General features: G+C 70.9%; 99 protein-coding genes, 1 tRNA gene, 2 pseudogenes and 1 riboswitch (1 of these 103 only partly in view). Of the genes and pseudogenes, 43 read left to right on the top strand and 59 right to left on the bottom strand.

Going from position 1 to position 112,107, the window contains the following annotated elements:
• The 3 genes from U8525_RS15615 to pyk all read left to right on the top strand — a co-directional run.
• Positions 1–261, top strand: the 3' portion of a protein-coding gene (locus U8525_RS15615) for an NFACT RNA binding domain-containing protein (RefSeq protein WP_374266338.1). Its footprint begins 1,197 nt before the window's first position; the window shows 261 of its 1,458 coding nt (coding positions 1,198–1,458); its start codon lies beyond the left edge, outside the window; the stop codon is at positions 259–261.
• Positions 262–413: 152 nt separating this feature from the next.
• Positions 414–1,232: a hypothetical protein gene (locus U8525_RS15610; RefSeq protein WP_374266510.1), complete on the top strand. Its 819-nt coding sequence runs from the start codon at positions 414–416 to the stop codon at positions 1,230–1,232.
• Between the two features lie 99 nt (positions 1,233–1,331).
• Positions 1,332–2,762 carry a pyruvate kinase gene (gene pyk / locus U8525_RS15605; protein ID WP_374266336.1) on the top strand — a complete coding sequence of 477 codons (1,431 nt, stop codon included), beginning with the start codon at positions 1,332–1,334 and terminating at the stop codon, positions 2,760–2,762.
• 9 nt (positions 2,763–2,771) lie between these two features.
• On the opposite strand, the gene U8525_RS15600 is transcribed toward pyk, so the two are convergent.
• A complete protein-coding gene (locus tag U8525_RS15600; protein WP_374266334.1) occupies positions 2,772–4,280 on the bottom strand; it encodes an HD domain-containing phosphohydrolase in 1,509 nt (502 codons plus the stop codon).
• 173 nt (positions 4,281–4,453) lie between these two features.
• Between U8525_RS15600 and rpe the strand changes: the two genes are divergently transcribed.
• Positions 4,454–5,110 (top strand): ribulose-phosphate 3-epimerase, encoded by a 657-nt coding sequence (rpe, locus tag U8525_RS15595; protein ID WP_374266332.1) that lies wholly within the window; start codon positions 4,454–4,456, stop codon positions 5,108–5,110.
• Between the two features lies 1 nt (position 5,111).
• Here the strand turns inward: rpe and U8525_RS15590 are convergent, their stop codons facing one another.
• On the bottom strand, positions 5,112–5,510 hold the full coding sequence (locus U8525_RS15590) for a two-component system response regulator (RefSeq protein WP_169832124.1): 399 nt from the start codon (positions 5,508–5,510) through the stop codon (positions 5,112–5,114).
• Positions 5,511–5,763: 253 nt separating this feature from the next.
• On the opposite strand from U8525_RS15590, the gene U8525_RS15585 reads away from it, so the two are divergent.
• Both U8525_RS15585 and U8525_RS15580 read left to right on the top strand, forming a co-directional pair.
• Positions 5,764–5,840 (top strand) — tRNA-Pro (locus tag U8525_RS15585).
• Between the two features lie 104 nt (positions 5,841–5,944).
• Positions 5,945–7,048, top strand: coding sequence for an endonuclease NucS domain-containing protein (locus U8525_RS15580; RefSeq protein WP_374266329.1), 1,104 nt, complete (start codon positions 5,945–5,947; stop codon positions 7,046–7,048).
• Positions 7,049–7,102: 54 nt separating this feature from the next.
• Here U8525_RS15580 and U8525_RS15575 read toward each other — a convergent pair whose 3' ends face one another.
• Entirely contained in the window at positions 7,103–8,299 is a 1,197-nt protein-coding gene (locus tag U8525_RS15575) for an FAD-dependent monooxygenase (RefSeq protein WP_374266327.1), read from the bottom strand.
• Between the two features lie 114 nt (positions 8,300–8,413).
• On the opposite strand from U8525_RS15575, the gene U8525_RS15570 reads away from it, so the two are divergent.
• On the top strand, positions 8,414–9,373 hold the full coding sequence (locus U8525_RS15570) for a LysR family transcriptional regulator (protein WP_374266325.1): 960 nt from the start codon (positions 8,414–8,416) through the stop codon (positions 9,371–9,373).
• Between the two features lie 46 nt (positions 9,374–9,419).
• Here the strand turns inward: U8525_RS15570 and U8525_RS15565 are convergent, their stop codons facing one another.
• The gene (locus U8525_RS15565; RefSeq protein ID WP_374266323.1) at positions 9,420–10,958 is read right to left on the bottom strand and encodes an alpha/beta hydrolase; all 1,539 of its coding nucleotides are present in this window, start codon (positions 10,956–10,958) and stop codon (positions 9,420–9,422) included.
• A gap of 206 nt (positions 10,959–11,164) precedes the next feature.
• Complete coding sequence (locus U8525_RS15560) at positions 11,165–11,755, bottom strand: Crp/Fnr family transcriptional regulator (RefSeq protein ID WP_374266321.1); 591 nt, start codon at positions 11,753–11,755, stop codon at positions 11,165–11,167.
• 67 nt (positions 11,756–11,822) lie between these two features.
• Here U8525_RS15560 and U8525_RS15555 point away from each other — a divergent pair, with 67 nt between their 5' ends.
• The 3 genes from U8525_RS15555 (at position 11,823) to U8525_RS15545 (ending at position 15,541) form a co-directional block, all read left to right on the top strand.
• Positions 11,823–13,070: a sterol desaturase family protein gene (locus tag U8525_RS15555; protein WP_374266319.1), complete on the top strand. Its 1,248-nt coding sequence runs from the start codon at positions 11,823–11,825 to the stop codon at positions 13,068–13,070.
• Positions 13,071–13,247: 177 nt separating this feature from the next.
• Positions 13,248–13,826 carry a hypothetical protein gene (locus tag U8525_RS15550; protein WP_374266317.1) on the top strand — a complete coding sequence of 193 codons (579 nt, stop codon included), beginning with the start codon at positions 13,248–13,250 and terminating at the stop codon, positions 13,824–13,826.
• Positions 13,827–14,032: 206 nt separating this feature from the next.
• Complete coding sequence (locus U8525_RS15545) at positions 14,033–15,541, top strand: aldehyde dehydrogenase family protein (RefSeq protein ID WP_374266315.1); 1,509 nt, start codon at positions 14,033–14,035, stop codon at positions 15,539–15,541.
• Positions 15,542–15,588: 47 nt separating this feature from the next.
• Here U8525_RS15545 and U8525_RS15540 read toward each other — a convergent pair whose 3' ends face one another.
• The 3 genes from U8525_RS15540 to U8525_RS15530 are packed head-to-tail and all read right to left on the bottom strand — an operon-like array spanning position 15,589 to position 19,410.
• Positions 15,589–16,206 carry an HMA2 domain-containing protein gene (locus tag U8525_RS15540; protein WP_374266313.1) on the bottom strand — a complete coding sequence of 206 codons (618 nt, stop codon included), beginning with the start codon at positions 16,204–16,206 and terminating at the stop codon, positions 15,589–15,591.
• A 10-nt stretch (positions 16,207–16,216) separates the two neighbouring features.
• The gene (locus tag U8525_RS15535; RefSeq protein ID WP_374266311.1) at positions 16,217–16,456 is read right to left on the bottom strand and encodes a hypothetical protein; all 240 of its coding nucleotides are present in this window, start codon (positions 16,454–16,456) and stop codon (positions 16,217–16,219) included.
• Positions 16,453–19,410, bottom strand: coding sequence for a cation-translocating P-type ATPase (locus U8525_RS15530; RefSeq protein ID WP_374266309.1), 2,958 nt, complete (start codon positions 19,408–19,410; stop codon positions 16,453–16,455). Before U8525_RS15530 ends, U8525_RS15535 begins: the two co-directional genes overlap by 4 nt.
• Positions 19,411–19,933: 523 nt before the next feature.
• On the opposite strand from U8525_RS15530, the gene U8525_RS15525 reads away from it, so the two are divergent.
• The 3 genes from U8525_RS15525 to U8525_RS15515 all read left to right on the top strand — a co-directional run bounded on the left by U8525_RS15525 (position 19,934) and on the right by U8525_RS15515 (position 24,814).
• Positions 19,934–21,037: an efflux RND transporter periplasmic adaptor subunit gene (locus U8525_RS15525; protein ID WP_374266307.1), complete on the top strand. Its 1,104-nt coding sequence runs from the start codon at positions 19,934–19,936 to the stop codon at positions 21,035–21,037.
• Positions 21,038–21,057: 20 nt separating this feature from the next.
• Positions 21,058–24,168: an efflux RND transporter permease subunit gene (locus U8525_RS15520; RefSeq protein ID WP_374266305.1), complete on the top strand. Its 3,111-nt coding sequence runs from the start codon at positions 21,058–21,060 to the stop codon at positions 24,166–24,168.
• Between the two features lie 130 nt (positions 24,169–24,298).
• Positions 24,299–24,814, top strand: coding sequence for a hypothetical protein (locus tag U8525_RS15515; protein WP_374266303.1), 516 nt, complete (start codon positions 24,299–24,301; stop codon positions 24,812–24,814).
• Positions 24,815–24,818: 4 nt separating this feature from the next.
• Here U8525_RS15515 and U8525_RS15510 read toward each other — a convergent pair whose 3' ends face one another.
• The 3 genes from U8525_RS15510 to U8525_RS15500 all read right to left on the bottom strand — a co-directional run bounded on the left by U8525_RS15510 (position 24,819) and on the right by U8525_RS15500 (position 27,123).
• Complete coding sequence (locus tag U8525_RS15510; protein ID WP_374266301.1) at positions 24,819–25,592, bottom strand: NTP transferase domain-containing protein; 774 nt, start codon at positions 25,590–25,592, stop codon at positions 24,819–24,821.
• On the bottom strand, positions 25,589–26,068 hold the full coding sequence (locus U8525_RS15505) for a gamma-glutamyl-gamma-aminobutyrate hydrolase family protein (protein ID WP_374266299.1): 480 nt from the start codon (positions 26,066–26,068) through the stop codon (positions 25,589–25,591). The genes U8525_RS15510 and U8525_RS15505 overlap by 4 nt, the downstream gene beginning before the upstream one ends.
• 194 nt (positions 26,069–26,262) lie before the next feature.
• Entirely contained in the window at positions 26,263–27,123 is an 861-nt protein-coding gene (locus tag U8525_RS15500; RefSeq protein ID WP_374266297.1) for a class I SAM-dependent methyltransferase, read from the bottom strand.
• A 75-nt stretch (positions 27,124–27,198) separates the two neighbouring features.
• Between U8525_RS15500 and U8525_RS15495 the strand changes: the two genes are divergently transcribed.
• Positions 27,199–27,630: a helix-turn-helix domain-containing protein gene (locus U8525_RS15495; protein ID WP_374266295.1), complete on the top strand. Its 432-nt coding sequence runs from the start codon at positions 27,199–27,201 to the stop codon at positions 27,628–27,630.
• Between the two features lie 5 nt (positions 27,631–27,635).
• On the opposite strand, the gene U8525_RS15490 is transcribed toward U8525_RS15495, so the two are convergent.
• Positions 27,636–28,268 (bottom strand): glutathione S-transferase domain-containing protein, encoded by a 633-nt coding sequence (locus U8525_RS15490; protein ID WP_374266293.1) that lies wholly within the window; start codon positions 28,266–28,268, stop codon positions 27,636–27,638.
• Positions 28,269–28,540: 272 nt separating this feature from the next.
• Between U8525_RS15490 and U8525_RS15485 the strand changes: the two genes are divergently transcribed.
• From U8525_RS15485 to U8525_RS15475, 3 genes are all read left to right on the top strand, one after another.
• Positions 28,541–29,932 carry a hypothetical protein gene (locus U8525_RS15485; RefSeq protein ID WP_374266291.1) on the top strand — a complete coding sequence of 464 codons (1,392 nt, stop codon included), beginning with the start codon at positions 28,541–28,543 and terminating at the stop codon, positions 29,930–29,932.
• 158 nt (positions 29,933–30,090) lie between these two features.
• Positions 30,091–31,200 carry a DUF1521 domain-containing protein gene (locus U8525_RS15480; protein WP_374266289.1) on the top strand — a complete coding sequence of 370 codons (1,110 nt, stop codon included), beginning with the start codon at positions 30,091–30,093 and terminating at the stop codon, positions 31,198–31,200.
• 57 nt (positions 31,201–31,257) lie between these two features.
• Positions 31,258–31,803 (top strand): tetratricopeptide repeat protein, encoded by a 546-nt coding sequence (locus tag U8525_RS15475; protein ID WP_374266287.1) that lies wholly within the window; start codon positions 31,258–31,260, stop codon positions 31,801–31,803.
• 19 nt (positions 31,804–31,822) lie between these two features.
• Here the strand turns inward: U8525_RS15475 and U8525_RS15470 are convergent, their stop codons facing one another.
• Complete coding sequence (locus tag U8525_RS15470) at positions 31,823–33,055, bottom strand: serine hydrolase domain-containing protein (RefSeq protein ID WP_374266285.1); 1,233 nt, start codon at positions 33,053–33,055, stop codon at positions 31,823–31,825.
• Positions 33,056–33,145: 90 nt separating this feature from the next.
• Positions 33,146–34,201, bottom strand: coding sequence for a hypothetical protein (locus U8525_RS15465; RefSeq protein WP_374266283.1), 1,056 nt, complete (start codon positions 34,199–34,201; stop codon positions 33,146–33,148).
• Between the two features lie 313 nt (positions 34,202–34,514).
• Between U8525_RS15465 and U8525_RS15460 the strand changes: the two genes are divergently transcribed.
• A complete protein-coding gene (locus tag U8525_RS15460; protein WP_374266281.1) occupies positions 34,515–36,014 on the top strand; it encodes a putative metal-binding motif-containing protein in 1,500 nt (499 codons plus the stop codon).
• A 1-nt stretch (position 36,015) separates the two neighbouring features.
• Here the strand turns inward: U8525_RS15460 and U8525_RS15455 are convergent, their stop codons facing one another.
• Positions 36,016–36,423 (bottom strand): DUF3224 domain-containing protein, encoded by a 408-nt coding sequence (locus tag U8525_RS15455; RefSeq protein WP_374266279.1) that lies wholly within the window; start codon positions 36,421–36,423, stop codon positions 36,016–36,018.
• 141 nt (positions 36,424–36,564) lie between these two features.
• Between U8525_RS15455 and U8525_RS15450 the strand changes: the two genes are divergently transcribed.
• Complete coding sequence (locus tag U8525_RS15450) at positions 36,565–37,362, top strand: intradiol ring-cleavage dioxygenase (RefSeq protein WP_374266277.1); 798 nt, start codon at positions 36,565–36,567, stop codon at positions 37,360–37,362.
• A 15-nt stretch (positions 37,363–37,377) separates the two neighbouring features.
• Here the strand turns inward: U8525_RS15450 and U8525_RS15445 are convergent, their stop codons facing one another.
• Entirely contained in the window at positions 37,378–37,821 is a 444-nt protein-coding gene (locus U8525_RS15445; protein ID WP_374266275.1) for a DUF4437 domain-containing protein, read from the bottom strand.
• Between the two features lie 102 nt (positions 37,822–37,923).
• Between U8525_RS15445 and U8525_RS15440 the strand changes: the two genes are divergently transcribed.
• A complete protein-coding gene (locus U8525_RS15440; RefSeq protein ID WP_374266273.1) occupies positions 37,924–38,865 on the top strand; it encodes a LysR family transcriptional regulator in 942 nt (313 codons plus the stop codon).
• A 91-nt stretch (positions 38,866–38,956) separates the two neighbouring features.
• Here the strand turns inward: U8525_RS15440 and U8525_RS15435 are convergent, their stop codons facing one another.
• The 5 genes from U8525_RS15435 to U8525_RS15415 form a co-directional block, all read right to left on the bottom strand.
• Positions 38,957–39,388 (bottom strand): hypothetical protein, encoded by a 432-nt coding sequence (locus tag U8525_RS15435; RefSeq protein WP_374266271.1) that lies wholly within the window; start codon positions 39,386–39,388, stop codon positions 38,957–38,959.
• Between the two features lie 256 nt (positions 39,389–39,644).
• The gene (locus U8525_RS15430) at positions 39,645–40,403 is read right to left on the bottom strand and encodes an ABC transporter ATP-binding protein (RefSeq protein ID WP_374266269.1); all 759 of its coding nucleotides are present in this window, start codon (positions 40,401–40,403) and stop codon (positions 39,645–39,647) included.
• A complete protein-coding gene (locus U8525_RS15425; RefSeq protein ID WP_374266267.1) occupies positions 40,400–41,371 on the bottom strand; it encodes an iron chelate uptake ABC transporter family permease subunit in 972 nt (323 codons plus the stop codon). Before U8525_RS15425 ends, U8525_RS15430 begins: the two co-directional genes overlap by 4 nt.
• Positions 41,361–42,452 (bottom strand): ABC transporter permease, encoded by a 1,092-nt coding sequence (locus tag U8525_RS15420; protein WP_374266265.1) that lies wholly within the window; start codon positions 42,450–42,452, stop codon positions 41,361–41,363. The genes U8525_RS15425 and U8525_RS15420 overlap by 11 nt, the downstream gene beginning before the upstream one ends.
• On the bottom strand, positions 42,415–43,437 hold the full coding sequence (locus U8525_RS15415; protein WP_374266263.1) for a siderophore ABC transporter substrate-binding protein: 1,023 nt from the start codon (positions 43,435–43,437) through the stop codon (positions 42,415–42,417). The genes U8525_RS15420 and U8525_RS15415 overlap by 38 nt, the downstream gene beginning before the upstream one ends.
• Positions 43,438–43,597: 160 nt before the next feature.
• Here U8525_RS15415 and U8525_RS15410 point away from each other — a divergent pair, with 160 nt between their 5' ends.
• Positions 43,598–45,187: a family 43 glycosylhydrolase gene (locus U8525_RS15410; RefSeq protein WP_374266261.1), complete on the top strand. Its 1,590-nt coding sequence runs from the start codon at positions 43,598–43,600 to the stop codon at positions 45,185–45,187.
• A 55-nt stretch (positions 45,188–45,242) separates the two neighbouring features.
• A complete protein-coding gene (locus U8525_RS15405) occupies positions 45,243–45,761 on the top strand; it encodes an SHOCT domain-containing protein (protein ID WP_374266260.1) in 519 nt (172 codons plus the stop codon).
• Between the two features lie 26 nt (positions 45,762–45,787).
• Here U8525_RS15405 and U8525_RS15400 read toward each other — a convergent pair whose 3' ends face one another.
• Positions 45,788–46,279, bottom strand: coding sequence for a hypothetical protein (locus U8525_RS15400; RefSeq protein WP_374266258.1), 492 nt, complete (start codon positions 46,277–46,279; stop codon positions 45,788–45,790).
• Between the two features lie 54 nt (positions 46,280–46,333).
• Positions 46,334–46,606 (bottom strand): DUF2277 domain-containing protein, encoded by a 273-nt coding sequence (locus tag U8525_RS15395; protein WP_374266256.1) that lies wholly within the window; start codon positions 46,604–46,606, stop codon positions 46,334–46,336.
• 224 nt (positions 46,607–46,830) lie between these two features.
• Here U8525_RS15395 and U8525_RS15390 point away from each other — a divergent pair, with 224 nt between their 5' ends.
• Complete coding sequence (locus U8525_RS15390) at positions 46,831–47,253, top strand: hypothetical protein (RefSeq protein ID WP_374266254.1); 423 nt, start codon at positions 46,831–46,833, stop codon at positions 47,251–47,253.
• Between the two features lie 146 nt (positions 47,254–47,399).
• Positions 47,400–48,482: a ferrichrome ABC transporter substrate-binding protein gene (locus tag U8525_RS15385; protein WP_374266252.1), complete on the top strand. Its 1,083-nt coding sequence runs from the start codon at positions 47,400–47,402 to the stop codon at positions 48,480–48,482.
• Here U8525_RS15385 and U8525_RS15380 read toward each other — a convergent pair.
• The 8 genes and pseudogenes from U8525_RS15380 to U8525_RS15345 form a co-directional block, all read right to left on the bottom strand.
• Positions 48,476–49,786: a hypothetical protein gene (locus U8525_RS15380; RefSeq protein WP_374266250.1), complete on the bottom strand. Its 1,311-nt coding sequence runs from the start codon at positions 49,784–49,786 to the stop codon at positions 48,476–48,478. The two genes, U8525_RS15385 and U8525_RS15380, sit on opposite strands and share 7 nt — an antisense overlap.
• 109 nt (positions 49,787–49,895) lie before the next feature.
• Positions 49,896–51,050: a trypsin-like serine protease gene (locus U8525_RS15375; protein ID WP_374266248.1), complete on the bottom strand. Its 1,155-nt coding sequence runs from the start codon at positions 51,048–51,050 to the stop codon at positions 49,896–49,898.
• 187 nt (positions 51,051–51,237) lie between these two features.
• Positions 51,238–51,867: a histidine phosphatase family protein gene (locus tag U8525_RS15370; RefSeq protein WP_374266246.1), complete on the bottom strand. Its 630-nt coding sequence runs from the start codon at positions 51,865–51,867 to the stop codon at positions 51,238–51,240.
• Between the two features lie 256 nt (positions 51,868–52,123).
• Positions 52,124–52,285, bottom strand: coding sequence for a hypothetical protein (locus U8525_RS15365; protein ID WP_374266508.1), 162 nt, complete (start codon positions 52,283–52,285; stop codon positions 52,124–52,126).
• 106 nt (positions 52,286–52,391) lie between these two features.
• Positions 52,392–53,495: pseudogene (istA, locus tag U8525_RS15360) on the bottom strand (IS21 family transposase); the annotation flags it as partial.
• A 1,079-nt stretch (positions 53,496–54,574) separates the two neighbouring features.
• Positions 54,575–54,868, bottom strand: a complete 294-nt coding sequence (locus U8525_RS15355) for an ATP-binding protein (RefSeq protein WP_374266244.1) — start codon at positions 54,866–54,868, stop codon at positions 54,575–54,577.
• Positions 54,869–54,893: 25 nt separating this feature from the next.
• On the bottom strand, positions 54,894–55,433 hold the full coding sequence (locus tag U8525_RS15350) for a hypothetical protein (protein WP_374266242.1): 540 nt from the start codon (positions 55,431–55,433) through the stop codon (positions 54,894–54,896).
• Positions 55,430–55,771: a transposase gene (locus tag U8525_RS15345; protein WP_374266240.1), complete on the bottom strand. Its 342-nt coding sequence runs from the start codon at positions 55,769–55,771 to the stop codon at positions 55,430–55,432. The genes U8525_RS15350 and U8525_RS15345 overlap by 4 nt, the downstream gene beginning before the upstream one ends.
• Before the next feature lie 9 nt (positions 55,772–55,780).
• On the opposite strand from U8525_RS15345, the gene U8525_RS15340 reads away from it, so the two are divergent.
• From U8525_RS15340 to U8525_RS15320, 5 genes are all read left to right on the top strand, one after another.
• Entirely contained in the window at positions 55,781–56,266 is a 486-nt protein-coding gene (locus U8525_RS15340) for an ATP-binding protein (RefSeq protein WP_374266238.1), read from the top strand.
• 801 nt (positions 56,267–57,067) lie between these two features.
• Positions 57,068–57,481 (top strand): hypothetical protein, encoded by a 414-nt coding sequence (locus U8525_RS15335; RefSeq protein WP_374266236.1) that lies wholly within the window; start codon positions 57,068–57,070, stop codon positions 57,479–57,481.
• Positions 57,482–57,511: 30 nt separating this feature from the next.
• Entirely contained in the window at positions 57,512–58,378 is an 867-nt protein-coding gene (locus U8525_RS15330) for a hypothetical protein (protein WP_374266234.1), read from the top strand.
• A gap of 45 nt (positions 58,379–58,423) precedes the next feature.
• Complete coding sequence (locus U8525_RS15325; RefSeq protein ID WP_374266232.1) at positions 58,424–59,263, top strand: helix-turn-helix domain-containing protein; 840 nt, start codon at positions 58,424–58,426, stop codon at positions 59,261–59,263.
• A gap of 45 nt (positions 59,264–59,308) precedes the next feature.
• Positions 59,309–60,532: a hypothetical protein gene (locus U8525_RS15320; RefSeq protein WP_374266230.1), complete on the top strand. Its 1,224-nt coding sequence runs from the start codon at positions 59,309–59,311 to the stop codon at positions 60,530–60,532.
• Positions 60,533–60,545: 13 nt separating this feature from the next.
• Here U8525_RS15320 and U8525_RS15315 read toward each other — a convergent pair whose 3' ends face one another.
• From U8525_RS15315 to U8525_RS15305, 3 genes are read right to left on the bottom strand one after another with little or no spacing between them, the layout of a single operon-like run.
• Positions 60,546–60,671, bottom strand: a complete 126-nt coding sequence (locus U8525_RS15315) for a hypothetical protein (protein ID WP_374266228.1) — start codon at positions 60,669–60,671, stop codon at positions 60,546–60,548.
• Positions 60,672–60,709: 38 nt separating this feature from the next.
• Entirely contained in the window at positions 60,710–62,032 is a 1,323-nt protein-coding gene (locus U8525_RS15310) for a hypothetical protein (protein ID WP_374266226.1), read from the bottom strand.
• A complete protein-coding gene (locus tag U8525_RS15305) occupies positions 62,029–62,232 on the bottom strand; it encodes an ATP-grasp domain-containing protein (RefSeq protein ID WP_374266224.1) in 204 nt (67 codons plus the stop codon). The genes U8525_RS15310 and U8525_RS15305 overlap by 4 nt, the downstream gene beginning before the upstream one ends.
• Positions 62,233–62,354: 122 nt before the next feature.
• Between U8525_RS15305 and U8525_RS15300 the strand changes: the two genes are divergently transcribed.
• Positions 62,355–63,380, top strand: a complete 1,026-nt coding sequence (locus U8525_RS15300) for a serine hydrolase domain-containing protein (RefSeq protein WP_374266222.1) — start codon at positions 62,355–62,357, stop codon at positions 63,378–63,380.
• A 7-nt stretch (positions 63,381–63,387) separates the two neighbouring features.
• On the opposite strand, the gene U8525_RS15295 is transcribed toward U8525_RS15300, so the two are convergent.
• The 3 genes from U8525_RS15295 to tal all read right to left on the bottom strand — a co-directional run bounded on the left by U8525_RS15295 (position 63,388) and on the right by tal (position 67,219).
• Positions 63,388–64,185, bottom strand: a complete 798-nt coding sequence (locus U8525_RS15295; RefSeq protein WP_374266220.1) for a hypothetical protein — start codon at positions 64,183–64,185, stop codon at positions 63,388–63,390.
• A gap of 707 nt (positions 64,186–64,892) precedes the next feature.
• Positions 64,893–65,822, bottom strand: coding sequence for a HEAT repeat domain-containing protein (locus U8525_RS15290; RefSeq protein ID WP_374266218.1), 930 nt, complete (start codon positions 65,820–65,822; stop codon positions 64,893–64,895).
• Positions 65,823–66,097: 275 nt separating this feature from the next.
• Positions 66,098–67,219 (bottom strand): transaldolase, encoded by a 1,122-nt coding sequence (gene tal / locus U8525_RS15285; protein ID WP_374266216.1) that lies wholly within the window; start codon positions 67,217–67,219, stop codon positions 66,098–66,100.
• Between the two features lie 208 nt (positions 67,220–67,427).
• Here tal and U8525_RS15280 point away from each other — a divergent pair, with 208 nt between their 5' ends.
• Complete coding sequence (locus U8525_RS15280; RefSeq protein ID WP_374266214.1) at positions 67,428–69,335, top strand: transketolase; 1,908 nt, start codon at positions 67,428–67,430, stop codon at positions 69,333–69,335.
• A gap of 15 nt (positions 69,336–69,350) precedes the next feature.
• Here the strand turns inward: U8525_RS15280 and U8525_RS15275 are convergent, their stop codons facing one another.
• Complete coding sequence (locus tag U8525_RS15275) at positions 69,351–69,890, bottom strand: ankyrin repeat domain-containing protein (protein ID WP_374266212.1); 540 nt, start codon at positions 69,888–69,890, stop codon at positions 69,351–69,353.
• Between the two features lie 15 nt (positions 69,891–69,905).
• The gene (locus U8525_RS15270; RefSeq protein ID WP_374266210.1) at positions 69,906–71,375 is read right to left on the bottom strand and encodes a catalase; all 1,470 of its coding nucleotides are present in this window, start codon (positions 71,373–71,375) and stop codon (positions 69,906–69,908) included.
• Positions 71,376–71,505: 130 nt separating this feature from the next.
• On the opposite strand from U8525_RS15270, the gene U8525_RS15265 reads away from it, so the two are divergent.
• A complete protein-coding gene (locus tag U8525_RS15265; RefSeq protein ID WP_374266208.1) occupies positions 71,506–72,447 on the top strand; it encodes a LysR substrate-binding domain-containing protein in 942 nt (313 codons plus the stop codon).
• Here the strand turns inward: U8525_RS15265 and rraA are convergent.
• Complete coding sequence (rraA, locus tag U8525_RS15260; RefSeq protein ID WP_374266206.1) at positions 72,422–72,919, bottom strand: ribonuclease E activity regulator RraA; 498 nt, start codon at positions 72,917–72,919, stop codon at positions 72,422–72,424. The genes U8525_RS15265 and rraA overlap by 26 nt on opposite strands.
• A gap of 117 nt (positions 72,920–73,036) precedes the next feature.
• Here rraA and U8525_RS15255 point away from each other — a divergent pair, with 117 nt between their 5' ends.
• Positions 73,037–73,978: a hypothetical protein gene (locus U8525_RS15255; RefSeq protein ID WP_374266204.1), complete on the top strand. Its 942-nt coding sequence runs from the start codon at positions 73,037–73,039 to the stop codon at positions 73,976–73,978.
• A 225-nt stretch (positions 73,979–74,203) separates the two neighbouring features.
• Here U8525_RS15255 and U8525_RS15250 read toward each other — a convergent pair whose 3' ends face one another.
• From U8525_RS15250 to U8525_RS15235, 4 genes are all read right to left on the bottom strand, one after another.
• Positions 74,204–74,959, bottom strand: a complete 756-nt coding sequence (locus tag U8525_RS15250; RefSeq protein ID WP_374266506.1) for a DUF5953 family protein — start codon at positions 74,957–74,959, stop codon at positions 74,204–74,206.
• Positions 74,956–75,693 (bottom strand): DUF6310 domain-containing protein, encoded by a 738-nt coding sequence (locus U8525_RS15245; RefSeq protein WP_374266202.1) that lies wholly within the window; start codon positions 75,691–75,693, stop codon positions 74,956–74,958. Before U8525_RS15245 ends, U8525_RS15250 begins: the two co-directional genes overlap by 4 nt.
• Positions 75,694–75,897: 204 nt before the next feature.
• Positions 75,898–76,953: a zinc-binding dehydrogenase gene (locus U8525_RS15240; RefSeq protein ID WP_374266200.1), complete on the bottom strand. Its 1,056-nt coding sequence runs from the start codon at positions 76,951–76,953 to the stop codon at positions 75,898–75,900.
• Positions 76,954–76,971: 18 nt separating this feature from the next.
• Positions 76,972–78,267, bottom strand: a complete 1,296-nt coding sequence (locus U8525_RS15235) for a universal stress protein (RefSeq protein WP_374266198.1) — start codon at positions 78,265–78,267, stop codon at positions 76,972–76,974.
• Positions 78,268–78,603: 336 nt separating this feature from the next.
• On the opposite strand from U8525_RS15235, the gene U8525_RS15230 reads away from it, so the two are divergent.
• Positions 78,604–81,441, top strand: coding sequence for a PAS domain S-box protein (locus U8525_RS15230; protein WP_374266196.1), 2,838 nt, complete (start codon positions 78,604–78,606; stop codon positions 81,439–81,441).
• A gap of 7 nt (positions 81,442–81,448) precedes the next feature.
• Here the strand turns inward: U8525_RS15230 and ppsA are convergent, their stop codons facing one another.
• Positions 81,449–83,797: a phosphoenolpyruvate synthase gene (ppsA, locus tag U8525_RS15225; RefSeq protein WP_374266194.1), complete on the bottom strand. Its 2,349-nt coding sequence runs from the start codon at positions 83,795–83,797 to the stop codon at positions 81,449–81,451.
• A gap of 280 nt (positions 83,798–84,077) precedes the next feature.
• Between ppsA and U8525_RS15220 the strand changes: the two genes are divergently transcribed.
• Positions 84,078–85,436, top strand: a complete 1,359-nt coding sequence (locus tag U8525_RS15220) for a universal stress protein (RefSeq protein WP_374266192.1) — start codon at positions 84,078–84,080, stop codon at positions 85,434–85,436.
• Between the two features lie 10 nt (positions 85,437–85,446).
• Positions 85,447–86,895: a glycosyltransferase gene (locus U8525_RS15215; protein WP_374266190.1), complete on the top strand. Its 1,449-nt coding sequence runs from the start codon at positions 85,447–85,449 to the stop codon at positions 86,893–86,895.
• 13 nt (positions 86,896–86,908) lie between these two features.
• On the opposite strand, the gene U8525_RS15210 is transcribed toward U8525_RS15215, so the two are convergent.
• Positions 86,909–89,695: a cation-translocating P-type ATPase gene (locus tag U8525_RS15210; RefSeq protein ID WP_374266188.1), complete on the bottom strand. Its 2,787-nt coding sequence runs from the start codon at positions 89,693–89,695 to the stop codon at positions 86,909–86,911.
• Positions 89,696–90,033: 338 nt separating this feature from the next.
• Positions 90,034–90,106: riboswitch (S-adenosyl-L-homocysteine riboswitch) on the top strand.
• 88 nt (positions 90,107–90,194) lie between these two features.
• On the opposite strand from U8525_RS15210, the gene ahcY reads away from it, so the two are divergent.
• Positions 90,195–91,625: an adenosylhomocysteinase gene (ahcY, locus tag U8525_RS15205; protein WP_374266186.1), complete on the top strand. Its 1,431-nt coding sequence runs from the start codon at positions 90,195–90,197 to the stop codon at positions 91,623–91,625.
• A gap of 66 nt (positions 91,626–91,691) precedes the next feature.
• Here the strand turns inward: ahcY and sthA are convergent, their stop codons facing one another.
• The 3 genes from sthA to U8525_RS15190 all read right to left on the bottom strand — a co-directional run bounded on the left by sthA (position 91,692) and on the right by U8525_RS15190 (position 95,034).
• Entirely contained in the window at positions 91,692–93,089 is a 1,398-nt protein-coding gene (gene sthA, locus U8525_RS15200; RefSeq protein ID WP_374266184.1) for a Si-specific NAD(P)(+) transhydrogenase, read from the bottom strand.
• Between the two features lie 92 nt (positions 93,090–93,181).
• A complete protein-coding gene (locus U8525_RS15195; RefSeq protein WP_374266182.1) occupies positions 93,182–94,360 on the bottom strand; it encodes a PPC domain-containing protein in 1,179 nt (392 codons plus the stop codon).
• A 224-nt stretch (positions 94,361–94,584) separates the two neighbouring features.
• Positions 94,585–95,034 (bottom strand): cupin domain-containing protein, encoded by a 450-nt coding sequence (locus U8525_RS15190; RefSeq protein WP_374266180.1) that lies wholly within the window; start codon positions 95,032–95,034, stop codon positions 94,585–94,587.
• Between the two features lie 83 nt (positions 95,035–95,117).
• Between U8525_RS15190 and U8525_RS15185 the strand changes: the two genes are divergently transcribed.
• A complete protein-coding gene (locus U8525_RS15185; protein WP_374266178.1) occupies positions 95,118–96,557 on the top strand; it encodes a PLP-dependent aminotransferase family protein in 1,440 nt (479 codons plus the stop codon).
• Positions 96,558–96,743: 186 nt separating this feature from the next.
• On the top strand, positions 96,744–97,373 hold the full coding sequence (locus tag U8525_RS15180; RefSeq protein WP_374266176.1) for a DUF4328 domain-containing protein: 630 nt from the start codon (positions 96,744–96,746) through the stop codon (positions 97,371–97,373).
• Between the two features lie 15 nt (positions 97,374–97,388).
• Here the strand turns inward: U8525_RS15180 and U8525_RS15175 are convergent, their stop codons facing one another.
• The 7 genes from U8525_RS15175 to U8525_RS15145 all read right to left on the bottom strand — a co-directional run bounded on the left by U8525_RS15175 (position 97,389) and on the right by U8525_RS15145 (position 104,283).
• Complete coding sequence (locus tag U8525_RS15175) at positions 97,389–98,402, bottom strand: NADP-dependent oxidoreductase (protein WP_374266174.1); 1,014 nt, start codon at positions 98,400–98,402, stop codon at positions 97,389–97,391.
• Complete coding sequence (locus U8525_RS15170) at positions 98,399–98,992, bottom strand: DUF2239 family protein (RefSeq protein WP_374266172.1); 594 nt, start codon at positions 98,990–98,992, stop codon at positions 98,399–98,401. The genes U8525_RS15175 and U8525_RS15170 overlap by 4 nt, the downstream gene beginning before the upstream one ends.
• 90 nt (positions 98,993–99,082) lie before the next feature.
• Complete coding sequence (locus U8525_RS15165) at positions 99,083–100,564, bottom strand: efflux transporter outer membrane subunit (protein WP_374266170.1); 1,482 nt, start codon at positions 100,562–100,564, stop codon at positions 99,083–99,085.
• The gene (locus U8525_RS15160) at positions 100,561–101,526 is read right to left on the bottom strand and encodes an efflux RND transporter periplasmic adaptor subunit (RefSeq protein ID WP_374266168.1); all 966 of its coding nucleotides are present in this window, start codon (positions 101,524–101,526) and stop codon (positions 100,561–100,563) included. Before U8525_RS15160 ends, U8525_RS15165 begins: the two co-directional genes overlap by 4 nt.
• Positions 101,527–101,537: 11 nt before the next feature.
• Positions 101,538–101,753, bottom strand: a complete 216-nt coding sequence (locus U8525_RS15155; RefSeq protein WP_374266166.1) for a DUF1656 domain-containing protein — start codon at positions 101,751–101,753, stop codon at positions 101,538–101,540.
• Positions 101,750–103,807 carry an FUSC family protein gene (locus U8525_RS15150; protein WP_374266164.1) on the bottom strand — a complete coding sequence of 686 codons (2,058 nt, stop codon included), beginning with the start codon at positions 103,805–103,807 and terminating at the stop codon, positions 101,750–101,752. Before U8525_RS15150 ends, U8525_RS15155 begins: the two co-directional genes overlap by 4 nt.
• On the bottom strand, positions 103,804–104,283 hold the full coding sequence (locus U8525_RS15145) for a MarR family winged helix-turn-helix transcriptional regulator (protein WP_374266162.1): 480 nt from the start codon (positions 104,281–104,283) through the stop codon (positions 103,804–103,806). The genes U8525_RS15150 and U8525_RS15145 overlap by 4 nt, the downstream gene beginning before the upstream one ends.
• Before the next feature lie 193 nt (positions 104,284–104,476).
• Here U8525_RS15145 and U8525_RS15140 point away from each other — a divergent pair, with 193 nt between their 5' ends.
• From U8525_RS15140 to U8525_RS15125, 4 genes are all read left to right on the top strand, one after another.
• Positions 104,477–105,979 carry an acetyl-CoA acetyltransferase gene (locus U8525_RS15140; RefSeq protein WP_374266160.1) on the top strand — a complete coding sequence of 501 codons (1,503 nt, stop codon included), beginning with the start codon at positions 104,477–104,479 and terminating at the stop codon, positions 105,977–105,979.
• Between the two features lie 324 nt (positions 105,980–106,303).
• Positions 106,304–107,644, top strand: coding sequence for a hypothetical protein (locus tag U8525_RS15135; protein ID WP_374266158.1), 1,341 nt, complete (start codon positions 106,304–106,306; stop codon positions 107,642–107,644).
• Between the two features lie 313 nt (positions 107,645–107,957).
• On the top strand, positions 107,958–109,160 hold the full coding sequence (locus U8525_RS15130; protein ID WP_374266156.1) for a DUF2380 domain-containing protein: 1,203 nt from the start codon (positions 107,958–107,960) through the stop codon (positions 109,158–109,160).
• Positions 109,157–109,624, top strand: a complete 468-nt coding sequence (locus U8525_RS15125; protein ID WP_374266154.1) for an NUDIX hydrolase — start codon at positions 109,157–109,159, stop codon at positions 109,622–109,624. The genes U8525_RS15130 and U8525_RS15125 overlap by 4 nt, the downstream gene beginning before the upstream one ends.
• Positions 109,625–109,857: 233 nt before the next feature.
• Here U8525_RS15125 and U8525_RS15120 read toward each other — a convergent pair.
• The 3 genes and pseudogenes from U8525_RS15120 to U8525_RS15110 form a co-directional block, all read right to left on the bottom strand.
• Positions 109,858–110,187: pseudogene (locus tag U8525_RS15120) on the bottom strand (hypothetical protein); the annotation flags it as partial.
• Between the two features lie 320 nt (positions 110,188–110,507).
• A complete protein-coding gene (locus tag U8525_RS15115) occupies positions 110,508–111,491 on the bottom strand; it encodes a hypothetical protein (RefSeq protein WP_374266152.1) in 984 nt (327 codons plus the stop codon).
• Positions 111,492–111,877: 386 nt separating this feature from the next.
• On the bottom strand, positions 111,878–112,107 hold a 230-nt coding region (locus tag U8525_RS15110; protein ID WP_374266522.1), incomplete at its 5' end, for a hypothetical protein.

Here is a 112,107-nt window from a genome sequence, read left to right as displayed (position 1 = left end):
GTGGTGCCGCTGGAGAAGCACGCGGAGGTGCCGCAGGAGGTGCTCCTGGACGCGGCGCACCTGGCGCTGCACCACTCCGGGGCCAAGGGCGAGCCGCGCGGCGAGGTGAGCTACCTGCCGGTGAAGTTCGTGCGCAAGCTGAAGGGCGCTGCCCCCGGGCAGGTGACGTATGCCCGGGAGAAGACCTTCGTGGTGCGCATGGAGCCGGAGCGGCTGGAGCGGCTGCTCAGGTCGCGCCACGCGGACCCGGCCCTGTCCTGAAGGGCGACGCCGGTGGGACGGCTTCAACCCGGCGTGTCACGCTCGGCGTGTGGGCCCGGTCGACCGGCGGACGGGCATCCAACCCCCGGCCTTGAGGTTCGGGAAGTGCCGGGTACGATGCCCCCCGCGTGACGCCCGAAGCCTTCCGCCAGATGTCCCTGTTCCCGCGCGGCTCGTCCGCGGAACGCGCCGCCACCCCCGCGCAGCCGCGCGCGCCGGAAGGCCCGGCGCCCCTGCCGCCGCGCAACCGCGTCCCGGAGGAGGCGCCGCGCGTCCTCACCGCGTCGCGCGAGGAGCTCTGGACGCGCGCGGAGTCGCTCGCGTGGCGGCTGAGCGCGAACCTGGGCATGCCGGTGCGGCTGGCCGTGACGGACAACCGCTCCACCATGGTGTCCTTCCGCCGGGGCGCGCAGGTGCTCCAGCTGCGGCTGCACCACATGTTCCTGGACGCGCCGGAGGTGGTCGTGCGCGCGGTGGCGGACTACGCGGGCCGCGGGCACCGCGGCGCGGGCGCGCTCCTGGACGAGTACATCCGGGGCCAGCAGCCGCTCATCCGCCAGCTCCGCCGGGAGTCCGACGCGGAGCTGAACCCGCTCGGCCGCTGCTTCGACCTGCGGGCGCTCTACAACGGCGTCAACGAGGCCTACTTCGGCAACGCCATCCAGGCCCGCATCGGCTGGGGCCGCATGCCGCCGCGCCGCCGCCGCAAGTCCATCCGCCTGGGCGTCTACGACCACCAGACGCGGGAGATCCGCATCCACCCCGCGCTGGACAAGCCGGACGTGCCCGCCTTCTTCGTGGAGTTCATCGTCTTCCACGAGATGCTCCACCAGCTGTTCCCCAGCAGCAATCGCACCGGGCGCCGCGTGCACCATCCGCGCGCCTTCCGCGAGCGCGAGCGCACGTACCCGCACTACGCCGCCGCGCTGCGTTGGGAGCGCGAGAACCTGGGCACGCTGCTGCGCGGTTGAACGCACGCCGAGCGTCCTGGACATTTACTGGTTTACCTGCCCGGCCGCGCTCGGGGATGTCTTGACCGAAACGCGGGGGAGCCGGATGTTCGGCTCCATATGCGACGAGCAAAGATTGTCTGCACCCTCGGCCCCGCCAGCCAGACCCCGGAGATGTTGGAAGCGCTGCTGGAGGCCGGCATGGACGTGGCCCGGCTCAACTTCTCCCACGGCAGCCATGAGCAGCATCAGGCGAACATCGACATGCTGCGCGCGGCCTCGCTGAAGGTGCGCAAGGCGGTGGGCATCCTGGGCGACCTGCAGGGGCCCAAGATCCGCACCGGCCGCTTCATCACCGGCAGCACGGAGCTGAAGCCGGGCGGCGTCTTCCACATCACCACCGACGAGACGGTGAAGGGCACGGACGAGATCGTGTCCACCACGTACCCGCACCTGGCGGCGGACGTGAACCCGGGCGACCGCATCCTGCTGGATGACGGCCTGCTGGAGCTGCGCGTCCTGGAGACGGACAAGAAGCAGCTCCTCAAGACGGAGGTGGTGCACGGCGGCACGCTGAAGAACAACAAGGGCATCAACCTGCCCGGCGTGGCGGTGCGCGCGGACGCGCTCACGCCCAAGGACCGCGAGGACCTCATCTTCGGCCTCAAGGCGGGCGTGGACTACATCGCGCTGTCCTTCGTGCGCCAGCCGTCGGACCTGGACTCCGCGCGCCAGGCCATGGCGGAGGTGGGCCGCACGGTGCCCATCATCTCCAAGCTGGAGAAGCCGGAGGCCATCGCGCGCCTGGACGCCATCCTGGACAAGACGGACGGCGTGATGGTGGCCCGCGGCGACCTGGGCGTGGAGATCCCCCCGGAGGAGGTGCCGGCCGTCCAGAAGGACATCATCCGGCGCTCCAACCTGCGCGGCCTGCCCGTCATCGTGGCCACGCAGATGCTCAACTCGATGATCGACAACCCGCGCCCCACGCGCGCGGAGGCCAGCGACGTGGCCAACGCCGTCTACGACGGCGCGGACGCGCTGATGCTCTCGGGTGAGACGGCGAGCGGCAAGTTCCCCCTGGACTCCGTGCAGATGATGGAGCGCATCATCCTGGCGGCCGAGTCCTCCTCGCGCTCGCAGCTGCAGCCGCGCGTCATCGAGGCCCCGCTGGGCCTGCCGCTGCACTTCCCGGACGTCATCGCGCGCGTGGCGTGCGAGGCGGCCAAGGCCAGCGGCGCCACGCTCATCGCGGCCTTCACGCTGTCGGGCGTGACGGCGCGGCTGCTCGCGCACTACCGCCCCACGGTGCCCATCGTCGCGTTCAGCCCGAACCAGGAGGTGCGCCGCCGCCTCTCGCTGCTCTGGGGCGTGGTGCCGCGCGTGCTGGAGCCCATCCAGGAGACGGAGACCATGCTCCGCCGCGTGGAGGAGGAGCTGGTGTCGCGGGGCCTCGCGCGCAAGGGCGACCGCGTCGTGGTGGTGTTCGGCGCGCCGGTGGGCCAGCCGGGGAAGATCAACAGCCTCCGGCTGCACACCATCAGCGCCTGAGGCCGCGCCTCACGCCGGGCCCTTCTTGAGGGCCCGGCGGGGAATCTCCGCCTCGACGAAGATGGCGAAGAGGTCCTTGTCGAGCTGTCCGGACCCCGCCTCCTTCTTGAGGATGTCCAGCGCGAGCGCGTGCGGCACGGCCTTCTTGTAGGGCCGGTCGCTCGCGGTGAGCGCGTCGTAGATGTCGCAGATGGACATCATCCGGGACTGCACCGGAATCTCCGGGATGGCGCGAGGGTAGCCCGTGCCATCCAGCTTCTCGTGGTGCGCGTAGGCGATCTCCGGCACGCGGCGCAGCGCGCGGGTCCACGGAATCTGGGACAGGAAGCGGTACGTGTGCTCGACGTGGCTCTCGATTTCACGGCGCTCCTCCGGGGAGAGGGTGCCGCGGGTGATGGAGAGGGACTGGATCTCATGGGGCAGCAGCAGCGGCTGCCCGTGGTCGTGCGCGTCGGTGTACGTGAGCTTGCCCAGCTCCAGGAGGCGCTCGAAGTTGCCCTGCGCCAGCACCGTCGGCTTGTTGCAGGTGAGCAGGAAGCCCATCACCTCATCCAACTGGGCCAGCTCCTGGGCGAGCCGCGCGTCCTCCTCCTGGTGGATGGCGGGCAGGGCGGACAGGCCGCGAGCCTCCACGGCGGACAGCCTGCGCCGCGAGCTCTGCAGCTGCAGGTCCTTGCGCGCCAGCTGGAAGCGGGCGCGCAGCGCGTCCAGCTCATGCGGGTAGAGCTTCTCCGCCTTGACGAGCACGTTCTCGCGCACGCCCACCTTGCCGAAGTCGTGCAGGAGCGACGCGTACCGCAGCTCCTGCAGCTCCACGGCGGTGAAGCGCGTCTGGGCATAGGGGCCGGTGCTGTGGTGCTCCAGCGCCTGGGCCAGGGACACGGTGAGGTCCGCGACGCGGCCGGAGTGGCCCGCGGTGGTGGGGTCGCGCGCCTCGATGGCGACGACGGACGCGGAGACGAAGCCCTCGAAGAGGCGGTTGATCTCCTCGTGGAGGAGGGCGTTCTCGATCGCCCCGGCGGCCTGGGCGCCCAGGGCGAGCAGGAGCTCCTCGTCCTCCGCGTCGAACACGCGCCCGCCGCGCTTGTTGAGGGCCTGGAGGACGCCCGTCACGTCGCCGTTGGCGTCGCGCATGGGGACGCAGAGGATGGTGTGGGTGCGGTAGCCGCTGGAGACGTCGAAGCTGCTGTTGAAGCGGGGGTCGGCGTAGGCGTCGGGGATGTTGATGACGGCGCCTGTCTGCGCGACCTGGCCGGCGATGCCGCTGCCCATGGGGAGGCGGATCTCGTTCTTGGAGCCCTGGGCCACCTTGCTCCACAGCTCGTCGCGCTCGCGGTCCAGGATGAAGAGCGAGCAGCGGTCCGACTCCACGACCTTGGTGGCCTCATAGAGGATGAGGGGCAGCAGCAGGTCCAGGTCCCGCTCGGCGCTCATCGCCTTGGCGACATCCAGGATGGACGTCAGCTTCGCGAGGCGGCGGGACAGGTTGGGGGCGGCGGGCGCGGACTGGGGAAGCACCGAGGCGGGCTCCGTGGGATGCGGCGGGTGGCTGCGGGCGCACCCGGTTGTAGCACGCGCGATGTGTCAGCCGCCCGGCCCCCCCACCTGCTGGGTCCACCTCTGTCCGCCAGCCTGCTGTCCTGCCGGGCGAAGGTACCGTGGCCTCGCGGAAGCGGCTATGAAGCGCCGCCATGACCCGCCCTGTCCGCATCTCTCCGTCGCTGCTCTCCTGTGATTTCAGCCGCCTGGGAGAGGAGGTCCGCGCCATCGAGGCCGCCGGCGCCGATTGGATTCACGTGGATGTCATGGATGGCAGGTTCGTGCCCAACATCACGCTGGGGCCGGTCATCGTGGAGGCCATCAAGCGGGTGGCGACGAAGCCGCTGGACGTGCACCTGATGATCGTGGAGCCGGAGAAGTACGTGGACGCGTTCGTGAAGGCGGGCGCGGACGTGCTGACGGTGCACCAGGAGGCGAGCCCGCATCTGCACCGCACGCTCCAGCACATCCGTCACGCGGGGGCGAAGCCGGCGGTGGTGTTGAACCCGGGCACGCCGCTGGTGGCCATCGAGGAGGTGCTGGGGGACGTGGACATGGTGCTCCTGATGAGCGTGAACCCGGGGTTCGGGGGGCAGTCGTTCATCGAGTCCACGGTGGACAAGGTCCGCCGGCTGCGCGCGATGTTGGACGCGCGGGGGCTGAAGGGCGTGGACATCGAGGTGGACGGCGGCATCAACGCCCAGACGGCGAAGCGCGTGGTGGACGCGGGGGCGTCGGTGCTGGTGGCGGGCAGCTACGTGTTCGGGGCGAAGGACTACGCGCAGGCCATCCGGTCGCTGCGGCCGTGAGTCAGGCGGCCTCGGGGGGCGCGGGCGGGCGGACCGCGGCGGCGGCCATGCGGGCGATGCGGGTCATGAAGGTGGGGTCGCACGGCTTCACTTCGTAGTCGTCGGCGCCCAGCTCGAAGCACACGTGGCGGGTGAACTGATCCTCCACGCCGCTGAGCATGATGACCTTGCAGTCGCGCGTGACGGGGTCCTTCTTCAGCTGCGCGAGGAGGTCCCGGCCGTCCTGGTGCTGGTTGATGTCCAGGATGATGACCGCGGGCCGGTGCTTACGGGCCAGCTCCAGCACGTGTTCGGAGGTGGTGTCGGACACGCAGACGAGCCCGGAGCGCTTGGCCTCTCGAGCGAGTGCGGACACGACGAGGGGCTCATCGTCCGAGATGAGGACAGTGGGAGCAGTCATGGCCCTCTGTGGGGGAACAGGGGTGGATCAACGCGCAACATCTTGGAAGTACAGGAATGCCTGGATCTTGTGAAGAGGGTGAACATTGTCCCGTCCCAAAGGGTAGGTAGGACAACAGTCGAGGGAGCGCCGGGGTCGGGTGGGGGAGGGGAAGGGGAGGGCGAAAGAGTCCGTTGACTGGAGGAAGCGGCTCGGATAGATCCGCCCACGCTTCGCCGGGCCCGAGGGCAGTTCCTGGCGCAGCACCGGATATCGGGGAGTGGCTCAGCCTGGTAGAGCACTTGGTTCGGGACCAAGGGGTCGCAGGTTCAAATCCTGTCTCCCCGACCAAACGATGAAGCGGGCTGGAGGCCGAACGGTCTCCAGCCCGTTTTCATTTTCGCGCCGTTTTCTCTCATCGCCCGGGTCAGCCGGCTGGGTGCGAGGTCCCGAACATGCCGATCCAACACTCCATGTGGAAACTGGGAGTGCCCCCGACTCGCTTGCCGCTGACGCGCCTCGACAGCGAGCAGCAGCTTGAAGAAATGATCGTGAAGGATCCGCGCATCCTCTCGGACCAGTGGATGCTCATCGGGCGCCAGGAGCAGACGTCACATGGGGGGCGGACCGATCTCCTGGCCATCGCGCCGGATGCGTCGCTCGTGCTGATCGAGCTGAAGCGAGACCGGACGCCGCGCGAGGTCGTAGCGCAGGCCATCGACTACGCGTCCTGGTTGGCGGAGCTCGGCGCCGACAGGATCGCTCGGATGTATGAGCGGTTTGCTGGCGGTGGCAACCTGGGCGAAGCGTTCAAGCAGCGGTTTGGCACCGAGCTGGACGAGGACTCACTGAACCAGTCCCACCAGATCGTGATCGTCGCCGCCGAGCTGGACCCTTCCACCGAACGGATCATTGGCTACCTCAACGCCCGCGACATCGCGATCAACGTGCTGTTCTTCCAGGTGTTCCAGAACGGAAGCGAACGCTTCCTCAGTCGCGCGTGGCTCATCGATCCAGGGGAGACGCAGGCGAAGGTCGCCGCTTCCGGTGGAATCAAAGGAGAGAAGGAGCCGTGGAACGGGGAGTTCTACGTCTCTTTCGGCGACGCGAGCTCTCGGAGCTGGGAGGACGCGCGCAAGTATGGCTATGTGAGCGGCGGCGGCGGAAGCTGGTATAGCCAGACACTCAAGCTGCTGTCTCCCGGAGACCGCGTCTGGGTCAAGATTCCCAAGGTGGGTTACGTTGGCGTGGGTCGGGTCGTGGAGTCCGCCCAGCCCGTCGGGGAGTTCAACGTCAGCACGGAGCAAGGGGCACGGCCGGCGCTGGAAGTGCTGAGTCATGCCGGGAAGTACATGGCGACGGCCCACGACCTTGAGAAGGCGGAGTATTTCGTCCGGGTGCAGTGGCTGGACTCCGTTCCGGAGTCGGAGGCGGTCAATGAGGTCGGGCTGTTCGGCAACCAGAACACGGTTTGTCAGCCGACGACTCCGAAGTGGCGCTCGACCATCGAGAAGCTGAAGGCCCACTTCCCGCATTGGGATGCCCCTGTCGGCGATTGAGCCGCGGGCTGGAGACCTGCTGTCGGGGGCCATCTGTGAATGGGGGCATGGCATTCATGACCGCCGCACCCACCTGCCGTAGTCCTTGAGCTCGAACGGCAGCGTCAGGGCACCGAAGTCGGGCGGGCCACCCACAGCGGCGTGCTCTCGTTCGTCCTTTGGTCCGCCGGCTGCTGCGCCTTGCGGATGGGTGTTCCGCGCGTGCTGCTCGGCCGCGATGTCCTGGTTGCGAACCACGTAGTCGCGCAGCCCGTTCTCATACGAGGCGATGCCCCGCACCGGGTCATCCTGGTGCGCGGCGAGCTCCCCGGCGAGCACGTAGGCGCCCACCATCGCGACCGACGTGCCCTGCCCCGAAGCGAGCGCGACGCTGTAGCCGGCGTCGCCGACGAGCACGACGCGCCCGCGCGACCACCCGTCCATGCGGATCTGGCTGATCGAATCGAAGTGGAAGTCGGGCGCCGTCATCATGTGCTCGATGAGCTGTGGCAGCACCCACCCCTGGCCCGAGAGGCGCTCGGCCATGAGGCGCTTCTGCGCCGCGACGTCACGGTGGTCGTACTGGATGGGCTCGGCAGCCATGAAGCCGACATACACCCGCGCGTTGGCGTCCTTGCTCAGGGCCATGACCATCGCGCCAACGCCGGTTCCCTCGTCCTGGAACATGACCTCCCATCGCTCGAGGCCGAGGAAGTTCGGCATCCCGAAGATCGCGATGTACGCGTTGCCGAGACGGTGGAGGAACTGCTCCTCGGGGCCGAACGCGAGCCTGCGCACCCGCGAGTGCAGCCCATCGGCGCCGACGACGAGAGCGAAGCGACGGGGAGCGGCGCGCTCGAAAGCGACGTCGACCCCCAACGCGTCCTGGGTGAGCGACGCGACGGAATCGTCGAAGAGGTACTCCACCCGATTGCCCACCGCCTCGTGCAGGACGCGGCAGAGGTCGTCGCGCATGATCTCGATATCAGGGCTGTCGAAGCGCCCGCCCGTGAGGGTGCGCTCCTCACTCCGGTGGAGCTCCTTGCCGTCGGCGTCGACCAGCGAGAACCCCGTCAGCCGGGTGCTGTGCTGTCGGAGCGTGGCGAGGATTCCCATGCGCTCCGCGACCGTGAGCGCCGGGCCGCGCACGTCGAGCGCCTGTCCTCCCGGACGGAGCCGCGGCGCGCGCTCGACCACGGTGACGGTGAAGCCGTAGCGCGCCAGCCAGTAGGCGATGGTCAGACCGGAGATGCTGGCGCCGGACACCAGCACACGGGAGGAACTTGGACTCGTAGCGCTCATGCGTGCTTGGGTACGCCTCCCGCATCGAGCCGTCCAAGACATTGATTGGATTGATGTGATACCTCCTGAGCAAGGCTTGAGCCCATGGAACTCCGACACCTGCGCTACTTCGTGACCATCGCCGAGGAGCAGAGCTTCCGCCGGGCGGCGGAGCGGCTCCATGTCTCACAGTCGCCGCTGAGCCGGCAGATGCAGGATCTCGAGGAGGAGATGGGCGTCGAGCTCTTCGCGCCCGAGGGGCGTGGCATCAAGCTCACCGCCGCCGGGAAGTCCTTCGCGAAGCGAGCCCGGAGCATCCTGGCGAGCGTCGATGCCGCCGTCGACGAGGCCAAGGGCGTCGCCGAAGGGCGGCTCGGGACCGTCGTCATCGGCTTCGAGACGGGCACGACCTTCATGGGCGTGCTCCTGTCCCTCGTCGCGGCGTTCCGCAGGCGAACCCCTCGCGTCGGCCTGGAGTTCGTTCCGATGAGCAGCGTCGAGCAGTGGACGGCGCTGCGGCAGGGGACGATCACCTTCGGCTACGGCGCCTACGCGCCTGGGGATGATGCCCTGGGCCACCTGGAGATGAGCCGTGACCGACTCGGGGTACTGCTCTCCTCCTCGCATCGACTGGCACGGCTTGAGAAGATCCGGCTTCGAGACCTCGAGAATGAGCGCGTGCTCCTCCAGCCACGCCAATTCCATCCGCGGCTGCATGCGGACCTCTTCACGGCCGCACGGACTCAGGGCGTGACGCTGCACGTGACGGCGGAGGTGCTCGACCTGGAGGCGCTCCTGGCACTGGTTGTTATCGGCGACGCGATAACCTTCCTCACGGAGAAGTTCTGGGAGCCCGCTTCCCAGGTCTCGTTGCAGTGGCGGCCCGTCGAAGACCTCCTCATCCATCAGAGTGAGTTCATCACATGGCGCGCGGAGGACGCGGATGCGCCAGTCGTGCGAGCGCTGCTGGAGAGCGCACAAGAAGTGAGCCCATTCCTGAAAGGCACTGAAGGCCGCGCGCCCACCTCCGAAGCACGCCGTCGAAGGCAGCTCAAGAAGCGCTGAGGTAGCTCAAGGAGCGAGCACGTGAGCAGCCCGTGGGCCGTGATGGCTACTTTCGCGGCTCACCGGCCTTCTCGCCGCGCGCGGGTGGCGCGAAAGGCGGCACTTCGAACTGGGGGAGTGGCAGCGTCACCTCGAGCGGGAGGCTGACCCGCTTGCCCGTCTTGAGGAACTCATAGAGCGCCTTCTTCACGGTGGGCGCTTCACGGAGTTGATAGAACGTCCCATCGTGGCCGGCGCGGTGAACGAGGATGGCACGGCCGTTCGGAAAATACGGCAGCAGGCTGAGGGTGTTCTCGACTGGCGTCGAGGTGTCCCAGTCGCCGTTCACGAACACGACAGGGATTGAACTCTCGACCGGCTCCCTCAGCGCGTCGCCCATGTCGCGGGTGGGCCAGTCGGACGCGGAGGCGATGTTCGACTCGAAGTTCCACGTCCCCAGCCACTCGACGGCCGGGTCGGTCCTCAGCTGGTGCTCACGCGCGGCGGTGGTGCCCAGACTGCTGTCGACCAGGGGACCAATCAGCTTCGTCTTGCTCGCCTGGCGCTCCTCGATGACCTCGCGAGCCCAGGCCTCATAATGCCCATGGTAGAGCGACAGGATGAAAGCCGGCCATTGCTCGCCCTCCTGTGTATGGGAAGTCAAGGCCAGTTGCAGGTCTTCCGCCCCCAACACGACCGTCCGAGCCCCTCCGGCGTCGTCGCGAACCTGGACGCGCACCGGCGCCGCCGCGAAGCGCTGATGGAGCGCGCGAACCGCCCCCATCAGTCCGCCCGAGGGCAGATAGGGCGCGAGTCCTGGATCGCGGTCGGCGTCATAGGCAATTCGTTGCAGCGCCGCGAACACATGCGAAGGCATGTCATAGCCGTTGTTCAAGGGCTCCACGCACGAAAGCACCGCACGCGCGACGCTCTCGGGATGGAGGCGCATCACCGCCAGGCTCCATTGCGAGCCGAAGCTGCCGCCGAACAAGCTGATCTTCTTGTAGCCGAGCGCGCGCCGCAGGTCATCGACGTCGGCGGCGAACTCGGTGATGTCGTAGCCGGACAGGTCCTTGTCGGGGTTCTCCGCAATGGCTTTCCTGGCCAATGCGCGCATGGCCAGCGTATCCGCGCGCACCGAGCCGGGTTGCTCCAGGGGCAGGTCTTCGCTCATCGCTTCGAGCATTTCGCCGCGGCGCGTATAGCCCCGCTGTTCAACCACGACCACGTCGCCCACCGCGCCGAAGGTCAACCAGTGTTGCAGGCGACCTTGGCCGCTGTGGGCCTCGTCGGCGGTGAACGCGCCGAGCACGCTCAGTCCGGGGCCCCCTGGCAGCCAGAACACCGGCGGCGCGCCAGTGGGATGGGGCGCCTTGATGCGGGCGAAGCCAACGCCGATGAGGCGGCTCCCTGGCTTCGTTCGGTTCTCGGGCACGAACAGCGTGCCGACTTCGTAGCGCCCGGCGGAGCCCGACCCGTCCTGGAGGGTGACGCGCTCGATGACGACATCACCGGGCTTGTGCGGGGCAGCGGCAACCGCCGGCGTTGCGAGGAGCAGCGACGGCAACACGAGCAGCGACAGCGGCATCCGTGCGAGAGAGAGCATGGGGTGACCGGACCTGGAGGTGGCAACGGCGCTTGCGCCGAACGGGCTCCCAGCCGAACATCCTCTTGGGGAATCCATTCCCGGCATGCTCGGGAAGCCGTCGCTGAACCCGGACGCGACCGCAGCGGTGCTCCCCGAATCAGGGCGACACGTGTTCAAAGTGGCGGGAGACTCCGCGAAGCCGGTGCGGCTTCGCCTGCCCGTGCTCAGTCCGCCGCCCGCTTGCGGCGCCGGGACATGATCCGGCTCAGCCCCACCTCGGTGATGCCGAGGTAGGCCGCCACGTCTCGCTGGGGAATCCGTCCGGTCAGGTGGGGATGCTCCTCCCAGAAGTTCACGAGCCGCTCCTCCGCGGACAGCTCCAGGAACTCCTGCTCACGGCGCTCCTTGAGGAGGAAGTGCTGCTCCGCCACCCGGCGCGCCAGCCGCTCCCAGCACACGTGGCCCTGCTCCAGCGCCTGGAAGTCCCGCGCCTGGAACACCAGCACGCGGCTCGGCTCCAGCGCTTCAATCGCGGTCATCGACGGCCGCCGCTGCAACATCTCCGCGTAGGCGCCAATCAGCTCGCCCTCGGCGCGGAAGGCCTTGATGGACTCGCCTCCGCGCGGCGACACGCGCACGCCCCGGAAGACGCCCTGAAGCACCACCGCGAACCGGTCCGCCGCGTCCCCCGGGCGCATGAAGAGCTCCCGCTTCGCGAGCGCTTGTTCCTTCGCCACGGCCTCGGCCTTCGCCCACTCCTCGGGAGGAAGCGGGGCCAGCGTGGCGAGGCGCTCGAAGAGCTTGGGGAATCTCACGTCTCGGAGGACCCTGGCTTGACCTGGGTTAAGGCGCAGGCCGCCTCCGGAAACATATACCGGCGGCATGTCCATCAACGTCTATGCCCTGGCGACGCCCTTCGTCATTGCCCTGGCCCTGGCCGAGTTCGCCTGGTGCGTGGTGCGGCGCAACGGCTACTACAGCTTCCAGGACTCCATCGCGAGCATGGGCACGGCGGTGATGAACCAGTGCGTCAACGTCGCGGTGGCCCTGCTGGTGCTGCCCCTCTTCACGCAGCTGGGCCAGTTCGCGCCGTGGCGGCTGGACGCATCGTCGCCGCTGTCGCTGGTGGCGCTCTTCCTGGGCGTCGACTTCCTCTTCTACTGGTTCCACCGCTTCGGGCACCGCACCAACATCGGCTGGGCGGCCCACTCGCCGCACCACTCCACCGAGGAGCTCAACTACGCGGTGGCCTTGCGCGCGAGCGTGACGCAGCGCCTCTTCTCGTTCCTCTTCTACTGGCCGCTGGTGCTGGTGGGCTTCCCGCCGGAGGCCGTGCTGGCGATGGTGGCCTTCCACCTGGTGCTCCAGTTCATCCCCCACACGCGGGTCATCCCCAAGCTCCCGCGGTGGGTGGAGTCGTGGCTGAACACGCCGTCGCACCACCGCGTGCACCACGCGCGCAATGACGCGTACATCGACAAGAACTACGCGGGCTTCCTCATCATCTGGGACCGGATGTTCGGCACCTACGAGGAGGAGGCCGAGCCGTGCTCCTATGGCCTGACGACCCCGGCGAACACCTGGGACCCGACGGCCATCAACTTCCAGGCGTGGGCCCGGCTCTTCGCGGACGCCATCGCCACGAAGAGCCACTGGGACCGGCTGCGCCTCTGGGTGATGCCCACGGGCTGGAGGCCCGCGGACCTTCCCCCTCGCACGTTGGGGTACTGGAGGCAGGACGGCGCGGAGGTGAAGTACCACTCGCGGGAGCTGCCTGGCATCCGTGGGTACCTCGTCTTCCAGTTGTTCGCCTCGATGCCGTTCATGCTCCTCGTGAGCCACCACGCCTCGCCGCTATCGGGCTGGCAGAAGGTCGCCTTGAGCCTGCTGCTCTGGGCGATGGCGACCGCCTGGAGCGGGATGCTGGAGTCGAAGGGATGGAGCGAGCCACTGGAGCTCGCCCGGGTGCTCGCGATGGGGGTGGCGGTGACGCTGTGGCTGACCTGGGCCGATGCACCCCAGGCGTGGAGCGCGCTCACGGCGGCGTGGCTGATGGTCTCACTGGTGTGGCTGCGCGTGGCGAGAGGGGCCGCCGGACGGAGACCCCAGTCGAATCCCTCTCCAGGCTGAGACGGCTGGAGCCACATCGACCCGCGCGCTCCCCCTGGAGCGTCTTGCTTTCGCGTACAGGTCGGCATGCCTTCTGAAGCCATGCGTGTCTCGCCGCTTCATGGCATCCATCACGCTGAAGCCCATTCAACGGCCTCCGGTGGAGCGAACTGTTGGGGCTGCTGCTATGAACGCGTGATGGGAAACGCATCCGGCAGGCAGAAGCAGAAGCCGCTCATCCTCGGTCCCACCCCCGGCTCCGGCATGGGCGCCTACGCGGTGACGTTCGACACCTCATTGGACGACCGCGAGCTGGCCACGCTCACGGAGAGCGAATCCCCTGATGCCTTCTACCTGCCCTGGAAGTCGGGTGACGTCACGGAGTGCGAGATCGATCTCGCGACCGACGCCATCACGTACTTCTTCACCGCGAACCTGAGCGGTTGCAGCCTCTGGTACAAGTTTCACGAGGGCCGCATCTTCATCCGGCACGAGGCCCGCACCGACAGCGCCTCCCAGAACCCGCACAAGCTGGCCGGCTTCAAGTGCGTCGTGGACAGCAGCCTGAACCCGGACGACGTCCAGCTCTCGGTCGATCAGGAGACGATGGTTCGCAAGGCGCGGTACTACGTCGTCTACGCGATCTTCGACCACGAGGCGCGGCAGGTGGAGTTCCGCGCGCAACTGGTCGCCCAGCAGACGAACCTGCTCAGCCGGCAGGAGTCCTACGCGCTCGTCAAGGTAGCCACCGTTGTCGTCAAGTTCCCCGGTCTCTAGCGCTTGAGACGGGCGTGAGGAGGACGGGCTCCCAACCGGCGCGGGGGCCGCGCGGTTGAAGAGAGCAACACGCCCTCCTCACGGACCCTTGTCTGCCCCCGCAGGCAAATCGCCCACGCGTGACGACATTCAGCCCATGTCGCAGCTCGTCATGGGCCGCGGCCTCAACTGACTCGGAGCGAATCCGACGCGCGAGGAGGTTACCCGTGCTGAATACCGAACTCGTTGGCGAGCCCCTTCGTCATCTCGAAAGCCGTCGCCTGCTTGCCGAAGCCCGGAGGGCCGTCCCGGAAGCCTTTGACCCCCAGGGGCGGCTGCTCTCTCCCGTCGCGGGGCGGTGGCTCCAGCCGCCTGCCTGGTTCAATGCCATCTCACCCATCGACGGCAGCGTCATCGCCGAGCTGCCGCTGCTCGGCGCCGCCCAGGTCGCCGAGGGCGTCGAGCAGGCGGCGGCGGAGTTCATGCCCTGGGCCGCCCGTCCGCTCGAGGACCGCGCCCAGGCCGTCGCGGAGGCGGCGGTGCTGCTCCAGGCCCACCGCGACCTGCTCATCCGGATCCTGGCCTGGGACATCGGCAAGACGCTGCCCACGGCCTCCAACGACGTGGACCGGTGTCTGGCTGGCATCACGTGGTACCTGGAGCAGATGGGCCGGATGGTCGATGGTCGCAAGCCGCTCGGCCTCGTCTCGAACATCGCCTCCTGGAACTACCCGTTCTCCGTCCTGCTGCTCAACGTGCTCGTGCAATCGCTCGCGGGCAACTCGGTCATCGCGAAGATTCCGACCCAGGGGGGCGGCGTCTCCCTGACGCTTGCCTTCGCCTTGCTGCGCCGCGCGGGCCTCCCCGTGTCGCTCGTGGGCGGGCGCGGCAGGGACCTCTCCGAGGCGCTCGTCGGCCATCCGCGCATCGCGGGCGTCGCCTTCATTGGCGGCCGCGCCAACGGCGGCGAGGTCCACCGCCGCCTGCGTGAGTCCGACAAGCGCTACGCGTTGGAGATGGAGGGCGTGAACGCCTACGCAATCACACACTTCACGGACTGGGACGCGCTCGGCAAACAGATTCGGGCGGGCTTCGACTTCGGCAAGCAGCGCTGCACCGCCTACACCCGCTGGGTCGTTGAACAGTCGCTCGTCCCCAGGTTCGTCCGGACGTATGTCGATGCCGTCTCCACGCTGCGCGTGGGCAATCCGGTCCTGGGCTCGCACGTGGACTTCGGGCCCCTCATCTCCTCCAGCAAGGGCGAGGAGCTCCGCTCCCTCATCGCCGACGTGCGGGAGCAGGGCGCCGCGGTGCTGTATCAGGGCGAGCTCGCGGAGGACGCCTTCACCGCGAGCCAGGAGCGGGGCGCCTACCTGCCGCCGGTCCTGCTCTTCGGCGTCCCTCAAGACAGTGAGCTCTACCTGCGCGAGCCCTTCGGCCCCGTCGACGTCCTGGTGTCGGTGGACTCCGAGGAGGACCTGGTGCGGGAGGCCAACGTCTCCAACGGCGCGCTCGTGGCCTCGGTGGCGACGGATGACCCGGAGCTTGCCCAGCGCATCGCCGCGCGACTCCATGCCTTCAAGGTCGGGATCAACGCGCTGCGCTCGCGGGGCGACCGCGAGGAGTCCTTCGGCGGCAGGGGCGGCTCATGGGCGGGGGCCTTCGTCGGCGGCACCCACCTGGTGCGCGCCTTCACCGACGGCCCCCATCCCCTGGAAGGCAACTGGCCGGATTGAGCGCATCCGTCCGCGCGCGAGGCGCTTCCGGGCCCCAGCAGCTCCACTCAGGCCTTGGATCCGGTGGTCCCCGGTGTACCGGGCCCGTGCGCTGCTGGGGCGGCTCCGCCGTTGTGACGCACCGGGGGGACGGTGTTCTGGATGGCCACGCGCTCCAGGGTGACGAAGGTCCGGAAGGCCCACCAGCCCAGGCTGAACCACGGCGGTGGAGACAGCCTGCCCGTCACGGCCACCTCCACGGCGCCAGCCGCCGCGAAGCCCAGCGTCGCCAGCGCGCCCAGGTCCATGCGCCCCTCGGTGGCTCGCAGCACGTCCACGTTGATGCCCTTGAAGAGCTGGCTGGCGGCTCGCGCCACGCTGCTGCCCTCGGAGAGGGAGCGCAGCAGCTCGTCCTCGTCGGGCGGCTCCTCGCCGGGGCGCGCCACCGCCTCCACGCCGGTGTGCCGGCGCACCTCCTCCAGCAGGCCCGCGAGGTCCAGGTCCTGCGGGTCGTGGATGCACAGCACGCTGCCGGTGAAGGGCCGCACCTGCACCTCGTGGATGCCTGCGACCCGCAGGAGCGCGTCCGCCAGTGACGTGGCCTGCTTCGCGTCCTGCCGCAACCACGGCAGTCGCAGGCGCGTGCGCCCCGGCGAGGTGTGGATGATGGAGATGACCCGCAACATGCGCGCTCCCTCAGGCCTGGGCTTCGCCCGCTGACCGCGTTCGCTCGCTCCCGCGGGCCCGGGCTTTCGCCTCGGCCAGGAGGTCCTCGAGGTCCTCCTGCTTCATCGCGGCGCGCGCGGCCACCATGTCGATGAAGCGGTAGGCCGTGGCGGCCACCTCGACGACGAGCGGCCGCAGGTGCTTGCTCGCCAGCACCGTGCCCGCGCCCGCGCCATAGCCCAGCAGGAACGAGGGGAGGTCGAACTTCATGGGGTTGTCTCCAGAGAGGAAGTCGTGTCCGTCACCCGCCGCGCCCGGCGCACCCACGAGCCGCCTCGCGCGGGCACCGCGCCCACCAGGGCGGGCAGGACGAGGCCCAACGCCAGCCCGCCGAACGTCAGCGGCGTGGGCGCCGGCAGTCCCAGCACCCGCCGCAGCGGTGGGAAGGTGAGCGCCGCCGCGTGCAGGGCGGCGGCCCCACCGACGAAGGCGGGGAGGCGCCACTCGCCATCCGAGGGGGCACTGCGCCGTGCCTCCCTGGGCGCGCGACACACGGCCGAGTAGCCGAGCTGCACCGCGGTGAGCGTCCCGAACGCCAGCGGCGGGCCTCCCAGCGCGAGCCCCAGCCCTCCGACGCCCGCCATCAACGCGCCGTCCCGCGCCACCCGCAGCGCCGCGGGGCGCGTGAGCAGCGGCAGCCCTGGTGGCGCGGGGGGCCGGTCGAGGATGGCCGGGTCACCCGGCTCCAGCGCCAGGGCGATCCCCGGCAGCGTGTCCGTGAGGAGGTTGATCCACAGCAGCTGCAACGGCGAGAGCGGCTCCTGAAGCCCCAGCAGGCCCGCGCTCAGCACCAGCGCCATCTCCGAGAGGTTGGTGGCGAAGAGGAAGCGCAGCGCGCGGCGCAGGTTGTCCTGGACGATGCGGCCCTCGCCCACCGCGGACATGATGCTGCGCAGGTCCTCGCTGGCCATCACCACGTCGGCCACCGCGCGCGCCATGTCGCTGGAGCGCACGCCCACCGCCACGCCCACGTCCGCGGCCTGGAGCGCCGGGGCGTCGTTGATGCCGTCTCCCGCCATGGCGACGACGGCTCCCCGCGCGCGCAGGGCCTTCACCAGCTTCCGCTTGTCCTCCGGCGCCACGCGCGCCAGTACCGCCGTGCGGTCGAGCCTGTGCGCGAGCACATCCGCCGGCAGCGCGAGCATGCGCGCCAGCCCATGCGGGGTGAGGGTGTCCCCCTCCAGGCCCACCTGCCGGGCGATGGCCTCGGCCGTGCGAGGCTGGTCTCCCGTCAGCACCACCGTGCGGATGCCCGCGCCTCGCGCCTGGCGCACCGACTCCGCCGCACCCTCGCGGAGCGGATCCCTCAGCCCCACGAAGCCGATGAAGGTGTAGCCGGCCGTCGGCGCGGGGCCTGCGTCCCCTGGGAGCCGCCTCCAGGCCAGCGCCAGCACGCGCAGCCCGTCCGCCGCCAGGGTGTCGTTGCGCCTCGCCAGCCGCTCCCGGTCCTGAGCGTCCAGCGGACCTCCCGAGTCGCGCTCGCACATGCCCAGCACCTGCTCGGGAGCGCCCTTGATGAAGGCCACCACGCCGTCGCCGGGCGCATGGTGGACGCTCACCACGTAGTGGATGCCATCGGAGCGCTCGCGGAGGTCGCGGCGAGGAAAGGCGCGACGGAGCGCGTCTCCGTCCAGCCCCGCGGCGTGCGCGGCGGCCACCAGGGCCTTCTCCGTGGAGCTGCCGGACACCTCCAGCTCCTTGCCGCGGTGGTGGACGTCCACGTCGCTGTTGAGCAGGCCCAGCGCCAGGGCCAGCGTGGGCGGATCCTCCAGCACGGCCTGGGGTTGGAGCCGCAGCGAGGACAGCTCCAGGGGGCCGTCCCCCACGTCCAGCACCTCCAGCCGCATCTCGTTGCGCGTGAGTGTGCCCGTCTTGTCCGCGCAGATGACGGTGACGCCTCCGAGCGCTTCGGCGGCTGCCACGCGCCGCACCACCATGCCGCGCGCGTGCAGCCGCTGCATGGCGCGCACCAGCGCCGCGGTCGCCACCAGGGGCATGCCCTCGGGGAGGGCCGCCACGCCCAGCGCCACCGCGCCGCGCAGCACCTGCGGGCCGGAGCGGCCATGCGCCAGGCCCACCACGGCCGACAGCGCCGCCGCGCCCACGGAGGCCACCGCCACGCGCCGGTCCAGCTGGCCCAGCTTGCGCGTCAGCGGCGTGGACGGCGCGGACTCCTGCGCCACCAGCTCCCGCACGCGCGCCAGCTCCGTGTCCGCGCCGGTGGCCACCACCAGGGCCCGCCCATGGCCCGAGGCCACCGTGGTCCCCGCGAACAGCAGCGACGTCCGCTCCGCCAGCGGCGCCCCCGCATCCACCGGCGCGGCCTGCTTGGCTTGCGGCTCGCTCTCGCCGGTGAGGGGCGCCTCGTCCGCGGAGAGCCGGTGCGCGTCCAGCACGCGCATGTCCGCGGGCAGCACGTCCCCGGCGCGCAGCAGCACCACGTCCCCGGGCACGAGCTCCGCCACCGGCACGGTGAGGAGCACGCCGCCGCGCAGCGCCTGCGCCGCGCCCGCCTCCAGCTTCTGCCACGAGGAGAGCAGCTCCTGGTTGCGGCGCTCGATGCGGTAGCCGATGCCCGCGTTGAGCCCCACCACCGTGAGGATGGCCGTCGCCTCCAGCCCGTCTCCCGCCAGCGTCGAAGCCCCCGCCGAGCCCAGCAGCAGCAGCGTGGGCACGGTGGTCAGCTGCGCGCCCAGCATCGCCAGCCGCGAGCGCGGCGCCTCCTCCTCCATGAGGTTGGGGCCGAAGCGCTTGAGCCGCCGCGCCGCCTCCTCCGGAGTGAGCCCGTGCTCCGTGCCGTCCAGCCGGGCCACGACCGCGTCCACCGTCATCGCGTGCCACGGCTCCCGCGGCCCACGCTGCGCGCCGCGCGTCAGGCGGGCCTTGGGCGGGGTGGGCGCGTGGGCGAGCCGGGGTTCGGGCTCCTGGCGCAGCCGGGCCAGCAGCGGGGCCTCCGGCGCGTAGCGCACCAGCAGGCGGCCGGTGCAAGGCTCCGCGTTCGCCTCCACGACGCCGGGCCAGGTGGCGAAGGTGCGCTCCAGCCGCTTCCCGAGGAAGCGGTTCCATCGCAGGCCGGGGACCTCCAGGCGCAGCCGCCGCGCGGCGGTCGAGTGGCGCACCACCCGCGCGGGAGCGGACTGCCCGTCCATGAGGAACACCACCATTCGCGACCCCCTGACCGGGCGTCAGAGACGTGGGGATGGCGGCCCGCCGGAACAAGGCGGCCCTGCGTGCCAGGGGACGCTGTCGCGGTGACACCCGCGCGCTGCGCCTCCCACCGGCCAACACCGCGCTCCTCCTCCAGGGCCGGGAGGGGCGGAGTGGGGGACCCCGCGCTCCGTGTCGCATGGTTTCACCTGAAACGGTGCGCACGTGCGCAAAGGCTGACAGACGTCAAGCCGCCCTGGGAGTGAACCTGTCACGGCCCCGTCACGTGTCTTCCTGACATTCTCCTGCCATTCCCTCGCGCGACCTGACTCCCACCCGCTGGGTCACAACCTGAACGGATTTTCAAGGGGGCAAATACAGGGCGATTCGGCTAGGGGGGGGCTGTAAAATCCCCGACACCGCTGCGCCGTCCAGCTCGGTCGAGTGCCCACGATGCATGATTCGCTCTCCGCTCCTTCCCCTGAAGTGACTTCCTCTTCACCGCGCCGTGCGAGCCGCGCCAGACGCTGGATCATCGGCGTGGTGCTGCTGCTCGCGGTCTTCGCCGGACTCGCCGCAGTCAAGGCGGGCCAGATCATCGCGATGATCAAGGCTGGCGAGACCTTCGTTCCTCCGCCGGAAGCCGTCACCTCCGCCCAGGCGGAGGCCTTCGGCTGGCAGGGGACGCGGAGCGCCGTCGGCACGGTGATCGCGCTCCGGGGCGTGACCCTGAGCGCGGAGCTGCCGGGCGTCGTCAGCGACATCCGCTTCGAGAACGGCGCGTCCGTGAAGAAGGGCCAGGTGCTCGTCCAGCTCGACACCTCCAGCGAGCAGGCCCAGCTGACCGGCGCCGAGGCCGACGCGGAGCTCGCGCGGCTGACCCGCGAGCGCGTCGAGAAGCTCCACGCGCAGGGCGCCAACACCCAGTCGGACCTCGACGCCGTCCGCGCGCGGGCCATCCAGGCCGCCGCCACCGTGGCGCACCTGAAGTCCCTCATCGCGAAGAAGACCATCCGCGCGCCCTTCGATGGCCGCGTCGGCATCCGCCAGGTGGAGCTGGGGCAGCTCGTCTCCCCGGGCAACCCCATCGCCTCCCTCCAGTCCTCCAACCCGGCCCTCGTGGAGTTCCAGCTCCCGCAGCAGGCGCTGGCGCAGGTGAAGCAGGGCCAGAAGGTGCGCCTGAACGTCGACGTCTTCCCGGGCGAGACCTGGGAAGGCGACCTCACCACCATCAACCCCGAGGTGGAGCTGTCCTCGCGCAACGTGCGCATGCGCGCCACGGTGCCCAACGCGGACGGCCGGCTGCTGCCGGGCATGTTCGCCAGCGTGCAGGTGCTCTCCGACGCCAGAGAGCAGGTGGTGGCCATCCCCGCCACCGCCGTGCTCTTCGCCCCCTACGGTGACTCCGTCTTCACCCTCTCCGAGGGCAAGGACGCCGCGGGCAAGGCGGCCCTGCTGGCGCGGCAGCAGTTCGTGCGGCTGGGGGAGCGCCGGGGCGACTACGTCGCGGTGACGTCCGGCCTCAAGCCCGGGCAGACCGTGGTCAGCAGCGGCGTCTTCAAGCTGAAGAACGGCGCGGCCGTCGTCGTGAACAACGCGCTGGCGCCTCCCGTCGAGGCCGCGCCCCAGCCGGTGAACCCGTAAGGGACGCGGAAGGCGAACCCATGAACTTCACCGACCTGTTCATCCGGCGTCCCGTCGTGGCGCTGGTCGTCAACCTCATCATCATCATCGCCGGCCTCCAGGCCCTGCGCACCCTCAACGTGCGGCAGTACCCGCGCAGCGAGAACGCCGACATCGTCGTCACCACCGTCTACGTCGGCGCCAACGCGGAGCTCGTCCGTGGCTTCATCAGCACGCCGCTCGAGCGCGTCATCGCCGCGGCGGACGGCATCGACTACGTCGAGTCCACCAGCTCCCAGGGCGTCTCCATCATCCGCGCCCGCCTCAAGCTCAACTACGACTCCAACCGGGCCCTGAGCGAGATCAGCGCCAAGGTGGACCAGGTTCGCGGCGACCTGCCGCCCGAGTCCCAGGTGCCGGTGATTGGCATCGAGTCCGCGGACAGCCAGTTCGCCAGCGGGTACCTCAACTTCACCTCGGACTTCCTCGAGCTGAACGAGCTGTCCGACTACCTGGTGCGAGTGGTCCAGCCCCGGCTGTCCTCCGTGGAGGGCGTGCAGCGCGCGGACATCCTGGGCGCGCGCACGTTCGCCATGCGCGTGTGGATGAAGCCGGACCGGATGGCCGCGCTCAACGTCAGCCCCATCCAGGTCCGGCAGGCGCTCTCCGCCAACAACGCGCTCGCCGCCGTGGGCCAGACGAAGGGCTCGCTCGTCCAGGTGAACCTCACGGCGAACACCAGCCTGCGCTCCGTGGAGGAGTTCAAGCAGCTCATCGTCCGCAAGGACGGCGGCGCGGTGGTGCGGCTGGCGGACGTCGCGGACGTGGTGCTCGGCGCCGAGGACTACGACACCGACGTGACGCTCAACGGGAAGACGGCGGTCTTCGTCGGCGTCTGGTCGCTCCCCAACGCCAACTCGCTGGACGTCATGCAGCGCATCCGCAAGGAGATGGACTCGCTCAAGAAGGACCTCCCCGAGCAGATCCACGGCGGCGTCGCCTTCGACGGCACGGACTACATCCAGAACGCCATCGACGAGGTGGTGAGCACGCTCATCGAGACGCTCATCATCGTCGTCATCGTCATCTTCCTGTTCCTGGGCTCCGTGCGCTCCATCCTGGTGCCGGTGGTGGCCATCCCGGTGTCACTCATCGGCACGGTGTTCCTGATGCAGGTGTTCGGCTTCACGGTGAACCTGCTCACCCTGCTCGCGGTGGTGCTGTCGGTGGGCCTGGTCGTGGACGATGCCATCGTCGTGGTGGAGAACGTGGAGCGCCACCTGCGCGAAGGGCTGCGCCCGGTGGACGCCGCCCTCAAGAGCGCGCGGGAGCTGGTGGGGCCCATCATCGCCATGACCCTGACGCTCGCCGCGGTGTACGCGCCCATCGCCTTCCAGGGCGGGCTCACCGGCTCGCTGTTCCGCGAGTTCGCGCTCACGCTGGCCGGAGCGGTGGCCCTGTCGGGCGTGGTGGCGTTGACGCTCTCGCCGATGATGTCCTCCGTGCTCCTGAAGGCGGGCCACGAGGACAAGGGGCTCGCGGGCATCATCAACCGCGGCTTCGAGCGCCTGCGGGCCGCGTATGCCCGCTCCCTGGACAGCTCGCTCCTCATCCGCGGGCCCGTCTACGCGGCGTGGATCTTCCTGAGCCTGCTCGCGCTGATGATGTTCAGCCAGTCGCCCCGGGAGCTGGCGCCCGTGGAGGACCAGGACTTCGTCATCGGCATCGTCAGCACCCCGTCCAACTCCACCCTGGACCAGCTGAAGCCGTCCGTGTCCAAGGTGAGCGAGTCGCTGATGGAGATGCCGGAGTCCAGCTTCAACTTCCAGATCATGCAGCCGAGCAACGGCTTCTGGGGGCTGGTGTTGAAGCCGTTCAAGGAGCGGCAGCGGACCACCGCCCAGGTGCTGGCGGAGGCGCAGGAGCGGGTGAACACCATCCCGGCGGTCCAGACGTTCACCCTCCAGCCCCCCGCGCTGCCGGGCGGCGGCAACTTCCCGGTGGAGTTCGTCATCGCCTCCACGGCGGAGGCGGATGAGATCCTGGGCTTCGCGCAGCAGCTCCAGGAGAAGGCGACGGCGAGCGGGCTGTTCGCCTTCCCGCCCATCATCGACGTGAAGCTCGACCAGCCCCAGTCGGAGCTGGAGATCGACCGCGAGAAGGTCGCGCAGCTGGGCCTGAACCTGGGGACCGTGGGCATGGACCTGGGGTCCGCGGTGGGCGGCAACTTCGTCAACCGGTTCAACATCGCGGGCCGCAGCTACAAGGTCATCCCGCAGGTCCTGCGGTCCTCGCGCCTCACCCCGGAGCAGCTCAAGGACATCCACGTCACGGGGCCGGACGGCAAGCTCGTGGCGCTGTCGTCCATCGCGTCGCTCCAGGACAAGGTGGCGCCCCGGTCGCTCAACCGCTTCCAGCAGCTCAACGCCGTCAAGCTCAGCGGCGTGGCCATCCGCCCGCTGGACGAGGCGCTCACCTACCTGGAGACGGAGGCCTCGCGCATCCTGCCCGCGGGCTACCGCCTGGACTACACGGGCGAGTCCCGGCAGCTGCGCCTGGAGGGTGACTCGTTCGCTCCGGCGTTCGGGCTGGCGGTGGTGCTGATCTTCCTGGTGCTCGCGGCCCAGTTCAACAGCTTCCGGGATCCGCTCATCATCCTCGCCGGGTCCGTGCCGCTGGCGCTCTTCGGCGCGCTGGTGACCACGTTCCTGCGGATGCCGAACCCGACCATGCCGTACTTCACGGACAGCTTCACCACCACGCTCAACATCTACTCACAGGTGGGGCTGGTGACGCTGGTGGGGCTCATCGCGAAGAACGGCATCCTCATCGTGGACTTCGCCAACCGGCTCCAGGAGCAGGGCCTGTCGAAGCTGGAGGCGGTGAAGGAGGCGGCCTCCGAGCGTCTGCGCCCCATCCTCATGACGACGGTGGCCACGGTGGCGGGCCACTTCCCGCTCGTGCTGGTGTCGGGACCGGGCGCGGCGGCGCGCAACAGCATCGGGCTCGTGCTGGTGACGGGCATGGCGCTGGGCACGATGTTCACCCTCTACTTCGTGCCGGCCCTGTACCTGCTCATCGCGAAGCAGCGCACCGTGGCCGTCAGCGAGGCCTCGCCGGCGCTCCAGGCGCGCTCTGACGCCGCCGCCTGACCCGCGGTGCTGGAGGCCGTGCGCCGCCCGCGCACGGCCTCCGCGTGGGACCCCTGTCCTAGAGTTCCTCGCGCAACCCGTCAGCGCGAGGACCCGGCTCCTTCTCCTGACGCATGCGTGAAGGACGGTCATGGCAACCCTGAAACAACTGGCGTTCCGGATGGCGCGGGCGCCCGCCTCCGGCTCGGTGGTGCGCTTTGGCTTCGCGCACGTGGACCGGCTGCTGCCGCTCACCGCCGTGGAGCGCTCGGAGCAGGCCGCCATCTACCGCCACCCCCGTCCGGTCTACGGCACCTTCCACCACCTCGCGGTGCCCCTGCGGGGCGTGCCGGATGTCTTCGCCCTGGCGCACCCGCGCCACGCCGGGCTGCGCGCGGGCCTCTTCGGGCTCATCGCCAGCGCCCGGCTGCGGGCGCCCTCCTCGGTGCTCGTCAACGCGGGGCCGCGACAGGACGTGGGGCAGGTGCACTTCCACCTCACGGACGCCGCGCCCTTCCGCGACGCCGTCCGCGAGGAGCGCCTCACCTGGCCGGACTGGGACCAGGCCGTCCGCGCGCTGCCCTCCGTCCCCGGCATCGAGGAGCGCTTCCGCGCCGGCTTCTCGCTGCTCCAGGACGCGGGTGACCCGCGGGTGCGCCTCATCTGAGGCTTCAGCGCGGAGCGGCCGTGGGGGACCAGAAGTCCACCAGCGCGCCGGAGGCGTGGGCCTCGGTGTAGCGGCGCAGGTCCTCCCCGTTGTCCGCCTCCAGCCAGCCGGACGCGATGGGCACGGCGTGAATGGCCACGCCCTCGCGGAGGAGGTCCTGGAGGAAGCCCGTCATGGAGATGTTCCAGTACCGGGTGTCCTCCGCCACGCGCCGGTCGAAGCGCTCGAGGAGCGAGTGCAGCACGCCGGGCCCGAAGCGCAGCAGCCCGATGTACTGCCCCTGCACCTCCTCCACCGAGCGCACCCGCGAGCCGATGTCCACGATGCGCTCGCCTTCGAGCCGCAGCGACTCGCAGTCCGTCGTGGGGTCCTCCATCCGGAGCTCCCAGAGGCGGCGCCACTGCGTGTCGATGGCGACGGAGAGGTCTCGCGTCGCGGCCAGCATCGCGCCCAGCACCTCGCGTGAGAAGACGATGTCTCCGTAGGCGACGAGGACCGGCTCCGTGCGGGGCACCACCGGCAGGCTGAAGCGCAGCGTGGAGACCATGTTTCCGGTGGTGTAGGCGGGGTTCACCACGACGTGCACGTCGCGGCCTGCCCGGACCTGGTCGGGGTACGCCCCGGCCATGACGGTCACGTCCACGCCGAAGTGCTTGTAGACGGCGAGCTGATGGTCGAGCAGCGCCGCCCCCGCCAGCTCCACCAGACACTTGGGCCGGTTCGCCGCCAGCGGTCCCATGCGGGTCCCCAACCCCGCGGCCAGAACGATTGCCTTCATGGTGTGTAGGCCTCCAGGTACTCGAGGACCGCTGGGAGGTGATGCGGCTCGCGCTCGGGGTGCCAGAGGATGCCCAGCGCGCGCCGGGCCCTGCTCGCGAAGGCCTCCATCCCTCCTGTCTCCGAGCGCGCGAGGACGTCCCAGCCCTCGGGCATGGAGGCCTCCTCCACGCCCCAGTGGTGGAAGCTCGCCACCTCCGCTGGCCCCCGCCACGCGCCGGTGAGCGGGCCCGTCAGGGCGTGGCGCACGCGCACGTGGCCTTCCACGCGCGTGAGCCGCATCCCCGCGGCGAGCGCGAGCATCTGCGCGCCCCGGCACACGCCGAGCACGTGCGTCCCCGTCCGAGCGGCGAGCGACAGCAGGAGCGACTCCGCCTCATTCCGTGCGGGGACCGCGTCCTGGCCCGTCCCCGGCGCGTCGTTGCCTCCGGTGAGGATGACCAGCTCGGGGCGCAGGGCCCAGGCCCAGGGCGCCACCTGCGGGGAGACGCAGCAGAACCCGCTGGACCTCCGCCGCCGCGGCTCCAACGGTCCCTGAGCCGCGGCGCGGAGGCTCGCAAGACAGCGCTGGGCACGCGCCGCCGCGCTGAATGCGTACCGCTTACGGGGGGAGGACGACGCCTGGAGCCGGGCGCCCGGCTCCTTGGGCACGTCCTCGACGGGGAGTGCCTTCAGCGCCCCTGGGCGGCGGGCGCACGGGCGCCAATGCGCCAGCACGCGGCGGTGTAACGGACCTCCGGTCCGTGGACGAAGGGGCCGAACGCGGCGCGGACCGTGTCGATGACCTGGGCGCGAGTCCGCTCGTCCGCCTCGTGGAGGTACCGGCCGACGGCGCCGAATCTGGACAGGTAACGGACCAGCTCCTTCTCGGGCAGGGTGCAGGTCACGTCGACGGGCTGGAGGTCGATGCCGGCCCAGCCGCTGTCCTCCAGGATGCGGTGGACCCGGTTCGCGTCCGCGAAGGCGAACTGCCCGGGGGCGCCCGGCTTGCGGGCCGGGAGGTCCGGCAGGAGCGGCGCGGCGGCGCGCTCGGCGGTCGTCATGAACGGATTGTCAGCGGGGCTCCGCCACGCGATGGCCAGGAGTGTGGCGTCCGACCGCGCGGCACGTCGCAGGTTGGCGAAGGCCTGGACCGGGTCCTCGAAGAACATGACGCCGAAGCGCGAGATGATCATGTCGTAGTGGGCGGGCTCGAAGGCGTGCAGCTGCGCGTTGGCGCGGACGAAGCTCGCCGGAGTGCCCTCACGGTCGGCCCGGGCGCGGGCGGCGTCGAGCATCGGCGCCGAGATATCGACGCCGGTGCAGTGCCCCTCCGTGCCCAGCCGCCGCGCGACGGCGAGCGTGGTGCTGCCCGTGCCACAGCCGATGTCGAGCACCTGGCGCGCGGAGCTCGCGACCACCGCTTCGACGAGCAGGTCTTCAATCGGCTTGAACATCCCGTCGAGCACCTCCTGCGCTTCGACCCAGGCGCGTCCGGAGGGGCCATTCCAGAGCTGCGACTGTTCGTCGTCGGGGGGGCGGGTGGCATCCATGCGGGGCTCCTCCTGCTTGTCTTCGGGAACTGGAGGCCGCACTGTGCCAGCTCAAGTCGACTTGAGGTCAAGCGCGTGACGGAGCTGGACATCACGGAGGTGGTGCGGCGCTCGGGAGTCCCGGCCTCGGCGCTGCGCTTCTACGAGGAGAAGGGGCTCATCGCCTCCATCGGCAGGAAGGGGTTGCGCCGCCTGTTCGAGCCCAGCGTGCTGGAGCGGCTGGCGTTGATTGCGCTGGGGCGCGCCGCGGGCTTCTCGCTGGATGAAATCGCGCGCGTGTTCTCGCCGGGCAGGCGTCCGAGCATCGACCGGAGGATGCTCGCGGCCCAGGCGGAGAAGCTGGACCAGAAGATCCGCGAGCTGGGCGCGATGCGCGACAGCCTGCGCCACGCCGCGGCCTGCCCCCATCCGAACCACCTGGACTGCCCCACCTTCCGCCGCCTCCTCCAGGGCGCCATGTCAGGCAGGAAGGGCGCGCGAAGGAAGCGGGCTCCGCGGCCGCCGTGAGGCTTTCAGGTGTCGAAGCGGAAGGCGGTCTCGCTGGCGGAGGGCCGCTTCGAGAACTGCTGGCAGAACTGGTTCAGCGCCGCGTAGGGCTTCGTGGGCAGGACGTCCCGGAACTCCAGATGGGTCACGAGGCAGAAGAGGGTGACCTCCAGGTAGCTCAGGTCCCGTTCGGGCGGCAGGGCGGCGAGCGCTGCATTGGCGTTGTCTTCCAGCCACGCCATCATGTTGAGCAAGGACTCGCGCAGCTTGAGCGCGTGGCGCGTGCCTTCTCCGGCGCCCGCCATCTTCTCCATGACCAGCGTCACCTCCGTCGCCATGGCTTGCAGCGTCAATTCCTGCACGTTCGCCAGCAGGGGGACGTCCAGGTCCTCTGGCCACACCACCCGACGCCTGGGGCTGGACCGCCGCCACAGCTCGCGAGAGACATTGAGCGCGCCAAACCAGGCGCCCCCGGCGCTCTTCAGGACGGGGATCCGGAGCGCGGGGTTGCCGCCATAGTCCGCCGGGTCGGTCGACAGGAGATCGCGCACCACCTGGAAGGAACACGGGACGCATAGCTCCGAGGCGAAGAGCCGCGCGATGCGGGTGAAGTGCGAGCTGGAACGACCGATGAGGACAGGGGTGTCGGGGGCGGCCATGCGTGGCCCTCCGGGCGAGGTGGGTGGCGCGTGTGTCTGGAAAAGGACGCCTGGGCCTGCCCGCCTACCACGGAGCCGGACCGGATGCCGCCGGGTTGTCGTCCAGGCATCCATTTCCTGTCAGCGCACATGCCCGCGGAAGGAGATGCCGGTTGGGGGATTCCTTGCATTCTTCCGGCACTTTTCCGGTTCCAATGTTTACGGCAACTTTACATGGTATCCCTGGATAATTAGAGACGGGGGAGGACTCCCGCTGTGCCCAAGGAGATTCCGTGAAGGTCACTGAACGAGCGCTCAACGCTGTTCTTTCCAATTCCCAGACACAGACGACCACGAAGCCGAACGCGTCGGCGGAGCTCCAGTTCCTTCAGGGATTGCAGCAGCTGTCCGCGACGCAGGCGGCCACGACCGCCGCGCCGCAGGGCGTGGCCCGCACCAGCTATATCGCCGCTCAGTCGTCCCCCACGCCCGCGGGGCCGATGCTTCCGGACAGCCGTCCCAGCGCGTCCGCCGTCGACAGGAAGGTGTCGGAGGCCTACACGCAGATTGGTCGCGTCCCCTCCACCAGCGAGCGCCGGGAGATGGTCAAGCTGGCGCAGGACCTGGCCGCGGAGGGCAAGAACGCCACGGAGATCAAGTACGCCGTCATCGAGAAGCTGCGCGCCATCCAGGCCGGCACCGCCACGAAGCCTGGCGCCGCCGAGCTGCGCAACGTGGCGGCGGAGACCTTCAAGACCACCTTCGGCCGGGCCCCCGGTGAAGGCGAGCTCAGCCGTTGGGCCGCCGAGGCCCAGAAGCTGGCGGACCAGGGGATGGACGCCACGTCCATCAAGTACACGCTCCCCTCCATGATGCGCGAGGTGCGCGACGGCCTGGACAAGACCGACCCCGCCGCGCTGCGCGGCCTGGCGAAGGAGACCTTCAAGTCCGTCTTCGGCCGCGAGCCCTCCGCCAGCGAGCTGTCCCGCTGGGAGGGCGAGGCCAAGAAGCTGGTGGACGAGCAGAAGATGAACGCCACCGGGGTGAAGACCACGCTGCCGTCCATGATGCGCGAGGTGCGCGACGGCCTGGACAAGACCGACGCCGGCGCCCTGCGCAACCTGGCGAAGGACGCCTTCAAGAGCACCTTCGGCCGCGAGCCCTCCGCCAGCGAGCTGTCCCGCTGGGAGGGCGAGGCCAAGAAGCTGGTGGACGAGCAGAAGATGAACGCCACCGGGGTGAAGACCACGCTGCCGTCCATGATGCGCGAGGTGCGCGACGGCCTGGACAAGACCGACACCGGCACCCTGCGCAACCTGGTGAAGGACGCCTTCAAGGACACCTACGGCCGCGAGCCCAACGCCGGTGAGCTGGACACGTGGACCCAGAAGGCCCGGAAGCTGGTGGACGACGACAAGATGAACGCCACCGGGGTGAAGATGAACCTGCCGTCCATGATGCGCGAGGCCCGCGACGGCCTGGACAAGACGGATGATGGCACCCTGCGTCGCCTGCTCTCCGAGGCCTTCCGCGAGGTCCTGGGGCCCAACGGCCGGGGCCCCAGCCAGGCGGAGATCAACGCCTGGATGGACAAGGCCCACGAGATGGTGAAGGACAAGCAGAACGCCACCGCCATCAAGTACGCCTTCCTCACCGGCTTGCGGACCGCCCTGGAAAACCAGTAGTTTCGCGGGGATGGCGCCAGCCCTCTCCCCGGGGCTGGCGCCGGGGTTCCCGCTCCGCTGGAATTCACCGTGTAGGCACAACTTCTGATCGTGGACGCTGGATAATCCCGCTTTAGACATTCCGCGCCGTCCGAGGCGCCCATCACCGAGGGGAAAACATGGCTGGCATCACCTCCACCGGCAGCAGCCCGCGAGTCCTCCAGGCCAACACCAACGCTCCCGGCCTGAGCGAGGCGGAGCTGGCGAAGAACCTGAAGCTCATCGAGTCGACGGCCAACGAGGCGCTGTCGCTCATCGAAGCGCAGCTGAAGCAGGCCTCCGCGCAGCCGGCCACCGCGACGAAGACCGCGGACGGCAGCTCGTTCGTGACGGGCCAGGCGCCCGCGGACACCCAGCAGGGGGCCTCGACGAGCGGGGCCTTCCCCTCGGAGGCGCCGAAGTGGGAGGCGCTGATGCGCCCCGCGGACAAGCTCAAGGTGGACAACAACGGCGTCATCACCACGCCGGGCGGCTACAAGATCGAGCAGCTGGGCAAGCAGGAGTGGAAGATCTCCGGCCCGGACGGCAAGAGCACCCGCATCTGGGGCGACCCGCACGTCGATGAGAGCGACGGCGGCAAGTTCGACTTCAAGCGCGACACCACCTTCGTGCTGGGGGACGGCACGCAGATCCACGTGGGCACCGTGCCGTACGGCAACGGGATGACGGTGACGGGCCAGCTGGACATCACCTGCGGCGACGACCACATCCAGGTCACGGACATCGACAAGGGCAAGGGCAAGGTCGGGCAGATCACGAAGGACGGCTGGGAGACCTCGGCGGACTTCACCACCAAGCACTTCGAGGACCGCCTGAACATGGGCGACTCCACGGCCTCCTGGTCCTACGTCGGCCGCGAGGTGACGGGCAACGACGGCACGGTGGACAAGTTCAAGACCGGCGACTTCATGACGCTGAGCGAGAAGGCCATCTCCAGCGCGGACGGCAAGACGAACTCGGCCACGTTCACCAAGGCGACCTTCGACGCGACGCGCGACAACGCGCTGACCAAGGCCACCGAGGCCGTCACCAAGACGTTCAACGCGCTGGGCAACACCCAGGCGCTGGGCTTCAACCCGTTCACGGGCACGGACGACCTGGGCAAGTACGACAAGGACGACCACCGCGAGGGCATCCAGAAGGCCTTCGACAGCGTGAAGAGCATGTTCAGCGCGCTCGACGACGTCGGCCGCTTGAATGATATCGTCAAGCGCAACCTGTTCGTCTGACCGTAACCCGCTGGCTTCGGGGGACGCTTGCACCAGGTCCCCCGGCGTGAGGTGCCCGTGAGCAGCAAGGCGGTGAGCAGCAAGTCCGTGAGCAAGAAGGCCGAGTCCCCCAAGGACGGGCCCGTGGATGGACCGCCGCTGACGGAGGAGCTCATCCGGGGAGAGGTGACGCTGGGCCAGTTCCTCGGGATGACGAACGAGCGGCTCTACAAGTACGCCGCCACGGGCCACCAGATGCTCCAGGCGGGCCGCACGAAGGTCGCGCTGCAGATCTTCGAAGGCCTGGTGGCCGCCTCGCCGCACGACACGGTGTTCCGCGCGCAGCTGGGCGCCGCGTACATGACGGCGGACCGCGTGGATGAGGCCTTCGCGGAGTACGACCAGGCCCTGCGCTTCAACAGCTCCAACGTGGACGCCCTGGTGGGACGCGGGGAGATCCTCCTGCGGCGCGGCAAGGTGCCGGAGGGGCTGAAGGACCTGGGCAAGGCCATCGAGTACGACCCTGGCCTGCGCCGCAAGTCCACGCAGCGGGCCCGCGGGACGCTGCTCGCGCTCAAGAAGCAGGCGGAGCAGGCGAAGGCGAAGTCCGCCGTGAAGAAGTAGGCGCCCTCCCGCGGCCCTCTCAGGGTTGGGAGGGCCCCTGCAGCGCCGCGGAGATGATCCGCGCGGCGATGTCCGGCTGCGCTCCGCCCATGTGGAGCGTGTTGACCGAGAAGACGAGGCGCCTGCGCAGGTCCCGCGTGGCGCCCATCCCGTTGTTGTAGCCGTGCCGGTCGCCGCTCTTGCCCCAGAGCGTGACGCCGTTGATGTCGAAGCGGGTGAGGCCCGCGCTGTAGCTGGCGCTGCCGCCTCCCGCGGCGGGCACGTCCGGGACGGTGAACAGCTCCTCCTGCTGCTTGCGTGGCAGCAGCCGTCCCTGGAAGAGCGCGACGAGGAAGCGGTCCAGGTCCTCCGTGGTGGAGATCATCTCTCCGGCGGCCCAGGGCACGGACTGGCTGGCTTCGGTGACGTCCACCAGGCAGCGTGAGCCAGCCGTGATGGCCCCCGCCAGGCATGCTGTCCCTTCCGGCGCGACCTCCTCGTAGCCTCGGGCGTGGCGCCCGGGAATCGTCACGTCAGTGCCGGGCACGAAGGTGTCGCGCAGGTGCAGCGGCCGCAGGATGCGCTCGCGCACCGCGTCCCCGTAGGGCCGGCCCGTCACCTGTTCGATGAGCAGCCCCGCGACGATGTAGCCGATGTTGCCGTACTCCTGCCGCGTGCCCGGAGCGAAGCGCGGGCCCTGTGGGAGCGCCAGCGCGACGAGCTCCCGGGGGCTGAAGCGCCGGTAGCGGTTCTGGAAGAACCAGTCCGGGTCCTTCTGGGGCACCGGCACGCCGGGCAGGCCATGCGTGTGATTGAGCAACTGGCGCACGGTGATGGGCGCGTAGACGCCCGCGGGCAGCAGGCGCGGCAGGGCGTCCTGGACGGGCCGGTCCAGGTCCACGCGCCCCTCGGCGGCGAGCTGCAGCACGACGGTGGCCGTGAACGTCTTCGTCATGCTGCCGATGCGGAAGCGCGCGTCCGCGGGCACCGGGGCGCCGGTGCGGAGGTCCGCCACGCCGGACGTGCCCAGCCAGCGTCCGTCCGCGCCGCTCACCCGGACCAGCGCGCCGGACACCTCCGCGTTGGGGAGCCCCGCGATGGCCTGGCGCAGCGCCTCGCGGTTCAGCGGTGGCAGGGGCGGGTGCGCCGCTTCCAGCTCCCACTCGCTCACCTCCGGCGCGGTTCCCGCTGGCGTCTCCGGCCCGCAGGCGGGGGCCGTGACGCTCGCGAGCAATGCCATCCCCAGCCGCAGTCCGCGGTGCAGGACCGCCATGTTCCAGCTCCTGTGAGCGAAGGGCCGGCGAGTCCGGCCGGCGGATGGAACACCGGCGCTTCCTGGCGGTGTCACCGGCCCGGTGGAGGCTCAGTCCGCCGCCACGTACAGCTCGCCGTTCTGCCCGATGGCGCCCGGCGCCAGCGACCAGCCTCCGTTGTCGCGCATCAGGTGGAGCGTGCGCTTGCCCTCCGGCGAGCGCGCGGCCCCCATGAGCAGGAACCTCCGCGTCCAGCGGGCGCCGGTGACCGTCAGCACGTCGTGATTCACGCTCCAGGTGCCCTGGTCGCTTTCGGAGCCGAACTTCATGGCGCCCACCTGCCCGGACGCGCCCGCGTATTTGTAGTGGAACGAGTGGTTCGCACCGAAGGTGTATTCGGTGCGGCCGGAGACCGCCGTCATCGTGGTGCTTCCTGTATAGGTATTGACCCACTGGGCGCTGGTGCCGCTGTCGTGGAGGAAGTGGCCCACCACCTCCGCGTCGTCCACCAGCGGCAAGCCCACGGGGCTTCCGCGCACGCCCTTCAGCGCCTCCTCCACCCGGGCGTAGGACGTGCTCCAGGAGTACGACGCCGACAGGTGCTCGCCCACGCCCCCGGGCGTCATGAAGCTCTGGATGAACACCAGCGGCTCCAGGCGGTCGCCCGCCTCCACCAGGTAGAGGCTCACGCGGAAGTCCCGGCCGTTGTGCTTCGCGCGCACCACCGCGGCGGTGAAGAAGGCGCGGGCGCCGTTGGCCATGAAGCGCCGCATCACCAGCGGGTCCGGCTTCACGTCGTTCCAGTCCGCGCCCACGCGCTCCTGCCACATCCGCGCGAGCTTGCCCTCGCCATCGTCGAGCCCGGGCACGCTCGGCAGCCGGAGCGCCTCCACGCCCAGGGTGTCGCTCCGGTCGTTCCACTCGACGATGAACCGTCCGTCCTCCTGTGTCTTCCAGCCCGCTGGCGCGTTGAATGCGAAGCCACCGGGCTCCCCGGGTGTCCCGCCGCGGGCCCTGCTCACCGTGCCGGATGCTCCGGGCGTGGCGCTGTCGCTCCCCGCGAAGAAGCCCAGGGCCATGAGCCCCAGGGTGCCGGTACAGCAGAACGCGCAGGCGCCTCCGACGGTGAGGAGGATCCAGAAGCGGGGACTCTTGGGGCGGGCCATGGTGGGGTGCCTGGGAAGGGGCTCATCCTCTTCTACGTGCGCCGGGCCGAATCTTTCCTCCCGAGAAGGGATGTGCCTCGTCGCGCGCGCTGGAGGACGGAGGCCGTGGAGACCGCGACGCGGTGGGGCCGGATGAACCACCTGCGCCATGTGCTCGCGGGAGGCGCCTGGTTCGCGGCTCTTCAAGCCCTGTCTTGGCTTCGAGTGAGAGGGAGTGCATGACCTGTGCATTCTTGAACTCGAAATGGATTAGGCTTTGTCCCCTGGCGAGGCCGAATGTCAGCTCGCCAAAGAGGGGATGATGGAAGTTCGGATGAGCTGGACAAGGCTTTGGGCGGTGGTGCTGGCGGTGGGCAGCGGGGCTCTGGGGGGATGTGAGGACTCGGATCCGCCAGCGAATCCGCTTCCGGACGCGGGGACCGTGGATGCGGGGACCTCGGATGCAGGAACAGACGCGGGCTCACTGGGGGAACCGCTGCCCTGTGAGAAGGCGCAAGGCGTCTGCGCGGGGGCCCGGCGGGCCGTGGTGGATGGGGCCTACGAGCCGGTGTGCACCGCGCGCTCGTATGGCGCTGACTACGAGGCCACGGAGACGCGCTGCGACGGGCTGGACAACGACTGCGACGGGGTGACGGACCCTCCGACCTGGTCCCAGGTCGCGTCGCTGGGATTGCCCCCGCATGGGGGCCGGATCAGCAGCGTCCGGGTGACGGACGGAATCCTGGCGGCGGTCTTCGACAGGGAGGCGGTGGTCCGGGTCATCCGGCTGGATACCGCGCTGACTCCACTTGGCACCACGGAGATCCCGGTGGAGGTCCAGGATGCCTCGTCGCTGGACTCGGTGAGCACCCGGCTGCTGCGCACGTCCCAGGGGCCCGCGCTGTACTACGCGTCAGCGGGGCCGGGCGGCGACCACACCCGGGGCCACCTCCTCCTATTGGACGAGCAGGGCCATCGCGTGACCCGCCAGGGTGAGCCCGAGGGCGGCGCGCTCCTCTTCGACCAGGCTGTCGGGGACAGGGCCACCGCGGCGGCCGTGTCGGCGGACGGGACGCGGGTCTTCGCGGCATGGCGGGATGCCTCCCTGGGCACCGCTGGCCGCGAGCTGTGGGGCACGCTCACGGAGCTCGACGGCCAGACCGTGGTGGCTCCTCGCGTCCTGATGCAGGTGCTCGCGCAGGACAAGGTGCTCCACGGCGTGGACGTGATGGGGCTGCGCGACGGTGGCTTCCTCGTGCTGGCACAGGAGCTCAAGGAAGGCGCTTCCGAAGGGCTGCTGCGGCTCCAGCACCTCGATGCCAGCCTGCAACCCGTGGGCGAGGAGCGGACCTTCTCCGTGGAGGAGAGTCCGACGGCCCGGCTCGTGGACCTGGGCGCGGTGGCAGGGGGGGCCTTGGACTCCCCGGCAATCGTGCTGCGCAGCGTGGCGGGCGGGGAGCGCGCGCTGAAGGTCCTGGGGAATCTCTTCGGCGAAGGGACCACGCGCACCCTGGCCGTGACGACTCCGGAGGAAGTTCCCTGGTACGGGGCCGCGGTGACAGCCCGTGGCCTTGAGGCGGCGTGGCTCTCCGTGTCCAGGGACCCGCAGGGCGGCGACTCCTCGTTCGGGTGGCGGGGCCGCTTCTGGGCCCTGGGGCAGGGGGGCACCGCGAAGGACCTGTCGCCCGGAGCTGACCTCATGCCCCTGCACCGGTACGCGCAGTGGGTGATGCTGGAAGAGCTGCCGGAGCACTGGATGGGGGCGCTCGTCATGACCTCCACGGAGCGCCCGGAGGCCCACACCCTCCAGGCGGTCCGCTACTGCGCACCGTGAGTCACGGCGCGTCGGGCAGGGTGTACTGGAAGTCGTAGGAGTGCTTCCCGCCCGGCGCGATGTCGATGGTCATCGAACCGGCGAGCCCCGTGAGCTCGCCGGTTCCGGAGTCCGGCACCACCGTGATGACCAGCTGGGGCGCACCGCGCGTCATGGTCCCGGAGTGCTGGAGCGCGAAGGTGCCGCTTCGGCCGTCCAGCGTGCCGCTGACGCGCTCCATCGCCACGTACCCCGCGGACCCGTCCACCTGCGCCCGCACCGCGAGCATCTGCCCCTGGCTCGTGGCCTCCAGCCCGCCGTGAAAGCGCTTGTCGAGCGTCATCCGGCCTGGAGCCGCCTCCACCGCGTCCGCCTCTGGCGGCATGGGGGTGAGCTTGACGTCGAAAGGGCCACTCGCGCGCTTCATCATGGATATCCGCTCCCTTGGCTGGTGGCCGGACAGATACGCCAGGCGCCCGCGCCTGGATTGCAAAAACGCGTCACCCCCGGGCCTTAGGACCCGCTTAAGACTCTTCCCCTACCGTCAGGGTCACTCCCAGGGGGCTTGCGCATGAGTGACGACGAATGGAACCACCACGAGGGACTCCAGCAGGACCTGCGGGTCCTGGCGAAGCGCACGGACCGGCGGGAGCTGCTGCGCTGGATGGCCTTCACCAGCCTCATCCCCGTCATCGGCTGCGGTGGGACGGACTCCAGCGGCAGCGGCGACGCTTCGGGCTGCGCGAGGATTCCCGAGGAGACGGCTGGCCCCTATCCCGGTGACGGCTCCAACGGCGCCAACGCCCTGGTGCTGTCGGGCATCGTCCGCGGCGACATCCGCGCCAGCATCGCGGGCGCGAGCGGCGTCGCGGCCGGCATCCCGCTCACCATCACCCTCACGCTGGTCGCCAGCAACGACAGCTGCACGCCGCTCCGGGGCTACGCCATCTACCTGTGGCACTGCGACCAGGCGGGGCGCTATTCGATGTACTCGTCGGGCGTCACCAACGAGAACTACCTCCGCGGCGTGCAGGTGACGGACGAGGAGGGAAGGGTGACCTTCACCAGCATCTTCCCCGCCTGCTACAGCGGCCGCTGGCCGCACATCCACTTCGAAGTCTATCCATCGGTGGACGCGACCTCCTCCTCGCGCAACAAGGTGGCCACGTCCCAGCTGGCCCTGCCGGAGGACGTCTGCGACGCCGTCTACGCGACGTCTGGCTATTCGCAGAGCGTCCGCAACCTCAGCCAGGTTTCGCTCTCCAGCGACAATGTGTTCAGCGACGGCGCGTCCACGCAGCTGGCGACCGTGACGGGCAACACGACGGACGGCTACGCCGCGTCCCTGGTGGTGCCCATCCGGGTCTGACGCATCGCCGGGCGGCTACTTCGCCTTGGCGGGCGCGAAGTCGAAGGGCTTGTCCTGCGCGATGAGCAGCACGCACTCGGCGTCCGGCGAGCACTGGTTGCGGTGCACCACCTTGCCGGGCTGGTCCCAGGTGCTGCCGGCCTCCACGGCGCCCGCTTCAACGGCGCCCTCGCTGGTGTTCGTCATCCGGCCCTTCACCAGCACGCCGTGGTAGTCGGCGGAGTGGGTGTGCGGCCCCGAGTCGAACCCGGCGGGGAACTTCATCAGCAGGGCGTACGGGCCCTTCTTCATGTCGCCCCAGAGGACGTGCACGGACGGGCCGCCCGGCATCATCTCCGTCCAGGTGAGCTTGTCATAGGCGGTCTGCTGGAAGGCGGCGGACTCCTTGCCCCTGGCGGCGGCGAAGGTGAACGCGGAGACGACGGCGACGGCGGCGACGAGCCTGGGAAGGGTCTTCACGGGAGGGACTCCTCGGTGGAAGGAAACGCCGGGGAGGATGGCGATGGGCCGGGTCTGCGAAAATGCCCGAATCCGCAGAGCGCCTCTGCGAGAATGCAGGCCATGCCCGAGTGGAGCGACCTGCGGCACTTCCTGGCCATCGCGAGGGAGGGGAACCTCTCCGCGGCGGCGCGACGCCTGAAGGTGGACCAGACCACGGTGGGCCGGCGCCTGGCCGCGCTGGAGAAGGAGCTGGGGGCGCGGCTCTTCGACCGGACGCCCACGGGCCTCCGGCCCACGGCGGTGGCGCTGCGCATCCGGCCGGCCGCGGAGGCGGTGGAGGCGGAGGCGCTGCGGGTGGAGCGGCTCGCCAGCGGCGAGGACCTGCGCTCCTCCGGGCCGGTGACGGTCACCGCGACGGACTCGTTCCTGATCCACAACGTGATGCCGTACCTGGCCGCGTTCCAGGAGCGCCATCCGGAGATCGAGCTGCGGCTGCTCTCCGGCTACGAGTCGCTGTCGCTCGTGCGGCGCGAGGCGGACGTCGCCATCCGGCTGGTCCGGCCCCAGGAGGCGTCGCTGCGGGCCCGGAAGGTGGCTGCCATTGGTGTCGTGCCCTTCGCGTCGAAGGCCTACCTCGCCCGCCGGGGCCCGGTGCGCTTCGACGCCGGGCTGCAAGGGCACGCGGTGGTGGGGTACGCGCAGGACTCGCGGCGGTGGCCGGAGTCGAAGTGGCTGGACGTGCACGCGGCGAAGGCCACGGTCGGGGTGCGGCTGACGTCCATCGTGGGGCTGCTCCAGGCCGCGCGCGAGGGCCTGGGCGTGGCGCTGCTGCCGGCGTTCTTCGGCCACCTGCACCCGGAGCTGGTGCCGCTCCGCGACGCGCTGCCGGAGCTGGAGCGGACGGTGTGGCTGGTCTTCCACGAGGACCTGGTCCACAACGCCCGCGTGCGCGCGGTGGTGGACTTCCTGGCGGAGACCATCAGGGCGCAGGCGGAGGCGCTCGCGAAGCCGCCTCCCCGGCCGCTGACGAAGCCCCGGGCCCGCCCGAAGCGCGCGCGGTGACGGGGCTTGTCACCGCGCGCAGCGGGCCCACGGCGAACGTGAAGCGGCCTTCAAGGGCCTCCACGTCCGCCGGAGCGGCTTCCCATCGAGGTCACGGCTCGGAGAGGGTCACGGTGAAGTCCTTGGGCAGGTCGGAGTCGGTCATGAACGCCTCGGCCGAGGCCGTCCACGTCACTTCCACCTTGCCGTCGGCGCCGTCTCGCAGCTCGAGGAGCAGGTCCGCGGTCCACTCACAGCTCGCCCCCAGCTTGCAGTCTCTCGCGAGGATGAGGGGCACCTCCATCGTCACCGGCTGGCCCGCGACCAGCGGGAGGATGGCCGGCTCACCGTAGAACTGCGGCTCCCGGTCGAACAGCACGGCGCGAAGCGAGGGGCTCGCGGTCAGGCTCGGGTCCGCGGGCGTCCACGTGGCGCTCACCCGCGCCTTCAGCTCCGCCGAGGCGAACATGTCCGGTGGCTTCGAGGTCGTGGCCCGCACGACGAGCGAACGCGTGGCGCTGGGGGCCTCGGTCGTGAGGGTCACGGGGGCGCCCGAATGGGGGCCGGAGGTCACGGACTCGGACTGGCCCTTTGACGTCGCGACGACGCCGACACAGGCGAGCAGGAGGACCAGGCGGGAGGCCCAGTGACGCAGACGTGAAGGGGGAGCGGCTTCGTGGGTGAGGGACATGGTGTGCCGGGCCTGAGCAAGCCCGATGCCAGGATTTCCCAGAGGGAGCGGCTGTCCGAAGCCACCGGTCTCTCATCCTGGGCACGACACACATGTCACAGCCCAGGACCTACCGGTAATGGACCGCGATGCGCTTCCCGTCGAGGACATGGATGTCGATGTCCATGTCATAGATGTCGCGGAGCACGTCCGGGCGCATCAGCGCCTCCGGCGTCCCCTGGAAGGCCACCTTCCCGCCGCGCATGGCGATGACGTGGTCGGAGTAGCAGGATGCGTAGTTGAGGTCGTGCAGCACCAGCACCACGCACTTGCCCAGCGTGTCCGCCGCGCGCCGCAGCTCCTTCATCATGGCCACGGCGTGCTTCATGTCCAGGCTGTTCAGGGGCTCGTCCAGGAGCACGTAGTGCGTGTCCTGGCACAGCACCATGGCCACGAAGGCGCGCTGGCGCTGGCCGCCGGAGAGCTCGTCCAGGAAGCGGTGGGCGATGGCCTCCAGTCCCAGGTGGTGGAGCGCTCCCTCCACGAAGGCGCGGTCCTCCACCGTCGGTCGGCCCTTGGAGTGCGGATAGCGGCCGAACGTCACCAGGTCGCGCACGGTGAGCCGCGAGGTGACGGCGTTGTCCTGCCGCAAGATGGCCAGCCTGCGCGCCAGCGCGTCGCCGGGCGTGCGCGCCACGTCCATGCCGTCCACCAGCACCGTGCCGGAGGACAGCGGCAGGAGGCGGCTCACCATGGACAGCAGGGTGGACTTGCCGGCGCCGTTGGGCCCGATGATGGACGTCACCCCGCTCTCCGGGAGCTGGAGCGTGACGTCGTCCACCACCAGGGTGTCCCCGTAGCGGCGGGAGACGTTCCGGGCTTCGATCATCGCAGCGCGCCTCGCATGAGCAGGGAGATGAACATCAGGCCGCCCAGGAACTCGATGATGACGCGCAGGTTGGCGCCGAAGGAGAAGATGCGCTCCAGCACGAGCTGACCGCCCAGCAGGCCAATCACCGCCAGGAACACGGCGGCCGGCAGCACGTGGACGTGCCGGTGCGAGCGCACCAGCCCGTGCGCCAGGTTCGCCACCAGCAGCCCGAAGAAGGTCACCGGCCCCACCAGCGCCGTGGACACCGACACCAGCACCGCCACCACGGCCAGCAGCCCGGACACCGTGCGCCGGTGGTCCACGCCCAGGTTGATGGCCACGTCGCGGCCCAGGTTCAGCACGTCGCAGGCGCGCAGCAGGCGGAGGCCCAGGACGGACGCGCCCACGGTCAGCAGCGTGGAGACGAGGAGCAGGTCCGGGTCCGGGTTGTTGAAGCTGGCGAAGAAGCGATCCTCCAGGAAGGCGAACTCGCCCGGCGCGATGACGCGCTGGAGGAAGGCGGACAGGCTGCGGAACAGCACGCCCAGCACCACCCCCGTGAGCAGCAGCAGGTGGATGCTCCGCCGGCCGCCCTCGAACAGCCAGCGGTGCAGCACGGCGGAGAAGAGCACCATGGCGGCGACCTCCACCGCGAACAGCAGCCGCGTGTCCAGGGACGCCACCGTGCGCGAGCCCAGGAAGAAGAGCAGGCTGGTCTGGAGCAGCACGTAGAGCGTGTCGAAGCCCATGATGGCGGGCGTCAGGACGCGGTTCTCCACCACGGTCTGGAACAGCACCGTGGAGACGGCGATGGCGTAGCCCACCAGCAGCACCGTGGCGACCTTGCGCGCGCGGAACGGCAGCACGAAGTCCCACCTGCCGCCCGCGTCCACGGTCATGAACACCACCACGCAGAGGGCGGCCAGCCCTCCCAGGAGGGCGAGCCGCCGCTCATGGCCCTCCAGGCGCAGCGCGCTAGCCGACACGGTCGTTCCTCCGCAGCAGGAGGTGGAGGAAGACGAGGCTGCCCACCACGCCCGCCACGGTGCCCACCGGAATCTCGTAGGGCTGGCGCACCACCCGCCCGACGATGTCGCACAGGAGCACGAAGCCCGCGCCCAGCACCGCCACCCACGGGATGGAGCGGCGCGCGTTGTCGCCCACGATGAGGCTGACCACGTTGGGCACCACCAGCCCGATGAACGGAATCATCCCCACCGTGGCCACCACCACCGCGGTGACCATGGCGACGATGGCCAGCCCCAGCGCCATGATGCGCGGGTGGCTCAGGCCCAGGTTGGTGGTGAACGCCTCGCCCAGGCCGGCGACGGTGAAGCGGTCCGCGACGACGTAGGCCACGACCGTCAGCACGAAGGCGCCCCAGAGCAGCTCGTACCGGCCGCGCAGCACGCTGGAGAAGTCGCCCGTGGTCCAGGCCATCAGGGATTGCAGCAGGGAGAAGCGGTAGGCGAAGAACGTCGTCACCGCGTCGAAGATGGCCCCCAGCACCAGCCCCACGACGGGCACGATGAGCGCCGAGCGCAGCGGGATGCGCCGGAGGATGAGCAGGAACAGCGCCGTGCCCGCCATGGCGAAGCCGGCGGCGACCGCCGTCCGGGCGAGGACGGGCAGGCTGGGGGCGAAGATCGTGACGGCCAGCAGGCCCAGGCTCGCGGACTCCGCGGTGCCCGCCGTGAAGGGCTCCACGAAGCGGTTGCGCGCGAGCATCTGCATGATGAGGCCCGCGACGGCCAGGGACATGCCCGCGAGCATCAGGGCCAGCGTGCGCGGCACGCGGCTGATGACCAGCACCTGCGCGGCGCGCTGGTGCTCCGCCGGCGCCAGGAGCGCGTCCCACGACACGTGGCTCACGCCAATCAGCAGGCTCGTGCCCGCGAGCGCCAGCACCGCGAGCGTGGCCACCGCGAGCAGCGGCAGGGCGCCGCGCTTCGCCCCGCTCGCGGGCAGCGGCGCGGGCCGTGGATGCACGTCGGGGGCGGCCACGGGGGCTCGCGGCGCGAAGCCCGGCTCAGGGAGCGACGGGCTGTCGGGGCTTCGCGTAGACATCGGAGAGCTGCTCCATCAGGCGCCGCAAGGACTGGATGCCGCCGCCGATGAGGTAGGTGTTCGCCGGCTCCAGGTACACGACCTGCCCCTGCTTCCAGGCCGTGGTCTGGTGCACCAGCTCGTTGTCCAGGAGCCGCTGCGCGCCGCCGCCCTCGCCGATGGCCGCGTCGCGGTCGATGACGAACAGCCAGTCCGGGTTGGTCTCCAGGATGAACTCCGAGCTGATGGCCTCCCCGTGCAGCGACGCCTTGAGGCCCGGGGCCGCGGGCGGGATGCCGAAGGCGTCGTGCAGCACGCCGAAGCGCGAGCCCGGCCCGTAGGCGCTCATCCGCCCTCCGGACGTCAGCACGATGAGCCCCTTGCCCCGGTTGGCGGTGGTGCTCTTCAGCGTCGCGATGGACTGGTTCATCGCCTCCACCAGGGCGCGCGCCTGCTCCTCCTTGCCGAAGAGGGTCGCCAGCCGCTGCGTGTTGCCCACCACGGTCTCCAGGAAGTGCGCGTCGTCCGTCGTCTGGTCGACGGTGGGCACCATGGCGGCCAGCTTCGCGTACCGGGCGCTGGAGCGTCCGCCGGTGATGACCAGGTCTGGCCGGGCCGCGTGGAGGGCCTCGTAGTCGGGCTCGAAGAGCGTCCCGAAGCGCGGGTACTTCTTCGCGTCCGCGTACTTCGCCAGCTGGCCGGGGAAGTACTCACCCGCCACGCCCTGCACGTCCACCCCCAGCGCGTCCAGCGTGTCCAGCGCCGCCAGGTCGAACACCACCACCTGCTTCGGGTGCTCGGTCACCACGGTGCTGCCCTGCGCGTGGGTGATGGTCCGGCCCGCTCCCTGCGCGGGGACCGCCGCGGCGGTCGGAGCCGCGCCTTCCGGTGCGGGAGGCTCGGACGGGGCGCGCGAGGCCCGCCAGCCGAAGACCGCGAGAGCGAGGACCGCGACCCCGACGAGGGCCGCGAGGAGGGGAGGGAAACGCCGGGGAGAGGTGCTCACGGGAAAGACAATCCAGAGGAAGGTGATATCAAATGAAATTGATATTCATTATCGAAGTGCGGTATAGCGGATCGCCGCCGGACGGTCAAAACCCATCGGCCTTGCGTGGCCGGCCCCTTCCCTGGAAGCTTGAATTTCAAGACTTCCATGGAGAGGCCTCATGAAGCCCGTCCGCGCCGCGCTGCTGCTGTCGCTTGTCACCACGACCTTCGCCGGGAGCGCCCTCGCGCAGGACAACGCGCGCACGCTGCTCATGCAGTGGCTGGCGGACCCGGACGTCTACAAGGAGCACGACGACCTGTTCTTCCTCACGGGCACCGGCAACGGGGCGGTGCTGCCGCTGTATGAGTCGAACGACCTGACGGCGTTCCGCTTCAAGCGCGACTACAACCCGTCCGCGGCGGACCCGACCTACGACTACTGCTCCCTGTGGGCGCCGGACCTGGGCAAGGTGGGGAGCGTCTACCAGCTCCACTTCTCCGGGCACCGGGTGCCCAACGGCGCGGCGTGTCCGCCGGCGGGCCAGGAGGTGACGACCTTCGTGGCCACGGCGCCGGACCTGAACCTGGTCTTCGGCGCGCCCCAGCCCATCAACGCCAACACGACGTGGCCGCGCACGACCACCGGCACGGCGTGCCTGCCGCAGGGGTGCAACCGGAACATCCGCATCGACTCGGCGACGTTCAATGACGGCGCGGACCGGTGGCTCTTCTATGTCTGGTTCCAGAATGGCAACAACATCTCCTCGTTCAACCTGGCCGCGCCCGGCACGGTCTACAACCACGCGGGCCCGGCGGTGTTCACGACGCCGGCCTACGAGGAGGGCATCAACGAGGCGCCGGAGCTCTTCAAGCGCGACGGGCGCTACTACCTGGTCTTCAGCGGCGGCTGGTACAACAGCCAGTACGCCATGTACTACGTGATGGCGGACACCCTCCCCCAGCTCACGCGGGCGCGGGCGGTGCGGCGTCTGTCATTGCCGTTGAAGAACTCCGCGGGCCGGCTGGTGCAGTCCCACGGCCACAACGTCATCGTCGAGCGGCGGGGGGAGTACTTCAACATCTTCCACGTGGGCGCCTTCGACAGCGCGGGCAACCTCACCTCGCGCAGCACGTACAGGCAGCGCGTCGCGTTCAAGCCGGATGGGGCGATGACCTCCCTCAACCAGGTGAACGTGCGCTGGAACCGGCTCGCCGGGTACAGCTATTCGTTGGACGTCGTGCTGCGCGACGGGTCGGTGGTGGGCCCGTGCACGTCCGTGGTGCTGTTGGGGCAGTCCAACAAGACGGTGTTCGACGGCGTGTGCCGCAGCGCCGGGGACCGCGTGGTGACGAAGGGAGAGATCGCCGCGTTCCGCATCTTCTATTCCAACAACAACGTCTGGGGGGCCTTCGTGGAGAAGGCCTATGACGGCATCTCCGACGACGTGTCCCTGGAGCTGCCCGGCGGCGTCACGCCCTTCGTGGACCTGGAGTGGAGCGAGGAGGAGACGGCGGCGCAGTACTCCATCGACGTGCAGCGGCGGGACACGGGCGCGTGGATTGGCCCGTGCATTGGCGTGACGTCCGTGAACAAGAGCCTCGCCTGGACGTACCAGGGGAGATGCGACACGCCGGGCATCAACGTGCCGTTCTCCAACATCCAGGCCTTCCGCATCTGCTCCGCGGTGAATGGCGACTGGGCCCACGCCCGCTGCGGCGCCGCCGCGTACGACGGCCGGGCCATGCACTCGCGCATCAACATCCCTTGAGCCGCGGCCTGGCCGGTGGCTTCCGGTAAGCTGAGCCCCCCTGCAAGGAGGCCCCATGTTCGACGCCATCACCTCCGACCCCGCGCTCCTCGTCCTCCTCATCGTCGTGGCGGGGGGGATGGGCCTGGCCTTCGGACCGAAGGCGGGAGTGCTGGGGCTCTTGGGCGCCGGGCCGGAGCGCGCGGTGCTGGAGCATGGAGAGCCTGGGGAGGCCACGGTGCTGGAGGTGCGGGACTCCGCGCTCCGCATCAACAGGCGTTCCATCCTCCAACTGCTCCTGGAGGTGCGCATCCCCGGCCGTGCTCCCTATCAGGCCCGGGTGAGCAAGAAGCTACCGGCTCATTCGAGCACGGCCACCTGGGGCCCGGGGCTGCGTGTCCAGGTGAAGGCGGACCCGAAGCAGCCCCAGCACGTCGTCATCACCGGCTTTGTGATGACCGCCCCCGCCAGCCCGCCAGCGCCCCCGGCGGATCCGGTCCGGGCGATGGAGGACCTGAAGCGCATGGCCGAGCGCGGCCTCATCACCGAGCGCGAGTACGAGGAGAAGAAGGCGGAGATCCTCGGTCGCTTGTAATGAAGATCGTCCGTCGGCAATCGCGCTCAGTCGTAATCACAGAGGAAGGTGCTGAAGGAGGAATGGCCCTTCACCTTCTCAGGGCCGTTGCTACAGCTGATTCCCAGCGGGATGTCCGGATGGAGCCAGAGGGGCGTGGCGCCGCCGCCCTCGACGCCGCTGAGCTTTCCCTCCAACACATAGACGGTGGTGCTCTGCGAGGCGTCGATGCGGGGCCGCCGGAACATGTCGATGGCGAGTTGCTGCTGGTCGCGGCTGTGCTGCATCGGTGTCAGGCGCGCCTGCTGCGCCGCCGTGAGCGGCATGACCGGAAAGGGATTGTCGGGGAGGGGCTCGCGGCTCTTGAGGATGCGCTGGTCGGGGCCCTGCCGCGTCTCCACCCGGAGCCAGGGTGCTTCTGCGGGCTGGGGTCCATCCGAGCGGGCCGAGTCGCCCGCGGACTTCATCGTGACGGTGAACGGCGCCGCCGCGAACATCCAGGCGCCGGCGAACACCGACAGCAGTGAGGCGAGGAACATCCGGACGACTCCCGGGACGGAGGCTCCCCCCATCCTAGGAGAACGCGGCGGACTTCAGCGCGGGGCGAAGCGCTTCGCGGACCGCAGCTTCGCCTTCATGGCCTCCATGTCGCGGTTGCGCGGCGGCGCCGTGGTCACCAGTGAGTCCATCAGCTGGCGCGCGACCCCGGTGATGTCCTCGACGGCGCGGTTGAAGGACTCCTCGTTCGCCTTCGAAGGGGCGCTGGTGCCGCTCAGCTTCCGCACGAACTGCAGGGCCGCCGCGCGGACCTCCGCGTCGGACGCGGGCGGCTCGAAGTTGAACAGCGTCTTGATGCTCCGGCACATGGCGGGTCCCTCTTCGTGAAGGGACGCCAGCGTACTCCACGCCGCGCGCCCACGGCCCCGGGCCTGAACCCTCCCGAGCCCCAGTCTGCTTGGATGAGCTGCGTCGCTGGACGTCCCCGCGAGATGCCTGGCTGGCATTCCCATTGCCGCGAGAATGTGACTTGGCTCATCCTGGCCGAAGTGGTTCTCTTAGGGTTCCCCCTTTTCCTGGAAAGGTTCTCCCCATGCGGAAGCTCTTCGCTGTCCCCGTGACGCTCTTCTCGTTCGCGATGCTCGCCTGTGGCGGCGGCGCGGCCCCCGAGCAGCAGACCCCCGCTCCCACGCAGCAGGAGCAGGGCCTCAACGCCGTGGGCCAGGGCTGTTCCGCGGACACCCAGTGCGCCACGGGCCTGTGCTGGACGGAGTCGGACTCGTACCCGCTCTACAACCCCTATTGGATCCGCGCGGACCAGTGCACCGAGGAGTGCGGTGGCACGGGCGATAACGCCTACTGCCAGCAGCTCGCCGCGGAGTTCAACGCGCCGAACCCCAGCCAGGCGCGCTGCATCCCCGCGCGCGGCGTGTACGACGACTACCCGTACGACGACATCTTCTACGTCTGCGACCTCATCCCCGCCGGCCTGGGCAAGGTCCACTGGGTGGAGTGATGCCGTGACCCACGCCGTCCGGGGAGCCCGTCGTGAGCTGACTGGCGCACCGGCACCGTAGTGGGGAGGGCAGGGGAGCGTGGAGGTCGAACACCCACGCTCCACGCCCCTTCTTTCGCACGGCGGGACGGAGCAAGCTGACCTCCGTGTCCCGCCGCTCACAGTGGTTTCTCCTGCTCGGGGTGTCCGGGCTGCTGCACGTGGCGCTCCTCGTGGCGCTGTCGCGGAGCCCGTCCGCCCGCGTCCCGCACCCGGAGCCGTCCCAGGTCATCGAGCTGGAGATCGTCTCCCGGGACACACGCCCCACGCCGCCCGCGTCCAGGGAGGACCCACCCGCACCGCGCACCCCCGCGCGCCTGACGGAGCGCGACGCCTCCGCTCACGCGCGGAAGAAGGATGAGGCGCCCGCGCTCGCCCGGGCCCCCGCGACGGCGGGGAGCGCGCCCTCGGAGCCTGTCGCGGAAGCACCCGAGGCGCCCCCGCCAGCCCAGCAGCCGGATGCTCCGCTCGCCTCCTCTTCACCCCGGCTCGACCCTCCCGGGCTGCTGGGCGGTGGGCTCCTGAAGGGGGGCCCTCCGTCGACGGGGCGGACGCTCCGCAACGTCCCCGGCTCGGAGCCCGACCCCCAGGCGCTGCTGGCCCGTGAGGGGGAGGAGGCGCGACAGCGCGTGGATGGCTGGGCGAGGGACGCGGCCGCTTCGTCGCGGGCCACGGGCGCGACGCCTCCCTACTTCGCGAAGCTGCGCCAGGGCTTCGCCGAGCGGCTGGTGGATCCGCCCCCTCCCGACACCGACGTGCTCGTCCGCCGGCTGAAGCGCGAGCAGTTGGAGGCCATGGAGCGGTTCGGCAAGACGGGCACGCCGTTCGCGCCCCAGCCCCGCGACGTCCGCCGGGAGACGTCCGACCGGCTGCGCGCGGCCGTGGAGGCCGGGCGCGCGGCGAACGTCTACATGGCGGACGTCACGACCCCCATCCTCGCGCTCGTCGCCATCGTGGAGGTGCGGCAGGCGCGCGACGGCAGCCTCATCGACCTCCAGGTGCTGGAGGGCTCCGGAGACCCGAAGTTCGACCGCTGGGCGGTGTCCCACCTGCGGGATGCGCTCGCCAGCGCGGAGGCCCCCGCGGACGGAGGCGTGGGCCTCCGCGAGGACGGCATGCGGACCCGCTGGCGGCTGGAGGAGTACCTCGGCAACCCCCGCGTGCGGGTCCACCTCATCTCCATCTACTGACCCACGCCGCCGATGCGCTGGCCCGTCGCGGCGTCCAGCACGTCCAGGCGGCCCCATTGCGACACGTTCACCCGGCCCTCCCGGACCCAGAGGGTCGTCATCTGGGAGATGCTGGCCTCGGGCAGGGCCACGTCCCAGACGACGGCGCCGGTGCGCAGGTCGCGCCGGATGAGGCGCTGGCCGCCCTTCTCCAACTGGTAGACGACGTACACGGCGTCCTTCGTGATCTCCCCCACCTCCGGCGCGGAGTCGCGCAGCTCCAGCGCGTCCCGCTCCGCCACGACGCCGTGCCACAGCGGCTTGCGGTTGCCGGGCGCGTACAGCCCCACCAGGGGCACCTGCGTCCCAGGCCACCGCGTGCCCAGCGACAGGGTGTAGCCGGCGGAGCGGAAGAGGTACTTCGTGGAGAAGCCCCGGATGTCGGAGGGCGGGTAGCTGGAGCGCTCACACGAGGTGGGGTGCTCCGGCGGCCGGCTCATGTTGCACGTCTGGGGGCTCAGGGGCGGCGTGGAGCAGCCCTTCGGCGCGCGGCGCGCGGGCTTCGTGGTGGCGGTGCGCGTGTCGAAGAGCAGGTGCTGGTGGTCCACCACCTCCACCCAGACGGCCGTCGTGTCCCCGGGGGGAATGCAGAGCCGGCGCGGCGAGTCCGACAGCGCCGCGCGCCCCAGCCGCTTGCCGGTCTCCAGCTCCAGCAGGTCCACCGCGCGCTGCTCGCTCATCACCAGCCGGCCGTTCTGGGCAATGACCTTGGTGTACCGGGAGGCGTCCGGCCCCTCCGAGGGCTGCGACTCCCAGAGCTTCTGGAACGTCCGGCCGTCGAACGCGGCGATGAAGTCGCTGTAGGCGCCGCCATCGTGGCGGCTCACGTGGCCGATGATGTCCTCCGTCCCATCCCCGTTGACGTCCACGAACGCGGGCGCGCCCCGCTCTGCCCACCGGAGGCGCTCTGGCGCCGGCTTGGGCTTGGGCTCGGGCGGCTTCGGGATGACGGGCGGTGGAACGGGGCGAGCGACGGGGGCCGGGGGCCTGGGCGGGGGCGGCGGCAGGTCCGGGCCTCCGCTGGAGAGCGCGAACACCGCGCCCATGACCCCCAGCAGCATCATCACCGCGCCGCCGGCGAGGATGAGGGGGAGCGCCTGGTTCCCCTGGGGCTGCGGGCGCGGCACGGGCGCCTGTGGGGTCTGGCCGTCCAGCTCGAACGCGCCGCCGCAGTAGCCACAGACGTACTGCGTCCTGCCGGGCTGGAGCGCGAAGGGCGCGTTGCAGTGGGGACAGCGGGAAGCTTTGGGGACGGGCCGGGCCATGACCCCGGGTGTAACACTCCGCGCGCGTGGTGGCGCTGAAACACGAAAGCCCCCCTCCTCCGCGAAGGAGGAAGAGGGCTTCCGCGCCAAGGCTGGTGTCAGGCGACGACTACGGCACCGTGGCCTTCACGGAGACGCCCGAGTACGAGGTGTAGCCGCGCACGGAGACGTACCAGGTGCCGGCCGCGGGGGCGGTGATGGTGCAGGTCTCCGAGTTGCCGCTGAGGTACGGGCGGCAGTTGTACGCCGTCGTCGTGGGCTGCGAGCCCTGGCGCACGTAGAGGTCCGCGTCACCCGTGCCGCCGGACTGCTCCACCGTCAGGGTCGTGGCGCCCGCGGGGACGGTGATGGCGAAGTGCTTGAAGGAGCTGGAGGCGCCGGACAGGCCGGTCTGGTTCAGCAGCGTCTGCGTCGGCTGCTGCGGGGCGTTGATGATGTTGGTGATCCAGCTCTCGAAGGACGACACGCGGCCGTACATGCCCGGGTAGCGCGAGTCGGCGCAGCCGTAGCCCCAGCTCACGATGCCCGCGAGCACGCGGGTGCTGCCCTTGAGGACGGTGAGGGGACCGCCGCTGTCACCCTGGCAGGAGTCCTTGCCCGGGGCGGACGCGCCCAGCTGGTCCGCGGTGATGGTCTCGTCGGGGTACTTGGACTGCGCGGTGGCGTTGCTGATGACGTTCACGTCCACCGTCTGGAGCGTGGTGGGGAGCGAGGAGGCGCCGCTGGACAGCGTGCCCCAGCCCGTGACGCGCGCCACGGCGCCGACGCCGCCCACGCCCGAGGCCTCGTCCGCCGCCGTGACGAGCGGGATGGCCTTCGCGTTCGCGCCGCTCAGGTCCAGCGGCGAGGACAGCTTGAGGAGCGCCGCGTCCTTGCCGTAGTTGGCGTCCACGTAGCCCGGGTACACGACCACCTGCGACACGGTGCGGACCTGCCCGCCGGTGGTGGTGGTGCGGTTGGTGACGCCCGCCACGATGCGGCCCGGCTTGGAGATGGAGCCCCCCGAGTTCACGCAGTGCTGCGCGGTGAGGATCCAGCTCTCGTTGATGATGGAGCCGCCGCAGAAGTGGCTGCCGCTGCTGCTCTGCAGCGACACCTGCCAGGGGTTCTCCCCGATGGTGGTCGCCGAGCCACCGACGATCTCCTGGGTGGTGGTGGCGGGCGCCGGAGTCTCCGGCTGGGTCTGCTTCTCTTCCGTGGTCTGGGGACCGCAACCGACGACCAGCAGCGACACCGCGCTGGCAGCAGTCCAGCGACGCACCATCTGAGCCGAAATCATGTGAACCCCGTTTTTGTTGGGAGGTTTGAGGCGACGGGATTCTTGATGAGTCCAGACTTCATTGTAAATAGCCTGGTCGGTAATTTATCGTAACTGGATAACTACTGTGATGGGGTTTCCCACGACCGCGACACCGTGTCACATGTGACACGGGCCCCGTCCCTCGGGCGCCTCAGGTGTCGTCCAGGCTGGGTGTGCGCAGGTGGCTGACGTCCCCCCAGGTCACCATCCGCAGGGTCCCCTGGTGGAGATCGAACTGATTCCAGCCCGCGTTGAGGACGGAGAAAGTGCGCGGCACGGTGGGCGGGATGCCCAGGCAGTGGCGGAGCAGGGCGCTGAGCACGCCGCCGTGGGTGACCACCACCACGCGGGCCTCGGGGTGGCGCGCGCCCAGCTCCTCCAGGCAGTGCAGCGCCAGGCGCAGGCGCTGGGACGGGCTCTCTCCTCCAGGCACCACGGAGTCCGCGTGGCCCTCGGTGTACGCGGCGAAGACCTCCGGGTGGCGCTGGCTGGCCTCCGCGCGCGTCAGTCCTTCGAGCACGCCCAGCCCGCGCTCCCGCAGGCGCGCATCCTGCTGGAGGTCGTGGCCCGTCCGCGCCGCGATGCGGGCGGCCGTCTGCACCGCGCGGTCCAGGTCGCTGCTGTAGAGGGCCTGGAAGGGGAGGGTGGCCAGCCGCGCCGCGAGCGCGTCCGCCTGTCGCAGCCCTTCGCGGCTCAGCACACTGTTCAGGTGCCCCTGCAGCCTCCCTGAGGCGTTCCATTCCGTCTCCCCATGCCGGAGCAGGATGAATTCGGTCGTCATGGCCTCAAGCGTGGAGGGCGGGGCCCGGGGGAGCAAGGCTCGTGGAGTGTCCGCCCGGCGCCGCCGGCCTCCTCCCCGTGGACGGGCTTGTTCCTTTCAGCGGGGGGGGCGTGTCACATCGTTGAAAAAACGCCCCGGCGGGAGTCTGAGGCATCCCCTCATCTGAATCAGATGAATCCGAAGGCCTCTTGGAACACGGCGTGCTCGCGGACCAATTGCCCGAAGCGCTCCACCAACGAGCGGAGTCGGTCATCACTCATGCGCGGCATGGCCATGAAGTAGTAAGTGCCTTCGGCTGCTGCTCCGACTCACTCGTCATCACCCCCACCGTAGCCCTCTTCAGCCACTTCGACAGCGTCGACTGGGGCACTCCCACCTGCTTGCCCAGGGCCGTCGCGCTCAGCGCCTCCGGCCCCATCATCCGGCGCACCATCTGCTCCTTGAACTGCTCCGTGTACGGCACGTCCTGTCTGCCCTTCACGCCCCCTGGGTGCTTCTGCCGGCCTCGCGGTCCGGGCGACAACTACGCTGGCACAGGGGGCGTACACCTCGAGACTGGCGTCGGTGACGCGCAGCCAGACGTCACTCCCCACCAGGCGCCAGGGCACTGAGTAGAAGCGCCTGTCGAAGAGGACGTGGCTGTCCTGGTGCACGCGCGTGGACTTCCAGGCGACAGGCATGAAGCGCCGGGTGGGCAGGGGCCGCAGGGCGGGCACCTCTTCCTCGCGGAAGACGTCCACCGGGCGCCGGCCCGTCTTCCCATGCCACCGGACGTTGGCCACCTCCGCCAGCCACGTCTTCAAGTCCGCTCGGACGACGTCGACGTCCTGCCCCTCGCGGCCCTTGAAGAAGTTGGACTGGACGTACTTGACGCCCGCCTCCACCTTGCCCTTCTTCTGCGGCGCGTACGGCGGCGTCGGGTCCACCTTGAAGCCGGAGTGTCGGGCCACCTCCCGGTAGCTGCGATTGAGGGCGGACGGCTCGTCCGGAGTGAAGGCCGCGCGCAGCACGGCGGCCTTCAGGTTGTCCGGCACCACCGTCTCCACCACGCCGCCCAACTGCTCGAAGGCCTCCACGTGCAGCCGCAGCCACGTCGGCAGCGACTGCTCGAAGACGACGTCGGCCACCAGGTAGCGGCTGTGCGCCAGCACCAGGACGAATACCCACGCCTTGCGCGCCACCTTCTGCCTGGGGCACAGCAGCTTGCCGACGTATCCGAAGTCCACCTGCGCCACCTCCCCCGGCGCCGTCACGACGGGGATGGCCACGTCCTCGGCCCGTACGCCTCGCGCCTTGCGCAGCTGTCGCACCATGCGCTTCACCGCCGAGGCGCTCGCCGCGAAGCCCTCCACCTCCAGCCGGAGCCTGTCGTGGATGGCACGAGGCCCCAGCCCCTGGCCCAGCAGTGCCTCCACTCGCTCCTGCCAAGGCACCAGCGAGGACGTCTGCTGCGGTGACACCTTGGAGGGCAGGTGCTCCTGCACCAGCGCCTTGAGCGCTTCCAGCTCTGGCACCTCGTCCACGGGGCCTTCCAGTGCGCCTGCCGCCATGAGCGCCGCGCGATATGCCCTCTCCGTATTCGGCCCCATGCCCAACAGCCGGGCCACTTCGCGCGCACCCGTCCCCATGCGGTGCAACCGCACCAACTCTCTCAACCTGTCCATGTCGACTCTCCGGTAGCTCATCCGCGCGCGTCCCTGGCCGCACAGCGGGGGCGGTGCTCTTGAGCTCGCGAAGATGCACGGGATGACTGGCCGGGTAGGCGCTCACGCCCCCCCCAGCCGCGTTTCTTCCAGCTGGCTTCAGGGTGGAACTGACCGCCGTCTCGACTGCTCCACCGCGCGGTCCGCTTGGCCGACCCCGAGGCGATCCGCTTGGCCGACCCCGCTACGAACAGCTCGGGTGACCCGCCTGCGATCCATTACCCCGGTCCGTCACAGCCTCCGCAGACTCGGCGCTCGCGCTCCTCCTCGAGGACCGTCACGCATCTGATCCAGTAGTATTGAGTAAGGCCGAATTATTACACCCTCCCTGCTCAACCCCATTCAATCGTCCGACCAACAATGGCAGGCCCATGCATCTTAAAATCCAAACACGTCCTGGGAAAAATGCAATGACTTCCAATTTCAACTCTTTCCTTGCGCCTGGCAATTCATTTCGGATAGATCTGCGAATGCATCACAAATCCTCAAGGGAGCCCCAATGCGAAACCTAATGGTTGGCGCAGTTCTTATGACGATGTCCGCTTGTGGCGCGGGAGAGCCGGCAACTGAGGCCTCGCTCCAAACCCAGGAATCAGCCCTGACCTGTACCGCTGGGCAGGAAGGTTGGGTTCGGTTCGGGACCTGCCGCGGCGCCAATGACGAGGGGACGGAGTTGGGGTACTGCTGGTCTCCCACAGGTGTGGCGGATGCGTGCAATAACGAACCGTGCTACAGCGCCGACGACTGCCGTGCGGTCTGTACGGGCGGCACGGCCTCTTGCGATCCCGTCTGAGCAGGCGTGCTTCGTAGTGTGAGGTTGGCCGGGAGATATCTCCTCCCGGCCAACTGTGCCAGTTCGCTATCCTCGGGTGTGTCAAGGCTCAGCCAATCAGGTCGCTGTTCGGTTCGGCCAATCAGGTCCGGACGTGAAGCGCCCAGGAATCGCGGCGGAGGAGTCCAAGCGGGTTCGGCCAAACCGGTTCGGCAGGGGCCTCTGCTGGGGGTCAGCGTGCGACAGTCTCAACCTGGGCCGCGCGCTCGTAGCGACGGCGGACAATCTCGTACGGGTCGATGCCCTCCTCGCCCGTGAGTGGCCGCAGTCCCAAGTCATCGACGATGAGCAGGGTTGGAGTGGTGAAGCGCAGGAGGCGTCGCTCGTAGCTATTGTGTAAGAGCTCGCCGTGCCTCGTCTGGACGACGAGGTAGGGCGACCAGGAGTTCCCGCGCGAGTGACTGTCAGCCTTGGCGCAAGGGGAGCGTGACGGTGCCAGGGCGCCGGATGGCAGCGAGCGCCGCACGGTGCAGGTAGTGGCCCGGGTCCTGTCACGACGGGCTCCGGCGAGGAGTTACGAAGCGCGTGCCCACCTTGGCCGCGTGGAGGCCGATGCACTCGGAGGTGGCATGGTCGACGGCGATGAAGACGGTGGCCTGGCCCTCCAGCACTGTCTGGGTGCAGGTGGCGTCGGTGCCCCACATGACGTCCGGTGCCTCGGTGATAATGGTGCCGTCGTGGTTTCGCGGGCCCAGCACCCGGCGGGCCCTGCCCGGTGCGAGCAGCCCCGCCTCTCGCATCAGCCGCAGGCAGCGGGCTTTCGAGGTGCGTACGCCCCGGGCGCGCAGCCGAGCCCAGGCCTTGCGGTGGCCCTCACCCAGAAAGGGCGAAGTAGCCAGTACGCCGCGAAGGGCCTCCAGCAGCGCTGCGTCCGTCAGCGCCGTCTTGGGGCCCCGTCGGGCTGCCGGAGGAAGGGGGCTGCGCCGTCGGGCGCGATGGCGGTACACCGTCGCGCGGGGCATGCGCCAGGTGGTCGTCACGAGCGCCAGGCCGTACCGCTTGCCGCTGGAAGGCGAGAGCTGGGCGCTCATCCTCTCGACTTCCTCCAGGGAAAACCGGGGGCGTTGCCCTCCAGGAGTCGCGCCTTCTCGGCCAGCAGCTCATTCTTCATCATCAGCTCGCCCACCATGGCCTTCAGGCGCAGCACCTCGTCGTCCGCTGGCCCAGGCTCGCGGCTCTTGAGGTTCGTCTCGGCACCCGCCAGGAACTTCTCCTGCCACTGGTTCAGCACCGCCGCGGTGACGCCCAGCTCCCGCGAGAGCGCATCGAGCTCCTCGCCCTTGAGCAGTCGGAGCACCGCCTCCTTCTTGCGCCTGGCCGAGAACCGACCGCGCTCCGCCGTCCTCTCCTGCTTCTGCTGCTTCTTCACATCCACCTCATGAGGGGGGAGGTTATCCCCCAGAGAGGTGTCTCAAGAAATCCTGGGGCGGAGGACAAGAGTCATATCGCCCAGGCCATTGGCCGCGCCGTCATCCAGTCCCAGGGCCACCGAGTCCTCTATCGCGAAGCCCACCACCTGCTCGAAGAGCTGGCCGAGTCTAGCCTTGAGAGCACCCGCCGCCAGAAGCTCGATGCGCTCACCAGCGCCCCGCTGCTCGTCATCGATGACCTCGGCATGCGCAATCTGCCCGCCACCGCCGCGGAGGACCTGCTCGAGCTCATCATGCGCCGCTACGAGAAGGCCTCCACCCTCATCACATCCAACAGGCCCGTGGTGGATTGGGGGAAGCTCCTGGGCGACCACGCCGCCGTGGCCGCCATGCTCGACCGGCTTCTGCACCATGCCCACGTCGTCCAATTCGGCCCTCGAAGCTGGCGCACCAAGGGGGCCTTGGAGTTGCGGTCCGCCGAGTCCGCAGGGTAGGAGTCCTCCTGTCTCGGCCCTCTCTCTTTGGCCGGTTTTCACCTGACCATTGAGGCCGAGGTGCTGTCCGGAAGGGAGATGCGCCGATCCTGGCGCTCGCGGGAGGAGGGGGCGGGTTGGGCAGGGACGGCAGTCCCCAGCAGCAGGACGAGAAGGGCGGCAAGTCGCGGCAACGGAGGCTCTCCGGCGCGGCACCCTACCAGACGCGGAAACCTCCAGCGTCTGTAAAGGCTGGCGCTGCGCTCTGCGGACAACCAGCAGCCCTCGGGCATCGCCACCGTGCGTCCGTGATGAGGGACGCGTCGATGGAGGCGCTTTCATAGGCGCCATCCGTGCCCGTGTCTGCCATCCCCGCGGAGCGCTCACGGAAGGTGTCATCAGCCATCTGCATTCCCGGGCCCCAGGTGCATGCGCTCAAGCAACACACCGATGGCCGAGAATAGGGCGTGTTTCATGGGTGGCCAGTCTTCCGGATGAAAATTGCAAGCGTAGGTTCGTGCAGTGTCAAATGTATGGAAAGTGATAGGCCTCGCGGGTGATTCGACACAAGGCTGGTCCTTGAGGGTTGGGGACGGCAGCAAGCGCCGGAATCAGGACATCCCCGTTGTACCGAGGGGGCGATGACGGACCAGGGGCCAATTCCCATACCTTCTTGCCTGGTCCCCAAAGCCATCCGGCGCGTGCGTTCCTACCTGAGGATCACTCATGCACTCAGCGACACCCTGGCGAGCCGTCCTCGTGCCAGATGGAGTCCAACGGGCGGCTCTGTCTGCCTGTTTTCGCTCCGAGCAGCACCTGCGCGTGGAAGGCGAGACGCACAGTCTCATCGTGGAGGACGGAGGGGGGCTGACCCTGCGGGTGCCGCGGGACGGCATCGACTGGCTGGGCGCGGAGCTGAACAGCATCTTCATCCGCGACCGGATTGGCGGGCCGCGCTGTGTTTCGGGGGCACCTGCGCGCAGAGGTGTGCCTGGTCGACCCGAAGCTGCCGGTGGAGTTCCGCGGCGACCGCGGCGCGGACGTTCGCCGAAACACCCGGCGCGGTCATTTCAACTCGGGGGCCTCGCGAGGGACTCCTCGCGGGAGCAGCGCGAGGCGCTCAAGTCCATCTTCTACACGCACGACCTCATCTGTGACCCGGAGGCCTACGCGCAGCTGTCGCAGGGGTACGTGGGGGAGGGCTTCTTCCCCGCCTACCGCGCGCCGCGTTCCTGACGTTTCCGAGCCGTTGGTGGAGGGGTTCTCATGGTCCTGTCGCTTCCCCAGCTCCGCGATGTCGCGGACGCCCGCTTCACGTGTCTCACGGAGCAGGAGCTCGCCGAGCGCCGGCGAGAAGAGGGCGTTCGCGTCATCGCCCACCGGGGGCACTTCTGGGAGCAGTCGGGCGCGCCCGGCTTCTTCCAGCCGGTGCACCTGCTGGCGCGGCTGACGCCGGACGAGGCCACGCCGCCCACGCCGCTGGCCTGGGGCTACCGGGCGGCGCTGACGCCGGAGACCGCGAGCGTCGCCACCGGCAAGGTGCCCGTGGTGCGGCTGGGGGACCTGGACACCTATGACATGAGCCGGCTGAGCTCGAACCGGCGCAGCAAGCTGCGCAAGTGCCAGCGCACGGTGCGCATCGTCCAGCTCACGGGGCCGTCGCTGCTCCTGGAGCAGGGCTACCCCGTGGTCCGGGACGCCCTGCTGCGCACGCGGCACAAGAAGATCCCCACGCTGGACGAGTACCTCAAGGGCCTCCGGCAGTACTTCGCGTCCGACCACTGGTGCGTGCTGGCGGGCCTGGTGGACGACAGGCTGGGGGGCTACCTGGACGGGTACATCGTGGATGGCATCGCGTATGGCTTCAGCGCCTACTACGCGACGTGGGCGCTGCCGACGAACATCTCCACCGGCCTCATCTACGAGTTCGCGCAGCTCTGCCGCCGGCTCGGGGCCAGGACGCTGGTGGGCGGGCTGCATGCCCGCGAGGCGGCCCAGCTGGAGCAGTTCAAGGACGAACTGGGCTTCGTGGTGGAGCCGGTGCCCATCCAGTGGGGCATGAACCCGCTGGCGCGCGCCTTCATCCGCTGGCGCCGCCCGCATGCGTACTACCGGCTGACCGGGCAGGCCTGAGCGGACGGGGATGCAATAGGACCCGGCCCGAGGCAAAGAAGGGGGGTGACCTCCTCCGCCCCCGTCCTCGACCTCGGCCGTTATCTGGGCACGCCCCTCCAGCGTGTGGAGGTGGCGGGGCTCGTGCTCACGGAGAGCACGTATGCGCCGGGGGCCCGGCTGCCGTCCCACCAGCACCGTCACGCCGGCTTCCGGCTCACGCTGGAAGGGGGCTTCACGGACGTGGTGGAGGGCCGCGCCCGCGAGTGTCCGGCCCGGTCGGTCGCCTTCCAGGCGCCCGGGCTGGAGCACGCGCAGCGCATCCGGGACGTGCGCACGCGCACCTTCAACATCGACTTCTCGGACGCGTCCTGGCGGTCGCGGAGCGCGCTCGCCGTGGGGTTGGATCCGCGGGAGGACCTGACGTCGGCGCGGCTGTCCGCGCTGGGGGCGCGCGTGTACCAGGAGTTCCGGTGCGCGGACGACGTGGCCGCGCTGGCCATCGAAGGGTTGACGCTGGAGCTGCTGGCGGAGGCGGTGCGCGCGTCGGCGCGGGACTCCGGCGTCCCGCCGTGGCTGGGGCGCGTCCGGGAGCTGCTGGACGCGGTGCGGGGGCCGCCGCCCACGCTCGCGGCGCTGGCGCGGGAGGCGGGGGTGGGCCCGATGCGGCTGGGGCGGGCCTTCCGCAAGGCGTGGCGGTGCAGTCCGGCGGAGTACCTGCGGCGGTCCCGGCTGGAGCGCGCGAGCCGGGCGCTGCGCGAGACGGAGCGGCCGCTGGGCGACATCGCGCTGGAGGCGGGCTATTGCGACCAGAGCCACCTGACGCGCGAGTTCCGCCGTCGCCTGCACGTCACCCCGGCGGAGTACCGGCGGCTGGCGGGACGTGCATCCGGTTCCACGCGGTAGGTTTCGTCCAAGACGGAGTCAGGCGGCAGGGCCTATCTCCCGGGCATGCTCCTGGAATCGCCCCTCCTCCGCCGCGCCGCGGCCCTGCTCGCGGCGCTGATGTGGACCGCCTGCGCGGGCTCCCGACCCACCCCGACGGCTCCAGCGCCGGCCGTGCGCCGCGTTGACTCCGGGCGCACGCGGTGGGTGCTGCGTCCGTCCGAGGCCTACGACGCGCTGTGCCTGTTGAACCTGCTGCGCGGCGACGCGTTCTACACGCGCTTCTACCCGGACGAGTTCCAGCGCTTCTCCGCGCTGCTGGACGCGCGGGAGCGGGCCGCGCTCGCGCACCTCACCGAGCGGATGGCGAAGCAGGGGGGGAAGATGGTGGGGCCGTTCCTGTCGCTGGTGTTCTCCGTCACGGGGCCCGCCACGGTGGAGGACCTGGCGCGGACGGTGGCGGATGACGCCGCCTGGCGCCGGATGCGCGCGGACTTCCTGGCCACGTCCTATGGACGGGAGGATGGCTTCGCGGAGATGGAGGACGTGCGGGAGGACCTGGGCGTCCTGCTGGCGTTCCTGAGGCGCGTGGAGTTCCCGCGCGTCTGGCGGGCGGAGTACCTGCCGCGGGTGGAGCGGGCCATCGCGGGGCTGGCGGAGCGGGTGGCGCCGTACGACGTGGTGGGCTGGGACGAGGCGGTGCTGGGGCGGGACCTCCAGGTGTCGGCGTTGAGCGCGCACGTCCTCCAGTTCGCGAAGCCGCACGGCATCCGGGTGACGGGGTGGAACTTCCTCACGGACGCGACCTACCCGGCGGACGTCACCGTGAAGACGGCGGTGCATGAGCTGCTCCACCCGCCGTTCGCGCGCGAGGGCGCGCTGGACGCGAAGCTGTCCGCGCTGGAGGCGGACCCCTACTTCCAGCGGCTCGTGCGCGAGCATGACCCCGCGTTCGGCTACACCACGGCGCGGGGCCTGACGGAGGAGGACTGCGCGGAGGCCATCGACGTCTACGTCAGCGAGCGGGAGGGCCTGCTGCGCGACCGGAGCGGCCGGCCGCTCACGGGGGCGGAGTTCTTCCGCGACCACGATGACGGCCTGCACGTCCTGGCCTTCGTCCTCTACGAGGAGCTGAAGCGCGCGGGTCCCTCGCGGGGCGGGACCTACGAGGCCTTCCTGCTGGGGCTCTTCGAGCGGGGCGTGCTCGCGCCCGGCGCGCTGGAGCGCCGCTTCCGCGCCTCCCCGGGGCACTACCCCGTGAAGGCGCTGCGCGAAGTGGCGGCTCCGTGAGTGCGGTGACGGCTCAGAAGCACTCGCGCGCGTCGGTGAAGGCCGGGCAGTGCGTGTCCTGACCGTTGCACGACACGCCGCCACACCCCTTGGAGCCCAGCGGCTGGAGCGTGTTGTTCGCCTCGCAGTAGAAGGTCACGCCGGAAGGGTCGTCGAGGCAGGCATGGCCCGTTGGAGTCAGGGCGGGCTGTCCTGGGCGGCGCCCTTGTTCAGCTGTTCCTGGAGCGCCTTCCAGCCGCGAGCGCCTGCTTCACGGGCGAGGTCGAGCTTCTTGCCCGCGCCGTGGGCCATCTGCGCCGGGGAGAGCTGCGTCGTGCGCTGGCGCACCCGGTCCATCCAGACGAGCGGGACGTAGAGCTGCCTGGCCCGCGCCGGGCCCAGCAGCACGGTGAGCACGTGCTCCAGGCCTCCGGCTCGCGCCAGCAGCGTCCGGCCCAGGAGCAGCGTCGCGCGGGTCTGCTGGAACAGCGGCAGGCTGTCGCCGTGCTTGCGCAGGGCCTCCGCGCTGTCGTGCACCTCGCGCCGCTCGGCCTCCTCCAGGTAGGGGCTGGCCGCGAGCTTGTCGAGCGACGCGGCGGCCTCTTCGTAGTGCCCGCGGCGGGTGTGGATGAAGGCCCAGCCCCACCACGTCAGCTCGTTCTCCACGCCCAGCGCCTGGAGGGAGCGCAGCCCCTGCTCGATGTCGTCCTCCGCGGCGCGCTCGCGCTTCAGGCCCATGCGGTTCCACGCGCGCAGGAAGTGCCCGGTCGCGAGCATCGCCTCCCGCGACTGCGCGGGCGTGCCCTCCTGGAGGGGGGGGAAGGCCTCTGGCGGCAGGTGCTCCGTCTCGGTGATGAAGCCGGTCAGCTCCTCCTCGGCGGCGTAGTGGTAGCCCTCCTGGCAGAAGGCGACGCCCCGGCTCGCCTGGACCGCGGCGCGCAGGGGCGCGGGCCAGGTGGAGGAGGGCGTCGCGCGCGACAGTTCATAGAAGACGAGCTCCGTTGCGGGGACGCGGCCCGACTTCTCCGCGATGTCCAGCGCCAGCAGGACGGCGGCGAGGAAGGCGTGCTCCTGGCCCGCGTCATAGCCGGACAGCGGCAGCGACGCGCCGGGGGCCCACCGGGTCCAGAGCAGGGGGAAGTCGTCCTCGTCGCGCGTCTGGAGCGTCTTGCGTGTCTTGTAGAGGGCGATGCCCAGGTCCAGGTACGTGCGGGCCATCGTGCGCGCCACCTCGTCGTTGGTCGGCTCGTCCGGCCACCCGCGCGTTTCGGCCAGGGCCTTCCAGAGGAGGGCGACCTCCGCCGGGGCCATGGGGTCATCGCCCGCGCGCACGGTGAGCTTGAGGGCGCGGTAGGGCACGAGCGCGATGGAGTCGCGGAGGCGCTGGTCGATCTCCGCGCGCTCCTTCGCGGCGCGCTCGGCGTCCGTCTTCTGGCAGCCGCCGCACGCGGTGAGCCCGACGAGGAGCACGGCGGCGATGCGGCGGAGCAGCCCGCCGCGTGTGGGAACGGAGTCCTTCATGACCACGCACGGTAGCATTCGAGCAGCGCGGCGAAGAGGCCTCGCGGGTCCAGCCCGGGCGGCAGGCCGGAGACTCCGCCGTCATTCACCTCCACCACCGCCCAGCCGCCGTCCTCCAGCATCGCCACGTCCAGCGTGAGGAACGGGGAGGGGACGCGGCGGCCCAGCGGCTCGAAGGCGGAGAAGTCGGGCACCTCCACGTCGGACTCTTGGTACGGCTCCGCGGCGAGCAACCGGCCTCCGCCGACGCACGGTGGGGCCTGACAGGACCGCTTCGGGAAGGCTTGCTTCAGCGGGTGGCGGGCCCATAAAGCGCCACTCCATGTCGAGCCCTTCCGACCTCCTCCGCGCAGAGCTGCGGCCCTACCTGCGCGGCTACCCGACGGCCTCCGTGTGCGCGGCGATGACGTGGCGGGGCGCGCTGCACGTCGAGGGCCTCCGAGGCAAGGGGACGCCTCCGGCCACGGATGCCCTCTTCTCCCTGGGCTCCCTCACGGAGGTCTTCACGGCGGCGCTGCTGTCGGTGATGGCGGAGCGGGGCGACGTGCGGCTCGACGAGCCGCTCGGGAACCTGATCCCCGTGTCGCTGCTGAACGACAAGGTCGCGCAGGCCATCACGCTGGAGCAGCTGGCGACGCACACCTCCGGGCTGCCGCACCTGCCGCCCAACCTGGACGCGGCGCCCCGGAACCCCGACGACCCGTTCGGCCAGTACTCCGCGAGCCTCTTCGGCGAGTTCCTCCGCGACTACCACCCCCGGCAGCCGCCGCCGCACCCGTCGTCCGAGTCCTTCCTGGGCATGGGCGTGCTGGGCCACGCGCTCTCCCGGCGCATGGCGCTGAACTACGGGCACCTGATGCGGGACGTGCTGTGCAAGCCCATGGGGCTCGTGGACACCTCGGTGCGCGTCACGGAGGAGCTGGCCCCGCGCCTGTTGCAGGGACACACCGCGCGAGGCAAGCCCGTGCCGCCCTGGACCTTCCCGGCGCTCCCGGGCGGTGGCGGCCTGCACTCCACGGTGGGGGACGTGATGCGCTTCCTGGAGACGAGCCTGGGGCGGGGTGAGACGTCCTTCACGAAGGCCCTGTACCGGATGCAGGCGCCTCGGGTGAAGGCCGGCGCCTTCCAGCGGGGCCTGGGCTGGAACGTGTCCCAGGTGCGCGGGAAGGACGTGGTGTGGCGCTCGTCGGTGATGGGGGGCTACGTGGGCTTCATGGGGCTCAGCGTCGCGGCGGACGCGGCCGTGGTCCTGCTCTCGGACCACGGCTGGTCGCTGTTCAGCGCGCTGCGTGGCCGCGTGCCCCTGGAGGCGCCGGGGCTCACGCTGCTGTCGCGCTTCCTGCCTTGAGCGAGGCTCAGGAGATGGTGAAGCGGTAGAGCTGGAAGCCGCCCGAGGAGGCCATCTCGAAGTCGCGCACGTTGCGTGGAGCGCCGGTCTCGCCGCGCTGCGCGAGCTTGAAGTCACCGGTGCCGTTGCTGGCCTGGAAGCGGAACTCGTAGGAGCCCGGTTCGGTGGGCAGCGGGAGCGCGGACATCTTGGTCACGGCCAGGTTGACGAAGCCCGGCAGGGTCTCACCGTCCGGGCGGCGCACGGAGCCGATGGCGCGCAGGAAGGGCGAGCCGCCGGTCAGGATGAGGTACTGCGGGTCGGCGGTGCGCGCGGGCTTCGCGCGTGCGGAGGGAGCGGGGACGGGCGCCTCCGTGGTGTCGGCTGTGCCCTGGACGCCACGCTTCGACTTCGAGGGCTCCCCGCTGGGGGGAGGGGCGGAAGCCTCGGTGGGCGCGGCTTCGGGGGCCTTCTTCCTGGCACGGCCTGCTGTCTTGTGCGGCGGCGCTTCGGCGGGAGCCGCTTCCGTGGCGGGAGGTGCTCCTTCCATGGTGCTCGCGGGAACGGAGTCGGTGGTCCCCGTCTCCGCCTTGGGGGCCGGCGTGGAGGATTCCGTGGTGCCCTCCGAAGGAGAAGGTGTGTTGGCGGCCTTCTTCGCGGATGAACCCTTGGGCGCCTTCGCCGCGCGCTTTGAGGTGCTGGCGTCGGTCGTCAGCTCCGAGGCCTTCGCGCTCGCGTCGGTCGGCTCCGGGACGTGAGGCGGCTGTTCGGCGGGTGTCTGCGCGGGAGCCTTCGGACTCTCCTCGGCCAGCGTGGGTTTCACCATGGGAGCCCGGGGGCTCTTCTCGGACGACGCAGGTTCCGCTGCGGGAGGCTTGGAGGTCTTCGATGCGGAAGCCTTCGGTGCCTTCTTGGCCGATGCAGGCTTCGCCGCGGGCGTCTTCGGTGCTTCCGTGACAGGAGGCTTCGCTGCCTGAGCCGCGGTCTTCGTGACAGAGGTCTTCAGTGGCGGCTTCGCGGAGGTCTTCGGCGTCTTTACCGCGGAAGCCTTCGGAGCCTTGGCCGTGGATGCCTTTGCTGGGGCCTTCGTGACACGCTTTGCCTTGGTGGCTGGAGCCTTCGTCGCCGCGCGCTTCACGGCCTTCGCGGTCTGCTTCAGCTTCGAGGCCGCGGCCTTCAGGGCCTGGGCCACCGGCTTCGCGACCGCGGCCTTCTTCGCCGGGGCAGGGGTCTTGCCCCCGACGGGACGGCCCCCGGGCTTCGTGGCGGCCTTGCCGTCGGCACTGCGGGACTTGGACGTATCGGAGGAGGCGGAAGGTCGGGTCGGGCGGCGCTGGGCCATAAAGTCATCCTCGGAGGACCCGAGCGGTCGGCGCCGTCGGCCCTCGTCCCCGATGGCTAGTGCACCCATCGTCGCGCTGCAAGGCAGACGTGCGGCGCGCGCACGCTTCCTGTCGCCCGGCGGCCGCTGGAGCGCACGGCCCACGGGCGACCGCGAGACATCCACTCCTGCTCACGACCCATGACAGGGCCTCAGCGCGCCAGCCCTTCCAGGTGGGCGATGGCCTCGGTGAGGACGCTGAGGAAGTGGCCGGTGTCTTGACTGGTTGGGGCCTGGAGGTGACGCAGCAGCGGCAGGAGCGAGACGTCCTCCAGCGCCTGTGTTGCCTCGACAGCGAGGACGATGACCGTGTCTCCCTCCAACTCGCGACGCAGCGGCTCCAGGACGCGCGGGTCCTTGCGCATCGCCAGCCCGACCAGTGCCTCGCCGCGCAGCTCCGCGTTGGAATCCGTGAGCCGGTCGAACAACGCGTCCCGAAGCTCGGGCGTGTCCACGTCCTCCGCCTGGGTGCCTAGACTGAAGGTCGCCCAGTTCCGGACGTCCTCGTCAACGTCGCGGGAGAGCTCAATCAAGGTCTGGATGGCGACCGGATCCCGGTGGGGCATCATGCCCATGACCACGCCCATCCGGACGTCCGCATCCGGGTGGTTCTTCAGGGGCTGGAGGGCGGGAACGGCCCGATCGTCCCGAAGGTGTCCCAGGGCAGCGCCCATCGCATCCAGCACGGCGGCATCCTGCTCCGTGGCCAGCGCGGACAGGACTTCATCCGCGCACTTCGTGATGAGTTCGTCACTTCGTCTCCGGCCACCCAGTTGAGCCAGGATGTCCGCGCCGCGTCCTCGCTCGCGTGCGGAAGCCGAATGCAGCAGCTTCACGGCGGCTTCGAATACCTCGTCACTGCCGCGCTCCCGCAGCTCGCGGACGGCCTCCCAGGCCGCGTCATCCTCCTTGTCGCCCTGGAGAGAGAGGGCAATCAACTCCGGGACGGAATGGCCATTCATGATCAGCGCGCTCCCAGGCAGTGGGCGGCGAAGTGCGAGGAGCCGTGGCGGGAGTGAAGCGTCCTCCAGGTTCCTCGCGGCTTCAAGGGTGGCTTTCTCGATGCGATGGTCGATGGTCACCAGCTCCAGGACCGAGTGGGAGGCACCCCTCAGGTGAGGTCCTGCGGCCAGGCGCTGGTGTCGCCATCCGAGTACACGGGGGCCACCTTCTGCGTTTCGCCCTCCCAGTAGAAACGGAACTTCGACCAGGGAGCCTTGTGGGTGGTGGCGTCGAACAGGTTGAAGGCCGGATCGAAACGCGTCCCCTTGCTCAGGGTCCGGGAGTCGGTGTTTGCGTTCTGGAAGGAAGGGGTCGACCCGAATGGCCCGGTCCCGCGTCTCCAACAGCCACCGCGCTACGTCTTCTTCAGCTTGTCGCCCACCGCGGAGAGGAGCTGATCGAAGGACCCGGTGAACAGGCGGATGCCGTCGGTGGACAGCTCGTCGGTGACCGTCTTCATGGAGATGCCAGCCGCCTCCAGTTGACGCATCGTCGCCTCCGCCGCGGGCAGGTCCTCCTCCAGGCTGGGGCGCACCTTGCCGTGGTCACGGAACGCGTCGATGGTGGCGGGCGGCATGGTGTTGATCGTGTCGCGGCCGATGAGCTCCTCCACGTAGAGCACGTCGCGCAGCTTCGGGCTCTTGGTGCTGGTGCTCGCCCAGAGCACGCGCTGCACCTTCGCGCCCTTCGCCGCGAGCGCCTTCCAGCGCGCGCTCCCGAAGAGCTCCTTGTAGATGCGGTAGGCGAGCTTCGCGTTGGCGATGGCCACCTTGCCGCTCAGCCCCTCCAGCGCCTTCTGCTGCTCCGGCGTGGCGCCCGCCTTCAGCTTCTTCTCGATCTCCTTGTCCACGATGGAGTCGATGCGGCTGACGAAGAACGAGGCCACGCTCGACACGTGGCTCACGTCCCCGCCGGACGCTGCGCGCTTCTCCAGGCCGGAGAGGTAGGCCTCGGCGACCTGCCGGTAGCGCTCCTGGCTGAAGAGGAGCGTCACGTTGATGTTGAGGCCCTCGGCGGTGAGCTGCTCGATGGCGGGGACGCCCGCCTCCGTGCCCGGGACCTTGACCATCACGTTGGGCCGCGCCAGCGTCTTCCACAGCCGCCGTGCCTCCTCCAGGGTGCCCTGCGTGTCCAGCGCCAGCTTGGGTGACACCTCCAGCGACGCGAAGCCGTCCTGCCCCTTCGTCGCGTCGTAGACCGGCTTGAGGATGTCCGCGGCGCCCTGCACGTCGCGCACGGCCAACTGCTCGTAGAGGTCGTTGCCGGAGAGGCCCTTGCCCTTCGCCGCGTCGAAGAGGTCCTGGTAGTCGTCGCTGCCCGACACGGCCTTCTGGAAGATGGTCGGGTTGGAGGTGAGCCCCTTGAGGCCGTCCTCGTCGATGTACTTCTTCAGCGTGCCCTTCGTGATGTAGCTGCGCTGGAGGTTGTCCACCCAGACGGATTGGCCGAACTCGGCGAGCTGTCGCAGCGGATTCATGGATTCTCCCGGCGGGGGCGCGAGGCTCCCGGATGACGTTTCCCAAACATGTGCATGGCCCGCCCCGCGCGGCCGGCCGGGCGGGCAGGCACTCGCGGATTCTGCCTGCGAACAGGGCCGGCGGGGGGCAGCGCTTCTCGGAGGCCGGGGCAGTCAACACAGTACCCGCAGGGCAACCCCGTCCCACCGCAACCCCGGGAGCGAAACGATGGCGGACACCTTGGCGGACCTCGCGGCGCAGCTGCGCATCGACAGCATCCGCTGCACCACGGCGGCGGGCTCGGGCCACCCCAGCTCGTCCATGTCCGCGGCGGACATCATGGCCGTGCTGTTCCAGAAGTACCTGCGCTTCGACTTCCAGCAGCCGAAGGCCCCCAACAACGACCGCTTCGTGCTCTCCAAGGGCCACGCCTGCCCGGTCCTCTACTCGGCCTTCAAGGCAGTGGGCGCCATCGACGACCGGGAATTGCTGTCGCTGCGCAAGTTCGGCAGCCGGCTGGAGGGCCACCCGAACCCGCACGTGCTGCCGCTCGTGGACGTGGCCACCGGCTCGCTCGGGCAGGGGCTGGCCATTGGCGTGGGCATGGCGCTGAGCGCGCGGATGGATGGGCTGCCCTTCCGCACCTACGTGCTCATGGGCGACAGCGAGACGGCGGAGGGCTCCGTGTGGGAGGCGTTCGACAAGGCCGGCCACTACCAGCTCGACAACCTGTGCGCCATCATCGACGTGAACCGCCTGGGGCAGAGCCGCGAGACGGAGCTGGGCTGGAACCTGGAGGCCTACGCGGCCCGCGTCCGCGCCTTCGGGTGGAACGCCGTCACGCTGGATGGGCATGACCTGGACGCCATCGACCGCGCCTTCGCGGAGGCCCAGGCGAAGAAGGGGCAGCCCACCTGCCTCATCTGCAAGACAGAGAAGGGGCACGGCTCCTCGCTGATCGCGAACGAGGATGGCTGGCACGGCAAGCCGCTGCCGGAGGACAAGGCGAAGGACGCCATCCGCGAGCTGGGCGGAGCGCGCGACGTCCGCATCCAGGTGAAGAAGCCGGAGGCGGTGAAGGCCACCGTGCACGGCAAGCCGTCGCCGCTGCGGCTGCCCACCTACGAGGTCGGCCAGAAGGAGGCCACGCGCAAGGCGTATGGTGACGCGCTGGTGGCGCTGGGCAACGCCCGGCCGGACGTGGTGGCGCTGGACGCGGAGGTGTCCAACTCCACGTACGCGAACGAGTTCCAGAAGGCGCATCCGGAGCGCTACTTCGAGATGTTCATCGCGGAGCAGAACATGGTGTCCAGCGCGGTGGGCATGGCGGTGCTGGGCAAGAAGGCCTTCGCCAGCACCTTCGCGGCCTTCCTGTCGCGCGCGTATGACCAGGTGCGCATGGCGGCCATCTCCAACGCCACGGTGCACCTGTGCGGCAGCCACGCGGGCGTGTCCATTGGAGAGGACGGCCCGTCGCAGATGGCGCTGGAGGACCTGGCGATGATGCGCGCGGTGGGCGGCAGCACGGTGCTCTACCCGAGCGACGCCAACCAGACCGCGAAGCTGCTGGCGCAGGTGCTGGACCGCCAGGGCATCACCTACCTGCGCAGCACGCGTGAGAAGACGCCGGTGCTCTACCCCGCGACGGAGGAGTTCCCCATCGGGGGCAGCAAGGTGCTGCGCCAGTCCGGCCAGGACGTGGCGACGGTGGTGGCCGCCGGCATCACGCTGCACGAGGCGCTCAAGGCCTACGAATCACTGAAGCAGGACGGCATCGCGGTGCGCGTCATCGACCTGTACTCGGTGAAGCCGGTGGACGCGAAGACGCTGCGCCAGGCCGCGCGCGAGGCGCAGGGCCGGCTCATCGTGGTGGAGGACCACTGGGCGGAAGGGGGCCTGGCGGACGCGGTGCTGGAGGCCTTCACCGGCGAGCGCGAGCAGCTGCCCACGGTGGTGCGGCTCGCGGTGACGAAGATGCCCGGCTCCGGCAAGCCCGCGGAGCTGCTGGACGCCGCCGGCATCGACGCCGGGCACATCGTGGAGGCCGTCACCTCGCTGGTGGAGGAGGCGCCGGCCCGGGGCGGAGACGGCCGGGGCCAGCCGTCCGAGAACGCCTGGGGCCACACGAACGCCTGAGCCCCGGGGAGCGTCTCAGGGTTGCGGAGCCAGCCGGGCGGCCGCGCGCGCCGCGCCCATGGACCGCGCGTAGTCCAGCGCGGTGCGCCTGTCCGCGTCCCGGGCCTTGTGGTTCGCGCCGCGCTGGATGAGCAGCTCCATCAGCTCCAGCTTGTCGAACATGGCCGCGAACATCAGCGGCGTGCGGCCGTCCGGCCCCGCGCCGTCCACGTCCGCGCCCGCGTCCAGGAGCACCGTGGCGATGGCCTCGTTGCCCTTGAAGGCCGCGCCGGCCAGGGGCGTCTGGCCGGCGTCGTTGGGCTGCTCCGGATCCGCCCCGCGCTCCAGCAGCAGGCGCGTCGCCTCCACGTGGCCGTGGTAGCTGGCCAGCATCAGGAGGGAGTCGCCCCGCTCGTTGCGAATCCCCACGGGGAGCCCGGCGTCGAGCAGCTCGCGCAGCTTGCCGGCGTCCCCCGAGCGGACCCGCGCGAAGGCGCTCCGCACGAGGTCCAGCAGGGCGGCGTCCTCGGTGGACGGGGAGGCGGCGGCGTTCTTCGGGTCATCCGGGGGGCTCATGGTCGGGGTTCCTTCCTAGCGAGCGTGGCGCTTCTGCTGGACGGCGACGGCGAGACGCGAACCATACTCCTCATCCGCCGCGCGGAAGTGGGCGATGGCCCGGGTGATGATGTCCTCACGGCTCACCTGCGCCAGGCTGCCGGCGATGTTCTCCACCAGACGCGCCTTCGCCGCCTCGTCCATCAGCCGGTAGAGGGCGCCGGCCTGGACGGCGTCGTTGTCCTCGGCGTGCTTGCCGTGGACGAAGGTGCCCGTCATGCCGCTCACCGCGTAGCCCGTGCCCGGGGCCTCGTCCGTCTGCGCGGGGCCGTTGAAGCTGTTGGGCTCGTAGTTGGGGCCGCGCCCGCCGTTGCCGTCGAAGCGCATGGCGCCGTCCCGGCCGTAGTTGCGCGCGCCGCCCTTCACGCCCCTGGGGGCGTTCACCGGCAGCTGCGTGCTGTTGATGCCCAGCCGGTAGCGGTGCGCGTCGCCGTAGGCGAACAGGCGCGCCTGGAGCATGCGGTCCGGGGAGGGGCCGATGCCGGGCACGAAGTGCGACGGGTCGAGGGCCGCCTGCTCCACCTCCGCGAAGAAGTTCTCCGGGTTGCGGTGGAGCGTGAGCTTGCCCACCTCCATCAGCGGGTAGTCCTTGTGTGGCCACACCTTGGTGAGGTCGAACGGGTTGAAGCGGTAGCTCGCGGCGTCCGCCTCCGGCATCACCTGCACCTTGAGCGTCCACGAGGGGAACTCGCCCCTGTCGATGGCCTGGTACAGGTCCCGCTGGTGGTGCTGCGGGTCCCTGCCGCCAAGGGCCTCCGCCTCCTGGGTGGTGAGGGTGCGGATGCCCTGGTCCGTCTTGAAGTGGAACTTCACCCAGAAGCGCTCGCCCTTCGCGTTCACCCACTGGAAGGTGTGCGAGCCAAAGCCATCCATGTGGCGCAGCGTCGCGGGGATGCCGCGGTCGCCGAAGAGCCAGGTGAACTGGTGCGTGGCCTCCGGTGAGGAGGAGAAGAAATCCCAGACGTTGTCCGGCTCCTGGCAGTTCGTGTACGGGTCGTACTTCTGCGAGTGGATGAAGTCCGGGAACTTGATGCCGTCGCGCAGGAAGAACACCGGCGTGTTGTTGCCCACGAGGTCCCAGTTGCCGTCCTCCGTGTAGAAGCGCACCGCGAAGCCGCGCGGGTCCCGGGCGGTGTCTGGCGCGCCCTTGGAGCCCGCCACGGTGGAGAAGCGCACGAAGGTCTCCGTCTCCTTGCCCACCGCGCTGAAGACCTTCATCCGGGTGAAGCGGGTGAGGTCCTGCGTCACCTCGAAGGTGCCGTAGGCGCCGGAGCCCACCGCGTGCACCACGCGCTCCGGGATGCGCTCGCGGTTGAAGCGGGCCAGCTTCTCCAGCAGGTGGTGGTCCTGCAACAGCACCGGACCGTTGGGGCCGGCCGTCTGCGAGTGCTGGTTGTCGGAGACCGGGGCGCCGGCCTCCGTGGTCAGGGTGGGACGCTGGGACATGGACGCTTTCCTTGGTGTGAGGCCTTCAGGGCGCTTCGACGGTGGGAAAGGTAGAGAGGCCCCGCTGATTGGGCCAAGACATCGTTTGGATGGGAGTGATAGGGAGAGGCTATCGGTTCCAGGGAGGACCATGGCCTCGCTCAATGACCTCACCCTGCGGCAACTGGAGTACCTGGTGGCGGTGGCGGACACGCTGGGGTTCCGGCGGGCGGCCGAGCGGTGCCACGTCTCCCAGCCGGCCCTGAGCGCGCAGGTGCAGCAGCTGGAGTCGGTGCTCGGCGTGAAGGTGTTCGAGCGGGACGCGCGCCGGGTGCTACTCACGCCCGATGGCGGGGAGCTGGTGGCGCGGGCGCGGCGGGTGCTCACGGAGGCGGAGGACCTGCTCACGGCGGCGGCGCGGATGGGGGACCCGTTCGCGGGGCCGCTGCACCTGGGGGCCATCCCCACGGTGGCGCCGTATGTGTTGCCGGAGGTGGTGCCCGCGCTGGTGAAGCGCTACCCGAAGCTCCAGCTCCGGCTGCGCGAGGAGAAGACGGCGGCGCTGGTGCGTGACATGGAGGAGGGCCGGCTGGACGCGGCGCTCCTGGCCTTGGACGCGGAGCTGGGGCGCAAGGTGGAGCATGTCATCATCGCGGAGGACCCCTTCGTCGTCGCGGCGCCGCCAGGGCATCCGTTGGGGAAGAAGAAGCAGGTGCACCTGCGCGACCTGGACGCGGAGGACGTGCTGCTGCTGGAGGACGGGCACTGCTTCCGCAGCCAGGCGCTGGCCCTGTGCACGCGCGTGGGCGCGCGCGAGGTGGACTTCCGCGCCACCAGCCTGACGACGCTCGCGCAGATGGTGATGGCGGTGGGGAGCGTCACGTTGCTGCCCCAACTGGCGGTGTCCATGGAGAACCGGCAGGGGCAGTTGGTGGTGCGGCCCTTCGCGCCGCCGGGGCCGGGTCGGACGCTCGTGCTGGCGTGGCGCCCGGGTCACCCCCGGGCGGAGGCGCTGCGGGCCATCTCCGGGACGCTGCGCTCCGTGTGGCCACGGGGGAAGGCGAAGGTCAGCGCAGCGGCTTCTCCGAAGTGACGAGGCCGTCCGCGTCCGCGTAGAGGTGGTGGCCGGGGACGAAGGTGACACCGGCGAAGCGCACCTCCACGTCGCGCTGGCCCTCGTTGCGCTTGCCGCTCTTGAGCGGGTGGGTGCCCAGCGCCTTCACGCCGATGGCGGTGCGGCCCACCTCCTCCGCGTCGCGGATGCAGCCATTGACGACCACGCCGGCCCAGCCGTTCTTCTGGCCCAGGGCCGCGAGCACGTCTCCCACCAGCGCGCAGCGGCGGCTGCCTCCGCCGTCCACCACCAGCACGCGCCCCTGGCCGGGCTCCTCCAATGCCTTGCGCACCAGGGAGTTGTCCTCCGGCGCGCGCACGGTGCTGATGGGTCCGGAAAAACTCCGCCGCCCGCCGTAGTCCAGGAGCCCCGGCTCCGCGACCTGGAAGTGCGGGGTCCCCGCGTGGGCGTCACAGAGGTCGGCGGTCTTGATGTCAGAGGTGTCGCTCATGAACCGTAGGATGCACGCGCCGATCGGGTGTGGCTGTGATTGCGAGTGCGGGTCCGCTTGCCTTGACCGCGCATTGTTCAAAACCCTATCGTCGGCGTCTTCTTGAGGGGGAGTCCCATGCAGAGGCTGAAGTGGTTCGTGGGCGCGATCGCGCTGTTGGCGCTCGCGTGTGGTGAGGTGTCTGAGTCGTCCACGCTGGTGGTGCGCGACGGAGAGGGAGTGCTGGAGCTGCCGCTGGTGTCGACGTCGGCGGGGCGCAGCTACAAGCTGGTGGGGGCGACGTTCGCCATCACGGGGCCGCAGAGCGCGACCATCACGGAGACGTCCGAGGACTCCGTGAGCCTGGCGCTCATCGCTGGGACGTACTCCATCCAGATGAACGGCGAGTGGCACGTGGAGCGCACGGACGCGCCGGGCGTCGTGGTGCCCGTCACGCTGGTGTCGCCGAATCCGCTGACGTTCACGCTGGGGGAGGGGGAGACGCAGCCGGTGCGGTTCCTGTTCAAGGTGCCGGGGGATGCCACCGCGGACGTGGGCATTGGCGTGGACTCGGGCGGCTGGATCTCCGGCACCCTTGACTTCGGTCCTCTCTACCAGCCCCTTCCCGGTGAGCCTCCGGACATCTTCTCCGAGCTGAGTGAGAAGAGCATTCCCTTCGTCATCAGCTTCGAGTCCACGACGATCACGAGGTCGGTCGAGTTCGGCACTAAGCAGATCCAGGTCCAGACCTCGCCCGTGACCTTCCAACTGGGCGGTTCGGTCCCGGGGGCGGTGATGCAGCGGTTCGTCGCCATGCTCCAGGGCCATTCGATGAACCTCTTCATGGGGGCGTACTCTTCGGGTGGTCCGTTCGCCTCCTTCATGGGGCCGATCTTCCTGGAGAACATGGAACGGAACGTCCGGTTCGAGCTGGATCCTATCGGTCTGGTCCCCATGGGGGTGGACCCAGAAGGCTATCCGCTGTTGCAGACCGTTCCGTTCAGCGCGAACGCGAGCCTCTCGGACGGCTCGACAAGCATCTTCGGCTTTGTCAGCAACGGCACGTTCTCGCCGCAGTAACCTTCACCGTCGCGCGCCGTTCTCTCTCAGGGGAGAACCGGCAGGGGCAGTTGGTGGTGCGGCCCTTCGCGCCACCGGGTTTCCGCCAGAGTCGCTTCTGGTGGATGACCGGCGAGAGGCTGGCGACCGGATGCTGGACGTGCTGTTCCAGACACCGCAACATCGCCAATGTCGTCGTGTACACCGAGCTCAACGCGCTGTCGGTGCTGCGGGACCGGGTGCTGCTCAAGGCGCTGCACGTCCGCCGATCTCGGGGAAGCGCTCATAGGCCCATCGGAGCATGTCCAGGTGGGCGGGGTTGTCCAGGTCGAGCGGTGCGTCCGTGAGTCGCACGACCCACCCGCCCGTCGACGTGCGCCGTGCACGTGAGAGCAGTTCAGCATCCCGGGTCGGGTCCGGGAACCCGATGGCCTTCGCGGCAGCGGCCGACCAGTAGTTCAGCCATCCGAGGCGGTGCGGGAGCTCAGGCGCACGGAGCTGCTCAGGCAGCTTGAGGGCTGGCAGCCCCCGGGGCGGAATCCCTGGCTTGTGGCTCGGATCGCGTGTTTGCCGTGCGATCTCGACACCCGCGCCAGACGGCGTCGCATGGCCCCAAAAAGCGTGGGCCCCCTCGGCTACCCCTCCAAGCACATCCGTTGCCGCCGCGACGACGACCTCGTTCAGTGGCAGCTCTGCATGGACATCAAGCAACGGCTGCCCGCCCGGCGCCTGGCGTGCCGGGGTTTGCAACCCATAAATCATCGCAGGGAAGCTCTCGTCGCCGTTGCACACGAGAGGGAAGCCTCCGTCCCTGGCCTCTTCGGAGAGCCATGTGTCTCGCTGCGGTAAGGCAATGGGGCGCCCCTCTTCGGAAACCTTCCACTCGAGGCGCAAGCCGGGGAAGGCCCGCTCCATCCCGTGGACGACAGCGAGCGCGCGACCATCCCGAGCAAGCAGCGCCGGCGCGCAGACAATGATGCCAAGGGTGCTTTGCGTGGTCATCGCCTGCACCCCGTGACGACGATCTCCAGCTCAGGCATCTCACGCTCCAGTGCCTCTCTGTGCGCCTCGGTGCTCACCCCAACGACGAAGCGATATCCACATGACAGCGCGATGTTCCGCTCCTCCCGGAGCTTGGCCACCTGCCCCTTGACGACCTGTCCTCGGAGAAAGGCATTGTACGTGTCAAACTGGTCGGTCTTGATCTCCCACAGCACGCGCATGCCGACTTGCAGCGCATCGAAGCGCATGCCGCCAACGAGCACGTCTTTACCGGGGTATCGGTTCGGCGGAAACCTGTCGGCGCACTCATTGTGCGGATCATCCCCGCCTGCGTGAGGCACTGGAACAGGCTTGCAACTGGCGCGACCCGCCCGGTCTACAGGCACAGGAGGCACTGGGGGCTGCCAGTCTTGCCCCGCTGGCTCGGGCTTGAGCTTGGGCTTGCGTTGGGCTTCAGCGTCCCGAGACGCCACCTTCGTTCCTCGTGAGGTCCCTGCTTCCTCGGGGTAGGCGTGGCGGAGTTCATAGGCATCCAGCGCTTCTTTGATGGCGACACCGACCACCACCACGCCGAGCACGATCACGGCTCCCACGGCGATCTCAGGAGCTGCCAGCACGCAGACCCCGAGTCCCACGGCTGCGGCATCTGCTGAAGCGATCGAGCATCTTCCTGCGGTGTCGTAGAACTCGATTCGATCATGGTCGAGGGTCCGATAGCACTTTTCGACCAGCACGGGCCAGGGATGGGAAGCCTCACGGACGACGCACTGCCCTTCGTCAGTCCACGGCAGCTTTGCTGCTCGCTGGAGGTCGTCGCGCTGGTCGTTGCCACTTGCCCTGGCCGAGCCGTGCGTCGCGATGAACCCGCGCTCTCCCAGGACCCCACAGCGCGGGGCCGAGGTGTCGTCGTGGGGGAGTGCTCGACCCCACCCGCGTGCTCAAGGCCGGATGGCGACCTTGAGCACACCGTCCTTGCGCTGGCTGAACAGCTCGTAAGCCTCGCGGATGTCCTTGAGCTGGAAGCGGTGCGTGAACATGGGCGTGAGGTCCACGCGCTTCGCGCGCACCACCTCCATCAGGCGCCGCATGCGCTCCTTGCCGCCCGGGCAGAGCGTGGTGACGATGCGGTGATCCCCCAGCCCCGCCGCGAACGCGTCGTAGGGCAGTTGCAGCTTCCCGGAGTACACGCCCAGGCTGGACAGCGTGCCGCCCGGGTTCAGCGTGCGCAGCGCGCTCTCGAAGGTCTGCTGCGTGCCCAGCGCCTCGATGGCCACGTCCACGCCGCCGCCGGTGAGCCTCTTCACCTCCGCCACCACGTCCTGGTTCCGGAAGTCGAGCACCACGTCCGCGCCCAGCTTGCGCGCCATGGCCAGGCGCGTCTCGTCCCCGTCCACGCCGATGACGAGCGACGCGCCCATGAGCCGCGCCCCCACGGTGGCGCACAGGCCAATGGGCCCCTGCGCGAACACCACCACCGCGTCTCCAATCTTCACGCCGCCGGCCTCCGCGCCGCTGAAGCCCGTGGACGCGATGTCCGCCAGCAGCAGCACCTGCTCGTCCTTCAGCTCGTCCGGGATGGGCGCCAGGTTCGCCTGCGCGAACGGCACGCGCACGTACTCCGCCTGCACGCCCTCCATCGTGTTGCCCAGGCGCCAGCCTCCCGCCGCCTGGATGCCCTCGCCGTGGCCGCACTGCGCCGCGTGACCGGAGAGGCAGCCCCGGCACTGACCACACGGCGTGATGGCGCCCACCAGCACGCGCTGCCCCACCTGGTAGCCCGTCACGCCCGGCCCCAGCTCGTCGATGACGCCCACCATCTCGTGGCCCACGGTGAGGCCCGGCTTCACCGGGTACTCGCCGCGCAGGATGTGCACGTCGGTGCCGCAGATGGTGGTGAGCGTCACCCGGATGATGGCCTCGCCCACGCCCGCCTTGGGCCGCTCCACGTCCTCCACCCCCAGCTTCCCGGTGCCTCGGAACACGGTCGCCTTCATGGCTTGTCTCCTCTGTCTTCAGGCGCGCGGCATGCGCACCGTCACCGCGGGCCGGTCACTGCGGGCCATCACCTGCTGCGCCACCGAACCCAACACCATCCGGCTCACCCCCGTGCGGCCGTGGGTGCCCAGGCAGACCAGGTCCGCGCAATGGCGCTCGGCCGCCTGGGTGATGACCGCCGCCACGTCGTCGCCCTTCAGCACCGACAGCTCCACCTTGTGGGCGCCGTCGCGCTCGGGGGCCGGCACGCGCAGCTCCAACTGCTGCCTCGCCGCCTCGACCGCCTCCGGGGGCGCCGTCGCCGGCTCCACATGCAGCAGGTGCACCGTGCCGCCCGGCGGGGTGATGGCGAAGGCGTAGGCGATGGCCCGGTCGCCGGCCTCGCCGAAGTCCGTGGTCGCGAGCACCGTGCGCACCCGCGGAGGCTCCTGCTCCAGCCCCTGCTCCGTCGCGCGCACGGGCACGCTCACCACCGACATGGGGGCCAGGCGCCGGGCGGACTGGGACACGCTCCACAGCTTCGCGAGCGCCCGGCGCTGGTGCGTGCCCACCACCAGCAGGTCCACCTGCTCGTCCGTGGCCAGGGCGATGAGGTGGTCCGCGATGCGCCCCAGCCCCGGCTCCAGCCGCGACCGCACCGGCAGCCCCGCGGCGCGCAGGGGCTCCAGCAGCGCGTCGGACTCGCGCTCCAGCGCCTCGCGCAGCTCCGGGGACATGTCCTTGTAGCTGTGCGGATGCGCCAACCCCAGCCGCTCCGCCTCGCTGCCCACCCAGACGACGCGGCCGCCCACGACCTCCAGGGGGCCGACCTTCGCGAGCGACCTCACCCACTCCCGGGCGACCTCGAAGGGCCTGGAGCGGTCCACGCCCAGCATGAGCCGCAGGGGGCGCTCGCCGCGCGCCCAGGCCTCCAGGCCCGAGCCCTCGCGGACCACCAGGAAGGGGACCTCCAGCAGCTGCGCCATCCGGTCCACCGTGCCCCCCAGTCCCCGGAAGGGCGTGTCCTCGCGCGGCGCGCCGGCCACCACCCACTGGAAGCCCCGCTTCGCCACCAGCTTCCGAAGCTCCTCTTCGGGCTCGCCGGTGAGGAGCACGGCGTCGACCTGGAGGCCGGTGGCCCGCAGCCGGTCGCATTCGTCGCGCAGCGTGGACTGGGCCGTCTCGCAGATGGCGTCGCCGAAGGTCCGGACCAGGTTCCCGGTCAGGACGTTCACCAGGCACAGCGGGACGTTCATCCGCCGCGCGAGCAGCGCCGCCGTGTCACAGGCGCGCCGGGCGCCCTCCGAGAAGTTGGTTGCGCAGGCGATGGTCATGGCCGCTCCTTGCAGTCACCTCTCCAAGCTAGTCACCGCGCAAGCGAGGCAGGTCCCTTCCGGCGCGGCGTGCGCCGCGACGCCCGTGCCCTGGCGGCCTCGCGACGGCAGGGCGCATTGCCGTCGGCCATGCAGGACCCCAGCTTCTTCCGGGGGCGTCATGCGAGTCCTGGTTCCGGTCCATCGCCTGCCTCATGACTGGGAAGACGCGCGCGGTCTGGAGCTGGCGGCCTTCCCTCAACCCGGGACCCAGGCCTCCGCCGAGGGCCCGCGCGGACGCCTGGCCCGGGACCACCGGTGGCGAGCCGGCCGGCTCACGCCACCGCCGGGGGCTTCATGACGAACCCGCCTCCCGTCACCCCGCCCGCGCGGCCCTGGTTCGCCAGGCGGCTCGCGGGGCTCGTCGTCGTGGCGGGCGCGTGCGCGGTCCTGGTGGGCGCGGTCCTGGTCGGCGGCTGGGCCCTGGCGCCCTCCTCGGCCCCGGGTCGTCCGTTCCCCTGGGACGGAGGAGGCCTGGCCTTCGCGGGAGGCGCGCTCTGGCTGCTCCACCCCCGAGAGGCGCGCGGCGCGCGGCGCGCGGTGGGGCGGGGGCTCGCGACCGGGGTCGTGGTCATGGGCGTCGGGGAGCTCATCCGGGGCACTCCCGGCGGAGGGCTGGGCCTGCTGTTCATGGGCCTGTCGCTCTGGGCGCTGCACACGCGCACGCGTCGGGGCGGCCATCCCGCGCGCTGGCTGGCCGCCTGCGCCGCGCTGCTCGCCGTGTGGGGCCTCATCGGGGGGCTGTACCAGCGGCACTGGTTCGGGCTGGCCCCCCTGAACACCGTGACGGGAGCCTCCAGGGCGCCGGGCCTCCCCCTGTCCCTGTCCCTGCTGCTGCTTTCGGGGGGACTGCTCGCGCTCCATCCCGAGCAGGGGCTGATGGGCGCGCTGCTGCGGGAGGACCTCGGGGGGCACTCGGCGCGGCGGCTGCTGCTCGCGGTCCTGCTGCTCGTGCCCACGGTGGGCGCCGTCCGGCTCCTGGGCGAGCGGCTGGGCCTCTACGGCACCACCGAGGGCATCACCCTCTTCGTGCTCCTGACGATGGCGGCCTTCCTGGCGGTGGTGCTCTGGAACGCGAACGCCCTCTCCCGGCTGGACGCGAGCCGGCGGCAGGCGGAGCGGTCGCTGCGGCTGTCGGAGGCGCGCTTCGGGGGCATCGTCACCCACGCGGCGGACGCAATCATCTCCGTCGACGCGGCCCAGCGCATCATCCTGTTCAACGCGAGCGCCGAGCGCATCTTCGGCTACTCCGCGCGGGAGGCCCTGGGCCAGCCGCTGGACATCCTCCTCCCCGAGAACCTCCGGGCCGTCCACGCGGCGCACGTGCGGCGCTTCGCGCGAGGCGCGGTGACGTCCCGGCACATGGGCGAGCGGCTGCCCATCCTCGGGCGGCGCCAGGGCGGAGAGACGTTCCCGGCGGAGGCCAGCATCATGAAGCTGGAGGTGGAGGGCACGCTGCTGCTCACCGTCATCCTCCGGGACATCAGCGAGCGACGGAAGGCGGAGGACCTGCTGCGCCTGAGCGAGGAGCGCTTCCGCACCTCGTTCGAGGGCGCGCCCGTCGGCATGGCGCTGGTGGGGCTGGATGGCCGCTTCCTCCACGTGAACGCGGCGCTCGCCGACCTGGTGGGCTACTCGCGGGAGGAGCTGCTCCGCCGCTCGTTCCAGGACCTCACACCGCCGGAGGACCTGGCGCTGGACCAGCAGAACGCCGACCGGATGCGCCAGGGGGAGCTGGCCTCCTTCCAGCGCGAGAAGCACTACGTCCGCAAGGACGGCCGGCGCATCGCCCTGCTCGTGTGGGGCGCGGTGGTGCGCGACTCGCAGGGAAGGCCGCTGCACTTCATCTCGCAGATGCAGGACATCACGGAGCGCCAGGCGCTGGAGCGGGCCTGGCGCTTCCTGGCGGACGTGGGGCCGCGGCTCGCGGCGTCGCTGTCGTCGCGGACGACGCTGGCCACGGTGGCGGCGCTCGCCGTGCCGGCGCTGGCGGACGTGTGCGTGGCGGCCTGCCTGGACAGGCGCGGGCGCATCCGGCGGGTGGAGCACGCCGCCGCGGACCCGCGCATGGCGGAGCGGCTGCGGGCGCTGGGCGCGGCGTACGGCCCGGGGTCCCTCCTGCCGGCCTCCCTCCTCGCCACCGTGCAGCGCACGGGGCGGCCGGTGCTGCTGCCAGAGGCGCCCCCGGGGATGCTCGACGTGGCCGCCGTGGATGCGGGGCGCCGGGAGCCGCTGCCTCCGCTGGCGCTTCGCTCGGCCCTCATCGTGCCGCTGCGCAGCCGGGAGCGGAACCTGGGCGTCATCCTCCTCGCGACGTCCGGGGCCGGGCGCCGCTATGGCGCCCGGGAGCTGGCCCAGGCCGAGGAGCTGGCCCGCCGCGCCGCGCTCGCCATCGACAACGCCCGCCTGTACGAGCGGGCCGAGCAGGCCATCCGCCTGCGCGAGGAGGTGCTCCGCGTCGTGGCGCACGACCTGCGCGCCCCGCTCAACGTCATCCAGCTCAGCGCGAAGATGATGGAGAAGCACCTGCCCCCGGACGACGGCGCCCGGCGGCGCCTGGCGACGCTCCAGAAGTCGGTCCAGCGGGCGAACCGGCTCATCCAGGACCTGCTGGACGTGGCCCGGATGGAGGGCGGAGGCCTGGCGGTGGAGAAGAAGCCGCTGGAGGTGGCGCCGCTGGTCCAGGAGGCCCTGGAGCAGCACCGGGGGCTCGCGGAGGCGAGGTGCCTCCTGCTCCAGGCCCACGTGCCGGAGGGCCTGCCCCGCGTGCTGGCGGATCCGGAGCGGCTGGCGCAGATCCTCTCCAACCTGCTGGGCAACGCGCTCAAGTTCACCCCCGAGGGCGGCCGCGTCCTCCTGCGCGTCCAGCCGGAGGCGGGGCAGGTCTGCTTCCGCGTGAGCGACACGGGCCCCGGCATCGCGGCGGAGGACCGGCAGAGCATCTTCGAGCGCTTCTGGCAGTCCGGCCCGAAGCGCAAGGAGGGCGCGGGGCTGGGGCTCGCCATCGTGAAGGGGCTGGTGGAGGCCCATGGCGGCCGCGTCGGCGTGGACAGCACGCCCGGCGTGGGCAGCACGTTCTTCTTCACGCTGCCCGCGGCGGAGGGCGCGGAGGCGGACGCCGGGCTGTACGGGTGAGCGCGGCCTAGCGGCGCAGGGCGGCCTCCAGCAACAGCCGCCGCTCCGCCGCCGCCACCACCGCCCGGGTCGCGCCGACGGCCGCCGGATCCACGGAGACGGAGGTGATGCCCGCGCGGACCAGGTGCTCCGCGAAGGCGGGCCGGTTCGACGGAGCCTGGCCGCAGAGGGACGACGTGATGCCCGCCTCGCGGCTGGCCCGGATGATGCGGACGATGGCGTCCAGCACCGCCGCGTCCTCCTCGTCGAACAGCTCCGCGCACGACTCCGAGTCCCGGTCCACGCCCAGCATGAGCTGCGTGAGGTCATTGGAGCCGATGGACACACCGGTGATGCCCAGCCGCGCGTACTCCGGGATGCGGTAGACGACGGAGGGCACCTCCGCCATCACCCAGCGCTCCAGCCCGCGGTGGCGGCCCAGCGGGCTCTTCTCCACGGCCTCCAGGCACGCCTCCAGCTCCCACCGCGTCCTCACGAAGGGAATCATCAGGTGCAGGTTGGGCGTCTCGTCCCGCACGCGGGCGAGCACCTCCAGCTCCAGCCGGAACACCTCGGGCTCGCGCAGGTAGCGGTAGCAGCCCCGGAAGCCAATCATCGGGTTGGCCTCGACGGTCTCGAACGCGTCGCCGCCCTCCAGGCCCCGGAACTCGTTCGTGCGGAAGTCCGTGGCGCGGTACACCACCGGGCGCCCCCGGAAGGCGCGGGTGATGGCCAGGAGCGCCTGGGACATCCGCTCGGCGAACTCGCGGCTCCGCCCCTCGGCGAGGAGCTTGCGCGGGTGCACGCCGCCCAGGGCCTCGGTGAGCATGAACTCCGCCCGCAGCAGGCCCACGCCGTCCACCGGGAGCGCCGCCGCCTCTCGCGCCTGTCCCGGCAGGGCCAGGTTCACGTAGAGCCGCGTGCCCAGCGCCTCCGGCCCGGTGGCCTCCCGGGGCTGGGGCGCCGCCTCGGCGGAGGGCGGCCCCGCCACCGCCGTGGAGGGTGGCTCCGCGGCGCGGCCCTCGCGCACGGTGCCGGCGGCGCCATCCACGGTGACCTCCTCCCCGTCGCGCAGGACCTTCGTCGCGATGCGCGTGCCCACCACGCAGGGCTTGCGCAGCTCGCGGCTGACGATGGCCGCGTGGCACGTCATGCCGCCGCTGTCGGTGATGACCGCCGCCGCGCGCCGCAGCGTGGGCACCCAGTCCGGAGAGGTCATGGGCGCCACGAGGACTTCACCGGCCTCCAGCCTCGCGCCCTCCCGCGCATCGCGCAGCACCCGCACGCGGCCGGAGGCCACGCCGGGGGAGGCGCCCAGGCCGCTCACCCGCGCCCGCTCGGAGGAGGGCGCGGGAGCCTGCGCCGGGGCCTGGGCGGCGGCCCCCGTCGTCACCGGCCGCGCCTGGACCAGGTAGAACCGGCCGTCGTGCTCCGCCCACTCGATGTCCTGGGGCGCGCCGTAGTGCCGCTCCACGCGCAGCCCCAGCCGCGTGAGCTCCAGCACCTCCACGTCCGTGAGCACCCGCGCGCGGGCCCGCTCCGGCGCGAGGTCCTCGCGCTTCTCATGGCCCACGCCGTCGCGCACCAGCTGGAAGGCCTTCAGGCCCACGCGCGCCTCCAGGAGGCGCGGCCCCTCGCGGTCCACGACGTAGGTGTCGGGCTCCACCTGTCCGCCCACGACGACCTCCCCCAGCCCGAAGGCCGCCTCGATGATGAGGTGCCAGCGGTTCCCGGTGGCGGGGTCCACGGTGAACATGACGCCCGAGCGCGTCGAGTCCACCATGGCCTGCACCACCACGGCGATCTCCGGCACCTCCGTGAGCCCCTGGGCCTTGCGGTAGGCCACCACGCGCGGGCTGAAGGCCGAGGCCCAGCACGCGCGCACGCGGTCGATGAGCGCGTCGTCGCCCACCACGTTGGTGAACGACTCGTGCATGCCCGCGAAGGACGTGGTGGCCGTGTCCTCCGCGGTGGCGGACGAGCGCACCGCCACCGCGGTGCACTCCCACAGCCGGTGGTACGCGGCGATGATGGAGGTGTGCAGCCAGTCGGGCAGGGGCACGTGGAGCACCAGGTCGTGCAGGGCCTCCGTGAGCCCGGCGAGCGACCGTGGCTCATCCGGGTCCACGCGCTCCCACAGCTCGTGCAGCCGGGCGCGCACGGGCTTCATCGCCTGATGGAAGGCGACGGCGCTGATGACGAACCCCGGCGGCACCGGCAGCCCGGCGCGGGTCAGCTCGCCCAGGTTGGCGCCCTTGCCTCCGGCCTGCGCCACGTCCTCCCGGGACAGGGCGTCGAACCAGAGGATGGTCGGAGGAGGGGCCGGTGGGGTCTCCAGCTCCTGGGGAGAAGGCTCGGGGGGAAGGGACGGGTCCATGGTCGGGGGCTCCTCGCGCTCCCTCCAAGCTGGGGCCGGCGCCTTCCGGACGTGCACCGTCAGGGGGACAGGCACCCCGCGAGCCGGTCCGTCGCGGCGCGCTCGGCGCCCGTCCGGACGGGCCTGGAGGATGGGCTCCAACGCCGCGCGGACCGGGTGAGGGGGCGCGCGGCGCCTGCTCCCGCCCGGGGCCCTTGCGTCCACCACCGCCGGCCCCAACGTTCCACGCAGGGGCGCGCCCTCGCGGCAGCGGGGCATGCCAGGGCCCCTGGGGGACGTCATGGCCATCATCGTCGGCACGGATTTCTCCGACCACTCCCGGGAGGCCGTCCGCGCCGCGGCCGCCATCGCGGAGCGGACGCGCACGCCGCTGCTGCTCGTGCACGCCGCGGAGCCCGGCATGCTCCGGCGGGACTGGCCGGCCGACCGCGGCGGCGCCATCACCGAGCTCGAGCAGCGGCTCGCCGCCGAGGCCGATGGGCTGCGCCACGAGGGGCTGACCGTGGAGTCCCGGGTGCTCCTGGGCGTGCCGGACGAGGCGCTCGTCGAGCACGCCGCGAAGACCCAGGCGCGGATGATCATCACGGCGGCCCTGGGCTGGCGCTCGGAGACGCGCTGGCGGCTGGGCGGTGTCCCGGCGCGCGTCGCGCAGCTGTCGCGCTGCCCCTTCCTGATGGTCCGCCTGGCCGAGCCGCTCCTGGAGTGGTGCCAGGGCCGGCGCCCGCTGCGGGTCGCCGTGGGGGACGACTTCTCCCACAGCGCGGAGGTCGCGCTGCGCTGGCTTCCGGAGCTGCGGAAGGTGGGGCCGGTGGAGCTGACGGTCGCCCACGTCTACAACCCGGCCACGGAGTACGGACGGCTCGGGCTGTACCGCGCGAACCCGGGGCCCGAGGGCCTGGAGGTCATCCTCGAGCGGGAGCTGCGCGAGCGCCTGTCCCGCATCGGCGAGCCGCGCGCGGCGCTCCGGATGGCGGAGTCCTACGGGAGCGTGGTGGAGCCGCTCGCCACGCTCGCGGAGGCGGCGCGGGCGGACCTCCTCCTCCTGGGCAGCCACCAGCGCCGGGGGATGCGCCGCGTGCGGCACGGCTCGGTGTCGCTCTCCGCCCTCCAGCTCGCGCCGGTGGCGGCGGTCGCCTGCGTCCCGGTCTCCGCGACCCAGGAGGCCGAAGCGCCGGTGAGCATCCCGTCCATCCGGCGCGTCCTCGTCTCGACGGACTTCTCTCGGCTGGCGAACCTGGCCATCCCCCACGCGCTGTCGCTGCTGCCTCGGGGCGGGGAGCTCATCCTGGCGCACGTCATCGAGTCGCCCATCCCCATCGTCTACGCGGACTTCTGGCCCGCGGTGGCCCTCGGCGGGGACGACGACGCGACCGAGGCCGAGCTGCGGCGCCAGTTGGAGGCGCTGGTCCCCAGCGACGTGGCCGGCCGGGGCATCACCGTCCGGATGGAGCTGCTGACCGGGGTCCAGGCCGCGCAGGCGCTCTGCCAGGCGGCGGAGCGGCACGGGGTGGACATCTTCTGCGTGAGCTCGCATGGGCGGACGGGCGTGCGCCGCGCGGTGCTCGGCTCCGTGGCCCAGGAGGTGGTGGCCCGCAGCCGCCGGCCCGTGCTGGTGGTCAAGCACCCCACGCTGCCGTGACGGTGTCCCCATGCTGAAGCCCTTCGAGGTCCATGTGTCGGCCAGCGCGCTGGCCTCCTTCCAGCCGCAGCTCACGGAGGCGGAGTGGGAGGGGCTCCTGGCGAACGCGGAGCAGGCCCGGGACCGGATGGCGGGCCGCACCTTCTGGAACGTGAACTCCACGGCCCGGGGGGGCGGCGTGGCGGAGCTCCTGCCCCGGATGCTCGCCTACGCGCGCGGGGCGGGCGTGGACACGCGCTGGATGGTGGTGCAGGGCACGCCCGCCTTCTTCCACGTCACCAAGCGGCTGCACCACGCGCTGCATGGCTCGCGGGGCGACGGCTCCCCCCTGGGGGCCGCCGAGCGCGCCTGCTACGAGGAGGTGCTGCGCGACAACGCGGAGGAGCTGCTGGTCCTGGTGCGGCCGGGGGACGTGGTGCTGCTGCACGACCCGCAGACCGCGGGGCTGGCCCCGACGCTCGCCGCGGCGGGCGCGCGCGTGGTCTGGCGCTGCCACATCGGCAGCGACACGCCCGACGCGGAGGCGGCGCGGGCGTGGGCGTTCCTCGCGCCGGACCTGGCCGCCGCGCGGCTCGCGGTCTTCTCCCGGGCCGCCTACGTGCCGCCCCTGCTCGCGGACCGGTCCGTCGTCATCGCGCCCTCCATCGACATCTTCGCGGTGAAGAACCAGCCCATGGCGCCGGAGGTCGCGCGCGCCATCCTGGGCCACACCGGGCTCGTGGGGCTCTCGCCGGACGCGCCCGAGCCCGTCTTCACCCGGGCGGACGGGGTCCCGGCCCGCGTGTCGCGCGGGGCGGACATCGTGCGGCTGGGCTCGGCGCCCGCCCCCGACGCGCCGCTCGTGGTGCAGGTCTCCCGCTGGGACCCCTTGAAGGACCCGGTGGGGGTGCTGCGGGGCTTCGCGCTGCTCCTGCGGGAGTGCCCTGGCCTGCGCGCGGAGCTGGTCCTGGCGGGGCCCTCGGTGACGTCCGTGGCGGATGACCCGGAGGCGGCGGACACCCTCGAGGCCGTCATCGCCGCCTGGCGCGAGCAGCCGCGCTTCCTGCGCCAGCGGGTCCACCTGGCCTGCCTGCCCATGGGGGACCCGGAGGAGAACGCCGCCATCGTCAACGCGCTCCAGCGCCACGCGGCGGTGGTGGTGCAGAAGAGCCTGCGGGAGGGCTTCGGGCTCACCATCACGGAGGCCATGTGGAAGGCGCGGCCCGTGGTGGCGAGCGCGGTGGGCGGCCTCCAGGACCAGGTGCGCCACGAGGTGGATGGCCTGCTCGTGCGCGACCCCGGGGACCTGCCGGCGTTCGCCGCCGCGGTGCACAGGCTCCTGGAGGATCCCGTCCTCGCGGCCCGCCTGGGGACCCAGGCGCACGAGCACGTGCGCACCCGCTTCACCGCCGCCCGCCACCTCACCGACTTCGTGGCCCTGCTGGTGGAGCTGGACGCGCGCGCGGCGCGGGGCGCCTGAGGCCTGGACCCCGTCAGGTGGCGCTCACGCTCCTGCCTGCTCCTCCGCGCGACCGCGACCGCAGCCACTTCTCCAGGCCCACCGCGGGCAGCACGCAGGCGCCCGCCAGCACCGACCGCGCGATGGCCTCCAGCGACAGCGGCGCGGAGCCGAAGAGGCGCTGGAGGAAGGGCACGTACATGAACGCGGCCTGGAGCAGCACCAGCGCGGCGATGCCCACGAACACGGTGGGGTTGCTCGCGAAGCCCACCTCGCGCGTGGAGCCGGTCAACGTGCGGCACAGCCACAGGTAGAAGATCTGAAAGCTGACCACGGTGTTGACGGCCATGGTGCGCGCCTCGGCCAGGGCCCGGTCGGTGGGGACGCCGTGGGTGCCGCCCTGGCGCGCGAGCTCCCAGAGGAACAGGCCGATGGCGCCCGCCGCCATCAGCAGCGCGACGAGGCCGGTGCGCATCACCACGAAGTGGCTCAGGACGGGCGTGTCCGGCGCGCGGGGCGGGCGGCGCATGACGTGGCGCTCCTTCGCCTCGAAGGCCAGGGGCAGCGCGAGGGTGACGGTGGCCACCAGGTTGATCCACAGCAGCTGCGTGGGGCGCATGGCCAGCAGCGGCTCGCGCACGCCGCCGGCCTCCTGTAGCGGGAAGAAGGTCACGCCCAGCATGAGGATGAGGGCGAGCCCCAGGTTGGTGGGCAGCACGAAGGCGAGCGACTTGATGAGGTTGTCATAGACGCGGCGGCCCTCCTCGACGGCGGCGACGATGGTGGCGAAGTTGTCGTCGGTCAGCACCAGGTCCGCGGCCTCGCGGGACACGGCCGTGCCGGTGATGCCCATGGCCACGCCGATGTCCGCCTGCTTGAGCGCGGGCGCGTCGTTGACGCCGTCGCCCGTCATCGCCACCACGTGGCGCTGGGTCTGGAGCGCGCGCACCAGCCGCAGCTTGTGCTCCGGGGCCAGGCGCGCGAACACGTTCGAGTCCTTCACCGCCGCGGCCAGCTCCGCGTCGCCCATGCCGGACAGGCGCGCGCCGGTGAGGCCCGGCTGCCCCGGGGCGTGGATGCCCAGCTGCATCCCGATGGCCTCGGCCGTGCCCAGGTGGTCGCCGGTCATCATCTTCACGCGGATGCCGGCGGCGTGGCAGGCCTTCACGGAGGCCACGGCCTCCTCGCGGGGCGGGTCGATCATCCCCTGGAGGCCCAGCAGCGTGAAGCCGTCCTCCACGTCCCCGGGGCGCAGCGCCTCCGCCCGGGGCAGGCCCTTGCGCGCGAAGGCGAGCACGCGCAGCCCCTGCCGCGCCATGCGCTCCACCTCCGCGAGCACGGCGTCCCGGTCCGTCTCCATCCCGCAGCGGCGCAGCACCACCTCCGGCGCGCCCTTGAGGAACAGCTCGGTCCCCTCCGGGCCGCCCGCGTGGAGCGTGGCCATGAACTGGTGCTCGGACTCGAAGGGGATGGCGTCCAGGCGGGGATGGCGCTCGCGCAGGTCCGTCACGCCCAGGCCCGCCTTCTTCGCGGCGAGCAGCAGCGCGCCTTCGGTGGGGTCGCCGGTCATGCCCCAGCGGCCCTCCTCGCGGGGCTGGAGGTCGGCCTCGTTGCAGAGCACGCCCGCGAGCAGCAGCGCGTGCACGTCCCCGGGCAGCTCCTCCATGGCGAGGCCCGCGCGCAGGAGCTGTCCCGTGGCGGTGTGGCCCACGCCGGTGAGCGCGTAGCTCCCGCGCCAGGTCCACAGCGCCTGCACGGTCATCTCGTTGCGGGTGAGGGTGCCGGTCTTGTCGGTGCAGATGACGGTGGTGCTGCCCAGGGTCTCCACGGCGGGCAGCTTGCGGATGACGGCGCGGCGGGACGCCATGCGCTGCACGCCGATGGCCAGGGCGATGGTGACGATGGCGGGCAGGCCCTCCGGGATGGCGGCCACCGCCAGGGTGATGGCCACCAGCACCGCGTCGTTGAAGGCGTAGCCCCGGAGCATGCCCACCCCGAGCAGCACGGCGGACAGCACGACGATGCCGGCCGAGATGACGCGGCCCAGCCGGGCCAGCTCGCGCGTGAGCGGCGTGCTCAGGTCCGTGGCCTGCTCCATCAGGTGCGAGATGCGGCCCAGCTCCGTGGCACCTCCCGTGGCGACGACGACCGCGGTGGAGGTGCCGGACGTGACGAGCGTGCCGCCGAAGGCGAGGCTCGCCCGGTCTCCCAGCTCCGCGTCCTCGGAGACGGCCGCGACGTGCTTGCTGGAGGGGACGGACTCCCCGGTGAGGGCGGCCTCCTCCACCTGGAAGTTGCGCGAGCGCAACAGGCGCAGGTCCGCGGGCACGCGGTCTCCGGACGCGAGCTGCACGACGTCGCCGGGCACGAGCTCCGAGGAGGGGCGCGACACGAGGTGTCCGTCGCGCAGCACGTGGGCGGTCTCCGCCACCATGTGGTTGAGGGCCTCGATGGCCCGGCCCGCGCGGTACTCCTGCACGAAGCCGATGAGCGTGTTGAGGACCACCACGGCGGCGACCACGAGCCCGTCGGTCACCTTGCCCAGCAGGATGGCCAGGCCCGCGGAGGCGATGAGCACCCAGATGAGCGGGCTGTCGATCTGCCGCCACAGGAGCTTCCACGCGCTGTCCGGCCGCGAGCGCTCCAGCACGTTGGGGCCCAGGCGCGCGAGCCGCTGCCGGGCCGCCTCCTCCGTCAGCCCCTGGGAGGTGCTGTCGAGCCGCTCCAGCACGGCCTCCGGGGGGAGCGCGTGCCAGCGGACGGAGGGCACGTCGGAGGCGCGAAGCCCTGCCTGCTTCCTCGGCTGTGATGGCTCCTGCATGGCGTGCCTCCCCTGGGGAAGCTGGCCACGGGCAGGGCCGCCCGTCAGCGGGAGGCGGGCAGCCGGGCGGTGGTGTCCGCGCAACCGGAAGGTCACCACTCAGGCGTGCGGATCATCCTGCCCTTCGCTGGCGGACAAGCTGAAGGCTCCGCGCGCGGCCCGGGGTCGGGCCCGGCTCCGGGCGCCTCGTTCGGAGGCGGGGAGGGGCAGGTCCTCCCACCCTGGGTGACGCTCCCTCCGACTGTCCGCCAGGGCACCCCCAGGTGCGACTTCCGGCGGCCCCCCGGGGCGCCAATCTCCCTTTGAAATTCAGGGCGCCTTCCCTTAGTTTCCCCCGCGACTTCGAGGAGCGTTGCGAGGCCTTCCCGGCCCCAGGCTCGAAGCCGACTGACCCAACGGCGCTCACCTGTACGCGTTTCTTGCGAGGGTGAGGCCGCCTGTCCAGGGCCCGGCCTCCCCCTTTCCAGCACGGCGCGCCACATGGATCCGGAGCCACACCATGACCGCGGTTACCAAGCAGCAGAATCAGGACTACGCCATCGCCGACCTCAAGCTCGCCAGCTGGGGCCGCAAGGAGATCCGCATCGCCGAGAGCGAGATGCCCGCGCTCATGGCGATCCGCGAGGAGTACGCCAGGCAGCAGCCGCTCAAGGGCGCTCGCGTCACGGGCTCGCTGCACATGACCATCCAGACGGCGGTGCTGGTGGAGACGCTCCAGGCGCTGGGCGCGCAGGTGCGCTGGGCGTCCTGCAACATCTTCTCCACCCAGGACCACGCGGCCGCCGCGCTGGTGGAGGCCGGCACGCCGGTCTTCGCCCACAAGGGCGAGTCCCTCAAGGAGTACTGGGAGTTCACCCACCGCATCTTCGAGTTCGGCCCCGCCGGCAGCGACCACGAGGGCCCGAACATGATCCTCGACGACGGCGGTGACGCCACGCTGCTCATGCACCTGGGCAAGCGCGCGGAGAAGGACCTGTCCGTCATCTCCAACCCCCAGAGCGAGGAGGAGCGCGAGCTGTACGCCTCCATCAAGGCCAAGCTCGCCGAGGACGCCACCTGGTACACGCGCAAGAGCGCGAAGATCCTCGGCGTCACGGAGGAGACGACCACGGGCGTGCACCGCCTCCAGGAGATGTCCCAGAAGGGCACGCTCCTGTTCCGCGCCATCAACGTCAACGACAGCGTGACGAAGAGCAAGTTCGACAACCTCTACGGCTGCCGTGAGTCGCTGGTGGACGGCATCAAGCGCGCCACGGACGTGATGGTGGCCGGGAAGATCGCCGTCGTCGCGGGCTACGGTGACGTGGGCAAGGGCTCCGCGCAGGCCCTGCGCGCGCTGTCCGCCCAGGTGTGGGTGACGGAGATCGACCCCATCTGCGCGCTCCAGGCCGCGATGGAGGGCTACCGCGTCGTGACCATGGATTACGCCGCGGACAAGGCGGACATCTTCGTCACCGCCACGGGCAACAAGTCCGTCATCACCCACGCGCACATGGCCAAGATGAAGGACCAGGCCATCGTCTGCAACATCGGCCACTTCGACAATGAAATCGAGGTCGCCTCCCTGGAGCAGTACAAGTGGGAGGAGATCAAGCCCCAGGTCGACCACGTCATCTTCCCGGACAACAAGCGCATCATCCTGCTGGCCAAGGGCCGCCTGGTGAACCTGGGCTGCGGCACCGGCCACCCCAGCTACGTGATGTCCAGCTCCTTCGCGAACCAGACCATCGCGCAGATCGAGCTGTACTCGCACAGCGAGAAGTACCAGGTGGGCAAGGTGTACGTGCTGCCCAAGCACCTGGACGAGAAGGTCGCCCGGCTCCAGCTCAAGAAGCTCAACGCCCAGCTCACGGAGCTCACCCCGGAGCAGGCGCAGTACATCGGCGTGGAGCGGCAGGGGCCCTACAAGCAGGACACCTACCGCTACTGAGCGCGTCCTGACGTGACACCCCGGGGCACCGTGGGCCTTCAACGGCCCGCGGTGCCCTTCGTGTTCTCAGAACAGCCGGTTGAGGCCGTTGAGCGCCGCCACGCGGTACGCCTCCGCCATGGTGGGGTAGTTGAAGGTGGTGTTGATGAAGTAGTCGATGCCGTTGCCCGGCCAGTCCTGCGCCATGATGGCCTGACCGATGTGGATGATCTCGGACGCGTTGTCCCCGAAGCAGTGGATGCCGAGGAGTTCTCGCGTCTCCCGGTGGAACAGCAGCTTCAGCATGCCCACGGTGCGGCCGGTGATCTGCGCGCGCGCCAGGCTCTTGAAGAAGGCGTGGCCCACTTCGTAGGGGACGCCCGCCTGGGTGAGCTCGCGCTCGGTGCGGCCCAGGCTGCTGATCTCGGGGCTGGTGTAGATGCCGGTGGGGATGTCCTTCACCAGCTTGTGCTCCAGCCGCCCCTCCACGATGTGCGTGGCGGCGAAGCGGCCCTGGTCATAGGACGCGCTGGCCAGGGACGGGGCGCCCACCACGTCGCCCACCGCGTAGATGTGGGGCACGGACGTCTGGTAGCCGTCGTTGACCTGGATGCAGCCGCGCGCGTCCACCGCGATGCCCAGCGCCTCCAGCCCCAGGTCCTGGCTGTTGCCGGAGCGGCCGTTGGCCCAGAGGAAGACGTCCGCCTTCAGCCGCTTGCCGCTCTTGAGCTGGAGCACCACGCTGTCGTCGTGCGGCTCCACGGAGACCATCTCCTCCTGGTGGCGGATGAGCACGCCCTGCTCCCGCAGGTGGTAGGAGAGGGCGTCGGAGATCTCGTCGTCCAGGAAGGACAGGAGCCGGTCGCGCGTGTTCACCAGGTCCACCTTCACGCCGAGCATCCGGAACATGGAGGCGTACTCGCAGCCGATGACGCCCGCGCCGTAGATGATCATCGACAGCGGGGACTCGCGCAGCTTGAGGATGGTGTCCGAGTCGAAGATGCGCGGGTGGCGGAAGTCCACGCCCGCGGGCCGGTAGGGCCGCGAGCCCGTGGCGATGACGAAGGCGTCCGCGTGGAGCAGCTCCACGGAGCCTCGGGGCTCCGTCACCTCCACGGTGTGCGCGTCCCGGAACTTCGCGTGGCCCACCAGGAGCTCCACGCGGTTGCGCTCGTAGAAGGTGGTGCGCAGCTGCACCTGCTTGGACACGACGGTGGTCGCCACGCGCATCATGTCGCTGAGGGTGGTGTGGCGGGCCAGGTCCGCGCGCAGCTCCGGGTGGTCCTGCTGGATGTCCATCAGCCGCTGGATGGCGTGGCGCAGGGCCTTGGAGGGGATGGTGGCGGTGTGCGTGCAGGCGCCGCCCACCAGGGCTCCCTGCTCCACGGTGCACACCTTGCGGCCGGACTTCACCGCCTTCATCGAAGCCCCTTCACCGCCGGGACCGGAGCCGAGGACCACCACGTCGAACCGCCGAGCGCTCATGGGCCTGGAGTGTTCCCCCAACCCCGGCCCCGAGGGAAGAAATCACCTCGGGGCCGGGCGCCGCCTCACACCTCAGGGCCCGCGGGGCGCCTTCAGTAGGACGCCTTCAGCGTCAGGCCGGAGTAGTCCGTATAGCCCTTGATCATCACGTGATAGACGCCCGCCGTGGGGGCGTTGATGAGGCACGACTCCGTGGCGCCCGTGCTGGTGGAGCGACAGGTGGACATGTACTCCGTGGGCTGCGAGCCCTGGCCGACGTACAGGTCCGCGTCCCCCGCGCCGAAGTACGTCTGCACGAGCAGCGAGGTCCTCCCGGCCGGCACGGTGAGGGTCCAGTAGCGGTACGAGCCCTGCGCGCCCGACAGGCCCGTCACCGCGACGCCGTTCTGCAGCGTGCCGGTGCCCGGGTTGCCCGTGCCGCCGGTGACGTAGGACCCGCGCAGGGCCACGCCCGTGAGCGTCATGTACGAGTCCGCGTTGTAGACGCGCACGTGCCAGGTCCCCGCCGCGGGGCTGGTGAGGGTGCACGTCTGGTTGTTGCCACTGCCCGTGGTGGCCTTGCAGTCATAGGACGACAGGGTGGGCGAGCTGCCTCGCTTCGCGTAGAGGTGGGCCATGCCGCCGGAGCCGAGGTAGGTGTAGAACGTGAGGCTCGTGGCCCCCGAGGGGACCTCCAGCGTGTAGTCGCAGGAGAATGTCCCGGGCGCCGCGCTCAAGCCGTAGGTGGTCGAGCCGTTGGTGAGGGGGCTGGTGCTGGTGCAGCCCGGCTGGCCGGTGGTCAGGGTGTAGGTGCCCGTGATGGTCGCGCCGGAGAACGTGCTGTAGCCATACATCCGGGCGTAGTAGGTGCCGGGCGACGTCACGGTGAGGGCGCAGCTCTCCGTGTTGGTGCTGCCGGCCGACTTGCAGTCCCTCGTCGCTTCCGAGGGAGCGCTGCCCCGGAGCACGTACAGGTCGCCGTCGCCGGTGCCGCCGCTGGTGGTGAACTCCACGCGGGTGGCCCCGGTGGGCACCGCGAGCTTGTAGATGCAGGACCAGGCGCCTGCCTCCGTGCCCACGCCGGACGCGGGCACGCCGTTGCTCAGCGTGGTGGTGCTGGTGCAGTCCACGGCCTCGGCCTGGAGCCGCCGCTCCGGCGGCGGGCCCTTCTCCGCCACCGGCGCCTGCTCGACGGTGTCGCCCGCCGGCGCCTCGATGGCGCCCGCTTCCGGGGCTCCCGCGGGCAGCTCCAGCTCCGCACCGCAGCCCGTCAGGGCACACGTCAGCCACACCGCCGCCAAAGACTTCCATCCAAGAGCGCTCAAGAGGTTCCTCGGTCCGTGAGAATGCGTGTCACCCGAGGCGGCGAGAGCGTATCGCGTCGTCGCCGTCTCCTCGGATGGTGCGCAAGCTATCAGGCGTGTCTGACATTCCCGGTGGAGACTGCCTTTACCGGGTGGACGCGGCGGAGTGGCTTCGCGATGGGGCGGGCGCGTGCCCGCGCACGTCCTTCGCGCTACTCGCAGGTGGCGAGGAACGGCTCGCCGTGCTCCTGGCACCAGCGGCGGTAGGTCTCCAGGCGGTCCGCGGATGACACGCGCTTGAGGACCTGGCCGTCGTCGCCCAGGTACTCGATGGCGCCCCTCACGGTGATGTGCAGGACCACCGGCTCGTCGCCCACGACCTGCCAGCTGTCGACGTTGCCGGCCGGCTCATGGACATACGTTCCCGGGCCAATCACCTCGCCGGTGTCGAGCAGCTGGCGGCGCCCGGAGAGGTTGAAGCCGTGCACCTCGCCGGTGTGGCGGTGCCGGGGGATGCGGGTGCCGGGCTCGAGGCGGAAGAGGTACATCCAGCCGTCGCGGAAGAAGCGCAGCGGCTTGAACGCGAGCCCCGGTGGACCCATGGGGATCCACGGCATGCGTTCGGAGTCGATGGGGTGGGAGGCGGAGGCGGAAGCGGTCATGCCGGCAGGATGCTTCGCGGCTGGCCCGGTGAAGGGGCCAGGATTGGCGAATTCCATCGGGCCAATCCGTGGGAGCATGCGGCATGGACCTTCACGTGGAGCTCCGGGGGCGCCGGGACCTGGCCGGGCAGATCTACCGGGGGCTGCGCGCGGCCATCCTGGACGGGCGCCTGCGGCATGGGGAGCGGCTGCCGCCCACCCGCGAGCTGGCCCTGCGCCTGGACGTGGCGCGCAACACGGTGGGCGTGGCGTATGAGTGGCTCACCGCCGAGGGGCTCATCGCGGGGCGCACGCGGGCGGGGAGCTTCGTCCAGGGGGAGGCGTCCCGGCCGCGCGGCGGGGCAGGGCGGGAGGCCCGGGTGCCGCTGCGCGCGCGGGCCTTCTGGCGCGCGTTGCCGGACCTGCCCTCGCCGCTCGCCCCCGCCGCGTATGACTTTGGCGTGGGCAGTCCGGACGTCTCGGGCTTCCCCTTCGAGTCCTGGCGCCGGCTGGTGGCGCGCCAGCTGCGGGCCGCCGCGGTGTCCGGGGGCTACGTGGACTCGGCCGGGCACCGGGGCCTGCGGGAGGCGGTGGCCCGGCACGTGGGCGTCGCGCGGGGCGTGCGCGCGGAGGCGGACGACGTGCTCATCACCAATGGCGCGCAGCAGGCGCTGGACCTCGTGGGCCGGGTGCTCATCGAGCCGGGGGACTGCGTCGCCGTGGAGGAGCCGGGCTATCCGCCCGCGCGGCAGGTGTTCCAGTCGCTGGGGGCGCGCGTCGCGCCCGTGCCCGTGGACGCGGAGGGGCTGGACGTGGCGGCGCTGCCGGACGCGGCGCGGCTCGTCTATGTCACGCCGTCACACCAGTTCCCGCTGGGCATGCCCATGTCTCCCGCGCGGCGGATGGCGTTGCTGGAGTGGGCGAAGCGCCGGGACGCGGTGGTGATTGAAGACGACTATGACAGTGAGTTCCGCTTCGGCGGCCGGCCCCTGGAGACGTTGCATGGGATGGACCGCTCCGGGCGGGTGCTCTACGTGGGGTCGTTCTCGAAGGTGATGGTCCCCATGCTGCGTCTGGGATTCCTCGTCGCGCCGCCGTCGCTCCAGCGGGAGCTGCGGTGGGCCCGGCGCGTGATGGACTGGCACAGCCCCGTGCCGGAGCAGGCCGCGCTGGCGCGCTTCATCGACAGCGGGTTGCTCGCGAGGCACATCCGCAAGATGCGGCGGGAGTACGCGGCGCGGCATGAGCGCGTGGCGGAAGGGCTGGCGCGCCATGGCGGTGACTGGCTCCAGGCGGTGCCCTCCGTGGCGGGCCTGCACCTGAGCGCGACGTTCCCGCGGGGCGGCCTGACGCTGGAGCGGGAGGCGGTGGCTCGGGCGCGGGCGCTGGGGGTCGGGCTCATCACCCTGTCTCGCTACTTCGCGGGGCCGCGCGCCCGCCCGGGGCTGGTGCTGGGGTATGGCGGCATCCCGGCCGCGCGCATTCCAGAGGGGCTCCGGCGGCTGGGCGCCAGCCTTGCCCATGTGGGATTGACGAAGGATTGAAGACCGGCCCTAATTCCTTTCATGCTCGATGCAGTCGAGGGGGACGTCGCGTCACAGCCCATGTGTCCACAGCATCCCGAACGGGTGGCGGTTCGCACCTGCGCGCGGTGTGGGAGATATGCCTGTTCGTCGTGCGAGCGAGACGGAGGCCGGTGCCGCGAGTGTACGCGGCTCTCCGCCCTGGAGGTGCCGGACTCGCGCGCGCGGGCGCGCCGGGCCACGGTGCTGCAATACGCCTCCGTCGTCATGTCCGTGGTGGGCCTGCTCTTCAACCTGCTGCTGTCCCCCGCGCTGAAGGACGCGGAGCTCCGGTCCCAGCTCGAGGGCTACAGCCTCATCCTGGGCGGCCTGGTCATCATCGCCGCGCAGGTCTGCTTCCTGATGTGGGTCCACCGCGTGGTCCGGCAGCTCAAGGCCCAGGGGGCGGACATCGGGATGAGCCCCGCCCGGGCGGTCTGGATGTGGATCATCCCCCTCCTCAACCTGGTGAAGCCCTACCACGTGATGCGGGACATCGCGGAGCGGGTGGGCGGCGCCCACTTCGTCGCCTCGCTCCCGCTCCAGTGGTGGTGGGCGGCGAGCATCGTGGCGCGGATCCTGGACCGGGTGGAGGCGAAGCTGCTGGCCCGCGAGGCGGCACCGATCGACGACACGGTGAGCACGGTGGTGGGGCTGCTGTCCTCGGTCTGCGCCGTGGCCGTGGCGCTCCTCTGTGTGCAGCTCCTCAAGGAAATCCAGGTGCGGCTCGACCGGCGCCGCGAGGGGCTGGACGAAGTGGAGGGCCCGGTCGCCGAGGACGTGGCCGCGGCGGCTTGACGCAGCGGAGGACGCTCAGCCAGGGGCGGCGACGCGGACCAGCTGCTTGCCCAGGTTCTGGCCCTCGAAGAGCCCGCGCAGGGCGGACGGCGCCTGCTCCAGCCCCTCCGCGAGGGTCTCCGCCTGGAGGAGGTCTCCCCGTGCGGCCCAGGTGGACAGCTCGCGGAAGGCGTCGGGGAAGCGCGCGACGTGGTCCAGGAAGATGAAGCCCTCCATGCGCGCCCGCTTGAAGGCCAGCTGCATGTAGTTGCGCGGCGTGGCGCCGTAGTCACGGTCCTTGTATCCGGAGGAGACGGCGCCGCAGAGCACCACGCGGGCGCGCACCGCCAGGTGCTCCAGCGCCGCCTCCAGCGCGGGGCCGCCCACGTTGTCGAAGAAGACGTCCACGCCCTGGGGCGCCAGGGCCTGGAGTCGCGCTCGGAGGTCCTCGGACTTGTAGTCGATGCAGGCGTCGAACCGGGCGACGCGGGTCACCCAGTCGGCCTTGCGCGGGCCGCCCGCGATGCCGATGACGCGGCAGCCCCGGAGCCGCGCGACCTGCCCGGCGATGGAGCCCACGCTGCCCGCCGCGCCGGAGACGAGGACGGTCTCACCAGGGGCGGCGCGGGCCACGTCCGTCATGCCAATCCACGCGGTCAGCCCGCTGGCGCCGTAGAGGTTCAGCATGGCCCTGGGCTCGATGCCGTCCGGCACCTTGTTGAAGCCGAAGAGGCCCGCGTCACCCGCCAGCGCGTACTCCTGCCAGCCCGTCATGCCCGTCACCCAGTCGCCCACGGCGAGCCGCTCGGAGCGCGACGCGATGACCTGTCCGACGCCTGCGCCCCGCATGACCTCGCCGAGCGCGACGGGCGGGATGTAGGTCGCGCTGGGGTTGAGCCAGGTGCGCTGGGTGGGCTCGATGGCGAGCCAGACGACGCGCACGAGCGCTTCGCCGGGGCCTGGGGTCGGCACCGGCGCCTGTCGCCATTCGAAGCAGGCGTCGGAGACCGCGTCGTGGGGACGCGACTTCAGCACCCACTGGTGGTTCATGGCGTCTCCTTGGAGAAGGCGGGGGCCGCGAGCCGGCGGGCGCAGTCGCGGATGTCGTCCGGCCAGCCCCGGGTCCACCTGTTGAAGCGCGCTCGGTCGCCTGCGTAGAGCGCGCGGGCGGCCTCCTCGTAGCCCGGCGCGTTGCCGGCCAGGGTGGTCATGAAGCGGTCCGCGGCGGCCTGGGCGCGGCGGACGCGGTCGGCGTCTCCGCTGCTCGCGCGAGCGGCCTCCACCAGCTTGCGCAGGGCCACGGAGGCGCCGCCGGGCTGCTCGGCCAGCCACTCCCAGTGGCGGGGGAGCAGCGTCACCTCGCGGGCCACGACGCCCAGCTTCGGGCGGCCGGGGCCTCGGGGCTCGGAGGACCCGGCCGCCGGGTCCGGCGCCGGCTGGAGGCGGGCGAGCACCTCCTCCAGCGTGCCGCGCAGGTGGAAGTCCACCGTCCGGCCCGTGGCGTCGTCGAACAGGAGCAGCGCTTCGGACTCGCCCGCGTCGAGCGCTCGCCGGGCGGCGGTGACGACCTCGGCCGGTGTGCCGGAGGCAAGCAGGCGCTGTCCGGCGAAGGCGGTCCAGGCGGCGGAAGGGGAGGGCATGGTGGAGATATTACCCGGGTATAAATGGGTGTCAATTCTACCCGGGTGATATCCCACGGTCGCCGGAGGGGCGTGCGCCGGGGTCCAGCGCTATCGCGGGGCCGAGCCCGCGGGCGGTGCGGCGTCCCGCGCCGCCACGGGGCTCTCCTGGCCGGTCTCCCAGCCTCCGCCCAGGGCCAGGAAGATGGCGATTTGCTGCGAGGAGAGCGCTCCATCCGAGACGGCCAGCGCCGCGTCCGCGGTGGCCAGGGTGCGCTCCGCGTCCAGCACGTCCAGCGTGCCACTGGCGCCCGCCGCCAGGAGCTGGCGCGCGAGCCGCACCGCCTCCGCGCTCTGGTCCCGGGCGACCACCAGCTCCGCGTTGCGCTCCAGCTCGCGCGCGTAGCCCGTCAGCGCCGTCTCCAGTTCGCGCAGCGCTCCCAGCACCACCCGGTCGAAGTCCGCGGCCGCGGCCTGGGTGGCCGCCTCCGCCTGCCGGATGCGCGCCTGCGGCGCACCGTTGGGCGCGGTCCAGCGGATGAGCGGCCCGAGCCCGAAGCGGAGGGCCCGGTCCGACGCGAAGCCCTCCGCCGTCAGCGAGGTCAGGCCCGCGGACACGCCCAGGCTCACGGCCGGGTACAGGTCCGCCACCGACACGCCGATGCGCGCCGTCGCCGCCGCGAGCCGCCGCTCCGCGCCCCGGATGTCCGGACGGCGGCGGAGGAAGCCCACGCCGTCGCCCGTGGGCAGCACGGACGTCAGCCGGGGCGGGGTGGTGCACGAGGCCACCTGGAGCGGCGCCTCCGACGGCGGGTGGCCCGTCAGGACCGCCAGCCGGAACAGCGCCCCCTTCTGCGCGGCCTGGAGCGGGGGCAGCGCCGCGCGCGTCTGGGACACCTGCGCCCGCGCGCGCACCACGTCCAGGCCGCCCAGGCGCCCGGCCTTCACCTGCCGCTCCGTGAGGAGCAGCGACTCCTCGAACAGCTTCACCGTGCGCTGGGCCACCTCCAGTTGGTGGCCCGCGATGCAGGCGTCCGCGTACGCGCGCGCCGTCTCCGCCACCACGGTGATGCGGCTGGCGTCATAGGTGGCGCGGCTCGCCTCCAGGTCCGCGTTCGACGCCTCGATGCCGCGCCGGATGCGCCCGAACAGGTCCAGCTGGTAGGCCACGCTGAAGCCCGCGTCGAAGCGCCCCACGGGCGACAGCGGCTCGGGCAGCCCGCTCGCGGCGGCCGCGGCCAGGTTGTAGGAGACGCCCGCCTCCACCGTGGCGCTGGGGGAGCGCGCGGCGCGCACCTCGTCGAGCACCGCCCTCGCTCGCGTCAGGTTCGCGGCGGCCACCGCCAGGTCCCGGTTGTGCTCCAGCGCCTGCTGCACGAAGCCGTCCAGCGCGGCGTCGTCGTAGAGCTTCCACCAGGGCCCGTCCGGCGAGGCGCGGGAGAACGCCGCCTCCTTCGCGCTCACCACCTCCACGGGCCTGGGCTCCGCGAGCAGGGCGGGCTTCTGGTAGTCCGGCCCCACGGTGATGCAGCCGGCGGCGCCCAGGGCCGCGGCCAGCAGCGGCAGCCCCCAGCGCGGGCCCGCGCGCCTCACGGCCGCACCGGAGCCTGGCTGGACAGGTTGGGCTCGCACTGCATGGGAATGACGGCGGCCTCCAGCTCCTCGCCCTCCTCGAACGGGAGGATCTCCACGCTCGCCGTGCGGCCCGCGATGAGCCGCACCCGCCGGGGGAGCGTCTCCAGCGCGATGCGCACCGGGACGCGCTGGGCCAGCCGCACCCACGGGAAGGTGGGGTTGACGTTGGGCAGCAGCGTGGCGCTCGTGGTGCGCTCGCGGTCCTCCACCGCGTAGGAGATGCTCTCCACCCGCCCGCGCAGCACCGCCGAGTCGCCCATCAGGCGGACCTCCGCGGGCGCGCCCACGTGGATGCGGTTGAGCTTCGTCTCCTCGAAGTAGCCGGCGACGTAGAGCGAGCGGCTGTCCACCACCGCCATCGCCGGGCTGCCCACGCCCACGTAGGCGCCGGGCCGCAGCTGCAGGTTGGTGATGGTCCCGTCCACCGGCGCCAGCACCGTGGAGCGCTCCAGGTTCAGCTTCGCCAGCTCCAGGTTCGCGGTGGCCTGCGCGAGCGCGGCGCGGGCCTGCTGCGCCTGGGTGGACACCTGCTGCCGGCGCTCGTCGGACACCACGCCGCTCAGGTCGTTGTAGCGCTTCGCGTCCAGCTCCGCCTGCCGCTGCACGGCCTTCGCGTTGGCCAGCGTGGACTCCGCCTGCTGCACGGCGAGCGTGTACCGGGCCGGGTCGACGCGGAAGAGCACGTCGCCCGCCCTCACGGCCTGGTTGTCGCGCACCAGCACCTCCGTCACGCGCCCGGCGACGTCCGCGGCCACCGGCACGATGTCCGCGCGCACGCGGCCATCCCGCGTCCGGGGCTCCTTCTCGTAATAGACATACAGCTCATAGGCGCCGAGGACGGCCAGGGTGACCAGGACGAGCGTCGTGAGCACCCGGCCGCTCAGGGCCAGGACTTGGGACAGGCGGGGTGGGCGGGCCATGGTGTTTCTTCCTAGAGGCGCGGGCTCAGACCGCGGGAGACGAGCACCGTCGCGGCCAGCAGGAGCGTGTAGAGCGCGACGTCGACCAGCGCCGGGTGCCAGACGCGCCGGTAGAAGCCCACCCGCAGCAGCACGGGCCGCAGCAGCGCGAGCAGCAGCCCCGCGATGAGGCCCGCGACGAGCGGGAAGGGCAGATAGACGCCGTAGAGGTCGACTTCGGAGGTCATGCGCTCACCTGGGGCAGGGGTCGCGAGGGCGGCGGAAGGGCGGGCGCGGCGGCCGGCTGCGCGCGGGCGTAGGGCGGGGCCAGGGGGAAGAGGCCCCGGCGCAGGCCGGTCAGCGCCAGCGCGGCCCGGCGGCCGTGGGAGGCCGCGGCGCCGAGCGCGGCGTCGATGGCGGCGAGGAGCGCCTCGGGCGGCGCCTGGAGCCGCTGGCGCAGGCCCTGGAAGTGCCGGGCCACCTGGGCGAGCACCGCGTCGGTGGCCACCACGGCCGGGGGCGGCAGCGCCCGGCGGGCCTCCTCCAGCTCCAGCACGTGCTGGCCCACCCGCAGGTCCGTGAGCACGTCCGCCGTCGCCACCTCGTGCGCCGGGTCCACCTGGGCCAGCTTCGGCACCAGCAGGCCCAGCCGGTCCAGCATCCGGCCGTTGAAGGCGCGGCGGTGGACGCGGTCCGGCGTCTCCGCCAGCTCGGCCACGTCCCGCCACCCGGCGCGCAGCAGGCGCCGGATGCTGTCCTCCACGCGCAGCACGCGCATCAGCGCGACCACGGTCAGCGCCAGCACCAGGCCCACCACGGTGGCGAGCTGCCCGTTCACGAAGCTGGTGAAGTCGGACGTGACGTTGTTCTCCACGGTGATCTGGAACGCGGGGAAGACCATGAACAGCGAGGTGGCGGGGTTGGTCCCCAGCAGGCCCAGCGGCAGCAGCAGCACGGCCAGCGCCAGCAGCACCAGGGGCATGCTGTCCAGGTTGGGGAAGACGCCGAACAGGTAGACGCCGGCCGCGACGCTCGCGGGGATGAGCACCAGCGTGGTGAGCTTGATGACCGGGCGGGGATCGTCCGAGGTGCCGGAGAACATCAGCACCAGGAGCGAGGCCATGAGGAAGGCGCCCACGCCATGGGGCCACTCGAGCAGGTACCAGAGCCCGCCCACCACGCCCGCGCACACCCAGGCGGTGGCCACGGTCCACAGCACCAGCCCCGCGTCCTGGTGGGCGTCGGGCGCGCTGTGCTCGGCGGCCACGCGCATGCGCCGGGGGAGGTCCACGGGCTCGTCCGCGAGCCGGCGCTGGATGCGCTTGCAGTCCGCCCAGATGCCCACCAGCCGCCGCAGCTGCCGCAGCAGGTCCGCGAGCAGCAGGTCGCCCCAGCCGGTGGCGTCCGGTGGCGGCATGGCCTCATGCAGGGACCGCCGCAGGTCCACGGCCCCTCGCGCCGGGGCGCCCGCGTCCATCCAGGCGCGCAGCTCCTCGCGGAACACCGCGACGCGGCCCGGCAGGGCGTGACCGTGGCGCACCAGCTCCTCCGCGCGGTCCTGGATGGAGGCGAGCACGGGGAGCAGTTGCAGCGCCTCCTCGCGCAGCAGGTCGATGAGCTTCACCTCCCGGCGCAGCTCGTGGTCCAGGTCCAGCCGGGCGTTCACGGCCAGGGCGTTGAGGGCCTGGGCCTGCGCGGCGAGCGCCTTGCGGTCCTTCGCCGAGGCGGCGCGCGCGGCGGCGTCATCGGAGAGGGCATCCAGCATCCACCGCTCCGCGCTCGCGAGCCACGTGCCCACCTGGGCGCCCAGCACCGGGCGCGCGCTCTGGGGCAGGAAGAGGCTGTCCACGAACACCAGGCACAGGCACCCCAGGCCCAGCTCCGTCACGCGCCACATCACGGTCTGGAAGACCTGGCTCAGGTCGCCGCCGCCGGGCAGCGCGGCGATCATCGGCGTCACGCCGAGCATGACGAACAGGTAGTTGGTGGGGCGGCGGTCGAGCATGGAGAGGCCCGTGCACAGCGACGCCCACGCGATGATGGCCACCGTCAGGATGAAGGGGGTGTTGACGAACAGGGCGGCCAGCAGGAGCGCCGCGATTCCGCCCAGCGCCGTGCCGCCCACGCGGTAGAGGCTCTTGAGCCGCGTGGCGCCCGAGAGCGGCTGGGACACCACGTACACGGCGCCAAACGCCCAGCTCGGGCGCTCCAGCCCCAGGTGGAACGCGATGGCGAGCGCCAGGGCCGCGGCGCAGAACGTCTTCACCGAGAACAGCACCCGGCCCTTCCAGGCGGGGCTCATGGGTCGTTCGAGAGCCGGGTGAGCGACTGCTGGCACGCGGACAGCACCTTCAGGCAGCCCTGGAGGTCCGCGTCCGTCACGTCCGCCAGGGCCTCCTCCTGGACGGCGGTCCGGATGGGGAGCAGCTTGCGGGTCAACTCATGGCCCTTCTTCGTGAGGACCAGCCGCTTCACCCGCCGGTCCGTGGGGGCGGTCTGCCGGACGATGAACCCCAGCTCACAGAGCTGATCCACCAGCCGCACCACGGTGGGGGCCTCCACGCCCAGCTCCCGCGCCAGCTCGCCTTGCGCCAGGCCGTCGCGCTGCTCGATGGTCAGCATCGCCGTGCCCACCGCGGAGGACAGCCCCAGCTTCGCGAAGCGCAGGTCCGCCATCCGCCGCCAGCCCCGCACCGTCAGGGTCAGCTCCTGGAGGAACGCCGCCTCCAGCTCCGCGCGGGAAGGTGCCTTCGGTGGTGCAGGTTTGATGGTTGTCATGTAAATAGGTAGCAAGCTAACTGATTGGGGTGGATTGCTATCGAATCTGGCGGGGGGCCGCAAGGGATTGTTGGAGGTGGGTGGGGCGAGGCGGCCTGTCTCCCACCAGGCGGGCTTGCAGGGTCCAGGAAGGGCCGGGGGCGCATTGACCGGGCTGGCGGGCCGTGGGAGCAGGGCGGTCAGGAGGCGAGGCATGAAGGACGCGAACAGGATCCCCGTCATCGTGGGCGTGGGGCAGCTCAACGACCGGCCGGAGGATCCGCTGCGGGGGCTGGACTCGCTGGGCTTGATGGAGGCCGCGCTGCGGGCGGCGGACTCGGACGCGGGAGGCGGTTGGCTCGCGCGGCTGGACTCGCTGGCGGTGGTGGAGCAGCTCTCGTTCCAGCAGGTGGGGCCGTTGCCGCTCGCGCTGGCGGAGCGGCTGGGGGCCCGGCCGCGCCTCCGCGAGCAGACGGCGGAGGCCCGTGGCGACAGCCCGGTGCGGCTGCTCCACGAGGCCGCCAACCGCGTGGCCTCCGGCGCGGTGGAGGTCGCGGCGGTGGTGGGCGGTGAGGCGCTGCGCACGGCGGCCCGGCGCGCGGCGCTGGCGGCGGGGGATGCGCCTTCCGCGCACAACGCCGCGACCCGCATCGGCGTCCAGGCGCACGCGGCGTACCGGAGGCGCTATGGCCTCAGCTCGCCGGTCGACGTCTATCCGCTCTATGAGAACGCCGGCCGCGCCGCGTATGGCCAGACGCTGGCGGAGGCGCAGCGGGAGAGTGGGGAGCTCTGGTCGCGGTTCTCGCAGGTCGCGGCGGGCAACCCGGGCGCGTGGATCCGCGAGCCCGCGTCCGTGGAGGACATCCTCACGCCGTCGCCGTCCAACCGGCCCATCGCGTTTCCGTACTGCAAGCGGATGGTGGCGAACAGCGCCGTCAACCAGGGCGCGGGGTTCCTGGTCACCAGCCTGGCGAACGCGCTCGCTCGGGGCGTGCCCGAGGACCGCCTCGTGTACGTGGGGCGGGGCGCGGCGGCGCATGAGCCGGAGGACTTCCTCGCGCGCGATGGCTATTCGAGCTCCCCGAGCATGGCGGTGTCGCTGCGCCGCGCGCTGGAGCTGAGCGGGTTGACCGTCGACGGGCTCGACTTCGTGGAACTCTACAGCTGCTTCCCCTGCGTGCCGAAGATGGCGCGCAGGGTGCTGGGCTGGCCGCTGGAGAAGCCGGCCACGGTGTTTGGCGGCCTCACGTTTGGTGGCGGGCCCATCGCCAACTACATGGGCCACGCGGTGGTCAGCATGGTGCAGCGGCTGCGCGAGCAGGGCCGTCACGGGCTGCTCTTCGGCAACGGTGGCTTCGCGACGTACAACCACAGCCTCGTGCTCACGCGTGAGCCGCCGCCCGCGGGAGCGCTGCCCCAGCCCTTCGAGTATCAGGCGGAAGCGGACGCCGCGCGCGGCCCTGTCCCTCCGTTCGTGGAGGACGCCACGGGCCCCGGCCGTATCGAGACGTACACCGTGCTGTATGAACGGGACGGCAGCCCGAGGTTCGGCGTCATCGTCGGGCGAGGCGCATCCGGTGAGCGCTTCCTCGCGAAGGTCCCGGCGCACGACACCGCGGGCATCGCCTTCCTGTGCGATGGGAAGGAGGAGCCCGTCGGCAGTGAAGGGCGCGCCGTCGCCGGGCCCGGCGGGGACATCCTCTGGCACCGGGCATGACCTTCACTCAGGAGGGAGGCGGTCCGCTGACGCGAGAGCCTTGAAGCGCGGATATGAGCGGAAGGCCCAGAAGCTCCCTCCATGGTGTCCCGCGGGGAACAAGGGCTGCTCAAACCCCTGTGCCCCGTCTTCCTGCGACTGTTGAGCTGTAACTCCACCTCCCGCTCCCCGCCGGCGACGCTGAAGTGAGCCGTCGCCGGCCCAGGGCGGCGAGCACCCATTCCTTTCAATCCTGAGTCATGACGCGCGGCCGGACCCAAACCGAGCCGAACGTCAGACGTGTGTCCTTTGCTCCCCTTCCAGGGGCATTGCTGGGAGGTGTGTATGCGAATGACGCGAAGTCGGGCGGTATGGCTGGGGTTGCTGTTGCCGGTGGCCGCATGGGCCGAGGACGTCCCGGAAGTGCAGCCCGTGGAGGAGGAGCGGCGCGCGCGGGCCACTGCGTGGCGCTCGCTGATGCGGCTGGACGCGACGACGTGGGCCCTGCTGCCGAGCGCGGGTATCGGCTCGAACGAGGGCTTCCTCCAAGTAGAGCCGACGCTCATTCTCGACGGAGGCGCGGAGTTCGGCCTCAACCTGGGCGCCCCGGTGCGGCTGCGGTTGTGGGGTGGAGGGGAGGACACGGGCCTCGTGCGGCGGGAGGACTGGGACAGCCTCTCGGACTTCGGGCAGGTGGTGCGCGGCCTCAAGCTGGGCTCAGACAACGCGCCCGTGGGCGTCTGGTTCGGCGGGCTGGAGTCCTACAGCCTGCTGTCGGGGCACCTCGTGCGGCGCTACTCCAACCGAAGCAATCCCGACTACCACCCGGCCGGAGGCTTCCTCACCGGCACCCTGGGGCCTCTCTACACACAGGCCTTCGCGTGGGACGTGCTGGGCGCGCGACTCATGGGCGCGGAAGTCGCGCTGGACGTGCAGCACGTCCTCTTCGGCCCGCCCCGCGAGCCGGGCCGCTACACGCTGGCGCTCTCCGCCGTGCATGACTGGGGGCGGGCCGGAGGGCGCGCGCCCTCGTTGACGCTGGCGCATGTGGACGGCACCGCCGTGGTGGTGGTGCGGCCGGGCTTCGAGGCGCACCTGATTGCCGGTTGGGGCGGGCGGCCAGGTGCGGGCGGCGCATGGGGAGCCGTGGTGGGCGCGGGCGCGGATGCGTTGACGCCCACGCTGGACATGCGGCTGCGCTTGGAGGTGCGCCGGCAGCACGGCGGCTTCCGACAGGGCTTCTTCGGCCCGGACTACGAGCTGGCCCGCTTCCAGGCCGCAGGGCCGGAGAGAGTGCCGCTGGCGGAGGCTCCCTTCCCGGACGGGTACTCGGCTCATGGCGAGGCGGAGGTGGGGTGGGACGCGGTCCGCTACGGCGGCCTCTCCAAGCACCTGAAGCTGTCGCTGGGAGTGGAGGCCTTCTCGTGGGGGCGCTTCGACGTGGATGGGCGCGTGGCGGTGCAGCTCTTCGCGCGCAGCCTGGAAGTGGTGTTGAAGGGGCTCGGAGTGGGCATGGGACAGCCCGGAGCGCGCTACCTGGGGGCCGCCGAGGTCCGCTGGCGATTCCTGGGCGGGAAGCTCTCCGCGCTGGGGACGGGCGGCACGCTGCTGTTCCCCACGTCGGAAGGGACGCTGCGGCCGGGGGCTTTCGCCTCGGTGGGCCTGGGGGTGGACAATGCGCGCTGACGCCCTGGTACTGGCCGTGGCGTTGCTGGCCACGGGATGCGCCTCCGTGCCGCTCGCTTTGGGGAGTGGCCGGAGCTTGAGCTACGCGCCGCGGGCGGCTCCTGCGCCCGCGTGGGTGGAGGCTCCGCGCGATGAGTCCCCGCGCGCCCGGAACTCTCCACCGTCCGCCATCTCGGGCCCCGAGACGTCTCAACGGATGTTGCGTCGCCAGGGGCCCCGTGACGACGTGACCGCTGTGGGTGACAGCGCGGTTGGGGGTGGGGCCCGGAGCACTGCATCGACGCGGCAAGCGGTCCTCACTGCCACGGACGAGGTGAAGGGCTCCCTGCGCGGCGTCGAGGCCACATTCACCCAACTGGCGGGCCGTCCTTCGGACCTTTGGGGCTTCAGCCTCACTGGCGTCTTCACGCGCTACCTCGACCATGGTTCCGGCCAGGTGAAGTGGATGAAGGGTGCGCTCGGGAGCGCCACTGCGTTCACGGATGCGGCCTCGGAAGTTGGCGACACGGACATGGAACTGGGCCTCCTCCGCATGGCGGGGCCCAGGCTCCAGGCGGCCCAATTCGGGACCCTCCTCCTGGCCACCTGGGTGGACTTCCTCCGCCTCGCGGACGCCATTCTCCGGAACTGTCCGATGTGCAGCGTCGAGAAGCTCTTCACGGACCTGCACCGCGTGCAGGGACTCATGGAGCCCACGTTGACGGACCTCGCTTCCCTGGACCCGGAGCGGGTCGAGGCCGCGGCCCTCGCGATGCCCGCGCTGATGGGGAAGCTGACGCGTGAGTTCGACACGCTCCAGCGGGAAACCCGCTCGACCCTGAAGCTTGGCGGGCAGGTCATCGCGGCAATGAAGGCGTTGGAGATGGTCACCATGATTTCCACCATGAAGATGGCCCTACCGCGCGTGCCACCCTCGGCCCCTGCGACGCTCGGCGTCGGCCTCGTGATGAGCTCGGGTGGGGTGATGGCAGGCTCGCGGCTGGTGGTCTCCGCCGAGTGGGTGGAGCTGATGCGAAGGCTCGTGCAGGCGGGGGTCATCTCCGTACCTGCCGCCAGCGCGGCCGTCCTCATTCAGGGCGGACAGGTCACGATGGCCCAGGCGCATCAGGACCTGCCCAAGGGTGTGCGCGACGCGCTGGGGGACAGCCCCGAGGTGCGCGGCATGCAGGTGACGGGCAGGGCCGGGGCGGGCATGTCCGACGCGCCCAAGCACCACGTCCTGCCGCAAGAGCACCGCGAGTGGTTCGAGCGGCGCGGCTTCAAGGGCGACATGGACATTGACCAGTTCTGCGTCCGGCTGGAACAGGCCCACCACGAGGCCATTCACGGCGGGGGGAACTGGAAGCTGGGACGCATCTGGCCCGGCGAGTGGAATCGGATGATCATGGATGCGCTACTTCAGGCTGAGACGAGAGCCGGCCGGATGTTGACGCGGGATGGGATCTTGAAGGAGGTCGCGAGGCATATGCGGGACTACCGAATCCCCATGAACTTCACTTCTGGGGGAGGACGATGAGTGGTGGAGAGGCCTGGCGGGGCGACATCAAGGCACGCCTGTACGACAGGGTTCGTGAACGGGGCTTCGGCTCACTCAGCGCCTTTGCCGAAGCGCGCCCTGCTGTTCCGCTGTACGTCCTGGCCGACGAGCTGGGCAACGACGTTGCTGCCGTGCAGCTTCTAAGCGGCTTGATGTACGAGGCGGAGCAGCACAAGCAGATCACGCGCTTGGTTCGTGATGTCCTCGTGCGCGAGTTGGCCGAGAGGTTTCCGAATGGCTGGCCGGACGTGCTGGACGATGCAACTCGCGGAGAGGTTGCGATGGGGCTCGGGTCGTGGTTCGCCTATACCCCTGTAACCCACAGGGCGCGGGTTGACCGGGCAGGGAATGCGCTTCTCGCCAACCCTCCCCCCGCTGGCTGGCGTCCGCTCGGTCCCGACGACGAGTTTCTCCGGACACTCCTGCCGGACGATGAAGCCTGACCGTCACCCACGGCTGGTGAGTCAGAGCCACGGTCGCCGTGTACCCCTCCTACCCTATTGGTGGCTTCGGCGCCCGCCTCCTCCACGTCTCTCTTGCGCGAGCTGTAGCGCCAGGCCGAGGGCGAGGCCAATCCCAATGCCGAAGCCGATGTTTCCCAGGGCGACTCCCAGGGGAATCCCAAGCGCGACGCCGATTGCGAGCCATTTGCCCATGCGGGCCTCCTGTGCCTCTTGGGGTTCTTGGGTCTCGCCTCGTGCGCGTTGCCGAGGGCCTTGGCCCAGGGTTCCGTCAGATAGAGCGTCATCAGCGCGCTCCAGTAGGCGTGCTTGAACGCGTCTCCCTTGCCGTTGTGCATCTTTCCGTAGTGCTTCGCCTTGCGCTCAGCGACCTTGGCGAGCGCGAACGACGTGGCGCAGAAGCTCTTGAAGGACAGACAGAGCCTGAGCTCAGCGGGCCCGAGCGCGAGGGGCTCGACGTCGGCCGCAGCGGCCTGCTTCGGCGCCGCGGGCAGCCCCTCCAGCTTCTTGTCCAGCCGCTCCTCGAAGTCCGGAGTGGAGTCCATCTTCACGCCCTCCTTCCGGAGGTCTTCGAGCGCTTGAAGGACCTGGTCGGGATCCGCTGCGTTGATGCGCTTCTCCAGCGCATCCGAGGCCGAGGCATCCTGACCCTTGGGGCGGGGGTGGTCCTTGATGAACTGCTCGGCCTCCCGGGCCAGCGCCTCATCGCTGACGTCGAGCGCCTGGACTTCGGCGGCGACCTCGGGGGCTGCTTCGACTTGCTCATCCCTCGCTCGCGCGTGAGGTCGGTTGAACGTGCCGTCCCATGGCCGGTCCGCCATCGCGTCCCCTCCAGGACGAGGCCACCCGCCGCGCTCCTGGAGCGCTACTTCCTCCGGCGCGAGAGCCGCAGCGCGGCCAGGAGCCCCAGCACCGTCAGGCCCCCTCCCGCCTGGGTGCAGCCGTCACTGGACGGCTCGGGGAGGGGGAGGGGGGCCGGGTCGATGGGGCCGCCGTCGGCGCAGCCTCCGCTCAGGCACCTCCGGCAGCCGAGCTCGAAGTCCACGCTCAGCAGCGGCAGCGCCAGGTCCGCTTGCTCCAGCGTTCCCCGAAGCGTGGCCTGGTGGCGTCCAGGAGAGAGTCCCTCGCCGGGCGGCGGCGGGTCGCTCCATGTGCAGGCCGAGTAGAGGAACAGCAGCTGCCGGTTGTACTCGTACAGGTGGCTGTCCGGGTTGTCCTCGCCCTTCGACGTCAGCCCATGATGGTTGCTGGACGACCAGGGCTGGCCGTCCACCTCCACCGTCCAGTGCACCCAGGGCAGGAACGGCACCAGCTCCGGTGACGGGGTGAAGCGCAGCGTGGTGGCTTCGCCCGACCCCGGGCTTCCGCAGTTCGAGTCCCCGAACACGGGGAACGTGTCCCAGCCCGGCGGGTCCACGCTCAGCGTGCCCAGGGTCTTGGGCAGGGGCAGCTCCGGGCCCGCGGTGAAGGTCGCGGACTGCGTCTGCGTCTCCTGGTACTGGCAGAGGCCCTTCGCCTCGATGCGGTACGCCGTGCCCGGCACGAGCGGCGACTTCGGGATCACGACGTGCGTCTTGCGGGCGCCCTCCGCCAGCGTGAAGGGCACCTCCACGCCATCCGCCTGGGTCAGCCGGAGGGTGGAGACGTCCGTGCTCTCCAGGAGCGGTGGCACCACCACCAGCCCCGGGACGTTCGCGGGGACCGGCCCTCCGTCCTCGGGCAGCGGGAAGCGGACGTCCACCAGGCAGTTGGGCGCGACGCATGCGTCCGCCGATGCGGGGAGGGCCAGGGCTCCTCCCACCATGAGCGTTCCCACCACCGCCAGGGCCTTCCAGTCGCGTGTCGTCATGGCCTTGAGACACGCGGGCCCGGGAGGATGGGACACGGTCACGCCGCCCGGCGTCGCCAGAGGCGCAGGGCCGCGAGGGCGCCCAGCACCGACAGCCCGCCTCCGGCCTGCGAACACCCCTCGTCCTTCCGGGGGAGCCCGTCGTCCGGGTTCGCGCCGATGCCGGCGTCAGGGTCGGTGGGAGCTGATGCAGTAGAAGCAGGCGGCCTGATTACAACCAACCTGGTGTCCCAACAATCCGGTGCGGTACAAGTGGAAAAAGGCTCGCGCAGGGAAGGCGAGCGAGAGCGCAAAAAAGAAACGACGTAACCGTTCACCAACTGGTGCTTGCTTGAAGGGACTGCCGGGCATCGGACGGTGGGCGGGACGGCGCTCGACGGTGGCGGCTATGGCGTGACACACCACCACTCGTGGCGGAACTCGACCCCAAGGATGCGCGCATCGCGGAATTGGAGGCGCAGGTGGCCGGGGTCTGGCTCCCATCCTGAGCACGCAGTCCGGTGGACCTGAGCACGCAGGGGGGCGAGCGTGAGAGCCATGGCGGCGTCCCAGCGCGCGGAGAGCACCAGGGCACGGAGGTCGAGCACCTCCTGACCGGACTGCTCTTTCCAGCGGC

The organism is Corallococcus sp. RDP092CA, from assembly GCF_041903675.1.
Lineage (GTDB): Bacteria > Myxococcota > Myxococcia > Myxococcales > Myxococcaceae > Corallococcus.
Note: the sequence above shows the minus strand (reverse complement) of the source record. Positions and strands in the feature narration are given on the sequence as shown.

Bases quoted from the DNA above. Each gene is read 5' to 3' on its own strand.
- U8525_RS15610 (WP_374266510.1), top strand. From the start codon at position 414: ATGTCCCTGTTCCCGCGCGGCTCGTCCGCGGAACGCGCCGCCACCCCC.
- pyk (WP_374266336.1), top strand. From the start codon at position 1,332: ATGCGACGAGCAAAGATTGTCTGCACCCTCGGCCCCGCCAGCCAGACC.
- rpe (WP_374266332.1), top strand. From the start codon at position 4,454: ATGACCCGCCCTGTCCGCATCTCTCCGTCGCTGCTCTCCTGTGATTTC.
- U8525_RS15590 (WP_169832124.1), bottom strand. From the start codon at position 5,510: ATGACTGCTCCCACTGTCCTCATCTCGGACGATGAGCCCCTCGTCGTG.
- U8525_RS15580 (WP_374266329.1), top strand. From the start codon at position 5,945: ATGCCGATCCAACACTCCATGTGGAAACTGGGAGTGCCCCCGACTCGC.
- U8525_RS15570 (WP_374266325.1), top strand. From the start codon at position 8,414: ATGGAACTCCGACACCTGCGCTACTTCGTGACCATCGCCGAGGAGCAG.
- U8525_RS15565 (WP_374266323.1), bottom strand. From the start codon at position 10,958: ATGCTCTCTCTCGCACGGATGCCGCTGTCGCTGCTCGTGTTGCCGTCG.
- U8525_RS15555 (WP_374266319.1), top strand. From the start codon at position 11,823: ATGTCCATCAACGTCTATGCCCTGGCGACGCCCTTCGTCATTGCCCTG.
- U8525_RS15550 (WP_374266317.1), top strand. From the start codon at position 13,248: ATGGGAAACGCATCCGGCAGGCAGAAGCAGAAGCCGCTCATCCTCGGT.
- U8525_RS15540 (WP_374266313.1), bottom strand. From the start codon at position 16,206: ATGTTGCGGGTCATCTCCATCATCCACACCTCGCCGGGGCGCACGCGC.
- U8525_RS15535 (WP_374266311.1), bottom strand. From the start codon at position 16,456: ATGAAGTTCGACCTCCCCTCGTTCCTGCTGGGCTATGGCGCGGGCGCG.
- U8525_RS15530 (WP_374266309.1), bottom strand. From the start codon at position 19,410: ATGGTGGTGTTCCTCATGGACGGGCAGTCCGCTCCCGCGCGGGTGGTG.
- U8525_RS15520 (WP_374266305.1), top strand. From the start codon at position 21,058: ATGAACTTCACCGACCTGTTCATCCGGCGTCCCGTCGTGGCGCTGGTC.
- U8525_RS15515 (WP_374266303.1), top strand. From the start codon at position 24,299: ATGGCAACCCTGAAACAACTGGCGTTCCGGATGGCGCGGGCGCCCGCC.
- U8525_RS15510 (WP_374266301.1), bottom strand. From the start codon at position 25,592: ATGAAGGCAATCGTTCTGGCCGCGGGGTTGGGGACCCGCATGGGACCG.
- U8525_RS15500 (WP_374266297.1), bottom strand. From the start codon at position 27,123: ATGGATGCCACCCGCCCCCCCGACGACGAACAGTCGCAGCTCTGGAAT.
- U8525_RS15490 (WP_374266293.1), bottom strand. From the start codon at position 28,268: ATGGCCGCCCCCGACACCCCTGTCCTCATCGGTCGTTCCAGCTCGCAC.
- U8525_RS15480 (WP_374266289.1), top strand. From the start codon at position 30,091: ATGGCTGGCATCACCTCCACCGGCAGCAGCCCGCGAGTCCTCCAGGCC.
- U8525_RS15470 (WP_374266285.1), bottom strand. From the start codon at position 33,055: ATGGCGGTCCTGCACCGCGGACTGCGGCTGGGGATGGCATTGCTCGCG.
- U8525_RS15465 (WP_374266283.1), bottom strand. From the start codon at position 34,201: ATGGCCCGCCCCAAGAGTCCCCGCTTCTGGATCCTCCTCACCGTCGGA.
- U8525_RS15460 (WP_374266281.1), top strand. From the start codon at position 34,515: ATGAGCTGGACAAGGCTTTGGGCGGTGGTGCTGGCGGTGGGCAGCGGG.
- U8525_RS15455 (WP_374266279.1), bottom strand. From the start codon at position 36,423: ATGATGAAGCGCGCGAGTGGCCCTTTCGACGTCAAGCTCACCCCCATG.
- U8525_RS15450 (WP_374266277.1), top strand. From the start codon at position 36,565: ATGAGTGACGACGAATGGAACCACCACGAGGGACTCCAGCAGGACCTG.
- U8525_RS15440 (WP_374266273.1), top strand. From the start codon at position 37,924: ATGCCCGAGTGGAGCGACCTGCGGCACTTCCTGGCCATCGCGAGGGAG.
- U8525_RS15430 (WP_374266269.1), bottom strand. From the start codon at position 40,403: ATGATCGAAGCCCGGAACGTCTCCCGCCGCTACGGGGACACCCTGGTG.
- U8525_RS15420 (WP_374266265.1), bottom strand. From the start codon at position 42,452: ATGTCTACGCGAAGCCCCGACAGCCCGTCGCTCCCTGAGCCGGGCTTC.
- U8525_RS15410 (WP_374266261.1), top strand. From the start codon at position 43,598: ATGAAGCCCGTCCGCGCCGCGCTGCTGCTGTCGCTTGTCACCACGACC.
- U8525_RS15405 (WP_374266260.1), top strand. From the start codon at position 45,243: ATGTTCGACGCCATCACCTCCGACCCCGCGCTCCTCGTCCTCCTCATC.
- U8525_RS15400 (WP_374266258.1), bottom strand. From the start codon at position 46,279: ATGTTCCTCGCCTCACTGCTGTCGGTGTTCGCCGGCGCCTGGATGTTC.
- U8525_RS15395 (WP_374266256.1), bottom strand. From the start codon at position 46,606: ATGTGCCGGAGCATCAAGACGCTGTTCAACTTCGAGCCGCCCGCGTCC.
- U8525_RS15390 (WP_374266254.1), top strand. From the start codon at position 46,831: ATGCGGAAGCTCTTCGCTGTCCCCGTGACGCTCTTCTCGTTCGCGATG.
- U8525_RS15380 (WP_374266250.1), bottom strand. From the start codon at position 49,786: ATGGCCCGGCCCGTCCCCAAAGCTTCCCGCTGTCCCCACTGCAACGCG.
- U8525_RS15375 (WP_374266248.1), bottom strand. From the start codon at position 51,050: ATGGTGCGTCGCTGGACTGCTGCCAGCGCGGTGTCGCTGCTGGTCGTC.
- U8525_RS15370 (WP_374266246.1), bottom strand. From the start codon at position 51,867: ATGACGACCGAATTCATCCTGCTCCGGCATGGGGAGACGGAATGGAAC.
- U8525_RS15365 (WP_374266508.1), bottom strand. From the start codon at position 52,285: ATGGGGCCGGAGGCGCTGAGCGCGACGGCCCTGGGCAAGCAGGTGGGA.
- U8525_RS15350 (WP_374266242.1), bottom strand. From the start codon at position 55,433: ATGAGCGCCCAGCTCTCGCCTTCCAGCGGCAAGCGGTACGGCCTGGCG.
- U8525_RS15340 (WP_374266238.1), top strand. From the start codon at position 55,781: ATGAGGGGGGAGGTTATCCCCCAGAGAGGTGTCTCAAGAAATCCTGGG.
- U8525_RS15330 (WP_374266234.1), top strand. From the start codon at position 57,512: ATGGTCCTGTCGCTTCCCCAGCTCCGCGATGTCGCGGACGCCCGCTTC.
- U8525_RS15320 (WP_374266230.1), top strand. From the start codon at position 59,309: ATGCTCCTGGAATCGCCCCTCCTCCGCCGCGCCGCGGCCCTGCTCGCG.
- U8525_RS15310 (WP_374266226.1), bottom strand. From the start codon at position 62,032: ATGAAGGACTCCGTTCCCACACGCGGCGGGCTGCTCCGCCGCATCGCC.
- U8525_RS15300 (WP_374266222.1), top strand. From the start codon at position 62,355: ATGTCGAGCCCTTCCGACCTCCTCCGCGCAGAGCTGCGGCCCTACCTG.
- U8525_RS15295 (WP_374266220.1), bottom strand. From the start codon at position 64,185: ATGGTGAAACCCACGCTGGCCGAGGAGAGTCCGAAGGCTCCCGCGCAG.
- tal (WP_374266216.1), bottom strand. From the start codon at position 67,219: ATGAATCCGCTGCGACAGCTCGCCGAGTTCGGCCAATCCGTCTGGGTG.
- U8525_RS15280 (WP_374266214.1), top strand. From the start codon at position 67,428: ATGGCGGACACCTTGGCGGACCTCGCGGCGCAGCTGCGCATCGACAGC.
- U8525_RS15275 (WP_374266212.1), bottom strand. From the start codon at position 69,890: ATGAGCCCCCCGGATGACCCGAAGAACGCCGCCGCCTCCCCGTCCACC.
- U8525_RS15270 (WP_374266210.1), bottom strand. From the start codon at position 71,375: ATGTCCCAGCGTCCCACCCTGACCACGGAGGCCGGCGCCCCGGTCTCC.
- U8525_RS15265 (WP_374266208.1), top strand. From the start codon at position 71,506: ATGGCCTCGCTCAATGACCTCACCCTGCGGCAACTGGAGTACCTGGTG.
- rraA (WP_374266206.1), bottom strand. From the start codon at position 72,919: ATGAGCGACACCTCTGACATCAAGACCGCCGACCTCTGTGACGCCCAC.
- U8525_RS15255 (WP_374266204.1), top strand. From the start codon at position 73,037: ATGCAGAGGCTGAAGTGGTTCGTGGGCGCGATCGCGCTGTTGGCGCTC.
- U8525_RS15250 (WP_374266506.1), bottom strand. From the start codon at position 74,959: ATGACCACGCAAAGCACCCTTGGCATCATTGTCTGCGCGCCGGCGCTG.
- U8525_RS15240 (WP_374266200.1), bottom strand. From the start codon at position 76,953: ATGAAGGCGACCGTGTTCCGAGGCACCGGGAAGCTGGGGGTGGAGGAC.
- U8525_RS15235 (WP_374266198.1), bottom strand. From the start codon at position 78,267: ATGACCATCGCCTGCGCAACCAACTTCTCGGAGGGCGCCCGGCGCGCC.
- U8525_RS15230 (WP_374266196.1), top strand. From the start codon at position 78,604: ATGACGAACCCGCCTCCCGTCACCCCGCCCGCGCGGCCCTGGTTCGCC.
- ppsA (WP_374266194.1), bottom strand. From the start codon at position 83,797: ATGGACCCGTCCCTTCCCCCCGAGCCTTCTCCCCAGGAGCTGGAGACC.
- U8525_RS15220 (WP_374266192.1), top strand. From the start codon at position 84,078: ATGGCCATCATCGTCGGCACGGATTTCTCCGACCACTCCCGGGAGGCC.
- U8525_RS15215 (WP_374266190.1), top strand. From the start codon at position 85,447: ATGCTGAAGCCCTTCGAGGTCCATGTGTCGGCCAGCGCGCTGGCCTCC.
- U8525_RS15210 (WP_374266188.1), bottom strand. From the start codon at position 89,695: ATGCAGGAGCCATCACAGCCGAGGAAGCAGGCAGGGCTTCGCGCCTCC.
- ahcY (WP_374266186.1), top strand. From the start codon at position 90,195: ATGACCGCGGTTACCAAGCAGCAGAATCAGGACTACGCCATCGCCGAC.
- sthA (WP_374266184.1), bottom strand. From the start codon at position 93,089: ATGAGCGCTCGGCGGTTCGACGTGGTGGTCCTCGGCTCCGGTCCCGGC.
- U8525_RS15190 (WP_374266180.1), bottom strand. From the start codon at position 95,034: ATGACCGCTTCCGCCTCCGCCTCCCACCCCATCGACTCCGAACGCATG.
- U8525_RS15185 (WP_374266178.1), top strand. From the start codon at position 95,118: ATGGACCTTCACGTGGAGCTCCGGGGGCGCCGGGACCTGGCCGGGCAG.
- U8525_RS15175 (WP_374266174.1), bottom strand. From the start codon at position 98,402: ATGAACCACCAGTGGGTGCTGAAGTCGCGTCCCCACGACGCGGTCTCC.
- U8525_RS15170 (WP_374266172.1), bottom strand. From the start codon at position 98,992: ATGCCCTCCCCTTCCGCCGCCTGGACCGCCTTCGCCGGACAGCGCCTG.
- U8525_RS15160 (WP_374266168.1), bottom strand. From the start codon at position 101,526: ATGGCCCGCCCACCCCGCCTGTCCCAAGTCCTGGCCCTGAGCGGCCGG.
- U8525_RS15155 (WP_374266166.1), bottom strand. From the start codon at position 101,753: ATGACCTCCGAAGTCGACCTCTACGGCGTCTATCTGCCCTTCCCGCTC.
- U8525_RS15150 (WP_374266164.1), bottom strand. From the start codon at position 103,807: ATGAGCCCCGCCTGGAAGGGCCGGGTGCTGTTCTCGGTGAAGACGTTC.
- U8525_RS15145 (WP_374266162.1), bottom strand. From the start codon at position 104,283: ATGACAACCATCAAACCTGCACCACCGAAGGCACCTTCCCGCGCGGAG.
- U8525_RS15140 (WP_374266160.1), top strand. From the start codon at position 104,477: ATGAAGGACGCGAACAGGATCCCCGTCATCGTGGGCGTGGGGCAGCTC.
- U8525_RS15135 (WP_374266158.1), top strand. From the start codon at position 106,304: ATGCGAATGACGCGAAGTCGGGCGGTATGGCTGGGGTTGCTGTTGCCG.
- U8525_RS15125 (WP_374266154.1), top strand. From the start codon at position 109,157: ATGAGTGGTGGAGAGGCCTGGCGGGGCGACATCAAGGCACGCCTGTAC.
- U8525_RS15115 (WP_374266152.1), bottom strand. From the start codon at position 111,491: ATGACGACACGCGACTGGAAGGCCCTGGCGGTGGTGGGAACGCTCATG.